This is a genomic window from Hymenobacter amundsenii (assembly GCF_002204745.1).
In the GTDB taxonomy this organism is placed as follows: domain Bacteria; phylum Bacteroidota; class Bacteroidia; order Cytophagales; family Hymenobacteraceae; genus Hymenobacter; species Hymenobacter amundsenii.
This window is the reverse complement of sequence record NZ_NIRR01000003.1, coordinates 1-115,343: the sequence shown is the minus strand read 5'-3', so window position 1 is coordinate 115,343 and position 115,343 is coordinate 1. Positions and strand designations below refer to the sequence as shown.

95 protein-coding genes, 1 tRNA gene and 1 pseudogene (1 of these 97 running past the window's edge) are annotated in these 115,343 nt (G+C 60.1%); 44 read left to right on the top strand and 53 right to left on the bottom strand.

Annotation, left to right across the window (positions count from 1 at the left end; all coding sequences use genetic code 11):
* On the top strand, positions 1–850 hold the 3' portion of the coding sequence (locus CDA63_RS03650) for a phosphoglycerate kinase (RefSeq protein WP_088463083.1). 338 nt of this gene lie to the left of the window's left edge; 850 of the gene's 1,188 nt are visible here — the last part of the coding sequence; the start codon falls outside the window, past its left edge; it ends in the stop codon at positions 848–850.
* Positions 851–941: 91 nt separating this feature from the next.
* Here CDA63_RS03650 and CDA63_RS03645 read toward each other — a convergent pair whose 3' ends face one another.
* The 6 genes from CDA63_RS03645 to CDA63_RS03620 form a co-directional block, all read right to left on the bottom strand.
* The gene (locus CDA63_RS03645; RefSeq protein WP_088463082.1) at positions 942–1,589 is read right to left on the bottom strand and encodes a hypothetical protein; all 648 of its coding nucleotides are present in this window, start codon (positions 1,587–1,589) and stop codon (positions 942–944) included.
* A 20-nt stretch (positions 1,590–1,609) separates the two neighbouring features.
* Positions 1,610–2,266 carry a hypothetical protein gene (locus tag CDA63_RS03640; protein ID WP_088463081.1) on the bottom strand — a complete coding sequence of 219 codons (657 nt, stop codon included), beginning with the start codon at positions 2,264–2,266 and terminating at the stop codon, positions 1,610–1,612.
* 159 nt (positions 2,267–2,425) lie between these two features.
* Positions 2,426–3,664, bottom strand: coding sequence for a site-2 protease family protein (locus tag CDA63_RS03635; RefSeq protein ID WP_126546716.1), 1,239 nt, complete (start codon positions 3,662–3,664; stop codon positions 2,426–2,428).
* Entirely contained in the window at positions 3,648–4,286 is a 639-nt protein-coding gene (locus tag CDA63_RS03630; protein WP_088463080.1) for an HAD family hydrolase, read from the bottom strand. Before CDA63_RS03630 ends, CDA63_RS03635 begins: the two co-directional genes overlap by 17 nt.
* Before the next feature lie 163 nt (positions 4,287–4,449).
* Positions 4,450–4,728: a hypothetical protein gene (locus CDA63_RS03625; RefSeq protein ID WP_088463079.1), complete on the bottom strand. Its 279-nt coding sequence runs from the start codon at positions 4,726–4,728 to the stop codon at positions 4,450–4,452.
* Between the two features lie 480 nt (positions 4,729–5,208).
* Positions 5,209–5,412 carry a hypothetical protein gene (locus tag CDA63_RS03620; RefSeq protein ID WP_088463078.1) on the bottom strand — a complete coding sequence of 68 codons (204 nt, stop codon included), beginning with the start codon at positions 5,410–5,412 and terminating at the stop codon, positions 5,209–5,211.
* Positions 5,413–6,032: 620 nt separating this feature from the next.
* Between CDA63_RS03620 and CDA63_RS03615 the strand changes: the two genes are divergently transcribed.
* Positions 6,033–6,524, top strand: coding sequence for a CIA30 family protein (locus CDA63_RS03615; protein WP_242434537.1), 492 nt, complete (start codon positions 6,033–6,035; stop codon positions 6,522–6,524).
* A gap of 192 nt (positions 6,525–6,716) precedes the next feature.
* On the opposite strand, the gene pulA is transcribed toward CDA63_RS03615, so the two are convergent.
* From pulA to CDA63_RS03575, 8 genes are all read right to left on the bottom strand, one after another.
* The gene (pulA, locus tag CDA63_RS03610) at positions 6,717–8,720 is read right to left on the bottom strand and encodes a type I pullulanase (RefSeq protein WP_088463076.1); all 2,004 of its coding nucleotides are present in this window, start codon (positions 8,718–8,720) and stop codon (positions 6,717–6,719) included.
* A 385-nt stretch (positions 8,721–9,105) separates the two neighbouring features.
* Complete coding sequence (locus tag CDA63_RS03605) at positions 9,106–9,693, bottom strand: hypothetical protein (protein ID WP_088463075.1); 588 nt, start codon at positions 9,691–9,693, stop codon at positions 9,106–9,108.
* 114 nt (positions 9,694–9,807) lie between these two features.
* Positions 9,808–10,296 (bottom strand): 1,2-phenylacetyl-CoA epoxidase subunit PaaD, encoded by a 489-nt coding sequence (paaD, locus tag CDA63_RS03600; RefSeq protein ID WP_088463074.1) that lies wholly within the window; start codon positions 10,294–10,296, stop codon positions 9,808–9,810.
* A gap of 56 nt (positions 10,297–10,352) precedes the next feature.
* Positions 10,353–10,598, bottom strand: a complete 246-nt coding sequence (locus tag CDA63_RS20300; protein WP_126546715.1) for a hypothetical protein — start codon at positions 10,596–10,598, stop codon at positions 10,353–10,355.
* A 243-nt stretch (positions 10,599–10,841) separates the two neighbouring features.
* Positions 10,842–11,591, bottom strand: coding sequence for a 1,2-phenylacetyl-CoA epoxidase subunit PaaC (gene paaC, locus CDA63_RS03590; protein ID WP_088463072.1), 750 nt, complete (start codon positions 11,589–11,591; stop codon positions 10,842–10,844).
* Between the two features lie 16 nt (positions 11,592–11,607).
* Positions 11,608–12,234, bottom strand: coding sequence for a phenylacetic acid degradation b (locus CDA63_RS03585; protein WP_088463171.1), 627 nt, complete (start codon positions 12,232–12,234; stop codon positions 11,608–11,610).
* A 160-nt stretch (positions 12,235–12,394) separates the two neighbouring features.
* The gene (gene paaA / locus CDA63_RS03580) at positions 12,395–13,384 is read right to left on the bottom strand and encodes a 1,2-phenylacetyl-CoA epoxidase subunit PaaA (protein WP_199797485.1); all 990 of its coding nucleotides are present in this window, start codon (positions 13,382–13,384) and stop codon (positions 12,395–12,397) included.
* A gap of 143 nt (positions 13,385–13,527) precedes the next feature.
* On the bottom strand, positions 13,528–14,124 hold the full coding sequence (locus tag CDA63_RS03575; RefSeq protein WP_088463071.1) for a TetR/AcrR family transcriptional regulator: 597 nt from the start codon (positions 14,122–14,124) through the stop codon (positions 13,528–13,530).
* Between the two features lie 381 nt (positions 14,125–14,505).
* Between CDA63_RS03575 and thiL the strand changes: the two genes are divergently transcribed.
* Positions 14,506–15,528 carry a thiamine-phosphate kinase gene (gene thiL / locus CDA63_RS03570; RefSeq protein WP_088463070.1) on the top strand — a complete coding sequence of 341 codons (1,023 nt, stop codon included), beginning with the start codon at positions 14,506–14,508 and terminating at the stop codon, positions 15,526–15,528.
* Between the two features lie 59 nt (positions 15,529–15,587).
* Here the strand turns inward: thiL and CDA63_RS03565 are convergent, their stop codons facing one another.
* Genes CDA63_RS03565 through rlmD form a run of 4 tightly spaced genes read right to left on the bottom strand, consistent with a single transcriptional unit; the run spans position 15,588 to position 18,017 of the window.
* Positions 15,588–15,830: a hypothetical protein gene (locus tag CDA63_RS03565; protein ID WP_088463069.1), complete on the bottom strand. Its 243-nt coding sequence runs from the start codon at positions 15,828–15,830 to the stop codon at positions 15,588–15,590.
* Between the two features lie 7 nt (positions 15,831–15,837).
* Positions 15,838–16,212, bottom strand: coding sequence for a hypothetical protein (locus CDA63_RS03560; RefSeq protein ID WP_088463068.1), 375 nt, complete (start codon positions 16,210–16,212; stop codon positions 15,838–15,840).
* A 10-nt stretch (positions 16,213–16,222) separates the two neighbouring features.
* On the bottom strand, positions 16,223–16,594 hold the full coding sequence (locus CDA63_RS03555; protein ID WP_088463067.1) for a hypothetical protein: 372 nt from the start codon (positions 16,592–16,594) through the stop codon (positions 16,223–16,225).
* 13 nt (positions 16,595–16,607) lie between these two features.
* Positions 16,608–18,017, bottom strand: coding sequence for a 23S rRNA (uracil(1939)-C(5))-methyltransferase RlmD (rlmD, locus tag CDA63_RS03550; protein ID WP_394335380.1), 1,410 nt, complete (start codon positions 18,015–18,017; stop codon positions 16,608–16,610).
* A 170-nt stretch (positions 18,018–18,187) separates the two neighbouring features.
* On the opposite strand from rlmD, the gene CDA63_RS03545 reads away from it, so the two are divergent.
* Entirely contained in the window at positions 18,188–18,994 is an 807-nt protein-coding gene (locus CDA63_RS03545; RefSeq protein WP_199797484.1) for an SDR family oxidoreductase, read from the top strand.
* 163 nt (positions 18,995–19,157) lie between these two features.
* Here the strand turns inward: CDA63_RS03545 and CDA63_RS03540 are convergent, their stop codons facing one another.
* The gene (locus CDA63_RS03540; protein ID WP_126546714.1) at positions 19,158–19,766 is read right to left on the bottom strand and encodes an SH3 domain-containing protein; all 609 of its coding nucleotides are present in this window, start codon (positions 19,764–19,766) and stop codon (positions 19,158–19,160) included.
* Positions 19,767–19,954: 188 nt separating this feature from the next.
* On the opposite strand from CDA63_RS03540, the gene CDA63_RS03535 reads away from it, so the two are divergent.
* A tRNA-Lys gene (locus CDA63_RS03535) sits at positions 19,955–20,030 on the top strand.
* An 82-nt stretch (positions 20,031–20,112) separates the two neighbouring features.
* Here CDA63_RS03535 and CDA63_RS03530 read toward each other — a convergent pair.
* Complete coding sequence (locus CDA63_RS03530) at positions 20,113–22,479, bottom strand: polysaccharide biosynthesis tyrosine autokinase (protein ID WP_165768178.1); 2,367 nt, start codon at positions 22,477–22,479, stop codon at positions 20,113–20,115.
* A gap of 125 nt (positions 22,480–22,604) precedes the next feature.
* Positions 22,605–23,387: a polysaccharide biosynthesis/export family protein gene (locus CDA63_RS03525; protein WP_088463063.1), complete on the bottom strand. Its 783-nt coding sequence runs from the start codon at positions 23,385–23,387 to the stop codon at positions 22,605–22,607.
* A gap of 286 nt (positions 23,388–23,673) precedes the next feature.
* Between CDA63_RS03525 and CDA63_RS03520 the strand changes: the two genes are divergently transcribed.
* The 5 genes from CDA63_RS03520 (at position 23,674) to CDA63_RS03500 (ending at position 29,805) form a co-directional block, all read left to right on the top strand.
* Positions 23,674–24,351, top strand: coding sequence for a response regulator transcription factor (locus tag CDA63_RS03520; protein WP_088463062.1), 678 nt, complete (start codon positions 23,674–23,676; stop codon positions 24,349–24,351).
* Positions 24,352–24,433: 82 nt separating this feature from the next.
* The gene (locus tag CDA63_RS03515; RefSeq protein WP_088463061.1) at positions 24,434–25,858 is read left to right on the top strand and encodes a HAMP domain-containing sensor histidine kinase; all 1,425 of its coding nucleotides are present in this window, start codon (positions 24,434–24,436) and stop codon (positions 25,856–25,858) included.
* 299 nt (positions 25,859–26,157) lie between these two features.
* Positions 26,158–27,771 carry a SulP family inorganic anion transporter gene (locus CDA63_RS03510; protein ID WP_317044031.1) on the top strand — a complete coding sequence of 538 codons (1,614 nt, stop codon included), beginning with the start codon at positions 26,158–26,160 and terminating at the stop codon, positions 27,769–27,771.
* A gap of 60 nt (positions 27,772–27,831) precedes the next feature.
* Positions 27,832–28,602, top strand: a complete 771-nt coding sequence (locus tag CDA63_RS03505; RefSeq protein WP_242434536.1) for a carbonic anhydrase — start codon at positions 27,832–27,834, stop codon at positions 28,600–28,602.
* Between the two features lie 255 nt (positions 28,603–28,857).
* The gene (locus CDA63_RS03500) at positions 28,858–29,805 is read left to right on the top strand and encodes an NAD(P)-dependent alcohol dehydrogenase (protein WP_088463059.1); all 948 of its coding nucleotides are present in this window, start codon (positions 28,858–28,860) and stop codon (positions 29,803–29,805) included.
* A gap of 196 nt (positions 29,806–30,001) precedes the next feature.
* Here the strand turns inward: CDA63_RS03500 and CDA63_RS03495 are convergent, their stop codons facing one another.
* Positions 30,002–30,442 carry an EamA family transporter gene (locus CDA63_RS03495; protein ID WP_088463058.1) on the bottom strand — a complete coding sequence of 147 codons (441 nt, stop codon included), beginning with the start codon at positions 30,440–30,442 and terminating at the stop codon, positions 30,002–30,004.
* Between the two features lie 225 nt (positions 30,443–30,667).
* On the opposite strand from CDA63_RS03495, the gene CDA63_RS03490 reads away from it, so the two are divergent.
* Positions 30,668–31,378, top strand: a complete 711-nt coding sequence (locus CDA63_RS03490) for an SDR family NAD(P)-dependent oxidoreductase (protein WP_242434535.1) — start codon at positions 30,668–30,670, stop codon at positions 31,376–31,378.
* A gap of 84 nt (positions 31,379–31,462) precedes the next feature.
* On the opposite strand, the gene CDA63_RS03485 is transcribed toward CDA63_RS03490, so the two are convergent.
* Complete coding sequence (locus CDA63_RS03485; protein ID WP_088463057.1) at positions 31,463–33,403, bottom strand: CocE/NonD family hydrolase; 1,941 nt, start codon at positions 33,401–33,403, stop codon at positions 31,463–31,465.
* 142 nt (positions 33,404–33,545) lie between these two features.
* Between CDA63_RS03485 and CDA63_RS03480 the strand changes: the two genes are divergently transcribed.
* Entirely contained in the window at positions 33,546–36,122 is a 2,577-nt protein-coding gene (locus CDA63_RS03480; RefSeq protein ID WP_088463167.1) for a M14 family metallopeptidase, read from the top strand.
* Positions 36,123–36,205: 83 nt separating this feature from the next.
* On the opposite strand, the gene CDA63_RS03475 is transcribed toward CDA63_RS03480, so the two are convergent.
* From CDA63_RS03475 to CDA63_RS03465, 3 genes are all read right to left on the bottom strand, one after another.
* Entirely contained in the window at positions 36,206–36,541 is a 336-nt protein-coding gene (locus tag CDA63_RS03475) for a hypothetical protein (RefSeq protein ID WP_126546713.1), read from the bottom strand.
* Positions 36,542–36,639: 98 nt separating this feature from the next.
* Complete coding sequence (locus tag CDA63_RS03470) at positions 36,640–37,866, bottom strand: S-adenosylmethionine:tRNA ribosyltransferase-isomerase (RefSeq protein ID WP_088463055.1); 1,227 nt, start codon at positions 37,864–37,866, stop codon at positions 36,640–36,642.
* A gap of 180 nt (positions 37,867–38,046) precedes the next feature.
* Positions 38,047–38,820, bottom strand: coding sequence for a class I SAM-dependent methyltransferase (locus tag CDA63_RS03465; RefSeq protein ID WP_088463054.1), 774 nt, complete (start codon positions 38,818–38,820; stop codon positions 38,047–38,049).
* A 225-nt stretch (positions 38,821–39,045) separates the two neighbouring features.
* Here CDA63_RS03465 and CDA63_RS03460 point away from each other — a divergent pair, with 225 nt between their 5' ends.
* A complete protein-coding gene (locus CDA63_RS03460) occupies positions 39,046–39,612 on the top strand; it encodes a hypothetical protein (protein ID WP_088463053.1) in 567 nt (188 codons plus the stop codon).
* A gap of 199 nt (positions 39,613–39,811) precedes the next feature.
* Positions 39,812–40,573, top strand: a complete 762-nt coding sequence (locus CDA63_RS03455) for a hypothetical protein (protein ID WP_088463052.1) — start codon at positions 39,812–39,814, stop codon at positions 40,571–40,573.
* Positions 40,574–40,601: 28 nt separating this feature from the next.
* Here CDA63_RS03455 and priA read toward each other — a convergent pair whose 3' ends face one another.
* From priA to rpsF, 6 genes are all read right to left on the bottom strand, one after another.
* Positions 40,602–43,151 (bottom strand): replication restart helicase PriA, encoded by a 2,550-nt coding sequence (priA, locus tag CDA63_RS03450; RefSeq protein WP_199797483.1) that lies wholly within the window; start codon positions 43,149–43,151, stop codon positions 40,602–40,604.
* Between the two features lie 141 nt (positions 43,152–43,292).
* The gene (locus tag CDA63_RS03445) at positions 43,293–45,320 is read right to left on the bottom strand and encodes a thioredoxin domain-containing protein (RefSeq protein WP_088463051.1); all 2,028 of its coding nucleotides are present in this window, start codon (positions 45,318–45,320) and stop codon (positions 43,293–43,295) included.
* A 122-nt stretch (positions 45,321–45,442) separates the two neighbouring features.
* Positions 45,443–48,181 (bottom strand): GSCFA domain-containing protein, encoded by a 2,739-nt coding sequence (locus CDA63_RS03440; protein WP_088463050.1) that lies wholly within the window; start codon positions 48,179–48,181, stop codon positions 45,443–45,445.
* 349 nt (positions 48,182–48,530) lie between these two features.
* Entirely contained in the window at positions 48,531–48,974 is a 444-nt protein-coding gene (rplI, locus tag CDA63_RS03435) for a 50S ribosomal protein L9 (protein WP_088463049.1), read from the bottom strand.
* A gap of 124 nt (positions 48,975–49,098) precedes the next feature.
* Positions 49,099–49,350, bottom strand: a complete 252-nt coding sequence (gene rpsR / locus CDA63_RS03430) for a 30S ribosomal protein S18 (RefSeq protein WP_019947036.1) — start codon at positions 49,348–49,350, stop codon at positions 49,099–49,101.
* Positions 49,351–49,360: 10 nt separating this feature from the next.
* Positions 49,361–49,732 carry a 30S ribosomal protein S6 gene (rpsF, locus tag CDA63_RS03425; RefSeq protein ID WP_088463048.1) on the bottom strand — a complete coding sequence of 124 codons (372 nt, stop codon included), beginning with the start codon at positions 49,730–49,732 and terminating at the stop codon, positions 49,361–49,363.
* Between the two features lie 385 nt (positions 49,733–50,117).
* On the opposite strand from rpsF, the gene CDA63_RS03420 reads away from it, so the two are divergent.
* The 21 genes from CDA63_RS03420 to CDA63_RS03320 all read left to right on the top strand — a co-directional run bounded on the left by CDA63_RS03420 (position 50,118) and on the right by CDA63_RS03320 (position 77,537).
* Positions 50,118–51,470, top strand: a complete 1,353-nt coding sequence (locus CDA63_RS03420) for a cytochrome c3 family protein (protein WP_088463047.1) — start codon at positions 50,118–50,120, stop codon at positions 51,468–51,470.
* A 184-nt stretch (positions 51,471–51,654) separates the two neighbouring features.
* Positions 51,655–54,684: a TAT-variant-translocated molybdopterin oxidoreductase gene (locus tag CDA63_RS03415; protein ID WP_088463046.1), complete on the top strand. Its 3,030-nt coding sequence runs from the start codon at positions 51,655–51,657 to the stop codon at positions 54,682–54,684.
* 113 nt (positions 54,685–54,797) lie between these two features.
* The gene (gene nrfD, locus CDA63_RS03410) at positions 54,798–56,252 is read left to right on the top strand and encodes an NrfD/PsrC family molybdoenzyme membrane anchor subunit (protein WP_088463045.1); all 1,455 of its coding nucleotides are present in this window, start codon (positions 54,798–54,800) and stop codon (positions 56,250–56,252) included.
* On the top strand, positions 56,245–56,769 hold the full coding sequence (locus CDA63_RS03405; protein ID WP_088463044.1) for a DUF3341 domain-containing protein: 525 nt from the start codon (positions 56,245–56,247) through the stop codon (positions 56,767–56,769). The genes nrfD and CDA63_RS03405 overlap by 8 nt, the downstream gene beginning before the upstream one ends.
* Positions 56,769–57,512: a c-type cytochrome gene (locus CDA63_RS03400; RefSeq protein WP_088463043.1), complete on the top strand. Its 744-nt coding sequence runs from the start codon at positions 56,769–56,771 to the stop codon at positions 57,510–57,512. Before CDA63_RS03405 ends, CDA63_RS03400 begins: the two co-directional genes overlap by 1 nt.
* Before the next feature lie 11 nt (positions 57,513–57,523).
* Positions 57,524–58,846, top strand: coding sequence for a quinol:cytochrome C oxidoreductase (locus CDA63_RS03395; RefSeq protein WP_165768177.1), 1,323 nt, complete (start codon positions 57,524–57,526; stop codon positions 58,844–58,846).
* 90 nt (positions 58,847–58,936) lie between these two features.
* Positions 58,937–60,013, top strand: coding sequence for a cytochrome c oxidase subunit II (locus CDA63_RS03390; protein WP_088463041.1), 1,077 nt, complete (start codon positions 58,937–58,939; stop codon positions 60,011–60,013).
* A gap of 26 nt (positions 60,014–60,039) precedes the next feature.
* Complete coding sequence (locus CDA63_RS03385) at positions 60,040–61,893, top strand: cytochrome c oxidase subunit I (protein WP_242434534.1); 1,854 nt, start codon at positions 60,040–60,042, stop codon at positions 61,891–61,893.
* A 217-nt stretch (positions 61,894–62,110) separates the two neighbouring features.
* Positions 62,111–63,196, top strand: coding sequence for a COX15/CtaA family protein (locus CDA63_RS03380; RefSeq protein WP_088463040.1), 1,086 nt, complete (start codon positions 62,111–62,113; stop codon positions 63,194–63,196).
* Between the two features lie 54 nt (positions 63,197–63,250).
* Complete coding sequence (gene cyoE, locus CDA63_RS03375) at positions 63,251–64,102, top strand: heme o synthase (protein ID WP_088463039.1); 852 nt, start codon at positions 63,251–63,253, stop codon at positions 64,100–64,102.
* 156 nt (positions 64,103–64,258) lie between these two features.
* Positions 64,259–64,846, top strand: a complete 588-nt coding sequence (locus tag CDA63_RS03370) for a cytochrome c oxidase subunit 3 (RefSeq protein WP_088463038.1) — start codon at positions 64,259–64,261, stop codon at positions 64,844–64,846.
* A gap of 25 nt (positions 64,847–64,871) precedes the next feature.
* Positions 64,872–65,645, top strand: coding sequence for a cytochrome c oxidase subunit 3 (locus CDA63_RS03365; RefSeq protein ID WP_088463037.1), 774 nt, complete (start codon positions 64,872–64,874; stop codon positions 65,643–65,645).
* Positions 65,646–65,726: 81 nt separating this feature from the next.
* Positions 65,727–66,053 carry a cytochrome C oxidase subunit IV family protein gene (locus CDA63_RS03360; RefSeq protein WP_088463164.1) on the top strand — a complete coding sequence of 109 codons (327 nt, stop codon included), beginning with the start codon at positions 65,727–65,729 and terminating at the stop codon, positions 66,051–66,053.
* Between the two features lie 3 nt (positions 66,054–66,056).
* On the top strand, positions 66,057–66,710 hold the full coding sequence (locus CDA63_RS03355; RefSeq protein WP_088463036.1) for an SCO family protein: 654 nt from the start codon (positions 66,057–66,059) through the stop codon (positions 66,708–66,710).
* Entirely contained in the window at positions 66,697–67,251 is a 555-nt protein-coding gene (locus CDA63_RS03350) for a DUF420 domain-containing protein (RefSeq protein WP_088463035.1), read from the top strand. The genes CDA63_RS03355 and CDA63_RS03350 overlap by 14 nt, the downstream gene beginning before the upstream one ends.
* A gap of 71 nt (positions 67,252–67,322) precedes the next feature.
* Positions 67,323–67,598: a hypothetical protein gene (locus CDA63_RS03345; RefSeq protein WP_088463034.1), complete on the top strand. Its 276-nt coding sequence runs from the start codon at positions 67,323–67,325 to the stop codon at positions 67,596–67,598.
* On the top strand, positions 67,585–67,986 hold the full coding sequence (locus CDA63_RS03340; protein WP_242434533.1) for a DUF983 domain-containing protein: 402 nt from the start codon (positions 67,585–67,587) through the stop codon (positions 67,984–67,986). Before CDA63_RS03345 ends, CDA63_RS03340 begins: the two co-directional genes overlap by 14 nt.
* Positions 67,987–68,070: 84 nt before the next feature.
* Positions 68,071–71,811, top strand: coding sequence for a sensor histidine kinase (locus CDA63_RS03335; RefSeq protein WP_126546712.1), 3,741 nt, complete (start codon positions 68,071–68,073; stop codon positions 71,809–71,811).
* Between the two features lie 118 nt (positions 71,812–71,929).
* Entirely contained in the window at positions 71,930–72,436 is a 507-nt protein-coding gene (locus CDA63_RS03330; protein WP_088463032.1) for a GNAT family N-acetyltransferase, read from the top strand.
* A gap of 159 nt (positions 72,437–72,595) precedes the next feature.
* Positions 72,596–76,453, top strand: a complete 3,858-nt coding sequence (locus tag CDA63_RS03325; protein WP_088463031.1) for a hypothetical protein — start codon at positions 72,596–72,598, stop codon at positions 76,451–76,453.
* A gap of 328 nt (positions 76,454–76,781) precedes the next feature.
* Positions 76,782–77,537, top strand: coding sequence for a porin family protein (locus tag CDA63_RS03320; RefSeq protein ID WP_088463030.1), 756 nt, complete (start codon positions 76,782–76,784; stop codon positions 77,535–77,537).
* A gap of 12 nt (positions 77,538–77,549) precedes the next feature.
* On the opposite strand, the gene CDA63_RS03315 is transcribed toward CDA63_RS03320, so the two are convergent.
* Positions 77,550–79,670: a beta-N-acetylhexosaminidase gene (locus tag CDA63_RS03315; RefSeq protein WP_088463029.1), complete on the bottom strand. Its 2,121-nt coding sequence runs from the start codon at positions 79,668–79,670 to the stop codon at positions 77,550–77,552.
* A 116-nt stretch (positions 79,671–79,786) separates the two neighbouring features.
* On the opposite strand from CDA63_RS03315, the gene CDA63_RS20745 reads away from it, so the two are divergent.
* Positions 79,787–81,580, top strand: coding sequence for a hypothetical protein (locus tag CDA63_RS20745; protein WP_088463028.1), 1,794 nt, complete (start codon positions 79,787–79,789; stop codon positions 81,578–81,580).
* A 161-nt stretch (positions 81,581–81,741) separates the two neighbouring features.
* On the opposite strand, the gene CDA63_RS03305 is transcribed toward CDA63_RS20745, so the two are convergent.
* The 7 genes from CDA63_RS03305 to CDA63_RS03275 form a co-directional block, all read right to left on the bottom strand.
* Entirely contained in the window at positions 81,742–83,094 is a 1,353-nt protein-coding gene (locus CDA63_RS03305) for a DUF58 domain-containing protein (protein ID WP_088463027.1), read from the bottom strand.
* 199 nt (positions 83,095–83,293) lie between these two features.
* On the bottom strand, positions 83,294–84,391 hold the full coding sequence (locus CDA63_RS03300; RefSeq protein WP_242434532.1) for an AAA family ATPase: 1,098 nt from the start codon (positions 84,389–84,391) through the stop codon (positions 83,294–83,296).
* A gap of 151 nt (positions 84,392–84,542) precedes the next feature.
* Positions 84,543–84,983 carry a hypothetical protein gene (locus tag CDA63_RS03295; protein WP_126546711.1) on the bottom strand — a complete coding sequence of 147 codons (441 nt, stop codon included), beginning with the start codon at positions 84,981–84,983 and terminating at the stop codon, positions 84,543–84,545.
* On the bottom strand, positions 84,923–86,029 hold the full coding sequence (locus CDA63_RS20290) for a DUF4350 domain-containing protein (RefSeq protein ID WP_126546710.1): 1,107 nt from the start codon (positions 86,027–86,029) through the stop codon (positions 84,923–84,925). Before CDA63_RS20290 ends, CDA63_RS03295 begins: the two co-directional genes overlap by 61 nt.
* A 168-nt stretch (positions 86,030–86,197) precedes the next feature.
* Positions 86,198–86,989 carry a DUF4129 domain-containing protein gene (locus CDA63_RS03285; RefSeq protein WP_165768175.1) on the bottom strand — a complete coding sequence of 264 codons (792 nt, stop codon included), beginning with the start codon at positions 86,987–86,989 and terminating at the stop codon, positions 86,198–86,200.
* A 187-nt stretch (positions 86,990–87,176) separates the two neighbouring features.
* The gene (locus tag CDA63_RS03280; protein ID WP_088463023.1) at positions 87,177–88,172 is read right to left on the bottom strand and encodes a hypothetical protein; all 996 of its coding nucleotides are present in this window, start codon (positions 88,170–88,172) and stop codon (positions 87,177–87,179) included.
* 56 nt (positions 88,173–88,228) lie between these two features.
* Positions 88,229–89,182, bottom strand: coding sequence for a stage II sporulation protein M (locus tag CDA63_RS03275; RefSeq protein WP_088463022.1), 954 nt, complete (start codon positions 89,180–89,182; stop codon positions 88,229–88,231).
* Positions 89,183–89,378: 196 nt separating this feature from the next.
* On the opposite strand from CDA63_RS03275, the gene CDA63_RS03270 reads away from it, so the two are divergent.
* A complete protein-coding gene (locus CDA63_RS03270; protein ID WP_088463021.1) occupies positions 89,379–90,122 on the top strand; it encodes an RDD family protein in 744 nt (247 codons plus the stop codon).
* A 200-nt stretch (positions 90,123–90,322) separates the two neighbouring features.
* On the opposite strand, the gene CDA63_RS03265 is transcribed toward CDA63_RS03270, so the two are convergent.
* A complete protein-coding gene (locus CDA63_RS03265) occupies positions 90,323–92,347 on the bottom strand; it encodes a DUF4394 domain-containing protein (protein WP_088463020.1) in 2,025 nt (674 codons plus the stop codon).
* A gap of 253 nt (positions 92,348–92,600) precedes the next feature.
* Complete coding sequence (locus CDA63_RS03260) at positions 92,601–94,217, bottom strand: bifunctional GNAT family N-acetyltransferase/carbon-nitrogen hydrolase family protein (RefSeq protein WP_165768188.1); 1,617 nt, start codon at positions 94,215–94,217, stop codon at positions 92,601–92,603.
* A gap of 383 nt (positions 94,218–94,600) precedes the next feature.
* On the opposite strand from CDA63_RS03260, the gene CDA63_RS03255 reads away from it, so the two are divergent.
* Positions 94,601–95,074, top strand: coding sequence for a hypothetical protein (locus tag CDA63_RS03255; RefSeq protein ID WP_088463018.1), 474 nt, complete (start codon positions 94,601–94,603; stop codon positions 95,072–95,074).
* A 170-nt stretch (positions 95,075–95,244) separates the two neighbouring features.
* Here CDA63_RS03255 and CDA63_RS03250 read toward each other — a convergent pair whose 3' ends face one another.
* From CDA63_RS03250 to CDA63_RS03200, 11 genes are all read right to left on the bottom strand, one after another.
* Positions 95,245–95,904: a 3-oxoacid CoA-transferase subunit B gene (locus tag CDA63_RS03250; protein ID WP_088463017.1), complete on the bottom strand. Its 660-nt coding sequence runs from the start codon at positions 95,902–95,904 to the stop codon at positions 95,245–95,247.
* Between the two features lie 73 nt (positions 95,905–95,977).
* The gene (locus CDA63_RS03245; protein WP_088463016.1) at positions 95,978–96,676 is read right to left on the bottom strand and encodes a CoA transferase subunit A; all 699 of its coding nucleotides are present in this window, start codon (positions 96,674–96,676) and stop codon (positions 95,978–95,980) included.
* Between the two features lie 27 nt (positions 96,677–96,703).
* Positions 96,704–97,972: a carboxypeptidase-like regulatory domain-containing protein gene (locus tag CDA63_RS03240; protein WP_088463015.1), complete on the bottom strand. Its 1,269-nt coding sequence runs from the start codon at positions 97,970–97,972 to the stop codon at positions 96,704–96,706.
* Between the two features lie 139 nt (positions 97,973–98,111).
* Positions 98,112–99,524 (bottom strand): T9SS type A sorting domain-containing protein, encoded by a 1,413-nt coding sequence (locus CDA63_RS03235; protein ID WP_088463014.1) that lies wholly within the window; start codon positions 99,522–99,524, stop codon positions 98,112–98,114.
* A 168-nt stretch (positions 99,525–99,692) separates the two neighbouring features.
* Entirely contained in the window at positions 99,693–101,114 is a 1,422-nt protein-coding gene (locus CDA63_RS03230; RefSeq protein WP_088463013.1) for a T9SS type A sorting domain-containing protein, read from the bottom strand.
* Between the two features lie 78 nt (positions 101,115–101,192).
* Entirely contained in the window at positions 101,193–102,146 is a 954-nt protein-coding gene (locus tag CDA63_RS03225; RefSeq protein ID WP_088463012.1) for a bifunctional riboflavin kinase/FAD synthetase, read from the bottom strand.
* 131 nt (positions 102,147–102,277) lie between these two features.
* Positions 102,278–103,093, bottom strand: coding sequence for a tRNA pseudouridine(55) synthase TruB (gene truB / locus CDA63_RS03220; RefSeq protein WP_088463011.1), 816 nt, complete (start codon positions 103,091–103,093; stop codon positions 102,278–102,280).
* A complete protein-coding gene (locus CDA63_RS03215) occupies positions 103,093–103,899 on the bottom strand; it encodes an undecaprenyl-diphosphate phosphatase (protein ID WP_088463010.1) in 807 nt (268 codons plus the stop codon). The genes truB and CDA63_RS03215 overlap by 1 nt, the downstream gene beginning before the upstream one ends.
* Positions 103,900–103,948: 49 nt before the next feature.
* On the bottom strand, positions 103,949–104,260 hold the full coding sequence (locus tag CDA63_RS03210; RefSeq protein ID WP_088463009.1) for a DUF3098 domain-containing protein: 312 nt from the start codon (positions 104,258–104,260) through the stop codon (positions 103,949–103,951).
* A gap of 194 nt (positions 104,261–104,454) precedes the next feature.
* Positions 104,455–105,342: a cell division protein FtsX gene (locus CDA63_RS03205; protein WP_088463008.1), complete on the bottom strand. Its 888-nt coding sequence runs from the start codon at positions 105,340–105,342 to the stop codon at positions 104,455–104,457.
* 219 nt (positions 105,343–105,561) lie between these two features.
* Positions 105,562–110,163 carry a translocation/assembly module TamB domain-containing protein gene (locus tag CDA63_RS03200; protein ID WP_088463007.1) on the bottom strand — a complete coding sequence of 1,534 codons (4,602 nt, stop codon included), beginning with the start codon at positions 110,161–110,163 and terminating at the stop codon, positions 105,562–105,564.
* Positions 110,164–110,365: 202 nt separating this feature from the next.
* Here CDA63_RS03200 and tsaD point away from each other — a divergent pair.
* From tsaD to CDA63_RS03170, 6 genes and pseudogenes are all read left to right on the top strand, one after another.
* A pseudogene (gene tsaD, locus CDA63_RS03195) lies at positions 110,366–111,371 on the top strand (tRNA (adenosine(37)-N6)-threonylcarbamoyltransferase complex transferase subunit TsaD).
* Positions 111,372–111,524: 153 nt separating this feature from the next.
* Positions 111,525–111,920 carry a thioesterase family protein gene (locus tag CDA63_RS03190; RefSeq protein ID WP_088463006.1) on the top strand — a complete coding sequence of 132 codons (396 nt, stop codon included), beginning with the start codon at positions 111,525–111,527 and terminating at the stop codon, positions 111,918–111,920.
* Positions 111,921–112,006: 86 nt separating this feature from the next.
* Complete coding sequence (gene smpB / locus CDA63_RS03185; protein ID WP_088463005.1) at positions 112,007–112,471, top strand: SsrA-binding protein SmpB; 465 nt, start codon at positions 112,007–112,009, stop codon at positions 112,469–112,471.
* 169 nt (positions 112,472–112,640) lie between these two features.
* Positions 112,641–113,447 (top strand): C40 family peptidase, encoded by an 807-nt coding sequence (locus CDA63_RS03180; RefSeq protein ID WP_242434531.1) that lies wholly within the window; start codon positions 112,641–112,643, stop codon positions 113,445–113,447.
* 240 nt (positions 113,448–113,687) lie between these two features.
* Positions 113,688–114,182 carry an HNH endonuclease gene (locus CDA63_RS03175; RefSeq protein ID WP_088463004.1) on the top strand — a complete coding sequence of 165 codons (495 nt, stop codon included), beginning with the start codon at positions 113,688–113,690 and terminating at the stop codon, positions 114,180–114,182.
* Positions 114,183–114,292: 110 nt separating this feature from the next.
* Positions 114,293–115,069 carry a hypothetical protein gene (locus tag CDA63_RS03170; RefSeq protein WP_317044033.1) on the top strand — a complete coding sequence of 259 codons (777 nt, stop codon included), beginning with the start codon at positions 114,293–114,295 and terminating at the stop codon, positions 115,067–115,069.
* The last annotated feature ends 274 nt before the right edge of the window (positions 115,070–115,343 follow it).

Below are 115,343 nucleotides of genomic sequence, written 5' to 3'. Positions count from 1 at the left end.
CGTGCGCTTCTATGCCGAGGAAGAAAAAGGCGACCCCGAATTCGCGGCCAAGCTGGCCAAGCTCGGCGACGTGTACGTAAACGACGCCTTCGGCACCGCTCACCGCGCCCACGCCTCCACGGCCGTGATGGCCGACAGCTTCGCGCCCGCCGACCGCGTGGGCGGCTACCTGCTCCAGAGCGAGCTTGACAATGCTAAAAAGGTGCTGGAAAAGGCTGAGCGACCCTTTACTGCCATTATGGGCGGAGCCAAAATTTCCGACAAAATCCTCATCATCGAGAAGCTGCTCGACAAGGTCGACAACCTGCTCATCGGGGGCGGCATGGCCTACACGTTTGCCAAAGCCCAGGGCGGCAGCATCGGCAGCTCACTGCTCGAAGAAGACAAGATGCCGCTGGCCCTGGAGCTCATTGAGAAAGCCAAAGCCAAGGGCGTTAATCTGTTGCTGCCTACCGACAGCCTCATTGCCGATAAGTTTGCCAACGACGCCGACACCAAAGTAGCAGCCAACGACCAGATTCCCGACGGCTGGCTGGGTCTCGACCTCGGCCCGGAGTCCATCAAGGCCTTCACTGAGGTCGTGCGCAATTCCAAAACTATCCTCTGGAACGGCCCGATGGGCGTATTCGAAATGCCCACCTTCGCCCAGGGCACCACGGCCGTGGCCCAGGCTATTGCCGACGCCACCCGCGAGTCGGGTGCCTTCAGCCTCATCGGCGGCGGCGACTCGGCCGCGGCCGTCAACCAGCTCGGTTTTGCCGACCAGGTAAGCTACATCAGCACCGGCGGCGGCGCCCTGCTCGAGTACATGGAGGGCAAAGAGCTGCCCGGCGTAGCGGCGCTGGGGTAGTTTTTGGTAGAAGCGAGCCTTGCGAATGAGTACCCCGGAGCAGAGCTCCGGGGTACTCATTCGCAATTAACTCAAAACAACTTCTTATAGCTCAGTTGGCTGAAGGAGCCAAACCGTGCTCATTGCCCGGAACATGGTCAGAGCCGTAAAATCGGCCCAACAGGCGGGTTTTCAATTGGTGAAACTGCTCGTCGCTGAGAGCACCCAGGCTACGCAGCCATTCCAGGCGAGCTATTTGGGGCTCGGCGGGCAGCAGCGGATTTATATCGGCGTACTGCTGGCGTAAATACTGCGTCGTATGGTCACGGAGGGTGTCGGCAAAGGCATGCAGGGCCGGACGATTTCGGCGGCTGTCGAACAGGAAAATATTGCCCCGGCCAGTGGTTAAGATAAAATCGTGCCGCCACGACCGAAACGCAAAAGCCATAACGGTCAGCAGAATCCCACCCAAAATAAGAAGTAGCCACAGCGCCGACTCCCGCTGGTCGGGCTGCGTGACGACGGTATAAGCCGCCTTCAGGCAACCAAAGGCCACAAAAACGGCCGCAAGTGTAAGGCGAAAAGGGAAATTGTGCAGACGGCCTACGCCAATCGGCAGCAATTCTTCGTACGGAATTTCTATCTCCGTACGGTTGAAAAACCGTTTTTCATCCACCCCCAGCCCCGTAGCGCGCAACGCAAGCTGCGTGTAACCAATTGGCGGGTACTGCTGCCGGATTATGTAATTATCTGAATGCATGGGTTGTAGGATAGACGGGGTTAATTCAGATACGGCGTTTCCAAATCCATTCCCATAAGCTTTAATGGTTCCTGGGAAAGGCGGCCGGTGAGGCGGGTGCTGAGGATGCGCAGTTCGGGCTCAGTCAGCACGTCGAGGTTGTGGAGCCAGTGCAGGCGGTGCAGTTGCAGTTCGATGGGGCCCAAGGGGTTGACTTGGGCGTACTCCTCGCGCAGGTAGGCGTGGGCCCGCAGCCGTAGGGCGTGGGTGAAGGTTTCGAGGGCAGCCTGCTGGCCGGGCCGGTCGTGCAGGCTTAGGCGGATGCGGTTGGTGGCCAGCGTAGCGGTGCGGCCGAAGTAGCGCCGGGCCAGCAGCAGCCCGCCCAGCCCCAGCACGAAGCCCACCCCGGCCACCATCATTTCAGTCGAGACGGCTACGCCGGGCTCGTTGCTGGCCCAACGGCTCAGGGCCTGCACCCCGAACCAAATCAGCAGCCACAGCCAGGAAGGCGGCAGCCGCAACGGGCCGGGGCGCTGGTATTCGAGCTCGATGGGAAGTAGCTCCTCGTACGGAATTTCGGATTCCAGCCACGCCGTGCCGTTGCGGCGGCGCTGGCTCACGTAGAGGCCATGCTGCCGGAGCAGCAGCAGCGACGAACCCCGAAAAATATGTGCTTGAGAAAATTGTGGTGTGGTCATTTAGTACCGGATAACACGCATGCGGTTTGAATGGGCAGAAAGTAAAAAATGTGCTTTAAATGGATTGTCTTGCCAAAAATGACAGCCGGAGGTGGTGCCCGCTGTGCTAATTCATCTTTGTATCCGATGCGCATTTTCCCTATTCTCCACACGCTAAACTCACTGAATAATGATGGGTGAAGGAGCGAAACAGAGCGCAAAAATAAGCAGCATCAGCCAGCCCAGCACCTGGCGGCCCGGCGAGAGGGGCCGCTCGTCGGGGGCGGGCGGGTGGAAAATGCCGGTAGCGCGGGCCAGCAGCAGCCCAAACAACAGCCAGCCGGGGTTGCCCTCCAGCCCCACGAAAGCCGAGCTGAGCGCCACCTGCCCCAGCCACACGGCCGCCACCAGCAGCAAAGCCCGCCGGGCCGTGGGCACTGCCCGGCGCAGCACCGCCCAGAGGTACAAAGCGTAGGGCACCGCGCCGTAAAGCCAGGTATCGGTGTCCGAGCGAAGCGAGAACAGGCCCAGGCCGGCGTAGAAAATAAAGGCCACGAACAGTACCACCGACACCCGCGCCGCCCGGCGTGGTCCCAGCAGCCCGTACACAATGTGGCCGCCATCGAGCTGCCCAATAGGCAGCAGGTTGAGGGCCGTGAAAAACAACGAAAACACGCCCGCAACCAGCACCGGGTAGTGTAGCAGCTCGTAGGGATGGGGCAGCAGCGCCGGGTCGGCAAGTAGGGCCGCCAGCCCCTGAAACAGCAGCGGCTGCCCCACCATAAAGTCATGGGGAGCATGACCGGCCACATAGGCTCCAAATCCCGGATGAATTTGGTAGAGGTACTCCAAGGGCGGCAGGTGGGTGAAGCCATACACCAGCACGCCCACCGCCACCACGAAACCCGCCAGCGGTCCGGCCAGCCCCACATCGAAAAACTCCCGCCGCGAATAAATCTGGTCCTTGATGCGAATGACGGCCCCGAAGGTGCCGAAACCCAGCGGCAGCGGAATAAAGTAGGGCAGCGTGGCCCGGATGCGGTTATAGCGGGCCGTGAAATAGTGCCCAAACTCATGCACCGTGAGCACCGCCAAAAATGGCACCGCGTACCAGAGCCCTGGCTGTAGGGCCGCCCATGCCTGGGCCAGCGGCGGCTTCAGCAGCCCAAACGGCAACAGGTCATTCAAAAACTGGTTGTTCACGAGTGTTACGCCAGCCAGCGTGGTCGTGAGCAGCGTGAGCAGGAACAGCCCCAAGTGCAGGGCGTAGCGCACCGGCCGGGGCCAGGGCGGCCGCTCGTAGCGCCGGAATACCAGTTGGGCATCGGCCTCAGCTTCGGCGGCGGTGAACGTAGGCGGCCCGGCCGCGTCGGGCAAAGGCAGCGGCAGGGGGGATGGTTGGTCAGGCAGAGAAGGCACGAATAGCGGCGGGCAGGGCGTCCTGCAAGGTAAGGGGCGGAGTCAGAAACAGGGTGTGCAGCCCCAGCCGGCGGGCCGTTGCAATGTGCTGGGGACTGTCCTCGATAAACAACGTTTCTTCGGCCTTCCAGTTCATCTGGTCCAGCGCGTGCCGGAAAATTTCCTCGCCTGGCTTGCGCATTCCCACTTCCTGCGAATAAAATACCCGGTCGAGGCAGTCGGCAATGCCGTTCCGAAGGCCGTACTGCTGCTGCAGGCGGCGGTTGATTTCGGTGATGTGCAGGTGGTTGGTATTGGAAAGCAGGGCCGTCTGATAGCCCTGGGCCCGCAGTTCGGCAATAAGCGCCAGCCGCTCGGCCGGCACATCGAGCAACATGGCGTTCCAGGCCGCGTCGAGCTGCTCGTCGGTGGCTGTTAGCTGGTAGTGCTCCCGTAGTCCGGTCCGGAACTGGGTAGGCGTGAGCTGGCCGGTTTCCAGCTCGTCGAACAGCCCGGCCTGGGCCGCCTGGGTGAACTCAATTCCGCTCCCAAAGCGCCGCATGGCTTCCAGGGTGCGGTTGTAATCGATATTGATGATGACGCCGCCGAAATCGAACAGCAGGTGAGGAAGCTTGTGGGGCATAACGTGGAGAGAGGTGAGGGCTAGCCGCCCGCCGATAAAGCAAAACGGACAAACTAGGATCAGTTTCACCCCGATAAAAAATTGCAAATCCAGCCGTAAAAGTCGAAGTTTGCAGGGCTGAATCCAACCGCCTTGGCAGTTGATTTGGTAATGGGCCTATAGCTCAATCGGTTAGAGCAGCTGACTCATCAAGTAAGCGTTCTTTGATTTTATGAAGCAGTGTGTTGTTTGTGAACAACCGATAGCTGGTCAGAAGCAAAAGTATTGCAGCAATGCGTGCAAGCAAAAAGACCATTACCATCGGGTAAAAGCACAAACCAACACGTATCACTCCCAAACCATCCGGTCGTTGAAGCGCAAGCTTGAGCTGATAGAAATGTTTGGTGGTGGCTGCCGGACGTGCGGTTACAATAACAATGTCGCCGCACTGCATTTCCATCATTCCGACCCCAATATGAAAAGCATGAAGCTGGACATGCGGGTATTATCTAATCGGAGTTGGGAAGCAATTATGGTCGAAGCGGGAAAGTGCGAGCTACTATGCTCTAACTGCCACGCGGAGTCCCATAATCCAGAACTGACGCTTCATAATGTTCAGCGAATACTTAGCGGTGCCTCCCGGCAGGAAACTACGGGATGAGCAGGGGGTTAACTCAGGGAAACCTTCTCGGTGGGCAAATGGCCCCCGATGGCAATCCTGAGCCAAGCCGGGGAACGGTCATGATAGTACCCGGAAGGTGCAGAGACTAGGAGGTGAGCAGACCATGCAATACGCCTCCACCAACGCCCCCCACCTACGTTTGCCTCGGCAAATACGGTGATGAGATAGTCCAACTACTCCGGGAAACCGGAGGAAAGTGAATCAGCAGGTCACTGGTTCGATTCCAGTTGGGCCCACCAAAAAGCCGGCCTCAGTACCTAATCAGGTGTTGAGGCCGGCTTTTTCGTTGCTATTAAGCGTTGCCAGCGTCCGGCATACGTGGCGCGAATGGGCGCCGGAGTAACCGAAGACGTTGCCTGAGAAGTTGCTCAGCGGGTTGGTAGGCGCGGCGCTGTTGGCAGCCGGGCAGTTGATCTGGTTGAGAGTGCGGAAGTAGTCGTAGTTGCCCTTGTCGAGCGGCTGCATTTCCACTATTAGGCTGTCGCCGACGAGCAGCTAGGGGGGGCTTACAGTTAGCGCCACGTCGGGGTGGTAATAAGACAACAGGTGGCCACGTAATTGACGGCACGTTTGTCGAAGCGGGTGGCCACGACCCGACGGCGTTTCAGGCCGTTGATGGCGCGTTCCATGTGGTTGCGCTCTTCGTATGGTAGCGGTGGGCTTCGGGTAGCAGGCCGCCGAAGCGGTTTCCCTTGTCGGGAACCACGGCTACGGCCCCGGCTTGCTGGATTTGGGGCCGTATATAGCCCGCCCATAGGCCTCGTTGGCCAATACAGCTTGTCTGGGGCGTAACCGGCCCGGGGCGCTTTTCGCCCCTCTGGTTCTGCTCCCTATGTTTACCACTCGTTTCAACCCCGCCGCCGATAGTGTTAGACAGGTCCGCCGTATCATCCACCGCCGCAAAGGTCTCCGGCCCAAAGAGTGATAACGGATTCACGATCCACTGAATCGATGTATCGCCAATTGAGAATCAGGCTACGGGAAACTATCCAAAGCCAAAGGACTTATTTATAGGTGTAGAAAACTGCACGTAGCCGCACGTAAAGACTACCGCAATGAACACTTCATTTTTAACTATACTACTCATGGGCAGCCTGCTTCTTTTTGATTTTAGCTCTTCCTCCGATTGGGCGGGGTGGGAGATAGAGAACGACGTGGTAATGGGCGGCAAATCCACCAGCAAACTCACGCGAAACGAAGCGGGCAACGCAGTCTTTACGGGCGATGTTTCCTTGAAAAACAACGGTGGATTTGCTTCCATGCAATATCATTTCGCACCCAAAAACGTGGGCGGCTACGATAAGGCCTGCATCCGCCTGAAGGGCGATGGTAAGGACTACCAGTTTAGAATAAAATCCAACCTGCAGGAAAGGGCCTCCTACATATATAACTTTGAAACCAGCGGAGAATGGCAGACCATTGAGATTCCGCTGAATAAGATGGAGCCTACCTTCCGCGGCAACAAGCTGGACCTGCCCAACTTCAATGCCGATAAAATTCAGGAGATTAGGTTTCTAATAGGCAACGGAAAAGCCGAGAACTTTCGACTGGAAATAGATAAGATAGAACTACAATAAACTCTGACCCACTACCGAATAATCGATATTTAAGCCGGTAGAATGTGCGGGGGGGGCTTGGGGAATTTGCCAGCTTGCAACTTTCTTGTCCCTGCAAATTCCGCAGGTACTTCTGGCGAGCGAGCCTTTGGAGTGCTACATCCGCTAAGCAGGCGCTAGCTGTACAGCTGCTCGGCAGCATCTTACCCATATCTACCGCACCAGCAGCAGCGCCGAGCTGGCGGGCACCACTGTATTGCCCGACCTTACGCGCAGCTTGCCCACGCCTCGCTCATCAATCTGCTGGCCTCGCAGTACCACCCGGTACTTACCGGCCGGCAGGGGCAGGGTAGCCGGGGCGCGGGTGCCATTGAAGAGCACTGTAATAGTGTTCCACTTGTCGCCGCCAGCGTGGTCGAGGAGTTGGTAGCCTACCGTGCCGGCCGGTAGGTTGGGCAGGAAGCGCAGGTGGCGGGCAATCAGGTCCTGAGTGGGCAGCCGGAAGGCCGGGTGCGCCCGCCGCAACGCCAGCAGCCGGCGGTAGAAACCGAACACTTCTTGGTAACGGGCCTTCCGGTCCCAGTGCAGCTGGTTGATGCTATCGGGCAGGTTGTAGGAGTTGGTGGCCCCTTGCTTGGTGCGCAGGAACTCGTCGCCGATGGGCAGGAAGGGCACGCCCTGGGAGGTGAACACTATCGTGTTGGCCAGCACGTCCTGGGCCAGTAGCTCCGCCTCGGTGGCCGTGGGGTTGGAGCGTTTGAGCTGGTCCCAGAGCAGCATATCGTCGTGGCAGGCGGCGTAGTTGAGGCACTGCGCCGGGGAAGCGGCCCAGGGGGCGGTGCTGTAATTGACTTTGGCGTAGTCGAGTTGGGGGTGGCGGGTGGCGGCCACGATGCCGAACTTCACGCTTTCCTCTAGCCCCGGCCGGCCACTCACGAAGCCGGGCTGGTCGTGGTTGGAAAACGGACCTTTGAGGGCATCGCGCAGCTCGTCGCTGAACGCGGCTACGCCCGGCAGGGCTACCATGTTGGCCTTGAGGGCGCGTTGCTCGTTGGGCAGCGGGCTGGCTCCCGCCGTCCACCCTTCGCCATAAAGCAAAATACTGGGGTCGAGGGCGTGCAAGGCGGTTTCGGCTTGGCGCATGGTTTCCAGGTCCAGAATGCCCATCAAATCGAACCGGAATCCGTCGGCGTGGTACTCCCGGGCCCAATACAGCAACGACTCCACGATAAGCTTGCGCACCATCGGGCGCTCCGAGGCCACCTCATTGCCGCAGGCGGCCGCGTCGGAGAGGCTGCCGTCGGGGTTGTGGCGGTAGTAATAGCCGGGTACGAGCTGCTCGAAGCTGGTGCGCTGCACGGCCGTAGTATGGTTGTACACTACGTCGAGCACGAGGCGCAAACCGCCCTGGTGCAAGGCCTGCACCATCTGGCGGAACTCGCGCAGCCGCACCGCCGGGTCGGCGGGGTCGGTGGCAAACGAGCCTTCAGGCACGGTGTAGTGTAGCGGGTCGTAGCCCCAGTTGAAGGGCGGATTGGGCCGGCTCTCATCGATGGAGGAGAAGTCGTTGGTGGGCAGTAGGTGCACGTGGGTAACGCCCAGCTCCTGCAGGTGGGCCAGCCCGGTTCGTACGCCGCCCGGCCCGGTGGTGCTGGGTTCCGCTAGGCCTAGGTATTGGCCCTTGTGTTGGATGCCCGATTGCGGGCCGCTCGACAGGTCGCGCACGCTCACCTCGCCTACCATAATGGCGGTGGGCGATGCAAGCGGCGGGTGCTGGTCGGAGTTCCAGCCGGGGGGTGTGGCGGTGGCTGGGTCGAGCCACGCGCCCCGCTCGCCATTGAGGCCCACCGCGTGCACGTAAGGGTCGGGCACTTCGGCCCGGCGCTGGCCGCTGATGGTGGCTTGCACGGTATAGAAGCCGGTGGTGCCCGCCGGCAGCGTCAGGGTCCAGGTGCCCTGCCCGGCCCGGCGCAGCGGGTAGCTGGCCGTGGCCAGACCGCCGGTGCCGGCCGCGTACCGGCGCAGGCGCACCGAGTCGGCGGTGGGGGCCCACACGCTCAGGGTACCGGCCCGGGTGGCGGGGTCGAAGGTCAGTCCCAGATCAGTTCCCCGATACACGGGGTAAGCAGTGGTGTCAGCAAATGAGCCCAGCTGGATTTGCGCTTGGGCAGGCAGGCTACCGCAAAGCAGCAGCAGCGGGAGAAGACGAAGAAGCATGGAAACTGCGGGAATGAGATGGGTTGGCAAGTGGCGTCGGCAATGCAGACTGCATTCTACCATACCACGTTGGCGGCCTTCAAAATTAACACAAACCGTATGTAAAGGCCGAAGCAAAGAGTCTGAGCGGGCTTCCTGCGAATACCACAACCGCGCCTACTCTTGCAGACATGCTCAGTCGGTTTCAACCTAACTACAGGGGCAGCGTTGCGCTTAGCAACTGATGGTGCTGCCCGTTCTGGCCGGGCACGTAGGGGGCATAACCAACACGGGGTAGAGATGCCAAGATGCATCTTTACCCCGTGTTGGTTACTGGTGGAAAGCTATTCAAGCCATCCAAATTGTTCAGTCAGCCTCTTCGAATAGCAGTTGAACAGGCGGCCCGCTACTCTACGATAGTGAACAAGGGCAGGGGCTGGAGTTTAGCGTAGGAGCCACCCAGCTGTTGCAGCTCCTGGGCATGTACAACCAGATAATTGTTGAAGCGCGTGGCCGCCTGATCGTAGTGCACCCGGTAGGCAACCAGCTCGGCATCGGCCGTCTGAATCCGTTCGGTCAGCTCCCGCACGATGGGGGCGGGCTCCCGGTTCTCGGGCAGCGCCAGCCCGTACACGGCCCGCAGCACGGAATCCTGGGCGGCGTCGTAGGCATCGATGTGGGCCGACTCGGCCATGGTTTGCTGGGTATAGCGGCGCTTCGGCAGCCGGTCGTTGGCGTATTGCAACTGGGCCAGCTGGGTGCGGTCGGTGCCGGGCTGGGTGGTTAGTTCGCGCAGTAGCTGGCGGGTGTCGCGGAGCTTGGCGTCGTCGGAGGCCAGCATTTCGGTCCAGTTGGCCGTCACGGTGTCGCGCAGAATATTGAGCTGGACCTTCACCGCTTCCGCCGAAGCCGGGTCGATGGGTTTGGGAGTACGATTGCAGCTGGCCGAAACAAGGACCGCCAGCAGTAGCAACAGCGAGGTAAAGCGCTTCATAAAAGGCAGGCAAAAAAAGAGGTGTGGCAGCCCAACGAAAATAATCCGAAAATCAATCTATCTGGTCCGAAAAACTCTTCACGAAGTCCGTGAAAAAACCTGCCGGGCCGCTGGCTATATGGGTTTGAACTGCTCGAAGATCTGGCGGCAGTCGTGGCAGTAGTGTACGGCGCGGCAAAGCGTGGCGCCAAAAGGCGTGCGCAGTTCGGTATTAGTGGTGTGGCAGCGCGGGCACTCGGCGTACTCCAGAATATCGAGGTCGAGCAGGCCGCCGTTGAGCTTGGGCGGCGTGGCTAGCCCGTGTCGGCGCAGGCCCTCCCGGCCCCGGTCCGTCACCATATCCGACGTCCACGGGTCGCGCAGACTGATTTCGGTCGTCACGCGCGGGATGCCGTGGGCCTTGAGGGTCGTCTCCACATCGCGGCGCATGTAGTCCATGGCTGGGCAGCCAGCGAAAGTAGGCGTCAGGCGCACGTACACGCCGCCGTCGTCCTCCACCCGGACCTCCCGAATCACGCCGAGGTCCACGAGCGAAATCGTCGGAATCTCCGGGTCGGTTACGGCCTGGAGCCAGTCGAGAATTTGGGCTTTGGTGGTGGGCATGAGGTTTGGTGCTTAGTGTTCTGAGAATAGTGATTACGGTAATAATTGAGGCTGTTTCAAACCGTTTCCTTCGCGGCCAGAAGCTCCTTGAGGCGCATTGTGGCGCGGCTGGTCGCAATAGCACAATTTAGATTTCCTACGCCAACGCCCATTAGCGCGGGCATCAGGCAAAATCCAATTAAAGGCCAGGAAAAATTATTAACTCCCATACTTAGGTTGCTGGTAATCAGCAGAAAAAATACGCTTCCGCTTATAAATACAATCCGCCCTATTTTATCAGATAATCCGTTCGTGAAGCGCATAACTATCCGGCTCTGCTCTGGGCCTGAAGCAATGATGCTACCTTCAATCAGCAAGCTACTTCTGCCAGTTGGCCGAATCCAGAAGCTATCCGCGGTAACCTCCCCGCTGAATGGATGAGACGCTAAGATGTCGTACCACTTTATCTCTTTTGTCTCCCCGCACAACAGGTTTACCACCTCCTCGGGTGGGCATCGACTCAATAGCGTAACGGTTTTGTCGTAACTCAGCAACATCGTCCGGCTTTACCAATCAGCCGTGGGGTCGAGGCGGAATACTTCGGCCATTTCGTCGAGCAGGGGCTGTAGGTGCTCGGTGTGCTGACCCTGGCGGCCGCCGGCTACGGGCGTGAGGGTGCGCAGGTCGGGCAGGGTGAGGGCAGTTTGGGCCAGCACTTTGCTGATGCTGGCTTCCCAACGGGCTTGCAGCTCTGCTTCTCCGATGAACAGGCCGCTGCTGATAATTTCGGGTTCGGCTTCGGTGGTTTCGAAGATGCTCAGGGCGTAGGGCAGCGTGAATTCCAGGGCCGCCTGCATGCGCTCAATGGCCTCTTCTGTGGCCGTGCCCAGGCGCTTCACCCATGTGTTGGCGTGCAGTACGTGGTACTTCAGCTCGCCCTTCACCTTGCGGGCCACGAGGGCTAGCGGCTCGTAGGAGCTATCGGCCAACGCCTCGAAGCGTAGCAGCTCGGCATGGTCGAAGAGGAAGTGCCGGATCAGGCTGAAATCGTACTCACCGATGGGTAGCTCCGTAAGCTGGCAGCAATGAAACTGGGGCGCATTGCGGGTGAAGGCCACCGTATCGGGTTCGGCCTCGCCCAGCTCGTGCAGCAGGCCATAGAGTTGCAGCGAGTGGCCAAGTTTGTCCTGAGCCATGCTCGAAAACGCAATGTCTTCTTCCAGGATAGGGCCCAGGCCATTCCATTCGGAGTTGCGGTGGCCCAGAATCAACTGGTCGTCGGCGAGGCGGTAAAGTAGGTCGAGAGTAGGGTTCATGTAGTCGATATACTGGTTATCCTTCCTGCTTGAACCGGTCGATGCGGTCCTGGACTTTGTAGGAAATGGCTTCGCGGTACTTTTTGTCGGGCGTGGTCGTCCACATATCCCGGTCTTCGTCGTCGGAACGCAGCAGGTCGGCGCTGCGAATCACCCACACATTCACTACCGGGCGCTGGTCGCCGAACGCGGCCTTGGCGGCCTGCAGGGCCGCTTCGGGCGAGGCAGCCTGCACCTGTCCCACGTGGGCGTGCGCCTTGCCGCGTTTCTTGAGGTGGAAGATGTCGTAGGATTCCTGCCCGGTGGCAGCGGCCGTGCCCAGCTCGTCGGCGGGCAGCAGCGGCAGCCGGTCGTACACTGACTGCTGGTCGTCACCGTACTCGGTCACTTTAATGGCAGAAGTCGGCACCACCCACATGCCGGTGCACGGGAAGCGGCGGCTGAACTGTTCCTTGGCAAACAGGAAGGCCACGTCGGCCTCGGGCGCGTGCACCGGCCCCACATAGGCGTAGGCCGCGTTTTCTTTGCGCTGGTGAAACACCTCGTAGGTCGGAAACTGGTCCAGCGCCACCTTATCAGTAGGAAGCGAGGGCACCTCCGGCAATTCCAGCCGGCTGATGCGCGGGTCGAAGGAGAAGAGCAAAGGGAAGGGAATTGAAGATGGGAGGAGGTAAATAATGCCCGTCATGCTGAGCGAAGGCAGAGCCGGAGTCTAAGTATCTCTACCGCCACAGTAATCATACACTATTGCGGTAGAGATGCTTCGACTCCGCTGCGTTCAGCATGACGGGCCTTCTACCTATTTAAGCCAGCGGGCGCACGTACTGGGCCTTGGGCTGCTGCATGGCGCGGCGGACCCAGGCACCATTTTCCTCGGCGGCGCGGCGCACGGCAATGCGCTCGGCGTTGCAGGGGCCGTCGCCGTTAATCACGCGCTTGAAATCCTCCCAATCGGGCTCCGAGAACTCCCACACGCCCTCCTCATTCTTGCGCAGGTTGGCGTCGGGCAGCGTCAGGCCAATTTCCCAGATTTTGGGCACGTACATATCCAAGAACTGCTGGCGGCAGGCGTCGTTGGTCGCCATCTTAACCTTCCAGCGCATCAGGATTTCGGTGTGCGTGCTCATCTTATCCGAGGGGCCGAAGAAGGTCATGATGGCGGGCCACCAGCGGTTGAGGGCCTCCTGCATCATCTTCCGCTGAATAGGCGTGCCAGTTGCCATGTGCACCACGGCGTCGTGGCCATACTTGAGGTGGAAGGCCTCCTCGGCGCAAATCCGGTCGAGGGCGCGGCAGTAGGGGCCGTAACTTCCCTTGGCGTTGGCCATCTGGTTGACGATGGCGCCGGCGTCAATCAGCCACGAAATCACGTTCGAGTCGGCCCAGGTAGGGGTGGGGTAGTTGAAGACGTTGCTGTACTTGCTCTTGCCGTTCACCAGGTCCGACAGCATCTGCTCCCGGGTTTTGCCCAGTGTTTCGGCGGCCGAATACAATAGCTGCGCGTGGCCCACTTCATCCTGCACCTTGGCCATCTGGGCCATTTTGCGGCGGAATCCAGGGGCCCGGGTAATCCAGGTGCCTTCGGGCAGCGAACCAATGATTTCGGAGTGCGCGTGCTGCTCAATCATGCGCGTGAGCTGCTTGCGGTAGAGCTGGGGCATCCAATCGGTGGGCTCGATTTTCTCGCCCCGGGCAATGCGGGCCTCAAATTCGGCCAGCAGAATCGGGTCTTCATTTTCGAGGCCGGTGGTCGCCTTGGCAGGAATATCGTGGGTGGAAGCGGAACCGTACATAGTGGGAAGTTTTAGAGGTCAAAGGTGAGAAGTGAGGAAACGTCATTCAGAGCGCAGCGAATAATCTCGCATGAAGTGGTTGGAACAATTATCATTCAACGAGTACGAGCGAGATTCTTCGCTGCGCTCTGAATGACGTTTCCTCACTTCTGATTTCCTCGTACTTCCAACCCGAAAAGCAGCTGGTTGGCGAGGCGGTGGGCAATATCGATGGGGGCCAGCGGGCCACCAGGGCGGTACCACGAGGGCAACCAATTGAGCGAGGCCAGCAGGGTGAGGGCAGCGAAAATGGGGTCGGGCGCATATAATTCGCCGCTGGCTGCGCCCTCTCCAATGAGCTGGCGGAAACCGGCCTCGTACCGCTCACGCAGCGCCAGAAACTCGGTGCGGGCCGGCTCCGAAAGGTGGCGCCACTCGTGCAAAAACACAGCCGACGCCGCCACATCGGCGGTAAGTACCCGCACGTGGCTTTCTACGGCCCGGCGCAGACGGGTGGCCGCGGGCAGAATCTCATCGGCTGCAGCTTCTTCAAACCCACTGAAAAAATCCTCCGCCAGCCGGAAGCAGATGCGGTGCAGAATTTCCTCCTTGCTGCGAATGTGCGAATAAATACTGCCTGCTTCCATTCCCAGAGCTGAAGCCAGTTCCCGCATGCTGGTAGCGGCAAAGCCCCGAGTACGGAACAGCGCGGTAGCCGTCTGGTCGATCTGGTCTTTGCGCGAAAGCAGGGTAGATTCCATGGGGTGGGAGCAGGGCGGGCGAAGGTCAAATATACCTTTCCTAACGTTCGTTAGCAAGAAAAAGTTAGAATACTTCAGCTGCCCTATCGCCCACGTAGTCAGGGGCAACAGCAACCAGGCAACCCTATGCGTTACCAGTTGCCGATGCAATTGGCGTACGCCGTTTACCCGCTTTACAGGGCGGCACCCACTTTAAATGGTAAACGTTTCCGCGTAAGCTGGCGACTTCGGCGGCCAAGGGCAAGCTGCCACTTGGCCGCCTGCTACCCAAGTGGCGCACTTACCCCTGGCCGCCGTACCTTTGCGGCAGGTTTTACCCGGGGCAGCTACGCCCTGCTCAAACTAGCGAAACCACGATTAATCAGCGAAAATCAACGATTTATGACCCCTCTTGATCAGGTAGGCGAGTTCGGCCTCATCCATAGAATTCAGCAAACCGTACAGCTCACCCAGCCCAGCACTATCCTCGGCATCGGCGACGACGCGGCCATCCTGGCACCGGCAGCCGGCCAGGAACTGGTCATCAGCACCGATTTGCTGGTGGAAGGCGTGCACTTCGACCTCACCTTTTGCCCCCTCAAGCACCTGGGCTACAAAGCCGTGGCCGTGAATGTATCGGATATTGCCGCCATGAATGCGGTGCCCACCCAAATTGTAGTGGCAGTGAGCATTCCGGCCCGCTTCACGGTGGAAGCCGTGGAGGAGCTCTTTGAGGGAATCACACTGGCCTGCGAAGCTTACAACGTGGATCTGGTAGGCGGCGACACTACCGGCAGCCGTGCTGGCCTCACCATCAGCATCACGGCCCTGGGCCAGGCCGAGGCGGGTAAAGCCGTCCGCCGCAGCGGGGCCGGCCCCAACGACCTGTTGTGCGTAACCGGCGACCTGGGTGGGGCCTACCTGGGCCTGCAGGTGCTGGAACGCGAGAAACAGGTCTGGCAGGCCGACCCCGAGTCGCAGCCCGAGCTCGATAAGTACCCCTACGTGCTCCAGCGCCAGCTGCGCCCCGAGGCCCGCATGGACGTTATCCACGAGCTGCGCGACCTGGGCGTAACGCCCACCAGCATGATCGACGTGTCAGACGGGCTGGCTTCCGAAGTGCTGCACCTGTGCCAGGCCAGCGGCACCGGGGCGCGCATCTTCACCGAAAACCTGCCCATTGCCAACCCCACGCTCGAAGTGGCCGAGGAATTTAACCTCGACCCCATCATGTGCATGCTCAACGGCGGCGAAGACTACGAGCTGCTGTTCACCGTCCCGCTCGCCGACCACGCCAAGCTCAAAAACCACCCCGACATCACCATCATCGGCCACATGGTCGAGAAGAGCGAAGGCGCCAACCTCATCACCAAAGCCGGCCAGCCCGTGCCGTTGAAGGCGCAGGGATTTAGCCACTTTGGGTAAGGATTTCAGTGATTAGAAACGAAAAAGGGACTCAATGATTTGAGTCCCTTTTTCCGTTTCTAATCACTGAAATCTCTGAATAAGCTCTCTAAAGCTTCTTCACCTTCTAGCCCTCCTCCTGGAGAAGCGGATTTGAAAACTTCTACTTCTACATGGCTGTCGGCGAAAAACTCTATTTCCCACCGTTGCCCTGGAACAGCTACTAATACCATTATGGCCTCTTCACGGTGATGGGCCAGCATGTAGTGAATCTTGCGGCTGTCCAGTTCGGTAAGAAAGCTAAGTAGTTTCTGCAAAGCCATAGTTGCCCTAATCCTCGGGATAGGGGATGTAGACGAAGTTGGTGAACTCCTCGTCGAGCACAAAGAGGCAGCAGTACTCGTTCGGCTCGCGGTAGGTTTGCTGGAAGGCCTCGATGCCTTCCTCGCTGATGATGCCCTGCTGCACGAACAGCTCCAGGTAGCTGGCGAAAACGTGCCACTCCAGGTTCAGCTCATCGGCATTCACGAGCAGGCCGCCTAGCGGTACTTCCTGGCGGGCAAACACGAAGATGGGATACTTGGAAATGTCGCGCTTGCGGATTTGCGACGAGGCTTCGCTGAGCGTATCGGAAACGGTGGCGAAATCCTTGGTGATGGTACCAAGGTATTTACCGTTCAGTTCGGGGTCGTTGGTGTAGTCCATGTGGTATAGTTCAAACCGGCCATCGTCCCATCAGGGTAGCGATGCGCAAATATTCTTCAGATTCTACAAAAGCAATGCTCTCCTGAATGATACTTTTATCAAGCGAGGTTAAGTGTCCGATAGACATGCCGCGTAACGCTTGCAATAGCTGTTTTTCATTGTCAGAGCGAATGGATACCTCCTGCCCATCTAGTAGAAAAGAGCCAGGTATATTAGTGCCAGCCCATTCCTTTAAAATCATCTTTTGGCAAAATTCGACGCTGAATTCGGTTTTATTACCATCGAGAAGATAGAGTGTTATAGAACCGCCATCCATCCAAGCTATTAATTCTTTTAACTGGAACGGTGTGATGAAACTCGAAGAATCTATTGACTTTTTCATCTTGCAGAAAAATCTACCGTAACTCCAGCAACACCACGTTCTCCACGTGGTGGGTGTGCGGGAACATATCCACGGGCTGCACTTTCACTACTTTATACGCCTCATCCAGTAGTTCCAAATCACGGGCTTGGGTGGCGGGGTTACAGCTGACGTAGACGATGCGGGGGGCGCGCATTTCGAGCAGGCGGGCCACCACGTCGGGGTGCATGCCGGCGCGGGGCGGGTCGGTGATGACGACGTCGGGGCGGCCATGCTGCTGGATGAACTCGGCGTTGAGCACGTCCTTCATGTCGCCGGCGTAGAACTCGGTATTGGTCGTGCCGTTAATTTCGGAGTTAATGTAGGCATCCTGCACGGCCGACTCGACGTACTCGACGCCCACCACGTGGCGGGCCTGCCGGGCCACGAAGTTGGCAATGGTGCCGGCGCCGGTGTAGAGGTCGTACACCAGCTCCGAGCCGGTGAGCTGGGCGAAGTCGCGGGTAATTTTGTAGAGGTTGTAGGCGCCTTCCGAGTTGGTCTGGTAGAACGATTTCGGCCCCACGCGGAAGCGCAGGCCCTCCATTTCCTCGTGGATGTGGGGTTCGCCCTTGTAGCACACCACCTCCAGGTCGTTGAAGGTTTCGTTGCCCTTGTCGTTGAGCACGTAGTTGAGCGAGGTGATTTGCGGGAACCGCTCGGCCAGAAAATCCAGCAGCGGTACCAGCGCGTCGTGGGCGTAGTAGCACTGCAGAATCACCATCAGGTCGCCGGTGTTGGCCGTCCGGATGATGAGGTTGCGCAGGAAGCCCTCTTGGGTGACGAGGTTGTTGAAGGGCAGCTCGTGCTCCAGGGCGTAGTCGCGCACGGCCAGCCGGATCTGGTTGCTGGGGTCGGGCTGCAGCCAGCAGTGGTTCACGTCCAGAATCTTATCGAAGCGGCCGGGCGTGTGAAAGCCCAGCACGCGCCGCTCGTAGTCGTGGCCGCTGGCAATCTGCTCGTTGGTCAGCCAGCCATTGTGGCTGAAGGTGAATTCGAGCTTGTTGCGGTAGTAAGTCTGGTCGGGCGAAGGGGTGATGGGCAGGATTTCGGGCAGCGCCACTTTGCCGATGCGCTGCAACGTATCGGCCACCTGCTGGTGCTTGAATTGGAGCTGGGTATCGTAGCCCAGGTGCTGCCACTTGCAGCCCCCGCAGGTACCGAAATGCTCGCAGAACGGTGTCACGCGCAGCTCGGAGTACTTATGAAACTTGGTGGGCACGGCCTCCAGGAAGTTCTTCTTGGCCTTGGTCACGCGCAGGTCCACCACGTCGCCGGGCGCTACCTGGGTTACGAAGATGACCAGATTCTCGCGGCGCACCAGGCACTTGCCCTCGGCCACCATGTCGGTGATTTCGACTTCGCGGAGCAGCTCCGCCGGGATGTTTTTAACTGATTTTCTCACGGGGACAAAGATAGACCACGGATGAGCACGGATTTCAGCGGATTTGACGGATTTTGTGGACAGCTCACAGATTCGACCGGAATTCACGAATTTCGCGGCCCAACTGGCCGTTCAAAGGCACCAGCTACAAAATCCGTGGAATCCGCTAAAATCCGCGCTAATCCGTGATCATGAGAGACAAAGTAGTGCTGATTACTGGCGGCACCTCGGGCATCGGCCGGGCCACGGCCCTGGAGTTTGGGCGCGCTGGCGCCAAAGTGGCCTTCACCGGCCGCAACGAGGCCCGCCTGGCTGAAACGGCCGCCGAACTGGCTGCGCTGGGCATCCCGCACCTAGCCATTCGGGCCGATGTGGGCGTGGAGGCCGACTCACAGCTGGCCGTGGCTGAAACGGTAGCCGCATTTGGCAAGCTCGATATCCTGATCAACAACGCCGGCATCAGTATGCGGGCCTTGTTTCGGGATGCCGACCTCGACGTGATTCGCCAGCTGATGCAGACCAATTTCTTCGGCACCGTGTACGCCACCAAGTTCGCGTTGCCCTACGTTACGGCGGCTAAAGGCTCCATTGTGGGTATCAGCAGCATTGCCGGCTACCGGGGCCTGCCGGGGCGCACGGGCTACTCGGCCTCGAAGTTTGCCATGCACGGCTTCCTGGAAGCGCTGCGCACCGAGCTGCTGCCCCAGGGCGTGCATGTGCTGCTAGCCTGCCCGGGCTTCACGGCCTCCAACATCCGCAACGTGGCCCTGGCCGCCGATGGCCAAGCCCAGGGCGAGTCGCCCCGCGACGAAGGGGCCATGATGAGCAGCGAAGCAGTAGCCGGCCACCTGCTGCAAGCCGTGCAGCAGCGCCGCCGCGACCTGGTGCTCACCAGCCAGGGCAAGCTGACGGTATGGCTTAACCGCCTGCTGCCCGGCTTAGCCGACAAGCTCGTGCTCAAGCACTTCCGTAAAGAAGAGCCTGATTTCAACCTTTAACTCGTTGCTGGTTGTTGGGGGCAGTATGAGACCGTCATGCTGAGCGCAGCCGAAGCATCTCTACTGCAATGGTAGTCCTGTTGCTTGATTGGCACCACAGCGAAGCGGTAGAGATGCTTCGGCTGCGCTCAGCATGACGATCCTATTGCTAATCAACCGACAACTACTCCACCAGCAGCAGGTCGGGGCGGCGGAGGTAGGCGTCGCGTCCCTGCCACTGCACGCGGTACCAGATATCCTGCCGGCCGAGCACTTCGAACCGGTCGCCGGCGGCGGCGGTGGTTAGCCAGGTGGAGCCAGCGCCAGGACCGGCCATAAGCGGGACCCGGGGCCGGATTACCAGCCCCACCCGGGCCGGGGCCAGCAGATTCAGGAATAGTCCGATACCCAGCACGTAGCCGGCATACGCGCTCCACCAGGCGCGGTCGGCGGTGCGGCGGCGAATTAGCAGGGCCGTGCCTCCCACGATGGCCAGAATGAGGAGGCCTTGCAACAGGCGGTAGTAATAGCGCTGGAGCGTGATAAGCAGGTTTTGCCGCCACGTATCGGGGTAGCCGGTAAGGCGGTGTTCCTGAGCCAGGGCCACCATCTTGCGCCAAGTGGCGTAGCGCGGCTGGCCGGCCTGGGCCACGCTCAGGTAGTAAAGGGCCGCCGGATAATGGCCCAGCGTTTCCTGAATGTAAGCCATACGCAGTATCTGCCGGTCCGACTGTAGGCTACCCTGGTCGCGGGCGCGGCGGTACCAAGGGTAGGCCTCGGCTACTTGCCCCACTTGGAAGAGCGAATCGGCCTTCTGAAGCGCCGAACTAACTTTTTGGGCCTGAACAGGTTGACTGAATGCCGCAAGGAATAGGAAAAAAAGGAGGGCTTTTTTACGCAAAACAGTTGCACGGTTAAATCCCGAACTCTACTTTTGTGCCACAATCAGCGCAAAACGTTCGTTGCTTTTGCAAAGAAACTGATTCTGTAGCTCAGCTGGTAGAGCAATACACTTTTAATGTATGGGTCCTGGGTTCGAATCCCAGCGGGATCACCAAAAGGTCTCACTACGCTTCGTAGTGAGGCCTTTTTTCGTTAGTGGGGCTGCAGATGTTCCGTTTGCGGCCAGCTGCAGTAGACTAATAGCCGTAGGTATATGCATCTTTCTTATAGCGGTACTCATAGGTGCTGGTGAAGTGCACATCGTTGATAATCAGGTACACGTGCTTGATTTTGTTGTTCAGGTGCAATTCATCAATGTTACTGATCAGCGACTTATCGGTGTAGTTCTGGCGCACCACATATATGTTGGCATCAAGGTGGTGCAGCAACAGGAAAAACTCGGCCACGTAGCCCGTCGGGGGCGTATCGACCAGTATGTAGTCGTACTGCCGGCGTAACTCGGCCATGAGCTCGGTCATGCGCGGGCCTTCTAGTAGCTGAGTGGGGTTGGCCGGCAGGGGGCCGCAGCCCAGTACGTCGAGGTTGGGTACACCCGAGGGCTGGCGGCTTTCGTCGAGCGTGCTCTCGCCGGCCAGGTACGTGCTCAGGCCATATGGGGCGCCCGTTTCGGCCAGCCCGAAGTAGGCCATGACAGCGGGGCGGCGTAGGTCGCATTCGAGTAGCAGCACTTTACGGTTGCTCAGGGCCATTTCGGCCGCCAGGTTTACGGCGCAGAAGGTTTTACCCTCGCCCGGTACCGATGAGGTGACGCCAATTACCTGCTTGTCGAGGCCAGCCGAGAGGTACTGCAGGTTTACGCGGATGGAGCGGAACGACTCGGCCAGTGGCCCCTTGGGGTTTTGCAGCATCGTCGCCTTATCCTGCTTGGTACCGTGGGCCACTACGCCCAGCATCGGGATGCTGGTGATGCGGGATAGGTCCTGCTTGCTCTGAATACGGCTGTTGGCCTTGTCGAGCAGCAACGACAGGCCGGTTGGCACCAGCAAGCCGCCCAGCAGGGCCAGCAGCATTACCATGCCTGGCTTGGGCGCCAGCGGGCCAGTGCCACTCATTGCCGCCGCGTCCACTACTTTTTTATCAGTGGCGTTGGTGGCCAGTGCAATGGCCGCCTCGGCCCGCTTCTCCACCAGAAACTGGTAATTTTTGTCGTTGAACTCCGATTTGCTGCGCAGTTCAGACAGCTGCCGTTCGTTTTCTGGCATGCGGCTCATCGTGCTCCGGACCCGGGCCAGTTGGGTATCCAAATCGCCCAAGGCAATATCAGCCGCCCGGCTCATGTTGGCCAGCGTCTGGGTCAGGCTCTCCTTAGCCACCCGGATGCGCTCATCGAGGATCGTGACCAGCGGGTTGCCGGCGCTGGCGTTTACCTCCAGCGCAGCGCGCTGGCTATTGAGTTCGGCCAGCTGCAGAATCAGCTTATCCACCACCGGGTCTTCGATGCCCATGCTGGTAGGGGCCGCAATCTGGCTCGTGCCCTGGCGCTCACGCAGGTAGCTGAGCATGTTGCGGTAATACTTCTGATTGGTGCTTACCCGGGCCCGGCGGCTTTCCAGCTCGCTCTGCTGTTGAATACCGCTCACCGACTGCGCCTCTACATCGACCACGCCCTGGGTGGTGCGAAACGAACTGATGGCTGCCGCCGATGTGCCAACTGACCGGGCCAGTTGCTGAATTTGCTCGTTGAGGAAGGCTACCGTTTTCTGGCCCGTCAGGTTTTTGGCCCGCAGGTCGTTCTGCATGTACACGGCCATAAGCGTGTCGAGAAACTGCGTTTCTTTAGCCGGCACCGCACCCTTGCTGGTAAGCTCCACAATCCGCGATTCGCGGTCGATGGGGTGTACGCCCAGGTGCTGTTGGTACTCCCGAATCAAGTTGCCACGGTCGTGGAGCAGCACGAAGTAGTGCCCGTCGGCCTTAATGGCCTCGGCCGCGTTGGTAGTTACGGGCTGTATAACGGCCGTAAGCAGCGGAGTCCGGAGTGTGTCGCCGGCCCCCACCACCTCGTCGAGGCGGGGAGCGAGTACATCCTGCACGAGGCGGCCGGTGGGCAGCTCATAAAGCTGGCCTTTGGCGGCATCGGCCCGTACCCGGAAGCGGCCGTTGGGCAGTGGCGTTACGTAAATGCGCACACCTGTGAGCTGCGGCGCTGTGGGCAGGGGCCGCAGGCGAAAGGGCGCCGTGGTAGCGGCCTGTTCGCGCACCTGCACCTCAGCCACCGAGTTGAGCCAGGTGGCGGGGGCGGCGTGGTAAGTTACTTCGAAGGGCAGGCGGTCGAGTACCTGGCCCACCAGATCGGCCGACGTCAGCACCCCAATTTCGTCTTCCATTTTGGGGCCTTTATCCTTCACCTCCAGCATCTGGAGCAGCTCCTGGGTCTGCTTCGAGCCCGTAGCCTGGTCGCCCAGCAGCAGGGTGCTGCGGAAGGCGTACTCGGGCGGCGTAACGCGCAGGTAGAGGAAAGCGGCCAGCCCCGCCAGCAGCAGCGAGCCTACAAACCACGGCCAGCGGCGGCGCAGCTGAAACCAAAGTTCAGACAGTGTCACATCGGCAGCAGAGGCGGAGGCAGGGGAGAGTTGAGCAGATTCCATAACGATGGGCGCTGGTGCAAATGGGAGAAGAGCTAAGCGTAGCAAGCCGGCAGCGACTTGCTACAGCGGCGGCGGGGCCGCTACTTGAACACGTTCAGGTAGCTGAGAATGAGCACGACCGACGAGATGCCGGCGAATACCAACCCCAGGTTGGTGGCATTGCCGCGGTTGGCCCGGGCCGGGAGCGGCTCCACGTACAGCGCATCGTTGGGCAGCAGGTAGAAGTAGGGCGAAGACAGCAAGGCCGGGTCGGTGAGGTCGAGCAGCACCACTTCCGAGCCCTTGGCCGTTTGGCGGATGAGCTTCACGTTCTGGCGGTTGCCGAATTCGGTTAAGTCGCCGGCCAGCCCCAGGCCTTCGAGCAAGGTACATTGGGCGTTGTACACGAAATAGCGGCCCGGGGTGCGCACCTCGCCCAGCACCGTAACCTTGAACGAAAGCAGCTTGACGAGCACGTTGGCATCGCGCGCAAACTTGTTGATCTGCTGCTGCACGGCCACCTGCACTTCCTCTACCAGCAGGCCCTCCACCCGCAACGGCCCCACGGTGGGCAGGTTGATGTTGCCGGCCTGATCGACCGAGTAGCCACTCAGAAACAGGTTGCCGGGGTCGCCATTGAGCGCCGACCGGTTATCGACGTTGAAAATGTCGTTGAGCTGGGGCTGCACGCTCTGTACCCGGATGCTGAGCACGTCGCCCGGCTGCACCCGGTACTGCTGCCGGATATTTTCGACTACAACCGGCTGGCGGCTGTTATAAGTGGCTCCTTGCAGGTAGGGTAGGTTTTTCTGGGAAACGCAACCGCCCAGCCCGGTCAGTACCAGGAGCAGCAACACGAGAAAATAAGGACGATGTAGCTGCATAAGGGGAGATGGGTAGCGAGAATGAAGAAGACGTTTGGGAAGAGTTCGGTACTAAGGTAAGAGTATTGAACATTTCCGCAAACATATTGGACTAATTAATAAAAGACAAGATAAAATAAAATTATTCATATAAGATTCATGGTCAACTGGGTGGCTATAAAAGCTGTTGAAGGATAGAAAGTAAGATGCGCGCAAAGATGCGCTGGCGGCCCGCCGTAGCACCCGGACTGTACATTATGCCTACGCGTACTACCTTCGGGCTCATCCGTCGCTACCTCACGCTCCCATGAAAATTCTGCTGGTCGAAGACGAACCCAAAGTAGCGGCCTTTCTGCATCAGGGACTCACCGAACAACACCACAGCGTAGATCTGGCCGCCGACGGCCTGCTCGGCCTGCGCCTGGCTCTGCAGGGAGAGTACGACCTGCTGATTCTTGATACGCTGCTGCCGGGCCTGAGCGGGCTGGAAGTGTGCCGGCAGGTGCGGGCCCGAAACACGGGTGTACCCATTCTCATGCTCACGGCCCTGGGCGAAACCGACGATAAAATCAGGGGCCTCGATGCCGGGGCCGATGATTACCTGGTTAAGCCCTTTGCTTTTCAGGAGCTGCTGGCCCGCATCCGGGCCCTTACGCGCCGCCGCCACGAAACGCCCGCGACCGGCAGTGTTCTGCGCCTCGCCGACCTCACCCTCGACCCGGCCCGCAAAGTGGTGCAGCGGGCCGGCCAGCCCATTCAGCTCACGGCCCGCGAATTTGCTTTGCTCGAATACCTGCTGCGCAACCAGAACCGCGTGGTATCGCGGGTCGATATTCTGGAGCAAGTCTGGGAAACCAGCTTCGACACTGGCTCTAACGTTATTGATGTTTACATCAATTTCCTGCGTAAGAAGCTCGATAAGGACTTTACGCCCAAGCTCATCCATACCCTCGTGGGGATGGGCTACGTGATGAAGGAGGAGTAAATTTAGTTGTCAGTTGCTAGTTGTACGTCCACTCAAACCATCGACAACCGGCAACTGACAACTGGCATCTAGCAACTGAATTATGTCTATTCGTACCCGGCTGACGTTGCAGTTCGTGGCTATTCTGGTGGTGACGCTGCTGCTGTTTGCCACCGTGATTTACTACTTCACCTACCAGTCGCGGCGGGAGGCATTCACCGAGAGTCTGTTCGCGCGGGCCCGCATTGTGGCCCACGTATACCTCGATGGTACCCGCCGCGAGGATGAGGCCAGCCGGGCCTCGTACCGGCGCTACCTGCGGCAGTTCTACCGCACCCTGCCCGAGGAAGAAGTGCGCGTATTTGGTACCCGCAACCAGGTGGTGTTCAAGGAAGGAAATGTGGGGCGCGCGGTGCCCCGTTCGCTGCTGCGGGAAATACGCCGCGATGGCCGCGAAGTGCTGCTCGAAGCTGCGCACCGCCAGACGGTGGGTCTGCTTTATCATGACCCCGGCCGGGGCAACTTTGTGGTGGTAGCCTCGTCGGTGGATGCCGACAGCCGCCAGAAACTCGATAACCTGCTCACGGTGTTGGTTTTCGGGCTGTTGGCCTCGTTCGTGGTGGTGGGCATCGGGGGCTGGTTTTTCGCTGGCCAGGCCTTGCAGCCCATGAAGCGTATTGTGGGAGAAGTGGACCAGATTACGGCCTCCGACCTGCACCGCCGCCTGAGCCGGGCCGAGGGCTACGACGAAGTATCGTTGCTGGCCCAGCGCTTCAACAGTTTGCTCGACCGCCTCGAAACGGCCTTTGGGGGCCAGCGGACCTTTGTGCGTGATGCTTCGCACGAGCTGCGCACCCCGCTGGCCGCCATTATTGGGCAGCTCGAAGTAGCGTTGCTGCAACAGGAGCGCAGCACCGCCGAATACCGCGCCGTGCTCCAGAGCACGCTCGACGCGGCCCGCCTGCTCAAGGACTTGGCCAACGGCCTGCTCCAGATTGCCCGCGCCTCCGACGACCCCAGCCAGGTGCCCCGTACGCCCCTGCGCCTGGATGAGTTGCTGCTGCAGGCCCACGAGGAGCTCTACCGCCGCCAGCCCACCTGCCGCATCGACCTCGACTTCAGCGAAACGCCCGACGCGCCCCGCCACGCGCCCTTTACCGTGCTGGGCAACGAGGCGCTGCTGCTTTCGGCCTTCCTCAACATTATGGAAAATGCCTGCAAGTTCTCGGTTGGCAGCACGGCCCCCATCGTGGCCACGCTGGCGGCCACCCGCACCCGGGTCCGGCTCACCGTCCGCGACCAGGGGTTGGGTATGAATGAAACCGACCGCCAGCAGGTATTTGTGCCTTTCTTCCGGGCCGAGGCGACCCGTACCGTGCCTGGGCACGGCATTGGCCTGCCGCTCACGGCCAAAATAATGGAGCTGCACGGTGGCCGCGTGGAGGTGGCAAGCGAATTGGGCCAGGGCACGGCCGTTGTGCTCGACCTGCCGGCCATTGACAGGCCTGAATTTTCGGGGTGGGGGTAAATTTTGGTCGAGTTTGACCAGCAAGCCCTGATTAGCCCCAAGATGCGGACTAGAAAAAAGGCTAGGCGTCTGCTTTGCAAGCAGGAGCGCTAGCCTTTTTTCTAGTCCGCATCTTGGGCTAATCAGCAGTATTTTTATTCAATAACTATCTGAAATTAAAACAATTATAGGTGTTTAATGGGGTTTTAACCTCCTTTTAATTGGGTCTTAACACTTGCCCTATAGTATTGCGATGATCAGAAGGCTGTCTATACGGTTGCCGGCTGATGCACTCCGCCCCTCAAAGCTTCCCTCAGCTTATGTCCAAAATTACCCCGGTAAACGGGCCGACTGCTAACGCAGGTCTGGCTAGCCGTATGCCCTCCCCGTTTTCTTCCTTTAGCAAAGACCTGCCTGCCGGTTTGGTGGTGTTCCTAGTGGCGCTGCCGCTGTGTCTGGGTATTTCACTGGCCTCGGGCGCGCCGCTGCTTTCGGGCGTTATTGCCGGCATTGTGGGCGGCGTGGTAGTTTCCTGGCTCAGCGGCTCGGCCCTGAGCGTGAGCGGCCCTGCCGCCGGCCTGACGGCCATCATCGTGGCCGCCATCGGTACGCTTGGCTCGTTCGAGGCCGTGCTGGCCGCCACCGTTATTGCCGGCGCCATCCAGGTCGGACTGGGCGTGGCCCGGGCGGGCATTATCGGCCTGTATTTCCCCACCTCCGTTATTCGCGGCATGCTGGCCGCCATTGGCCTGATTCTGATTCTCAAGCAGATTCCGCACTTTCTGGGCATCGACACCGACTATTTTTCCGACCTGAGCTTTTTGCAGTTCGATGGCCGCAACACGTTCAGCGAAATCGGCAACGCCTTGGAAAACTTCCGGCCCGGCTCGGCCCTGATCGGGTTGGTATGCCTGGTCGTGCTGCTGCTCTGGGATAAGGTGCTCAGCAAGCATAGCAAAATAGCCCAGCTGGTACCCGGGGCGCTGGTAGTGGTGGTGGTAGCAATTCTGCTGAACGTATACTTCGGCTCGATGGTCCCCATGCTCAGCATCCGGCCCGACCACATGGTGAACTTACCCCGCATCCAATCGCTGCAGGACGCGGCCCAACTAATTACCTCGCCCGACTGGTCGGCCTTTACTCGTCCGGCCACCTACACCGTAGCCTTCACCATCGCCATTGTGGCCTCGCTCGAAACCCTGCTCAGCGTAGAAGCCGTCGACAAGCTCGACCCCCACAAGCGCACCACCCCCACCAACCGCGAAATGATGGCCCAGGGCACGGGTAACATGATCAGCGGTCTGCTCGGCGGTTTGCCCATGACGGCGGTTATTGTGCGCAGCTCGGCCAACATCAACTCTGGTGGCCAAACGCGCATGTCGGCCTTCTTCCACGGCTTGCTATTACTCGTGAGTCTGTTATTTCTCGGGTCGGTGCTCAACAAAATTCCGTTGTCGGCTCTGGCGGCCATTTTGCTCGTTATTGGTTACAAACTCACCAATCCGGCACTGTACCGCACTCAGTGGAAACTGGGTTGGCAGCAGTTCCTTCCCTTCATTATCACCATCACCGCCATTCTGTTTACTGATCTGCTGAAGGGCGTGGTATTGGGTCTGGTTGTAGGCATCTTTTACATCCTGAAAGCCAATTACAACTCGGCTTATTTCCTGAGCAAGCCGGTTACGCCGGGGCAGGACAAGGGGCCCATTATTTTGCGGCTTTCCCAGCAGGTATCCTTCCTCAACAAGGCCAGCATTATCAAGGTCCTGGAAGAATTGCCCTTTAACTCCATGGTTGTCATCGACGGCTCCGACTCCTCGTTCATCGATTACGACGTGCTCGAAGCCATTGAGAACTTCCGCCTCTCGGCCCCCGACCGCGGCATCAACCTGGAGTTGCGCGACATTCCCCAGGTAGAAGCCATCGGCCACTAGCAAGCCACGAGCGCCTACCTTGCCATCTTCCCTTCAACCACCTGATTTTTCCCCTCCCTTATGAACGGTATCGAATCAATTCTGGAAAACAACCGCAAGTGGGTAAAAGAGCAGCGCGCTGCCGACCCCGATTTCTTTAACCGCTTGGCCGATGGGCAGCAGCCCAAATACCTGTTCATCGGCTGCTCCGACTCGCGGGTGCCGGCTTCGGCCATTACCGGTACCGGTCCGGGCGAAATGTTCGTGCACCGCAACATTGCCAACATGGTGGTGCACACCGATTTCAACATGCTTTCGGTGTTGCAGTACGCCGTGGAAGTGTTGGGCGTGCAGGATATCATAGTCTGCGGCCACTACGGCTGCGGGGGCGTGGCTGCCGCCGCCAGCAACAAGCAGTACGGCCTGATTGACGGCTGGCTGACCAATATCCGCGACGTTATCCGGGTGCACGAAATGGAGTTTCTGCGCATCAGTGATGAGGATTCGCGCCTGCGCCGCCTGGTGGAGCTGAACGTGATTGAGCAGGTCCGTAACCTGGCTAAAACCAGCATTATTCAGAACGCCCGCAAAGGCGCCAAACCACCCCGCTTGCACGGTTTGGTGTACGACATCAAGGAAGGGCTGCTAACCGACCTGAAGGTAGAAGACGACATGATTTCCGAATTCAACCACATCTATGGCACCAGTGCCCAGAAGCACGCGGCTAAGGTGCTGGAAAAAGAAACGGATAAGCCCAAGCTGACGGCCGACAAGCCCAAGCTAACGGATGAGAAGTCGGAGAAAAAGTCAAGCGAGCCATCGGGCAAAAACAGTAAGCCGGCAGCCAAATAAACCCAACACCAGGCTGGCCAAGCACCTGCCGTCACCAGCATCATCGGGCGTAGTCTGAGGGGAGTACGCTTTCGATGTGTGAAACCGCCGCGTCCGTTGGATGCGGTGGTTTTTTTTGGGCCTGGGGCAAGCAGGTTGCCCGGTTTGGGGTAACACCCGGTGGGGGAGGTGCCGTACACCAAATACGGCGCACCCCGCTGGAATGGGGCATTGCACCCGGCCTGCCGCTCACTTCTCACTTCTGATTCCTTTCAAATGAACGCCATCTATTTCACGCAATACGGTTCTGCCAGCGTCCTTCGCTACGGCGAGCAGCCCACGCCTACGCTCAAAGCCAACCAAATCCTGGTTCGGGTGCGAGCTAGCAGCGTCAATCCGATTGATTGGAAAGTGCGCCGCGGCGACCTGAAGCTGCTCACGGGCCACGATTTCCCGAAGATTCCGGGCCGCGACGTGGCCGGCGAGGTGGCGGCCGTGGGCAGCCAGGTGGTTCGTTTTAAGGTGGGCGACCGGGTGTACGGAATGCCCAACGACGGTACCGGCGGGGCCAACGCCGAGTACGCGCTGCTGGCCGAGCCGGTGGCCGCCTTCATTCCTGATAACCTGAGCTTCGAGCAGGCGGGGGCCGTGCCGCTGGCCGCCCTCACGGCCTTGCAGGCCCTACGCGACCAGGGCCAGGTGCTTTCCGGCGACCGGGTGCTCATTAATGGAGCCTCGGGTGGCGTGGGCTGTTTCGCGGTGCAGCTAGCCAAAGCGCTGGGCGCGGGCGAGGTAACCGGCACGTGTAGCGCCGAGAACATGGACCTGGTACGCGAGCTGGGGGCCGACCGGGTCCTGGACTACGAACGGCACAATTTCACCCAGGATTCGAGCCGCTACGATGTGGTGTTCGACGCGGTGGGCAAGAGCAGTTTTGTGGCCAGCCAGCACGCGCTGCGCCGCAACGGGCGCTACGTCAGCACCGATCCGCAGCCCACTACCGTTGTCACCGACAAGCTGGCGGCGGCCTTCACCAATAAGTCGGCCCACGTGCTGCTGGCCAAGGAGCGCGGCACCGATCTGGCCCTGATTTCGGCTTGGCTGCAAGCCGGAACTCTGCGCGTCATCATCGACAAAACTTTCCCGCTGAGCGAAACCGCTGCCGCCCACGAATACAGCGAAAAAGGCCATGCCACCGGTAAAATCGTGCTCGTGGTGCAGTAGACTGCTGAATGAGTGGCTGCGTGAAATCTGCCAAATCCACAGCGGATTTGAAACAGCGCAGCCTTCATAAATTCCCCGGTTCCTACTTGCTCTAAAGCCCCTGACGTGCGTGCGTCAGGGGCTTTAGTATCTGGTAAAGACGTTGAGCCCCATTGAAACGACTTGCTCCGCGCTGCTTTAACGATAGGATTTTGGTTCAGTCTCCGGTTCCCTCCTCGGCTCCCGAAAAGGCGATGAGCACGGCCCCGCCGGCCATCAGGACGGCGCCGGCCACCAGTTGCCAGGTTACTTTTTCTTTGAGGAAGAAAACCGCCAGCAGGATGGAAAATACGAGTGAAATTTTGTCGAACGATGCGGTGCGCGAGGCCATTCCCAGCTTGAGGGCCTGAAACGAAAACAGCGACGACGCGCAGGTGATAATGCCGGCCGCAATCAGGAACAGCCAGGTGCGCCGGTCTATTTGCTGCACCTGTCCCAAATGTCCCTGCCAGGCCACCACCGCCCACGCCACGCCCACTATCAGTACCGACTGAACGGCGAAGGCCAGACTCGACTCAATGTTCTTGACGCCCACTTTGGACAGCGTAACCACGACGGCCGCCGATAACGCGGCCAGCAACGAGAAAATAATCCACATAAAGCAAAAGGTTGAGAAGGTGCGCTGGGTGTACGAACGCAACAACAACGAATAGCAGGTACGAGGAGGCGAAAAGGCAGAAAAATACGGATTTTGCGCTTATTTTATTGGTAAGAGACTGACTGGCAGTGCTTCATTGAATGCTCATGTAACCTAAGCCTTTTAATTGCAGTCTAGCTTACAGAGCTTCTTTCCCATTTCACACGCAACTTTCACCATTCTGCTATGGCCGCTACTTCCGCCAACCGCCTTCAAAACCAAATTGCGCTTATCACGGGCGGCAGCTCCGGCATCGGGGCGGGCGTGGCCAAGGCCATGGCCGCCGAGGGGGCATCGGTTATCGTTAATTACGCGCACAGCGCCGACGAGGCGGCGGCCGTGGTGAAGGAAATAACCGACGCTGGTGGCCAGGCCGTTCCGTTCCAGGCCGATGTGAGCAAGGAAGACGACGTGCTGGCCATGTTCGACTTCATCCGTGAGAAGTTCGGCACGTTGCAAATCCTGGTTAATAACTCCGGCATTCAGGTGGATGCCAAGTTCGTGGACATGACCCTGGCCCAGTGGCAGAAGGTAATCGACGTGAACCTGACGGGCCAGTTTCTGTGCGCCCGCGAGGCGGCCCGCGAGTTCCTGCGCCGCGGCCCCCAGCAGGATATTTCGGCCGCGCTGGGCAAGATTATCTGCATGAGCTCGGTGCATGAAGTTATTCCGTGGGCCGGCCACGTGAACTATGCTACTAGTAAGGGCGGCATTATGCTGCTCATGAAAAGCATGGCCCAGGAGCTGGCACCCCATAAAATTCGCATCAACAGCATTGCGCCCGGCGCCATTGCCACGCCCATCAACCTCACGGCCCGCGATACGCCCGAAGAGGAAAAAGACCTGCTTACCCTCATTCCCTACGGCGAAGTCGAGGAATCTCTACCGCAATGCTAACCTTGGTGTTGGTTTTACTATTGCGGTAGAGATTCTTCGACTTCGCCTCCGGCTTCGCTCAGAATGACGTTTTCTCTTTCTCCCCTACAACACCCGCACCTTCAGCTGCGAAGCTTGCTGGGGAGAGTGGTAGAGGCGGTGGGTGGCGGTCTGGAAGTCCTTTTCGTCGGCCTCGTTGATGTTGGGCACGAAGGTCTGGGGGTTGCGGTCCACCATCGGGAACCAGCTGCTCTGGACCTGCACCATGAAGCGGTGGCCCTTGCGGAAGGTGTGGCAGAGGTCCTGGACGGTGAAGGGTACGGCCGTTACCTGGCCCGGCACGAAGGCTTCGGGCTGGCTGAAGCTGTTGCGGAACCGGCCGCGCATCACTTCTGAGCGCACCATCTGCTGGTAGCCACCGAGTTTCACATTGGGGTTCAGGCGCGGGTTGTCGGGCGCGTCGTCGGGGTACACGTCAATGATTTTTACCACCCAGTCGGCGTCGGTGCCGGTAGTAGCCACTTGCAGCAGCGCCTCAATGGGGCCAGCCAGCGTCAGGTCGTCGGTCAGCACGTCGGTCTGGTAGGTGAGCACGTCGGGGCGGCGGGAGGCAAAGCGCTGGTCGTCGGTCATGTATTCGCGGGTCATGCCCGTAGCCATGCCTTCGTTGGAGGGTACCGGGTGAGCTGGGTCACTGATGTACTGGTCGAACCCGGCGCCGGCGGCGGGCTGGTCGAACCCGATTTTGCCGTTGGCCTGGAAGTACATGGTCTTTTCCTGGGCCTGCTTGGGAGGCCAGGCATCGAAGGTGCGCCACTTGTTGGTGCCGCCCTCAAAAACGGTGGCTTCGGCCACGTCGGGCCGCTTGCCCTCCTTGAGGTAGCCTTTAAAAAACGGGGCCTCTATTTCCTTCTGGTAATAAATCGAGGGCGACTCGCCGTAGGCCACGTTGCCTACCAGCTCGCCCGTGCCGCGGGCCCAGCCCCCGTGCACCCAGGGGCCCATCACGAGGCCGTTGGTCAGGCCCGGGTTTTGCTGTTCGATGGTTTTATAGGTTTGCAGGGCACCGAACAAATCCTCGGCATCGTTGAAGCCGCCCACTGTGAGCACGGCGGTGTTTTTGTTGAGGTTTTTGAGGTGGGGCCGCAGGTTGCGGGCCTGCCAGAACTCGTCGTAGTTGGGGTGGGCCATCATCTCGTTCCAGAACGCCACTTTGCCCTTGTAGTAGCGGGCGTCGGCGTTCTTGAGCGAGCCCATGTTCATAAAGAACGCGTAGCCGTCGGGCGTGCCGTGCTTGAACCCGGGGTTGCCAGTGGGCGTGGGTGCGGGCCGGGGTAGCCCGAACGAGGCCAGGAAGTTGAAGGCGTGGGGCAGGAAAAAGGCCCCGTTGTGGTGGAAATCGTCCCAGAACCAGTCGGCAATCGGGGCCTGGGGTGAGGAGGCCTTGAGGGCCGGATGGCGACTAAGCAGGCCGGTAGACGCGTAGAAACCAGGGTAGCTGATGCCCCACTGGCCTACCTTGCCGTTGTTTTTCGGGCCCTTTTTCAGCAGGTACTCGATGGTATCGAACGTATCGGTGCCCTCGTCGGTGTCGTTTTTGCCCTTGTAGCTGTCCTTTTCAGGCCGCATATCTACGAATGTGCCCTCCGACATATACTTGCCCCGCACGTCCTGGTAGGCGAAAATGTAGCCCTCGTGCATCATTGTGGAGCTCGGGCCCAGGCTCTTTTTGTACTTGCCCGGCTCGTAGGGCCCCACCGAATAGGGCGTGCGGTTCAGCATTATAGGATACTTCACCCGGTCGGCATCCTTGGGCGCGTACACTACGGTGTAGAGCTTCACCCCATCGCGCATCGGAATCCGGTGTTCCGTTTTGGTGTAGTGCTGCTGGATGTAGGCCGTATCGGCCAGCATCTGGGTCAGGGCCAGCTTATCGGCCTCAGAGGGCAGCGGGTAGGAAACCGGCTGCTGGGCGCGGGCCACCGTTAGGGAGCCAGCGGCCAGCAGGGCCGTTAGTAAAGCGGGGCGAAGGTAGGAGTGGGGCATGGATGGGGAAAGCGTGGGGTGAACTTGAGGAAAGATGCAGCCTGCAACGTCCGGTTGCGTCGTTGGCCTGCTCAAATATGCTTTCTTTGGAGTAGAAAAACTGCTAACCTTCCGGCTTCGGCCGCTTTACTCTTCATTTTTGGTGAAAAACCTTACTTCCCGGGCGCTAAGCCTACTTTTTCTCTGGCTGCTGATGCCCGTTGCGGCTTCTGCCCAAACCCCGGCCGCCGCTGCCGGTCCGCTGCTCACGCCCGCGCAGTTTCTGGGCTACGAACTGGGTGCCCGCTTCACGCCTCACGCCGAAATGCTGCGCTACGTGGCCCACGTAGTGGCGCACAGCCCCGACCGGATGCGGCAGCAGCAATACGGACGTACCTACGAAAACCGGCCCCTGGAGCTGGTTTATGTAGCCTCCGCCGCTAACCTGACCCGCCTCGACGATATCCGGCGCGACAACCTGCGGCTGGCTGGCCTCGAAACCGGGGCCGTCAGCGGCCCTACGCCGGCCGTGGTCTGGCTCAGCTACAACGTGCACGGCAACGAGGCGGTATCGTCGGAAGCCGTGATGCAGGTGCTCTACGATTTGGCCAACCCCGCCAACGCTACTGTGCAAGGCTACCTGCAGAACCTAGTGGTGATTGTGGACCCCTGCGTGAACCCCGACGGGCGCGACCGTTACGCGCAGTGGTACAACCGGGTGGCCAGCCAGCGCCCCAACGCCTCGCCCCTGAGCTGGGAGCACCACGAGCCCTGGCCCGGCGGCCGCTACAACCACTACTACTTCGACCTCAACCGCGACTGGGCCTGGCAAACCCAGCAGGAAAGCCGCCAGCGCATCGCGGTGTACAACCAGTGGCTGCCCCAGGTGCACGCCGATTTTCACGAGATGAGTCCCTTGGCGCCCTACTACTTCTCGCCGGCCGCCAAGCCCTTCCACGCCGACCTTACGGCCTGGCAGCGGCAGTTCCAGAACATCATCGGCGACTACAACCGCAAGGTATTTGATCAAAACAACTGGCTCTATTTCACCCGCGAAACCTACGATTTGTTCGCCCCCTTCTACGGCGATACCTGGCCCAGCTTCAATGGCGCCATCGGCCTGACCTACGAGCAGGGCGGGGGCGGCTCGGCGGGCCTGCGCTACGCCAAACCCGACGGCGACACGCTCACGCTAACCCAGCGTATCGAGCACCACCGCGCCACCAGCCTGGCAACGCTGCAAGCCGCCGCCGACCGTCACCAGGACCTGACCCGCGAGTTTCGCAAGTTTTACGCCGACGCCCGCACCAAGCCCCAGGGGGAATACAAAACCTACGTGCTGGCCGGCTCCTCCGACCCCGGTCAGGTAAAGGCCCTCACCCAATACCTCGACCGCCAGCAGATCAGTTACGGGTTTGCTGCCAAGCGTAGCCGCCAAGCGGGCTACAACTACGCCACCGGCAAAGCCGAAACCGTGCAGATTGAGCCCCAGGACGTGGTTATCAGCATGTATCAGCCCAAATCGACGCTGGTGAAAGTGCTGTTCGAGCCCCAGGCCCAGCTCGAAGACTCCCTCACCTACGACCTCACCGCCTGGTCGCTGCCCTACGCTTTTGGCCTCGATGGCTACGCGCTAAAGGGGCAGTTGCCAGTGAGTTCAGTGGCCAGTTCTCAAAGTCAGAACAATCCAACAACCAGCAACCAGCAACCAAAAACCAGTAGTCCTTACGCCTACCTGGCCCGCTGGAGCAACTTGCAGGATGTGCGCTTTCTGAGCCGGCTGTTGCAGCAGGGCGTGAAGCTGCGGGTGGCCGATGAGCCGTTTGAGACCGAGGGCCAGAAGTACGGGCGCGGCACGCTCATCATCGCGCGCACCGGCAACGAGCGGCTGGGCGCCCGCTTCGACCAGCTGGTGCGAGCCCAGGCCGACTCGGCAGGCGTGACGGTCCAGGCCGTGCAATCTGGCCTCTCTACTACCGGCGGCGACTTGGGTTCGCGCTCGGTGCGGCCCCTGGCCATGCCCACGGTGGCCGTGCTGGCCGGTCCGGGCGTCGATGCTACAGCTTTTGGGGAAGTCTGGCACTTCTTCGAGCAGCAGGTGGGCTACCCCGTCACGGTGCTCGGTACCGACTATTTCGGCAGCGTCCCGCTCAGCAAGTTTGATGTCTTGATTCTGCCCGACGGCCGTTATGATGACGTGCTAACCGAGAAAATGCTGGCCAGCGTGAAAACCTGGGTGCGCGGTGGCGGCCGGCTTATCGCCCTCGAAGGGGCCTCACGCTTTCTGGCCGGCAAAAAAGACTTCCTGCTCAAAATCAAAACCATCGATTCCGTCGCTCTGGCCAAGAAAAAAGCCCCCTACGCCGACCTGCGCCGCTACGCCGACGCCGAGCGGGAGGGCATCGAAGACAAGGTGCAGGGCAGCGTGTTCCGGGTGCAGCTCGACAACACCCATCCGCTGGCCTTCGGCTACGGCCCTACCTACTTCGCTTTGCTGCGCGAGGCCCCCAACTACCAGTTCATGCCCGAGGGCGGCTGGAACGTGGGCGTGCTCAAAAAGAATAGCTACGCCGCCGGTTTCGCCGGCCGCAAAGCCCGCGCCGGCCTCACCGACAGCTTCGTGCTTGGTGCCCAGGAAATGGGCCGGGGGCAGATAGTTTACCTGGCCGATAATCCCTTGTTCCGGGCCTTCTGGCAGGGCGGCAAGCTGCTGTTTGGTAACGCTGTGTTCATTCTTTAATCACTGGTTTTTCAACGGTTACGGGCGTAAAAAAAGTGCTTACCCTTGGGTAAGCACTTTTTCATGTGAGCAACAAAGGCCGATTAATTAACTACGTCTACGGCTTTGTTCTTAACTGATTTAGCGGCTCTTTTCGTGGCGCGGGCGGCCTTTTTCGCAGCGCGGGCAGTCTTCTTGGCCGATTTCTCAGCGAAGTTGCCAGTCGCCTGGGCACCAGTCTCTACCGCATTGCCGGTTGCGCGGGCGCCGGTTTCTACGGCGTTGCCCGTTGCTTGGGCCGCTTTTACGGTACCCTGCTTGGCATCCTGGATTACTTCGCCCGCTTTAGTGCGGTCCTCGGTCGTGGTAGTGGTGGTTTGAGCAAAAGCAGCGGCTGCAGTGAAAACCAGGGCAGCAGCTGTCAGAAATATCTTTTTCATGATGAAAAGCAAGTGGAAAAAAAGGATCTGCGGCCTTATACGGCTAAACGCTGAAGACAGCGCAAAACCGGCATCATAAAAAGGAAATCGGCCTCTGCTTAAGGCAGCAGCAGCGATGAGTCGCCGTAGCTCAGGAACCGGTAGTTCTGGGCCAGGGCGTGCTCGTACACCTGCCGCCAGTCGGGACCGATGAGGGCGGCAACCAACAGCAGCAACGTGCTTTCGGGCTGATGGAAATTGGTGATCAGGCCCCGTACTAGCCGGAATTGGTAGCCGGGCGCAATCAGGAGTTGGGTGGTGGCATGCAGCGTGTCGGCGCCGGTTAGTTCGAGCTGGGTCAGCAGCGCATCGAGGGCGTCGGGGGTCGTCGTGTTCTGTTGGGATTCGTAGGGTTGCCACTGCTCTACGTGCCAGGCGGGCAGTTGGGCCGGCCGCTGTAGCAGGCGGGTTCCGAGCCAGTACAGGCTTTCGAGGGTGCGCAGGCTGGTAGTGCCCACCGGGATAATGGGCAAGCCCGCCGCCAGATGAGCGCGCAGCCGCCGGAGCGTATCGACGCTCACGCTGAACGGCTCCCCATGCATCGGGTGGCCAGCCATCTGGTCGGCTTTCACCGGCTGAAACGTGCCCGCGCCCACGTGCAACGTCACGCGGGCGGCCAGGGTGCGGCGCTCGGCTAGTTCGGCCAGCACGGCCTCAGAAAAGTGCAGTCCGGCCGTGGGGGCGGCCACCGCGCCCTCCTGGGCCGCGTACACGGTCTGGTAGCGCACTGCGTCTACGTCGGTATCGGCGCGGTTGAGGTAGGGGGGCAAAGGCAAGTGCCCGGCGGCGCGCAACACTTCGGCGAAGGGCAGTTCGGCCGGCTCCCAACTGAACGCAATCAGGGCGTAGCCGTCGTGCTGCTCGGTGCGCATGGCTTGCAGCGTGGCGGGCTGGCCCAACGCCTCAAATTCCACCGTTACGGGCCCTTCTTTCCAACGGCGGCCGTTGCCTACCAGGCACTTCCACACGCAGGAGCCGGTTTGCTGCATGGCCGGCTCGATGGCCTGGTGCGGGGCTACCGGCTCCAGGCAAAACAGCTCTACCGCGCCCCCGGTGGGCCGGCGGGCAAACAGCCGGGCCCGCACCACCTTGGTATCATTGAACACCAACAGGCTGTCGGCCGGCAACAAGCCCGGCAACTCCCGGAACGTCTGGTTGCGCAGGGTGCCGGCTTCGTACACCAGCAGCCGCGACTGGTCGCGGTTGGGCAGCGGCTCGGGCGCGATGCGGCCGGCTGGCAGTTGGTAAGTGAAATCGTGAATGGAAAGCTGGCGGGGGTCGGACATTTTTTAAGCTGTTAGCTGGCAGCTATTAGCTGTTAGCTTTCGTGCGGAAGATTGGGGAGCCGCCTAATTGAGCCGAAACCAAATCGACAAAAGTGCCACTCCACAAGTCGGCAAAAGTAAACCTCCGTCCGCCAAAACGAAAGCTAACAGCTAATAGCTGCCAGCTAACAGCTTAAAAAATCATTTTTGGAAAAACAGCAAATGCTGTTGTGGCAGGGTTTCTACCGAATCGGTGAGGCGCAGGCCGACGGCGGCCATTTCGCGGCGGACCTGGGCCACGCTCATTTTGTGAATGCGCTTGATGGGCACGTCGGGGTCCTCGGCCCGGTACTCGACTAAAGCCAGCCGGCCGGTAGGCGAGAGGGCCGTGCGGATGGCGCGGGCCATTTCGCGGGGGTGGTCGAACTCGTGGTAGGCATCCACGATGAGCACCAGATCGACCTGGCCGGCGGGCAGATTGGGGTTTTCGGTGGTGCCCCGCACCGGCACCACGTTGGTGGCTCCCAAACGGGTCTTGTTCTCACGTAACGCCGTCAGCATCTCGGTCTGAATGTCAACGGCCAGTACCCGCCCCTGGGGCACGAGCGGGCTCATCTGAAACGTGAAAAACCCCGTGCCGGCCCCAATGTCGGCCACCACATCGGTAGGCTTAAGCTTGAGTTCGCGCAGCAAAATGGCGGTACCTTCTTCCTGGGCCCGGTCGGAGCGGTTGAGCCAGGCGGCGCCTTCGTGGCCCATTACGTGGGCAATCTGCCGGCCCAGGTAGTACTTACCAATGCCGTTAAGATCCTGGGGGGCGCGGCGCTCGTAGCCGCTGGTGTCGGGCTCTGCTTGGCGGCGCTGCTCGGTGAGCTGGGTGGTAGTGCCCTCGCTGAGCGTCTGGGTGCAGGCTCCGGCCCCGGCCAGGAGCCCGGCCACGCTGAGCGGAAACCACAATTTGAAGGAGTATGACATAGGCTGGAATGCAAAGAAACGGCGCAGTGCTAACATGGCTTGCCCCGGAACGGTTCGGCCGCATTTGAATTGGCTGACAGGGCCTTTAGATGTTGGTAAGCTGGCTATCGGCTTGGCTAACCGGGCAGCGATGAATAATTTAAATAGTTTTGCCCCGCTGTTTCCTACTTTGGTCCGTAGAAACTGCGTTTGCTCATCCATTCATTCACTCTTCTCCTCTTACCCATGAAACACCTGTCCGGACTCTTCAACAAGCTAACGGCCGTAGTTGCCGTTGCCGTCGCCCTAACGAGCTGCAACCGCGCCGAGTATGCTATGCTGCCTAAAACAGCCTCTGCCTACCACGGCACCCAGCGCGCTACCATCATTAAGCCCGCCCCCGCCGCAACGGTTGCCCCGGAGGTAGCCGCCGCCCCTGCCGAGGTAGTTGCTACCCCAACGATGGTTGCCCCAGCTGCAGCTCCCGCTGTAGCCCAAGCGGCTCCGGCAGCTGCCCCGGTGGTTTCGGTTGCTCCAGTAGCCAAGTCTGCCAAGCTGAACTTCATGCAGAAGGCGCTGGTGCAGAAAGTTATCAAGAAAGCCGACAAAATGGCCTCCAAGGTACAGGTGAAGGCGAAGTCGGAAACGGCCGCCGCTACTGCCATCAGCGGCAACCTGCGCACGGGTATCATCCTGCTGCTGGTCGGAGCCCTGGTAACGATCATACCGGGTAGCATCTTCAGCCTCATCGGTGGCATCATCGCCCTCATTGGCCTGATCTTCATTATCCTCTGGCTGCTCGACGAAGTATAAGCTGCTCGTTGGTCGTCAACTAAAGCGCCCCGGTTGCCAATTGGCAGCCGCGCTTTAGTTGACGGGTGGCTTCAGACAGCAGCAGTTAGGGTAGCAAAGGCGCCCCCTGGGGAGTGGGGGGGGATATGAGGTGCTGGTAAGGCCGAAAAAAAGCGCTTTATTTGAATTCGTTATCCCATCAATCTTTTAGCCTCTACTTATGACCAAGCTGCCGGTGTATTACCTGTGGTTGGCAATCGTGCTACTGGCGGGCTGCCAGAGCACCCGGCCGGCGCCCTTCTTCTTCGCCTCCGCTTCTTCTAACTATCAGCCGCGCCTGCCGCAGCCGGCCAGCGCAAGGCCGGAAGCCGCGCCGGCCCGGCTCACTGCCAGCCGGCCCGATCCGGCCGCCGAAGCTGCGCTGCCTCTGCCGCCCTTGCCCCAGGCGCGCCCATTGCTTCACTCTTCGCCCCACCTTACGGCCCCGCCGCTGCGGGGCCCCGCCGTAGCCGTGGCCCCGCCCGATACGGTGGTGGCACGGGTCGCATCCCCCGCCGTGGGGGCCGACCCGCTGACGACGGTTGTTAATGTGGGCGGGGCGTTGGCCGTTATCGGCGGCGGGGCCCTGATTATCGCTGCGGCCAACTACGATGGCAGCGGTTACGCCGGGCTGGGCCAATTGCTGCTGGCCCTACCGCTGCTCGCCGTTGGAATTCCGCTGCTGTTTTTTCAGGGTAAAAACGGCCGCCGCCGTCTGCGCCGGGAAGGGCGGGACAAAAGTGTAGGACCCTTAGCTGCTCCGACTCCTAAAACGGATGCGGCCAATAAGCCACTGCAAAAATTGGGGCTGGGTATGCTACTGGCCGCCGGAGCGGTCCTGCTTTTGGGGTTGTTGGGTGGAGTATATGGGCTGGCATTTGCCAGCTTCATCGGGGGGCCGCTGGCCGTGCTAGGGATTATCCTGTTTATTGCCGGCTCGTAGGCGCGGCTAAGGCACATAGGCGCATGCCCTACATTGGGTCTACATCGGCGGCCAGGCGCACCTGCTTGAACTCCTTCTGGTCACGCACCACGTCCATGGCGGCCATAATGTCGGCTTTGGCGGCTTTGAGCACGGTGTGCTCACGTCTGAGCTTGATGGTGATTTCCTGCAGGTAGAAATTGCGGATGCGGAAGATGTAGGGCGCCTCGGGCCCCAGCACGGCCTCGCGGCCCAGCCGGTCTATCAACTCCTGGGTCAGCAGCAAAGCGGCCCGCTCGCCCACGGCTACGTCCACGTGCTTCACCAATAGGCGAATGATGCGCATGAAGGGCGGGTAGCCGTGCTCCCGGCGCTGGGTGATTTCGTAGTCGTAAAACTCCAGGTAGTCGTTGCGCATCACCTTGTCGAAGATGACCTGCTCGGGGTCGGCCGTCTGGATGATGACGCGGCCCTTCTTGCCCTTGCGGCCCGCCCGCCCGCTCACCTGCACAAACATCTGGAAGGCCCGTTCGTGGGCCCGAAAATCGGGGTAATGAATGATGCTGTCGGCGTTGATGATGCCCACCAGGCTCACGTTGGCGAAGTCGAGGCCCTTGGTCACCATTTGGGTGCCCACCAGAATGTTGGTTTTCTGCTGCTCGAAGTCGGAAATAATCTGCTGATAAGAGTTCTTGGCGCGGGTCGTGTCGAGGTCCATGCGCTGCACGTTGGCCTGGGGCAGCATTACCTTCAGGTCGTCCTCGATTTTCTCGGTGCCGAAGCCCACGGTTTTCACGTTGCGCGAGCCGCAGGCGGGGCACTGGGCCGGCATCCGGTCGTGGTGGCCGCAGTAGTGGCAGCGCAGCTCGTGGGCCTGCTTGTGGTAGCTCAAACTCACGGCGCAGTTGGTGCACTTGGGAATCCAGCCGCAGTCGAGGCAGTTGATGAAGGGGGCATAGCCGCGGCGGTTCTGGAACAGAATCACCTGCTCCTGCTGGGCCAGCTTGCTTTCCATCTCCGCCATCAGCTCGGGAGTGAAGTGGTTAAGCATGGTTTTCTGCTCCCGGCTCTTGCGGGTGTCCACGAGCACGATTTCGGGCAGGCCCGCCTCGCCGAAGCGCTTAGTGAGGCTCACCAGCCCGTAACGGCCGGCCCGCGCCTGGTAGTAGGTTTCCACGGCCGGCGTGGCCGAGCCGAGCAGCGTTTTGCTGCCTTGGAAGTGGGCCATCATCAGGGCCACCTCGCGGGCGTTGTAGCGCGGGGCCGGGTCGTACTGCTTATAGCTCGACTCGTGCTCCTCGTCCACAATTGTGAGGGCAAGATTATCAAACGGCAGAAACACAGCCGAGCGTACCCCAATCACCACCTGAAACCGCCCCGACAGCACCCCGTTCCACACTTCTACCCGTTCGTTGTCGGAGAACTTGGAGTGGTACACGCCCAGCCGCGAGCCGAACACGCGCATGAGCCGGGTAACAATCTGGGCGGTGAGGGCAATTTCGGGCAGCAGGTACAGCACCTGCCCGCCACCATCCAGCGCCTGCTTGATGAGGTCGATGTAGATTTCGGTTTTACCCGCGCCCGTTACGCCGTGCAGTAGCACAATGTCCTTGGTTTGGAACTCGCGCATCACTGCGTCGCGGGCTTCTACCTGCGAGTCGTTCAGCGTGAAGTGCATGTTGGCCTGGGCGTCGTCCTCATCCAGCGGGAAGCGCGACACAATCTGATCGAACTGCTCTAGAATACCGTTTTTGATGAGGGTGTTCACTGCCGAAGGCGACAGGTGCGGGGCCGACGTGAGGGCCGCTTTTTCGAGGCCCCGGTGGTTGGCATGCTCGCTCTGGTAAACGGGTACCCGCTGCAAATACCGCATCACCACATCGAGCTGCTTGGCCCGGCTGGCCAGCTGCCCGAATAGCTCCTCCAGGGCCGCCTCAGCCACGTAGCGGTGCACCAAGCGCACCTTCTTCACCACTTTAGGCGAGAACTTGTCCTTGAGATGCTCGAACAGGAACACCACATCCTTCTGCATCAAGGACTTGATGTACTTATGGAACGAGGCAATGCCAAGCAGCTCACCGACCTCGGTAAATGTCAGCGACTTGCCAACTTCCTCGCCGGAACTCAGCGCGTCCACCACCTTCTGTTCCTGGTCGCCGAGCGGGTAGGGGTGGTTCTCGGGCTCGTAGGCCGGATGCAGTTGCACCCGGCTCTCGGAGCTGAGCTTGAGGGCGGAAGGCAGGGCCGCGTTTATCACCTCGCCCAACGTGCAGAGGTAGTACTCGGCAATCCAGGCAAAGAGCTTCAACTGGGGCTGGGTCACGACGGGCGCATCGTCGATGAACTCCAGAATGTACTTGGCCTGGTAGGCCGCGGGCGGCGACTGGTGGACGGCCGCCACGATGCAACTCAGCGTCCGCTTGGCCCCGAACTGCACCAGCACCCGGCCCCCAATTACCACCTGGTCGTTGAGTTCGAACGGGACGCGGTAGGTATAAAGGCGGGGCAGCGGCAGGGGCAGAATCACGTCGGCAAACAGCGTGACGCGGTCGGCCGTCGGTTCCGACGCAGGTTGCACAAAATCAAACGAAAGACTCAACGGAAGGCAATACAAAAGAGGGGGCCCACAACGAGCCCAAGGCGCATTGCGGCCGCCCGGCGGCGACAGAACAGTTAGTAAAGATACACCAGCCGCCGCCGCTACGGAAGGCTAAGCGGCAAATTCAGTTGGGCCAGCAGGTTAGGCCAGCAGCTCCAAGGCCTCGGCTACCGAGTGTACCGGTTGCTGGCAGGTGCGGTTAAAACAGACGTATACCGTCGTGTTTCCGTTCCGGGCCTCGCGGCCGCGCAGCAGGGGCAGCGTGCTGGTCTGCGGGGTGCCGGCCAGCACCGTATTCGGCAGGAAATTCCGGCTCAGCTCCTGCCGAAATGCCTCCGCTTCGGGGCCGACCACAGCAATTTCAGCGGTGGGCTGAACTAGGTTGGCGTACAGGCTGGCCCAGTTGGCGAAATTAGCCGGCTCCTGCACTACTAGCGTCTGCACGCGCCCGAGCATGGTGGCAGCCAGGGCGAGGTACTCGGCATTCTCAAAATGTAGGCCCAGGCGGTACAGGTTGTGGGCCATCACGGAGTTAGAGGCAGGTAACACGTTGTCGATGATTTCCTTTTTGCGGGCGATGAGCACCTCGCCATCGTCGGCGGTGTAGAAGAACTGCTGCTCGGCGGGGTCGAAGAAGTGCGCCAACACGGTGGTCGTCAGGTGCTGGGCTTCGTGCAGCCACTCGTCCGCGAAAGTGGCTTCGTAGAGGCTGATAAAGGCCTGAATCAGCAGCGCATAATCTTCCAGAAAAGCGGGAATAGTGGCCCGGCCATTCTTGTAGCTACGGTGTAGCCGGCCGCCGTGCACGAGGTTTTCGCGCAGAAATTCGGCGCATTGCTGGGCCAGCCGCAGAAAGCTGGGTTCCCCAAAGGCCCGGTAGGCATCGAGCATGCCCTGGATGGTCAGGGCATTCCAACCAGTCAGGATTTTATCGTCGAGGGCCGGGCGGGGCCGCTCGGAGCGGGCAGCCAACAGCTTGATTCGCCAGCCGCGTACTAAGTCGGTCAGCACGGCGGGGGCCAACTCGTGGGCAGCGGCAAAATCGGCGTCCGACTGGCGGCGGTGCAGGATGTTGGTGCCGTGTTCCCAGTTACCAACGGCCGTGCACTGGTAATAAGCCGTGGCCAACCGTTCCTCGTCGCCGAGCACCGCCTGCAATTCCTCCCGGGTCCAGACATAGAACTTGCCTTCTACGCCTTCACTATCGGCATCGAGCGAGGCGTAAAAACCACCTTCCGGGCTCCGTAGCTCGCGTTGCAGAAATTCCACTGTGCCGAACACCATCTCACGGTAGAGCCCCTCACCGGAGGCCTGAAACGCTTCGGCGTAGAGGCTCAGCAGCTGGCCTTGGTCGTAGAGCATCTTTTCGAAGTGGGGCACCAACCAGTCGGCATCGGTGGAGTAGCGGGCGAACCCGCCGCCGATCTGGTCGTAGAGGCCGCCCCAGGCCATTTCGTGCAGCGTCAGGTGCAGCTGTTTCAGCAGCTCCGGGCTGGCGCTCTGGGCTTGGGCCCGGAGTAGAAAACGCCAGATAATGGGCATCGGGAACTTGGGGAACCGGTCGAGCCCGCCCTTTTCCTGGTCGAAGCGGGCCGCTAGGTTTTCCGTAAGCGCCGCGAATTGGGTCGCCGACAACCCTTCGGCCGACTCCGGCACTCTGAATTTTTTCAGCTCACTGATTTGCAGCACCTGCGCGAACTGTTCGGCCGAGGCATCCAGCTCGGCCCGGTGCTCCCCGGCATAGCCCGTCCCAATGCTGGCGACCAGCTGTAGCCATTCGGCGGGCCGGAAATAGGTGCCGCCATAAAATGGCTTGGCCTCCGGGGTCAGGAACACGTTTAACGGCCAGCCGCCCCGCAGGCCCATGGCCTGCAAAGCATCCAAGTACACCTGGTCCACGTCGGGGCGCTCCTCCCGGTCCACCTTCACGCACACAAAATGCGCGTTCATCACGGCCGCCACCTGCGGGTTCTCGAACGACTCGTGCTCCATCACGTGACACCAGTGGCAGGCTGCGTACCCGATGCTCACCAGTAACGGTTTCTGCTCTTGCCGCGCCCGCGCCAATGCCTCTTCCCCCCAGGGGTACCAATCTACCGGGTTACAGGCATGTTGGAGCAAATAGGGGCTGGATTCGTGCTGAAGGCGGTTGGCAGCAGGCAGGGACATAGTTAAGGGTTGAATAAGTAACAGCGAGTAGGAAGCAAGAAGAACCGCCGCCGCGTTATGCCAGTCAGGATGTAACCGGCTATAAACACCAAACCCGGTCCATGAGGGCCGGGTTTGGGAAATCAGGTAGTTTCTGGAGCTGGCGTATCGGAGGCCTCTTTCTTCTTAGCCGTTGACTTGGCCCGGGGTTTGGCCGCCGCCTTAGGCTTGGCTGTTGGTGCCGGGGTATCAGCGGGAGGGGTGGCCGCCGGTTCAGTGGGTTTCACTTTAGCCGAAGTTTGCGCCTTGGTAGGGGCCTTGCCCTTGGCTGCCACTTTAGGCTTTACCGCAGCCTTAGGCTTAACGCTACTTTTCGGTTTCGCGGCAGCTTTGGCCTCAGTCGGTACGGGAGTAGCTTCGGCGGCGGCTGGCTTAGCGGCTGCTTCTGGCTGTGCGACTTCCTTCGGCTTAGTTGAGGCTTTGAATTTGGCCGTAGGTTTGGGCTTAGTCGCAGTTCGCTTTTTAGTCGCGGATTTAGCCGGAGTGGGTTCTGCCACGGGGGCTGAGGTGGAGTCCGTACTCACAGCAGCCGTTGCCAATACCTCATTAACCGGGGCGCTCTGCGACTCCTTGGCCGAAGCCGGCGGAACCGCTGCTGGGGTAGCAGCTTTGGCGTCTGCTTTACGACGAGTCGGTTTCCTGGGCGACGCTACCTCAACTGAAGGAGCTAGGGCAGGCGTTGCGATGGAAGCCGATGGGACTGCACCAGCCGAGCCAGCCGTTTGGGCAGGGGCTACCGAGCCCTTAGCGGGTCTTGACCGGGATGCCCGCTTCTTCGCGGCAGTTTCCGTTGCTGCCGTTGCAACGGCTACTTCCGCGACTGGTTTCTCCGAAACCGGAGCAGTTGGTTCAGGCGTAGCCGTTCGCTCAGCAGCGGGCCCGGAGTGAGTTGTGGTAGCAGCTGCCGAAGCGGGTTCAGCAACTGGGCTAGCCGCTTCCGATGCGGGGGCTTCGGCATCGGCTGCGTAGAGGGGCTGGCGGGCCGGGCGGCCACCATAGCGCGGAGCTTGCTCGCGCTTGTTGCCCCGGCGGTTATTGCGGCTTCGGCGGTTGGCTACCTCCTCAGTCGCTGCCTCACCTTCCACGGCAGGCTCCGCCGCCACCTCTGGTTCAGCGTCCGCTTCCGGGGCTACCAATTCGGCCGGAATTGAGGCTTCGGGCCGGGGGCGGGGAGCACGCAATTCAGCCTCGGTTACATAAATGACGTCCGTAGCAGGTTCGTTATCGGCTTCCTGTGCTTCGGCGGCCGCAAGCGGTTCGTCTGGCACCGGTGCGGGCGCAGTGGCTACCACGCTAGATTCGGACTGGTCTTCGCCAGCAGCCTGTTCGGCCGCCAGACGGGCGTGCTTGCGCTTGGTGCGCTTAGCCCCACCCCGCGAGCGACGTTTCTTACGGCGGGACGCTTCTTCCGCCGATTCTGGACCGGTAGCTTCTGGCTCGTCATTGTCGTCTTCGGCAATTTCCTCCTCGGCACTTCCGGCCGTCAGCTCGCTGGCAACAGGCGAGTAAGCGTGGTCGTAAGCCGAATCGGCCGATACTTCGGCGTCAGCTGCCTCAACTGCATCATCGTCTTCGGTTGGTTCGTCGTCTTCGGCTTCTTCCACCAGCAAACCGGCTCCTGGCCGGATGAGGCTGGCTCGGGAGGCAGACCGGGGCTGTGCCGGTTCCTGCGGCGCAGCCTTAGTAGGAGCGGCGGAAGTAACTGCGGCTGCTTCGGCTGCGGTAACGGGCGTAGTTTTTACGAGCGGTGCTTCATCAGGAGTAGCGTCATCGTCGAACGAGCCTACATCGATGCGCTCCTCGCCATCGTCGTACTCCACGGTCGCAACTGCGGCAGTCGGTACGGGCAGGTTCGCCAGCTCACGCTCCACGTGCAGCAGTTCCATGCGCACATCGGCCTGGCCGGAGAGCTTGCGCAGACGCTCCAGCGTATTCTCCAGGAACGCGCGGTGCTCGGGAGCGGCCGCGTACAAAGGCCGGTGGCCGAGGTTCAGCCGGATTCCTTCCCACTCCTTTTTGAAGCGCCCGAAAGCCGCATCGAAGTAGGTCCGCGTAAACCGCTCCCACACGTAGTTCTCCGCTGTCTCCGAAAGGTGTAGCATGTCGGAGGCATAGAAACGGTAGTCGCGCAAATCATCTACCAGCAGCTCGTAGGCCGGGAAGTAGGTGACATCGGGCAGCAACTCGCTCAGGTAGTGGCAGGCCACCCGCAGCATGGCTTTGCTGGCCGAATTGAGCACCAACGTATCCTTGAGATGGCGCACTGGGCTCACCGTAAGCACAAAGCGCAGCTTCGGATTGATGCGGCGCAGGTAGGCGTGGGTTTCGGCAACGGCGGCAATAATTTCGTCGGCCGTGAGCAGTTCCTTATCAAACTGGTCGGCCGATACCTTGTGGCAATTGCTGACCAGTTCTCCGGTTTCTCGCAGCCGGTAAGCGTAGGCCGAGCCCAGTGTGAGCACCACGACGTCGGCCGTGGCCAGGAACACGCCCACCTCGCGGGCTAGCTGCTGCACATGCTGCAGCAGCTCTACGGGCGATTCGGCCCCGATTTCGGCGTGCAGGTCGTAGCTCTGCCAGCGGCCGCGGGCTTCCACTAGGTGCTGTTGCCAATCCATATCTTCGCCGGCTGCTGCTCGTAGTAGCTTGCAGGCCGAAATCGGGTTGAATACAGTGCCAAACGGATTCACCATAGTCGCGACCTTGAACTCAGTCAGGCGCGAGCCGATGGTATCCGAAAAACAGGACCCCAGCGTCAGGACCCGCGCCGAGGGCGGCAGCTGGTGGGGGAGGGGCGTAAGCGGGATTTCAGTACGAAACATTGGGCTAAATACGGCCCGGAAGCGGGCCAACGGACAGGCAACCTACTCAACATCCCGCGTTCGGCCAAAATAGCCGGTCGGCGGGGCGCATTTCCAGCGGGGAAACGCGGTTCAGTTGCTGCCTATAATGGGGAGATACAACCAGTCAGGCGCGCCACTGCGCGGCAAACTTTCCGGATGTACGGGTAAAGGTCGGAATAAGTACGGCCATTTGAGTTCGGGAGCCTGACCAGCCGGGTGAAGCGCGGCCTTGCGCCTACCCCAATGCCCCGCGTAACAACCAAACAAAACGCCCGGCTGCTAAAGCAACCGGGCGTTTTGGCCCGCCAAACGGCGTTTTACGGGTAGCCTACTCGGCTACTACGTTGAAGCGGATTTTGTGCTTCACCTCGCGGTGCAGATCGGCCGAAGCAGTGTACTCGCCTACCGAAGTCGGATCGGTGTCGAACGAGAGACGCTTGCGGTCTACGTCAATGCCCTTCGCCTTGAGGGCGTCGGAAAGCTGAAGCGTGGTTACACGGCCGAAGATTTTGCCGCTTTCACCCACTTTAGCTGGAATGTCAAGTACCATGTCACCAATCTGGTCGGCAATGGCTTGGGCATCGCCCTTCACCTTGTCGGCCTTGTGGGCAGCCTGGCGTACGTTCTCAGCTACAATTTTCTTGTTGGTCTTGTCGGCCAGTACGGCCAGGCCCTGAGGCATCAGGTAATTGCGGCCGTAGCCGGGCTTTACCGTCACGAGGTCGTTCTTGTAGCCGAGGCCCTTAACGTCGTCTTTCAGAAATACTTCCATGTTTATTTGAGAAGTGAGATGGTAAGAAGTGAGAGGTGAGACTACGTTCGGTAGTTTATCTCCTAGTATGAAGAAGCTAGAACGTAGTCTCACCTCTCACTTCTCACCATCTCATGTCTAAAACTTATTTCAACGAGTCGGTTACGTAGGGCATCAGGGCCAGGTGGCGGGCCTTGGCTACTGCCTGGGCTACTTTGCGCTGGAACTTGAGGCTGGTGCCGGTAATACGACGGGGCAAGATGCGGCCCTGCTCGTTTACGAACTTCAACAGGAAGTTCGGGTCTTTGTAGTCGACGTACTTGATACCGGCTTTCTGAAAGCGGCAGTACTTCTTACGGGCGTCCTGCTTGTGCAGACGCTCGTTTGCGAGACTCATTTTTCTTTGCTTAGCCAACTGCTTCGGACGTTTTAGGTTTTGGTTGATTCATTTCGCCTTTGCGACGACGACCCGCGTACTCCACGGCGTGCTTATCGAGCACCGTGGTGAGGAAACGGATGATGCGCTCATCGCGGCGGAACGCCAGTTCCAGAACATCTACGATGTTGCCTTCGCCGGTAAACTCCACGAGGAAGTAATACCCGGTGTTTTTTTTCTGAATCGGGTAAGCCAGCTTTTTCAGGCCCCACGATTCAGTGTTGATGATGTCGGCGCTATTTTCCTTAAGCACCTGTGAGAACTTCTCGACCGTCTCTTGTACCTGACTCTCGTTGAGTACTGGAGTGAGGACGAAGACCGTCTCGTAATTTCTTACTGCCATTACGACGGGGTGGAATGTGATGTGAAAAAATAAATGAGGGGCAAAGGTAGAAAAAATCGGGGTAAATACTAGCTATATATAATAGGTTGCACCTAAAAGTTTAGCCAGCAGACATTTTGCTTGTCCGAGGCCAAACCTTCTCTTTTTCTGCTAGTTCCTTTAACGTAGCGGGCAAGCAAGCACTACGATGTGAGCGGAAGTTGGTAAAGCCATAAACTGGCGCTGGAAGGGGTCCAGTATCAAGCTGAACTGGGCCCTTAGAATAATTCTAAGCAACGGCAAACCGGCGAAAATTAGCCTCTTCTGGTTTGTTCTCTGGCTTTCCCAAGCTACATTTGTGGCCTTGAAGCACCCCCGCGTTTCTTTTTTTTAGTCAATCTGTGCGATGGATAGCATCCGACTTCGTTCCCTTTCCCGCCTCTTTCTAGCTCTGCTCCTGTTCTTTGTAAGCTTCGGTTCGGCCGTAGCCCAAGGAGCAGCGACAGCCGCCGGAGAGGTCGGCAGTTCCAAAAACCCGAGTGAGGTAGGCGTTACGCCCGGCACCGTAGCTGCTGCCGCTCCGGCCGCCGCCGCGGGTGCTACTACGGCCGACCCCGCCGCCATCGCTGCCGGCGATGCCCTCTTTAAAGGCAACTGCGCCCAGTGCCACGCCGTCAACGACGTGGTAGTAGGCCCGGCTCTGGGTGGCATTACCAAGCGTCGTCCGATGTCGTGGATCATTCCATGGATCAAGAATTCGAGCAAGCTGGTGGCCAGCGGCGACGACTATGCCGTGAAAATCTACAACCAGTACCAGAAGCAGCAGATGCCTAGCTTCCAGCTCTCGGATGCAGAAATCACGTCCATCGTAGCTTATATCACGTCGGAAGAAGGTAAGACCACTGTGCCTACTGGCATTGCTGCCGGCGCAGGTGCTACTACTGTAGTTGATGGTACTGACGCTGCCAACGGCGAGGCGAGCAGCTCTATGAACATCCTGCTCATCGTGCTGGTAGTCGTGCTGATTGTATTGGTGGTAACGCTGGTCATCATCGCCAACATCATGAAGGATGTGCTGCGGGGCCGCAAAGACCTCGACGGCCGCGACGTGGAGCAGATGGAGCAGCGCTTCGACTTCTCTAAAATCTACAAATCGACGGCCGTGCGCGGTATCGTGGGGGCAGTGTTTGTATTGGCTGTGCTCTACGAAACGATTCAGGGCGCCATGGGCGTGGGTTTGACCCAGGGCTATCAGCCTACCCAGCCAATTGCCTTCTCTCACAAGTTGCACGCCGGCGAGAACCAGATCAACTGCGCCTATTGCCACACCTCGGTGTACAAAGCTAAGTCGGCCAACATTCCTTCTCCTAACATCTGTATGAACTGCCACTCGCAGATCAAAACAGAGTCGCCGGAAATCAAGAAAATCTACCGCGCCATCGAGCGCAAACAGCCCATTCAGTGGGTGCGGGTTCACAACCTACCCGATCTGGCCTACTTCAACCACTCCCAGCACACGCAGGTGGGTGGCCTGGAGTGCCAGACCTGCCACGGCCCCATCCAGAACATGGAGGTGGTTTATCAGTATTCGGCGCTCACGATGGGCTGGTGTATCAACTGCCACCGCGAAACGCCCCTCAACACCAAGGGCAATGGCTACTACGACAACCTCGTGAAGCTGCACGACACCAAGAACGGCGCAGTGCCCTTCACGGTATCATCGAATGGTGGTACCGAGTGCTCGAAGTGCCACTACTAGGGTCCTAGCAGCTTAGGGCGGTATAATCTTTTGTTTCTGTTCATTGAACGACCCAAGAATACCAACGTCCAAGGCTTGACCCATCAACGCATAACTTCCCAAGTCAAGACAAGCACCATCTTACGGATTACTAAGCGTCGGATCCAAACCGATAAGTCTGTAAGACCCCAAGACCCTAAAACAAATGCAAGAGTCGCCTAAGTACTGGAAGGGAATCGAGGAGCTGGAAAATTCGCCGGAGTTCATCAAGAACGCCATGACCGAGTTTGCCGACTTCTTGCCGGTGAAGGAAACCCACGGTACTACCGATGCTTCGGTAGCCCCACGCCGTGATTTCCTCAAGCTCATGGGCTTCGGGTTGGCCGCGGCTACCCTGGCGAGCTGCGAAGCGCCGATCAAAAAGGCTATTCCCTACCTCAACAAGCCCGAGGAGGTTGATCCGAGCATCGCTAACTTCTACGCCTCCACGTTCTTCAACGGCCAAGACTACAACGCCGTGCTAGTGAAGACCCGCGAGGGCCGGCCAATCAAGTTGGAAGGCAACCCCGAATCGCCGGTAACGGGTGGCGGCCTCTCGGCCCGCGCCCAGGCTGCGGTGCTGAGTCTCTACGACGGAGCGCGTCTGCAGCACTTCACAAAGAAGGGTCAGAAGATTGCCACCGACCAGCTCGACCAGGAAGTTCGGGCCGCGCTAGCCGGTGCGGGCCGGGTAGCCATCGTGTCGCCGACCATTATCAGCCCCTCGACCAAGAAAGTCATCAACGAGTTTGCCGCCCGCTTCGGGGGGGCAGAGCACGTGATGTACGACGTAAACTCGGCTTCGGCGCTGTTGCGTGCCAACGGCGGCGTGCTACCAGCTTACGATTTCAGCAAGGCCGACGTTATCGTGGGCATTGGCGCCGACTTCCTGGGCACCTGGATTTCGCCCGTTGAATACGCCCGTCAGTACGTAGTTAACCGCAAAGTATCGAGCGAGCGGCGTGCTATGTCGAAGCACTACCAGTTCGAAACGAACATGTCGCTCACCGGCTCCAACGCCGACGTGCGGGAGTCGATGAAACCTTCGGAAATGGGAGCCGCCGTTGTAGCGCTCTACAATGCCATAACGGGCGGTGGAGCGGCTTCGGGTTCCAAGAAAGTAGCACAGGCTGCTGCCGACCTGCGCCGTGCCGGTTCGCGCGGCCTAGTGGTGTCAGGTTCCAACGATATGGGCATTCAGACCCTGGTCGCCGCCATCAATCAGCAGCTTGGGTCTGCCGCCGTTGATACGGCAAACCCTTCCTATGTGCGCCAAGGTGACGACGCGCGCATGGCCCGGCTTATCAAGGACATCATTGCAGGCCAAGTAGGTGCCGTGATTTTCTACCACGCCAACCCCGTATTCGACCACCCAATGGGGGAGGCGTTGGGCAAGGCGCTGGAAGCTGGTAAGGTGAAAACCACCATCTCGCTCAACGACCGCCTCGACGAAACCGGCAAACGTTGCCTCTACGCTGCTCCCGACCACCATTTCATGGAGTCGTGGAATGACTACGAGCCTAAGCGTGGCTACCTGAGCATGGCTCAGCCGGTCATTACGCCGCTGTTCGCCACCCGCCAGGCGCAGGATTCGTTCCTGACCTGGGCCGGTAGTCCCACTACGTACTACAACTACCTCCGCCAGCAATGGCAGGGGCTATTGGGCGCGGGCAACTTCGCTCAGGCCTGGGACAAAGTCGTGCACGACGGCGTAGCCCGCGGCTCGGCTCTGCCAACCCCAGCAGCCCAAATTGAGGGCCCTATGGACGTGAACAGCGCTATGGCGGCTCTGCGGGGCAACAAAGGCGGCGGTATTGAACTGGCCATCTACGAGAAAATCGGGGTGGGCAATGGTACTAATGCCAACAACCCCTGGTTGCAGGAGCTGCCCGACCCCATCTCGAAAGCTACTTGGGGCAACTACGTAACCGTACCTCGTGCTTATGCCATGGAGCAGAAGTGGGAGCAGGGCGATGTAGTGAAAGTAACGGCCAACGGCCACAGCGTACAGCTGCCCGTGCTGATTCAGCCCGGCCAAGCTGCTGGTACTATTGGTATCGCCATAGGCTACGGCCGCCAGGATGCTGGCAAAGTAGCCAACGACATCGGCGCCAACGTGCTGCCGCTGGCTGCCATGCGCAATGGTGTTATCAGCTTCACCACTGCGGTGCAGATTGAGGCTACTGGTACTCAGTCGCCCATCGCCCAGACCCAGACCCACCATACTATCATGGACCGGGAGCAGGTAGTGCAGGTAGCGTCGCTGAAGCAGTATCAGGAAAACCCCAAGGAGGTAACCGAGTACGAAAAAGTTGCTACTCCCGACGGCCTCGAAGCGCCCGATAAGGTGTCGCTGTGGCAGGATTATGAGTACAAGAACCACCACTGGGGTATGGCCATTGACCTCAACTCGTGCATCGGCTGCGGCTCATGCGTAGTAGGTTGCCAGGCCGAGAATAACGTTGCTGTAGTAGGTAAGCAGGAGGTAATCAACCGCCGCGAAATGCACTGGATGCGTATCGACCGCTACTACAGCTCCGATGCCAGCCGAGAAGATTTCGAGGAGAAAGGTAAGCTCGACACGTACGCGGCCATGGAGGACCCATCGGCTAACCCGTCGGTTATTTTCCAGCCGATGATGTGCCAGCACTGCAATCACGCTCCTTGCGAAACGGTTTGTCCGGTACTGGCTACCACCCACAGCTCGGAAGGTCTCAACCAGATGACTTACAACCGGTGCGTAGGTACCCGTTATTGCGCCAACAACTGCCCTTATAAAGTGCGGCGTTTCAACTGGTTCTCGTACTACACCAACGAGAAGTTTGAAACCGTCAATGGCCACATGTTCACCGACCTGGGCCGGATGGTACTCAACCCCGACGTAACGGTACGGGCCCGCGGCGTCATGGAGAAGTGCTCCCTCTGCGTACAGCGGATTCAGCTCGGCAAGCTAGAGGCCAAAAAAGAGAAGCGTCGTCCCCGGGATGGCGAAATCGTTTCGGCCTGCGCTCAGTCGTGCCCAACCCAAGCCATTGTATTCGGCGACATGCGCGACCCCGAGTCACGCCTCTCGCAACTGCTGCGTCGTGAGGACGGGGAGCGGGCCTTCCACGCCCTGAGCTCGATTAACGTGCAGCCCAACATCACGTACCTGACGAAAATCCGTAACACGGACCAGTTAGATTTCAATGTTTAATATCGGAGCCTTAGCTTGTTGAAGATTACTTGGCTTCGTTAACCACGAAGTTAAGACGCCCAACCAGCCAAGCCATCGAATTCCTTAGACCCCAACACCCAAATTCAACCACTATGCAGCACGTATCGCCTGTACGGGAGCCGCTCGTAACCGGGGGGAAAACGTACCACGACGTCACTCAGGACGTGTGCCGCCAGGTCGAAGCCGCCCCGAATATTCGGTGGATGGCCGCCCTGAGCGTCGCCCTTCTGCTCCTCGGCGTCTTCTTCTACTCCGTGTATCGCACCCTCTGGTACGGCATCGGCGAGTGGGGCCTGAACAAAACTATTGGCTGGGCCTGGGACATCACCAACTTCGTATGGTGGGTAGGTATCGGCCACGCCGGCACCCTGATTTCAGCCGTACTGCTGTTGTTCCGTCAGAAGTGGCGGACCTCCATCAACCGCGCCGCCGAGGCCATGACCATTTTCGCGGTAATCTGCGCGGCCATGTTTCCGGTACTGCACATGGGTCGTCCTTGGTTGGCGTTCTATGTGTTCCCGCTGCAAAACACGCTCGGTTCGCTGTGGGCAAACTTCAACTCCCCGCTGCTCTGGGACGTATTCGCCATCTCGACCTACTTCTCAGTGTCGCTGGTGTTCTGGTACACGGGTTTGGTACCCGACTTCGCTACCATTCGTGACCGCGCCAAAGGCCCCATCGCTAAAGTAGCTTACTCGCTGCTGAGCATGGGCTGGAAAGGTTCGGCCAAGCACTGGAGCCGTTACGAAACGGTTTCGCTGATTCTGGCCGGCGTTTCGACGCCGCTGGTACTTTCGGTACACACTATCGTATCGATGGACTTTGCTACTTCGGTTGTACCGGGCTGGCACACTACCATCTTCCCTCCCTACTTCGTTGCTGGCGCCATTTTCTCCGGCTTCGCCATGGTACTGACGCTGATGCTCATTACCCGGGTTGTATTCAAGCTGGAAGATTACATCACCATCGAGCACATCGCCCTCATGAACAAGATCATGATGGTAACGGGCTCCATTGTGGGGGTGGCTTACATCACCGAGTTCTTCATCGCCTGGTACTCGCAGGTAGAGTTCGAGTCCTACGCCTTCATTAACCGCGCCACTGGCCCTTACTGGTGGGCTTACGCCATGATGATGACCTGCAACGTGATTACACCCCAGTTGGTATGGTTCCGTCGGGTGCGCTACAGCATTCCGCTCACGTTCATCTTGTCCATCATCGTGAACATCGGTATGTGGTTTGAGCGTTTCGTGATTATCGTAACCTCCCTGCACCGCGACTATCTGCCATCGTCGTGGGCCATGTTCTCACCTACCATCATCGACGTAGGCATTTACGTGGGCACGATTGGCTTGTTCTTTACCCTGTTTCTACTGTTCGCCAAATTCTTCCCGGTCATCAACATGGCCGAAGTAAAGGCGGTCCTCAAGTACACGGTAGACAATGGCCCGACGTACACTGGCCACGATCCGCACCACGTAACGCATCCTGCTACCACCCACGGAGTGCCCGCCTCGGCCCCAGTAAACTACGACAAGCATGACTAAGCGCTTCGCCCTCGGTATCTTCGAAGACGAGGATGTGCTGCTGCACGCGGTAGAAAACGTTCGGGAAGCCGGCGTGAAAATCTACGAAGTCTTCACTCCGTTCCCTATTCACGGCATCGACGATGCCATGGGTATCGAACGCTCCCGCCTTCCCATCGCAGCGTTTTTCTTTGGCCTGACGGGCCTGAGCTTCGCGTTGTGGATGCAGATTTACATGCTGGGCTTCGACTGGCCGATGATTATCGGTGGTAAGCCGCACATCGCCCTACCTGCCTTCATCCCGGTATCGTTTGAGCTCACTGTGCTCTTCTGCTGCCACGGCATGGTCATTACTTTCTACACCATCAGCAAACTCTACCCGCGCTGGAAAACGCCGGTGCTGGATGTGCGCTCGACCGACGATAAGTTCGTGATGGCTATTGAGGTAAACGAGAATACCGACATGACCAAGCTGACCCAGATCCTGCGGGATAACGGCGCTTCGGAGGTGAACCAAAAAGAAATGTCCAAGTTCTAATGACGCACTCGCTGAAAGTTTCTCTGCAAGCGTCGGCGGTTCTGCTGGCATCGGTGTTCACCACCGCCTGCAACCGTGCCGACGATCCGGGTCTGGAATACGCGCCCGAGATGTACGTGTCTATCCCGTACGAACCGTTGAGCCAGATCAATGTCAACCGCATCAACCCGATGGGCATCAATGAGCGCACCCCGGCCGTGGGTACTATCCCCCGGGGTAAGCTCAACTACTACACCCACATCGGCAAAGACGACGTGGAAACGGCTGAAAAAGTGTTGCGTAACCCCTATGCTTATACCAAAGAGCATTTGGAGGAAGGCAAAGTGCTGTATGCCCGCAACTGCCAGCACTGCCACGGTGAGCAAGGTGATGGGCAGGGTCCGGTAGGTATCAAGTTCAAAGGGGTGCCTAACTACTCGGCAGGCGCTTACAAAACCATGAACGACGGGCATATCTATCACGTCATTCAATGGGGCAAAAACCGCATGATGCCGCACGGCTCGCAGGTGAACCCCGTCGAGCGGTGGAAGATTGCTATGTATGTGCGCGTGCTGCAACTAGGCAAAGGCCCTGATGGGCTAGCCGACATGGTGCAAGTGGGTAGCGCTAACGCCAACGTTCCTACGGCTGACTCTACTATGACTTCGGGACAGATGAAAAAGAACCCCACCAAAGCGGGTTCCAATGAAGTATCGAACAATCCAGGCGCGGGCGACCCAGCCCGGAATGGCGAAGCTATTTAACCCTTTCTTCTATGGCAACTCTGACCCATCAGGAACACCTAACGGCGGAATACCTGGAAGTTAAGCCGGGTACCCGCAGAAGTTTCATGCTCATCATCGTGGCTGGCGTAGCTATCCTGATACTGGGTGTCATTCTGTCGATGCTCGGCATCGGAAGCCACCACGAGGCTGCCGAAGGAGCCGCTGCCGCCCACGGCGCCGGCCATGCCGGAGCCGAACACCACGGTAGCGCTCCTTGGCTTAAGCGCATCATCGTGAGCTTGTGGCACAACAACGTGTTTTTCACGGGTGTATCGGCCATCGGCACCGTGTTTATGGCTATTCAGTACGTAGCCTACGCCGGCTGGTCGGTAGTTGTAAAACGCATCAACGAGGCACTGAGCGCTTGGCTGATTCCCGGTTTGATCATCATGCTGGTTGTATTCGGTCTCAACTTCATCAACTACGACCTGTTCCACTGGACCGTACCCGGTATCATGGACAAGGGCAGCGAAACCTACGACCGCATTATCGCTGGAAAGTCGGGTTTCCTAAACATCCCATTCTACCTGATTCGTACTGTCATCTACTTGGGCCTGTGGATATTCTTCACTAAGCGCCTGCGCGATTTGTCGCTGGAAGAGGACCTGAACGGCGGAACCGCCTACTTCCACAAGAGCATCAACGTATCGGCCCTGTTCCTGGTGTTCTATGCCGTAACGTCATCAATGTCGGCTTGGGACTGGGTGATGTCGGTTGACGTGCATTGGTTCTCGACTATGTTCGGCTGGTATGTATTCGCTTCGTGGTGGGTATCGGGCATTGCGGCCGTAACGCTGTGTGCTATCCTGCTTAAGCAAGCTGGTTACCTGCCACTCCTTAAGGAAGGCCACTTGCATGACCTCGGTAAGTTCATGTTCGGCTTCAGCATTTTCTGGACCTACGTATGGTTCTCGCAGTTCATGCTGATCTGGTATGCTAACCTTCCTGAGGAGGCAGTATACTTCAACCAGCGGCTGGGCGGCTTCAACGGCCAGTACACTTGGATGTTCTACGGCAACCTGTTTGTTAACTTCGTATTCCCGTTCTTGGTGCTGATGACCCGTGACGCCAAGCGTCAGATGATCATGCTCAAAATCGTGAGCATTGCTATTCTGATTGGTCATTGGTCGGACTTCTATTTGATGCTAATGCCCGGAACAATGAAGGGTGATAACGGGTTTATAATCGAGATAGGCATAGCTCTAATCTTCCTCGGTAGCTTCCTGATTTTGTTCACTAAGCGCCTCTCGCAAGCTTCCCTGACTCCGTTGCATCATCCGTTCTTGGATGAGAGCGTGCATCATACCACCTAATTTTCGATCTGAGTATTGAGAAGTGAGGGGTTAGCCCGCCCGGTATAACGGTAACTCACTTCTGACCTCTCAACTCTCACCTCTTTCCTAATGACTACTCTCAGTATTATTCTGGTATTGGCGTTGCTGTTGGTCGTGTTTGGCCTCCTGTTCCGCCTCCAGATCCTGACTGCCATCTTCTCGGGCAGTTCTAACCGGCAGGTGGGCGTCAGCAACCGCATCAATGCCATCCTCTTTTTGGCTTTCCTGGTGATTGGCGGCGGCTTGTTCGCTTGGTCGTTCGTTGACAACTACGATAAGATGAACCCACCGATTGCCTCCATTCATGGCTTGGCGACGGAAAAGATGTTCTGGACTACCATGGTAATCTTGGGTATCGCCTTTGTTCTGACGCAGGTTTTGCTTTTCTGGTATTCTTACAAGTATCAGCACAACGACAAGCGGCGTGCTTTCTTTTTCCCCCACAATAACAAAATCGAAGTTATTTGGACCGTTATTCCGGCCATCGTGATGGCGGCATTGGTATTTGCTGGCTGGAAGGAGTGGAGCCGGATTATGGGTCCTGCGCCCAAGGATGCAGTGGTACTGGAGCTAATGGGTAAGCAGTTCAACTGGTTGCTTCGTTATCCCGGCCGCGACCAGAAGCTGGGCGTGGTAAACTATCGGCTGATTGACGCTTCCAACGAGTTTGGTTTTGACCTGAGCGACAAGAACGGTTTGGATGACTTTACTGCCGGTGAGGTACACGTACCGAAGGGCCACCCGGTGTTGTTGCGTATCCGCTCGCGCGATGTGCTACACGCTGTGTATATGCCCAATTTCCGGGTGCAGATGTATGCTGTACCTGGGATGCCAACTAAATTCTGGTTCACGCCTACCAAAACTACTGATGAGATGCGGGCCCAGACGGGCAACCCGAATTTCAACTATGAGTTGGCTTGCAACCAAGTTTGCGGCCGTGGTCACTTTGCCATGAAGATGAGCATTATCGTGGATGAGCCGGACGATTACGTGAACTGGTACGCCCAGCAAAAATCTTTTTCGGAGCAGAACCCCGATGTATTGGCCAGCTTCAAACAGAAGTCGGATAAATTGGTTGAGAAAGCAACGGTTGCACCAGCAGCCGCTGCTGTGGTAATTCCTACCGCCGCAAAGGCTTCGCTCTAACACATTCTTAACTGCACGCTTTTACTATGGCAGCTAACTTTCCAACGCAAGAAGAGCAGGTGCAAGGTGGCATCGGGGCAACCGAACCGGGCCACGACCATGCGCACCACGACGAACATCACGAGCAGAGCTTTCTGCAGAAATACGTTTTCAGCACCGACCATAAAGTAATTGCCAAGCAGTTCCTGATTACGGGTATCTTCTGGGCCCTCATCGGCGGTACGCTTTCGAGCCTGTTCCGTTTGCAGTTAGGGTGGCCTGAATCCACGCTGGAATGGTTGACGCCGTTTCTGGGCAAGTGGATTGAAGCGGGCAAGCTGAACCCCGAGTTCTATCTAGCCCTCGTTACGATGCACGGTACCATTATGGTATTCTTCGTGCTGACGGCTGGCTTGTCGGGTACGTTTTCCAACTTCCTGATTCCGCTCCAGATTGGTGCCCGCGATATGGCTTCGGGTTTCATGAACATGCTCTCGTACTGGTTCTTCTTTGCTTCCAGCATTGTCATGTTCAGTTCCCTGTTCATTGAAACCGGACCTGCTGCCGCTGGCTGGACAATTTACCCGCCACTGTCGGCACTGCCCCAAGCCATTGCTGGCTCAGGCGCTGGCCAGACGCTGTGGTTGGTGTCAATGGCTTTGTTTATCATCTCTCAGTTGCTGGGCGGCGTAAACTACATCACCACTGTAATTAACCTGCGGACTCAGGGCATGAGCATGAGTAAGTTGCCCCTAACTATATGGGCGTTCTTCCTGACCGCCATTCTGGGTCTGCTCGCCTTCCCGGTACTATTCTCAGCTACGTTGCTGCTGATCTTTGACCGTTCGTTCGGCACTTCGTTTTTCCTGTCCGATATCTACATTGCTGGTCAGGCTCTGCCAAACACTGGCGGTTCCCCCATCCTGTTCCAGCACTTATTCTGGTTCCTGGGGCACCCTGAAGTGTACATCGTGATTATGCCCGCCATGGGCATGGTTTCGGAGATTTTGGCCACTAATGCCCGTAAGCCTATTTTCGGCTACCGCGCCATGATTGGCTCGCTGATTGGCATTTCGCTGCTCTCTTTCATCGTATGGGCTCACCACATGTTCGTGACCGGTATGAATCCATTCCTGGGTTCGGTGTTCATGTTCCTGACGCTGATCATCGCTGTGCCTTCGGCCGTGAAGGTATTCAACTGGATTGCCACGCTGTGGCGCGGTAATATCCGCTTCACTACGGCAATGCTGTTTTCTATCGGCTTCGTGTCGCTGTTCATTGCTGGCGGTCTGACGGGTATCATCCTAGGCAATGCCGCGCTCGATATTCAGCTTCACAACACGTACTTCGTGGTAGCTCACTTCCACTTGGTAATGGGTTCGTCGGCCTTCTTTGGCCTGTGGGCTGGTGTATATCATTGGTTCCCGAAAATGTTCGGACGCATGATGGACGAGAAGTTGGGTTACATCCACTTCTGGCTGACTTTCATCGGGGTGTACATGGTGTTCCTGCCAATGCACTACGTGGGTATCGCCGGCTTCCCCCGTCGTTATTATGCTTGGACTGGCTTCGACACGTTCAGCCAGTTTGCTGACCTGAACAAGTTTATCTCCATAGCTGCCATCATCGCCTTCTTCGGACAGTTTATCTTCATCTTCAACTTCTTCTACAGCATCTTCCGGGGCCGTCGGGCAACGGAGAACCCGTGGAACTCAACGACACTGGAGTGGACTACGCCGATAGTTCCCGGCCACGGCAACTGGCCTGGTGATATTCCGGCTGTGCACCGCTGGCCTTATGATTACAGCAAGCCCGGAGCTGAGGAAGACTTCATTCCGCAAAATGTTCCCTACTCGCAGACACAGTCATCTAACTTGCCTTACGAGAAGGAAATGGAATAAATGCCCTCCGGCATTCGCCTCCTGAAAACAGGCCGCTGTATCTACGGCGGCCTGTTTTTTTATGAGCCTAGGGGAAGATATTGGTAAAACTAAGTCTCGTATTTTCCTGCGTTTTCGGCAAGCAAAAGGCTGCCCAGCCGGTTATACTACTGGGCATTGGCTGTTGCAGTTTGCCCCGTAGTTCCCGCTCAGATTTCTCCTAATCACACCTTCAACGATGGCAGTTCCCGTCTTTGTGCGCCGCTTCCGGTTTGTAGGGATTCTCACGGTAGTAGCCGTTTATGTCCTGATTCTGGTAGGCGGTGTTGTGCGCAGTACCGGTTCGGGTATGGGCTGCCCCGATTGGCCCAAGTGCTTTGGTAGCTGGGTACCGCCCACCCGTTTGGAGCAGTTGCCGGCTAATTACAAGGAAGTATATACGGCCCAGCGGGTGGCTAAGAATCAGAAGCTGGCGGCCCGGTTAGAGCAATTAGGATTTCATCAGGTAGCCGGTGATATTTTCGACCATCCAACCCAATACATCGAAACCGATTTCAACGCGGTTAAGACCTGGATTGAGTACCTAAACCGATTAATAGGAGCGCTGATCGGCGTGTTTGTGTTCGGGACAGTGGTCTTTGCGTTGCCTTACTGGCGACGCGATCCGCCCGTGTTCTGGCTGGCGTTGGCGTCGTTTCTGCTCACTGGGGTGCAGGGATGGCTGGGCTCACTGGTGGTATCGACCAATCTGCTGCCCATCATGGTGACAATACACATGGGGCTGGCTCTGGTTATTGTGGCGCTGTTACTCTACGCCGTCAGCCGCTCGCAGCGGGTGGCTGGAGAGGCTGAGGAGGCAGTGCTGCGGCCCGTACCCGGCCTGACGCTAGTGCTGGGCGTTGCGGTGGTGCTGACGTTTGGCCAGATTGTGCTCGGTACTCAGGTGCGCGAGCAGATTGACTTGATTGCCGCCGCCAGCAACTACCTCAACCGGGGCGATTGGGTGGCGCAGTTGGGCAACACGTTTAAGGTGCACCGTTCATTTTCAGCCCTACTGCTGGTACTCAACCTGTACCTGGCCTACCGCCTTTATGGGTTGCCGTCGCGCCGCCTGCACCGCTTGGCTACGGCCATTGTGGTGCTGATTGGGGGCGAAATTCTGGCGGGCATTACCTTGGCTTACCTGGAATTCCCTGCGTTTGCGCAGCCAGTTCACTTAACACTGGCTACTGTGCTGTTTGGTGCCCAGTTCCTGGCCTTGGTAGCTTACCGCCAAACCACGAAGTTGCAGCAGCAGGTGGCTACTCCGGCCGTTGTTGCGTAACTTTGCACCCCCGTTTGGCGGAGTATTTCGCCGCGTATTCTGTTTCCCTCGTTAATGAGCAAGGCCAAGGCATTTTTCCAGCTGCTTAAATTCCGCCTGGCAATTACGGTGGCCTTCTCTAGTGCTATCGGCTACCTGCTCGGGGCCCACGAGCTAGAATGGGGCCGGGCACTGCTGGTGATGCTGGGGGGGCTGGCCGTAACGGGGGCCGCCAACACCATCAATCAGATTTTCGAAATAGACCTCGACCGCCAGATGAAGCGTACGGCCCAACGGCCGCTGCCGCTGGGTATAATCAGCGCAGCCGAGGCCTGGGTGTTCACGTTTTTAGTGGGCGGATTTGGCTTGGGCCTGCTAGCCTACCTGTTCAACCCGCTGGCAGCGGCGCTGGCCTTTCTGTCGTTGGTACTGTATGGCTTTGTATACACCCCGCTGAAAACCATTTCGCCGATCTGCGTGGCGGTAGGGGCTATTCCGGGTGGATTGCCGCCACTAATTGGCTGGGTAGCCGCCACCGGATACCTGGGTTTGCAGGGCTGGGTGCTGTTCGGTATTCAGTTTATGTGGCAGTTTCCGCATTTCTGGGCTATTGCCTGGGTGCTTGATGATGATTACAAGCAGGCCGGCTTCAAAATGCTGCCTTCACCGGGCAAGAAAGACCTGCGCACCGCCATCCAGATCATGATTTACACGCTGGTGCTGTTGCCGCTGAGCCTGATGCCATTCTATTTTGGTATGACTGGTACGGTATACCCCATGGTGGCCGTGGTGTGCGGGGTGCTTTTTCTGATGCAGACATTCTACCTGATGCGCACCATCACCAAAAAGGCGGCCATGAGCATCATGTTCGGCTCCTTCCTTTACCTGCCTATCGTGCAGATTGCCTTGGTATTGGATAAGCTATAACTGTTTTTGCGGGAGTGAGATATGAGAGGAGAGAAGTGAGACAAAAAGCCCCTTTTCGCTGTTAAAATCAAGCAGGTGCAGCAGGCTCCTTATTTCTGTCTCTCCCAGTATCTGTCTCACTTCTTACCTCTCATATCTCACTTCTAAACCGACGATATGCATTCTTCCGAATCGTTGAACACCAAGCAGCCCGCCACCGGTATCCATCCGGCCCGCTTCCTGCTGATGCTGATGATGGTCAGCATTTTTATGATTTTTGCAGCCTACACCAGCGCCTACATTGTGCGGCGCAATGAGGGCAACTGGCTGGAGTTTGACTTGCCAACCGGCTTCATCTACACCACCGTTGTCTTGCTGCTAAGCTCGGCTACCGTGCAGTGGGCCTGGCTGGCCGCTCGTAAGAACGAGCTAAAGCAGGTGCGCTTGGCACTTTTGCTCACGCTGGGCTTTGGGCTGGCATTCCTGGTGGGCCAGTACCTGATGTGGAGCCAACTGGTGGACCAGCGCATCTTTTTCGCGGGCACCGACTCGAACCCTTCCGGCTCGTTTCTGTATGTACTAACCGGCGTACACGGTTTTCACCTGATTACGGGGCTCATCTTTCTGCTCATCGTGCTGCGGAAAAGCTTTAACTATCAGGTGCATTCCCGCCAGATGCTCTCCATTGGCAACGTCACCATCTACTGGCACTTCCTGGGCGCGCTTTGGTTGTACCTGTATTTGTTCTTACTTTTGAACCACTAGATTTTTGTAAACTCCCCCGCACGCTATGTCCACCATTTCCCCGACGACGCAGGCCGTTCCTAATTCCGCCCTGGATAAGCCGCGTACTGGCACCTGGGACGGCGGCAATGAGCCCTTCAACGCCAGCTACGGCAAGCTGATGATGTGGTTCTTTCTGCTGTCGGACGCCTTCACGTTCGCCGCTTTCCTGACCACCTACGGCCTGATCCGCCACCGTTATCTGGCCTACGTGGGCTCCCCCGAAGCGTTCGAGTTTTCGAGCGCCTACTGGCCCATCCCGGAAAAGGTGTTCAACTCCTTCCCCGGCCTGCACGGCGTTAATTTGCCGCTGGCCTTCGTGGCCCTGATGACGATGATTCTCATCTTCTCGTCGGTGACGATGGTACTGGCCGTAGAGGCGGGTCACCGCTTCGATAAGAAAGACGTGCAGAAGTGGCTGTTGTGGACGATTCTGTTCGGCACCATTTTCGTGAGCTGCCAGGCCTGGGAGTGGAGCCACTTTATCGGGGGCACCGACGAAGGAACGCTGATGAATGATGGTACCCGGTTCTTCGGGGCTAACTTGGCCATGAACCAGTACGGTCCCGTACTGTTTGCCGACCTGTTCTTCTTCATCACTGGTTTCCACGGTACCCACGTATTCTCGGGCATCTGCCTGTTGGTTTACTGCTTCATTGCCACTACCAACGGTACTTTCGAGAAGCGCGGCCACTACGAGATGGTAGAGAAAATTGGCCTCTACTGGCACTTCGTGGATTTGGTGTGGGTGTTCGTTTTCACCTTCTTCTACCTCGTTTAATTTCACCGGCCAACGGCCCGCTCTTCAGTCCGCTTGCGCGGCCACTGCTGGCGGGCCGTTGTGCTGCTACTCTTTCCGCTCATGGCCCATCATGCCCCCCATCCCGTTAACGCGGGCGAAATCGCGAAGCCTAATACGGCTTGGATCTGGAAAACCTTCTGGATCATTACTGGCATCACGATGCTCGAATTTGCCATTGCCTTCATTATGCCGTCGAGCACGTTGCGCAATTCCATCTTCATCATCCTGACCATCTTCAAGGCTTTCTTTATCGTGGCTAACTTCATGCACTTGAAGGACGAGACGAAAGGATTGATCTGGACAATTATGATTCCGATGTCGTTGCTGATCTGGCTGCTGATTGCCCTTATCACCGAAGGCAACGCCATTCACAACGCCATTTTCTAGCCCATGCGGCCCCAACAAGTATTGCTGTTGGGCCTGATGTTGCTGGTACCGGTACTGGCTTTTCTGTTTCTGAAAGGCTTTGGCACCAACCGTTACGCGCTGCCATTTTACTTGCCCGAACGCGTCGACTCGACGTTGGTGGCTGGGAAGTGGCAGCGCGATACCGTTTTCCACCAGCTCGGGCCTTTCCAGTTGCGCGAGGCCGTAGCCAACCGTGCGGTAAGCGGGGCTGAGCTACAGAAGCAAGGGCTGTACGTCCTCAGCTTTTTCCCGTCCGACTGTCCAATTAGTTGCCAGCGCCAAAACGCCCAGCTGGTGCGGGTACAGGAGAAATTCCGCCAGGATGCCGGCGTTCGGCTGGCCTCGGTGCTGACGACCACCGATTCGTCGACCATACTGGCCCGCTTCGCGGAGAACTACGGGGCCATTGCCGGTAAATGGTTTTTCCTGACGGCTGACAAACCAACAGTTACGCGGTTAAGAGAACAGGAGCTGCGGCTCCCACCGCTGGTAGCCGGGGCCGATGGCCCGTACGTGGTGCAGCTCGTTGACCGCGACGGCTACGTGCGCGGCCGTTACGATGGTACCAGCGAGCGGGACATGAACCGGCTCATCACCGAAATTGACGTGTTGCTTTACATTTATGAACATCCCTGAACCCATTGTCAACCCCGCCGGAGCCACCAAGTACAAAGTGCTGGCGGCGGTACTTGGAGCCGTTATCCCGCTGGCGGTAGCCGGGCTGTACTACTTCCCGGGCGTGTTCGTCATTCCGGGCCTCAACGTGAAAGCCCTGCCCGCCGTGAATGCGGGGCTCAACTCGCTGACGGCGGTTTTTCTGATGCTCGGCTACTACTTTATCCGGCGCAAGCAGGTAAGCCGGCACCGGGCCATGATGGGCTTGGCGTTTCTGCTGGGCTCGTTGTTTCTGGTGTCGTATGTGGCCTACCACTCGCAGGTGGCCAGTACTACCTTCGGCGGCCAGGGGCTGATTCGAGGTGTGTACTACTTCCTGCTGCTCACTCACATTGTGCTGGCTGCCGTTACGGTGGCCCTGGTGCTGTTCACGCTTTATTTCGCCCTAACCGAGCAGTTTTACAAACACCGCCGCATTGCCCGCTGGACGTACCCGGTCTGGCTCTACGTGTCGGTTACTGGCGTTATCGTGTACTTCATGATTTCCCCCTATTACACCTGATTTGATGGTCGCGCCCGAACCTCGGGGGCCGTTTGGGAGTTATTACTGTAACTTATTAACCCGTCGCTGTCATGAAAAAAGTTGCCATAACGGGCCTGTTGGCCTTCGTCGTTGCCTTGCTGCTGAGTGTGCTGCCGTTACCGGTCCAGGCTCAGTGCACGATGTGTAAAGCGCAGGTGGAAGCCGCTAGCAATGAGAAGGACGGTTACGACACCACCGGTCTCAACAAAGGCATTGTGTACCTGATGACCATTCCGTACGTGCTCATTGGCAGTGTCGGCTTTTTCTGGTATCGCCATACCCAACAACAAAAGAAGAAGGGAGCCGCGACCAATGGCCGGGTCTAGCGCGTCTTCCGCGGCCGATTCCAAGCTGGCCGGCATCCTCCAGCAACGCTGTCCGCGCTGCCGGCGGGGCCAGTTATTTACGCATTCAGCCCTCAACCTGACGCAGTTTACCGAGATGCCGCCGGCTTGCCCGGTGTGCAACCTGAACTACGAGCCTGAACCCGGGTTCTACTGGGGAGCTATGTACATCAGCTTCATGTTCTCGACAGCCATTGTGCTGGTGATAGGTTTCGCGGTGTACTACTTGCTCGATGACCCTGATACATGGGTATATATTCTAGCTGTAGCGACGGTGTCGCTGGTTTTAACCCCGTGGAGCCTCCGCTATTCCCGCACCCTGATGCTGTACTTATTTGGGGGAGCGGAGTACGATGAGCGCTACAAATAACAACTAACGCAGACGCCGCCCTTGGGTGGCGTTTTTGTTTGGTACCAAGGTTGTAGTATTGCGGATTCATCAGCAACTCCCTCCTTGAAATTTTTTCGCTCCGTCCCGTTTTGGCTGTTGCTGCTGGCTTTGCAGTGCTTCGTGGGAGCCTACGTCAGCAACCACTACGGCCAAGACCCCGCCGTGGTACTACGGACCTCGGCCACCCGTCTGCAAGATGTGCTGATGGAGGCCGAGCTGACGGGCGAGCGGGAATCGACCGATTTGCTGCAACGCCTGGCGACGGGCCGGGTGAGCTTCGGCAGCCTCACGAGCCATACCACCTACCCGACGTTTATTTTCCGGGGCGAGCAACTCGTGTACTGGTCCGACCATACGGTGCAGCCCGAGATTGAGCAGGTCACCCAGCGCTACCACGAGCGGCTGTTGGAGACTCGTTTCGGCAAGTTTCTGGTGCTGCGCCACGTAGAGGGCCCCTACGTACTGCTGACGTATATCCCGCTCGAAATCCGCTACGGCATCAGCAACCGCTACCTGCGCGACGGCAACGGGCTAGGCATTTTCCAGGGCCAGAATGTGCGGCTGCTGGTGGAGAAGAACGCCGCCAGCGGCCGGCCCCGGCTGGTATCGAACGAGGGCAACTACCTGTTCTCGGTCGAGAGCCTGCAAGCCGACCCCATTACCGGCAAATACTTGCCCTTGGTGCTGCTGCTGCTGGGTATCGGGCTGTATGTGGGGGCCTGGGTGCTGCTGGCCCGCCGCCGGTTCCGGGCCGGGCAGGTGCTGGCCGGAGCGGTGCTGCTGGTTGGGCCGTTGCTGGTGCTGCGGGGCCTGCTGCTGTACTGGGGCCTGCCGTTTTCGTTCCTCGAAGTAAGCCTCTTCGACCCACGGGTATACGCGGCCTCCTGGCTTTCGCCCTCCCTCGGCGACTTACTGCTCAATGCCTTGGTGTTGGCCGTCGTATCCTGGTATGCCCTACGCCTGTTCCGGCGCTACGGGCTGCTGCGCGGGGCCCAGCGGGTGCGGGGCTGGCGGCTGCGCGTGGTGGTGGGTGGCCTCACGGTGCTGGCCTTCTACGGGTTGCTCGAAATGCTGTTCGATTTCTATACCAGTAGCTTCAGCAACTCCCAGCTCATCCTTGATATCACGCAGGATATCCAGATCAGCTCGTTTAAGGCCTTGCTGGGGCTGGCGCTGGTGCTGCATGCGGGCAGCTACGCGGTGGGGTTGTTCCTGCTCTCGCAGGTGTTTGCCCGGGTGGTACGGCCCTCTACGCGCAACCTGGGGGTGGGCATGTTATTATTACTGACGGTGCTTTCCGTGACGCTGGGCTTGGGATGGGGTCAGGTGCACTGCACGCTGCTGGGCCTTACGCTGGGTTTTTTCCTGGTGCTGCGGCTCACGGGGTTGAAGTCGGCTGGGGCCGTGCTGCCCTACCAGGTGTATCTTTTCATCTTCCTGATTCTGGGCCTGAGCTCGGCCGTCGGGGCATTATCCCTCTACGAGCATTTCAACCGCCAGCTCAGCCTCAACAAGCAAAGTCTGGCTGGTAATCTGCTAAATGATAATGACTTGCAGGGGGAGTATCTGCTCGTGGAGCGCAGCCAGGAAATGGCCCGCGACCCGGTGCTGCGGACCATGCTGGCCAGCCCCTTCGTCAACCTCGACCTGATCCGGCAGAAGGTGGTGAAATACTACCTGCGCGACTACTTCGACAAGTACGAGGTGCGGGTGATGCTCTTCAACCCCGAGGGCCGGGGCGTGGCTGTGGGGGGTAACCTGCGAACCACCCGCGACTACCTGTTGCGCAACGCCAGCCCCACCGACCACCCCAACATCTACCTGATTCGCGACGAGAGCCGCTCGTTCAACTCGCGTCGCTACGTGGCTTTCGTGGCCGTGCCCGCGCCCGATACTGACCAGGGCAACAGCACCATTGCTTTGGAGCTGACGCTCAAGAAACTCACTGCCAACAGCGTGGTGCCCGAACTGCTCATCGACCAGAAGTTCTTCCAGCCCCGCCTGGGTACCGACTTAAGCTATGCGGGCTACGAAAACGGCCAGCTCGTGTACAGCGAGGGCGACTTCGACTACGTGAATGAGCTGCCGCCCCGCCTGTTCAAAGACGGACGGCTCTACGCCGGAGGCCTGGCCCTCGACGGCTACCACCACCTGGCCGTGCGCAGCATCGGCCAACCGGGCCGGCTGGTCGTCGTAACGACGGCCACTTATTCGTTTGCCGACTGGCTGGCTAATTTCTCATTCCTGTTTCTGGTTTACAGTTTCTGCTGGCTGCTGCTGATGGCAGTTGTGCTACTGGCCCGGGGCCGCTACCGCGAAACGCTACGGACCAATTTCAGCACTAAAATTCAGGTTTTCCTGAACCTGGGCGTGCTCGTGCCGCTGGTGGTCGTGAGCGGGGCCATTGCCAGCCAGGTAACCGATTCGTACAAGCGCGACCTGCTGCGCTCCTACCTGCGCCGGGGCCAAGCTGTGCAGGAAAGCCTGCTCAAGAACCGGTCGATGCTCGATGCCGATGCCAACCGCGCCGACCTGGTAGAGCTGGCCGAGAACGTGTCCGCCCTCACCGAAACCGACCTCAACCTGTATGATGCCCGCGGCGAACTGCTGGTGAGCAGCCAACCCCTTATTTTCGAGGCCAACCTGCTCAGCACGCTTATGAACCCCCAGGCCATAGTGGCGTTGGCCGAGCAGGAATTGCCCCGGGCGCTGCTCACCGAGCGGGCCGGCTCGCTCTCCTTTAATGCCCTGTACCTGCCGCTGCGGGCCAGTGCTGTTCGCCCTGGCCAGCCGGGGCCGGTATTGGGCTACGTAGGTATTCCGTTTTTCGACTCTGAAAAAGACCTCGATAACAAGCTCACCGAGCTTGTGTCTACCATCCTGAACATCTTCACTCTGATGTTCATCCTGTTCCTGGTGCTGGCGTTTCTGGCCTCGCGCATCCTCACCGAACCGCTCAAGCTCATCACCGAAAAGCTGCGCCAGACTACCCTGACAGGGCAGAACGAGATGCTGGCCTACGAATCGGACGATGAAATCGGGCTGCTCGTGCGCGAATACAACCAGATGCTGCTCAAGCTCGAAGAAAGCCGGGAGGAACTGGCCACCCAGGAGAAGGAAGCGGCTTGGCGCGAAATGGCCCGGCAGGTGGCCCACGAAATCAAGAACCCGCTCACGCCCATGAAGCTGAGCCTGCAGTTTCTGCAGCGTGCCATCCAGGACCAGCGCCCCAACCTGGAGGAGTTGCTCACCAAAGTATCGCAAACGCTCATCACCCAGATTGACGTGCTGACCGACATTGCCACCTCGTTCAGCAACTTCACTAACCTGCCCGCCATGCGTCCCGAGCGCCTCGACGTGGTGCCTATTCTGCGCCGCTGCGTAAACCTGCACCAGAGCCGGCCCGGGGGAGGTGGTATCCGCCTCACGCTGCCCCCCGGCACCGAACCCGACCAGTTTGTGGTGTTTGCCGACGAAAGCTTACTGGTTCGAACCTTTAACAACCTGCTCATCAATGCCCTGCAGGCCGTACCCGCGGGGCGGCTGCCGGAAGTGGTGGCCATTCTGGAACCTCTGGACGGCGGTGGGCGGGTGCGTATCTGCATCGCCGATAACGGGACCGGCATTCCGGCCGAGGTGCAGAGCAACATTTTCGTGCCCAACTTCACGACCAAGGAAACCGGTTCGGGCATCGGGCTGGCCGTGGCCCGCCGCGGCATCGAAAGCGCCGGTGGCCATATCTGGTTTGAAACCGAAGAAGGCGTGGGTACCCGGTTTTATATCGAACTGCCGCTGGCGGGGTAGGAGTTGAACCGACGGTTTCTGGGCGCTGGGGCCGGGTGTTTGCCGCAGCAACAGGTATTCGGGTCGGGGACTGCCGGCTAGGTTACTCGTGCGTTTAATCCTTTAAAATCCTTGTGTCATGCTGATTAAACCGCTTACGGCCGCGCACTGGCCTCAGGTGCAAACCATTTATGAGCAAGGTATTGCCACCGGCCACGCCACATTCCAGACGCAGGCCCCTACTTGGGAAGACTGGGACCGGGACCACCTGGCGCACAGCCGCCTGTTGGCACTCGCGGCCGCCGAGACGGCCGGCGCGGGGTTGGTGGCCGGCTGGGCCGCGTTGTCGGCGGTATCGGGGCGTTGCGTGTACGGGGGCGTGGCCGAGGTGAGCGTGTACGTGGCCCCAGCGTTGGCCGGGCGCGGCGTGGGCCGGCAGCTGCTGGCGGCGCTGGTGGCCGAATCCGAAGCCAATGGCATTTGGACACTGCAAGCGGGTATTTTTCCGGAGAACGAGGCCAGCCTGCGGTTGCATACGGGGCTGGGCTTTCGTGAAGTGGGCCGGCGCGAACGAATCGGCCAGCTACACGGTATCTGGCGCTCGACGGTGCTGCTAGAGCGGCGGAGCACGATCGTCGGCCATTGAGGTTTGCTGGTCGGGAGTTGTTAGAAAGCAGGTAGTTGGCCGGGGCAGCGGCAGGCACTATCGGCGGTCAAACGGCGTTAGGCTGGCATCGAAGCGCAGGTATCGTATTTTTACTGAATGAGTAGCAGCCATACGCCATCCTTACTGCGCCTTTGGAGGATGCTGGCGTGGCTGTTGTTCCTGCTGTTGCCTGCCGCTGCCCGGGCCCAGCAGCGGCCCGCTGCGCCGCCCAGCACCCGCCGTTGCGCCTGGGTGCGCCTCGCGCCAGACCGTGACACCACGTTTTTTGGCCTGCGCGATACCCTGACGGTGGTGCCTGCCTCGGTGAGCATGAACGGCCGCTCGGTGGCTTACGACGCGGGCCGCGACCAGTACCGTTTCGTGCGGCCCACTTCGCGCTTCCCCAACCCCGAGCCCGGCCGCCCCGATATCGTGCTGGCGCGCGGGCCCGACTCGGTGCTGGTGTGCTACCGGGTGCTACCCATGCAGCTTTCGGCGGCCCGCTACCTGCGGCCCCGCAGCCTGCTCGACAGCCTACGGTTCTGGCAGCGGCCGGTGTTTGGGGAGAACGATTTTTCGGTAAAGGAGCAGATTCTGAGTACCCCGGGCATCAACAAAACCGGCAATCTGTCGCGGGGCGTGTCGTTTGGCAACGCCCAGAACGTGTTCGTGAATTCCTCGCTCAACCTGCAGCTCGAAGGCAAGCTCACCGACGATATCAACCTGACGGCCGCCATTTCCGACCAGAATGTGCCCTTCCAGCCCGAGGGCAATACCCAGCAGCTACAGGAATTCGACCGGATTTACATCACCCTCACTCACCCGCGCTGGAGCCTGACGGCCGGCGACGTGGTGCTGCGCAACAAGCCCGATTACTTCCTGCGCTACTACAAAAATATCCAGGGCGGGGCAGGGGAAGTGAATTTTGGGGAGCTGCCCAGCGGTGGCTTCGGGGGTGGGGTAGGCGTGGGCGTCAGCAACCAGCAGTTCCAATACCCCAACGCGGCAGGCGGCAGCACCGGCACCTTTATTACCGGCGCGCCCACCGTGGCCCCGCCGGCCGGTTCGGGCCAGCAGCAGCCCGGCATTTCCCCCACCGACCCCTACGGACCGCCCAGTAGTGCCCCCGGCTCCCTCACGCCCAACGGTACCGGCCCCAACGCCACCAGCCAGACCGTGACGACGCGGGCGGCGGGTGGGCCCCGGCAGTCGTTGCTTTCTTTCCGCAAAGGCGAGGCGTATGCCACGACGTCGGTGGCGGCGGGTGGGGCCAAGGGCAAGTTTGCCAGTATTGACATTCCGCCCCTCGAAAACGTGCAGGGTCCCTACCGGCTGCGCGGGCCCAACGGCGAGCAGTTCATCATTGTGCTGGCCAACTCCGAGCGAGTGTACCTCGATGGCCGGCTGATGGTACGGGGCTTCGATGCCGACTACATCATCGACTACAACCAGGCCGAACTCACGTTTTCGCCCCGTCACCTGATTACCAGCAACACCCGCATCAAGGTCGATTACGAGTATTCCGATTTCAACTATGCCCGTTCGCTGGTGCAGGGCAGCCACTACCAGCAGCTGGGCCGGTTGCAGGTGCATGCCAACTTCTACCGCGAAGCCGACAACCCCGACAACTCGCCCAATCTCACCCTCAACGAAGGCCAGAAGGCCCTGCTGCGCCGCAGCGGCAACGTGAGCCGCGTAACGGCCCCCGGCGATACGCTGGTGAACTACGACCGCCAGCAGATTCAGTACCGCCGCGAAACCCAGCTCGACCCCGCCACCCAGCAGCCCACGAGCGTATTCGTGTACCCGCCACTCGATACGCTGGCGCTGGTGTACAACGTGCAGTTCACCAACTTGGGGCCGGGCCGGGGCTCCTACAACCTGGGCACCAACACGGCCGAAGCCAACGCCAACGGCCGGGTCTACACCTTCGTGGGCCAGAACCGGGGCTCCTACGAGCCGGTGCGGGTGCTGCCCACGCCCCTCAAAAAACAGCTGGTCACGGTGGGCACCAGCTACGCTCTCGACCCTACGGCCACCGTGTTCGTGGATCTGGCCTCCTCGGAGCTGGATCTGAACCGGTTCTCGTCGGAGTCGGCCAAGGGGCAGGCTATGCGGGTGGGCTACGTGGTGCAGGACCGGCCCGTGAACGTGCCCGGGCTAGCGGGCTACAAGCTGCGCAGCGCCGTCGATTACGAGTACACCAGCCGCCGCTTCACGCCCATCGACCGGTACCGCGACATCGAGTTCGACCGCAACTGGAGCACCAGCAACACCATCATCAGCAACAACCAGCGGCCCCGGGAAGAGAATATCTTCAATGCCGGCGTGGGCTTGGTGAAGGACGCCGACAATGCCTTGGGCTACCGCCTGAGCCGCCGCTACCGGGCCGGCGAGGTGAGCGGAGTGCAGCACTGGCTCGATGCGGCCCGCCAGATCGGGCGGGTGCAACTGCGGGGCAACCTGTTTCTGCTGAACTCCACGGCCGGCCGGCGCGAGTCGAAGTGGGCCCGGGGTGAGGCCGCGGCCCGTTACGTGGGCGGGGCCGTGGTGCCGGGCTACGCCTACCGCTTCGATAAAAACCGGGTGGCCCGCCCTGGTGGCGACTCGCTAACCTCGGCCAATTACTATGACGAGCACGCCCTGTTCGTGCAGAGCCGCGACACGGCCCGCATCCGCTACCGCCTCGACTACACCTTCCGCCGCGACCAGACGCCCAACGCCGAGCAAACTGCCCTGCGCGACCGGGCCACGGCCCACACCTGGCAGGGTACGTTCAATTCCCACCTCAGCGCCACCCAGGACCTGAACATCCTGGCCACCTACCGCGACCTGAGCGCCCGCGACACCACCGGCCAGGCGTTGCCGGGCAGCCCTGGCGCCGCCCCCGTCCGCGAACGGACGGTGCTGGGCAAGCTTGACTGGAACGCCAGCTTTTTGCAGAACGTGGTGCGCTCGGAGCTGAGCTACGCCGTGGGCACGGGCCGGGAGCTGAAGCGCGACTTCGCCTACCTGGCCGTGCCCAACGGCCAGGGCACCCACTACTGGAACGACTTGAACCAGGACGGTATCCAGCAGAAAAACGAGTTTTTCGAGGCCCAGACACCCGATGCCCAATTCCGTACCTACATCAAGGTGTTTCTGCCCACCGACGACTACCTGCCCGCCTTCACCAACCGCTTCAGCTACCGGCTCACGCTCTCGGCCCCGCGCGAGTGGCGCGAGGCCACCGGCTGGCGCGAGCTGCTGGGCCGCTTCTCGACCCTGACCACCGTGACGCTCGACCGCAAGAGCACCGAAAACACGCTCAACTCCCGCCTCAACCCCTTTGCCTTTCAAACGGATGATGCGCTGCTGCTGAGCCTGAACAAGCTGCTGCGCAACACCCTTTATTTCAACCGCTCGAACCCCATTTTTGGAGCCGAGTTTACGGTGCAGCAAACCCAGCAGAAGGTGCTGCTGACCCAGGGATTCGACACCCGCAACTTGGCCACCCAGAACCTGCTGCTGCGCCGGACGCTGGCCCAGTCATTCACGGGCCGCCTGAACGGTACCCGAGGCATCCGCGAAAACCAGTCGAGCTACCTGGAAACGCGCAATTTCCGGGTTGAGCAGTACGAGGTGTCGCCCGAAGTCAGCTACCAGCCCTCCACCGTCTGGCGCTTCACCACCACCTACCTCTACACCACCAAGCGCAACCTCCAGCCCGGCCCCGACCTCGACACCCGCGGCACGTTCCACGATTTGGGCTTGGAAACCCGCATCAGCCAGGTGGGCAAGCGTACCCTTTCCGCCACCGGCCGCTACGTGCAGGTGGGGTTTGCAGGCGACCAAACCAGCCTCGTGAGCCTGGAAATCCTCAACGCCCTGCGCCCAGGCACCAACTTCACCTGGAACCTGAACCTGGAGCAGCGCCTGAGCAACGGCCTCAACGTCACGCTGGCCTACGACGGCCGCAAGCCCCAGGGTCTGGGCGCCATCCACACCGGCCGCATGCAGGTGGCAGTGCTGTTTTAGGGCTGAACAGAGCCTCTGATTGTATAGGGCTGCGCTTGTGCCAGTTGCCCGGCCGCCGTCGTCCGGCCAACTGGTTCGTTTCAGCCGGTCTGTTGGCCGAACGGCGCATCTTGCAGGAAAGCCTGGAATGAGCTACCGTTGAGGTCGTGGTTTAAATGGTTAAGTTGTGCTGTTTTATATGTCAAGTTATTTTTATGTCAGCCGGCTAAATTGCTAAATTTTTGTGGTAGCGTTGCCTAGTGTAAACGGTGCTGTACTTCTGGTTCAGGAGGGCAGTTTGAAGACGTCTTTACAGCACAAGTTTTTACCAATAACCTAGGTCAATTTTATGTTTTGCAAAACAGCTATTCCTCTTACTGCTGCCACCTTGTTGTCTGCTACTCTTGCCCAAGCGCAAATGACAGTTCAGGTGGGCCCGCGGGTGGGCCTGAATGTGGCTACCGCTCCGTTTAAGGATAGAAGACAGACTTACGATACCAAGTTCCAAAGTGGTGTCGAAGCTGGGGTAGAGGTAGCCCTGGGCTTCGGGCACCTATCTGTGCAGCCCGCGCTCGTATACTCGCAGAAAGGCTTTCAGATTGAGGACAGCTACCAGATTTACTATGGCCGAGAGACTATCACCACCAGCCTAAAGGAGTCGTATCGTCTCAGCTACTTAGCCGTGCCGATCAACCTCGTTTACTCCTTCGGGCAGGGCAGCCAAAGTAACGAGGGCCTACAGCTTTTTGCCGGCCCCTACGTAAGCGCCCTGATGGGAGGGAAGTACAAGTATGATAACGAGGACGCGATTCGCGACGGTAGTTACGTCAGCATTGCCACTAATAAAGCCCAGGGCAAGGTGGCAACGGGCAAGTACTACTCTACCAGCCGCACCGACGAAAAATTCTACTCCCGAGGCTTCGACTGCGGCTTTCAGGTTGGGTTGGGCTACCGGGTGGGTGATGCGCAGTTTCAGCTCGGCTACAGCAGAGGGCTAGCCAATCTGGGAGCCGATTTTGGGACGAGCAACAGCTCTTCTCCCGGACCCATCTACTCCAATCGCGTCATCCAGGCTTCTTTTAGCTACTTTTTCGGAGACAATTAAGCACCTGAAAAATTACCGCAGCCCCACCAGCCGCCGCAGATGCGGTAGCACCGCCAGCTCCGTCTGCCCGGCCGGTTTGTTTAGCGCATCGAGCTGCTTGAGGGCGGCGGCTTGCCCGGCAGCGGTGGGCGCTTCGGCGCGTTCCAGCAGCGCCAGCCGCTCCAGGGCCAGGGTGGCGGCGGTGCTCAGGTTGGCCGAAAGGGGCGCGTACTCGGTGAGGGTGGGGGAGGTGGCCAGCAGCGGAATCAGGCGGGAGTTGTTGGTCTGCCAGGTTTGCAGCTGCCGGCGCATGCGCAGCAGCAGGGCGCGGGCTGCGGGCGGCGTGGTCCGGTTGGCCCCAGCCGCGCCGTAGGCCGTCAGCATCGAATCAACCTGCCAGCCGAAGGCCCGGGCCACGTCAGACTCGGCGGGGGCGGCATCGACGAGGCGGGTCAGGGGGGTGCTGGGCACGTAGGTGAAGCCCTGGAAATGGCGCTTATATTCCTTGACGGGCTCCAATACCTGGGCCAGCGTGCGGAGCGGACCCACGTCGGCGGTGGGGCCGGCCAGCTGCCGCAGCAGCAGTTCGGGGGCGCTGCGGTGCTGCAGGCCTAGGCCTTCGAGCTGCCGGGAAACGGCTCCGAAGCGGCGGTACATATCGGGCACGTTGGCCAGGTCGCGGGCCGACCATAGCCGCTCGGCCACGGCGGCGGCCCGGGGCCAGATGCGCGAATCCACGATAACGCTGTCGGCAAACTCGCTCCACATCGTCGCCTCGCCGCCCAGAATCAACTGCTGCTGGGCCACGGTAAGCGGGTTATCGACGGGCAGCGGGTCGGTGGCGTAGTGGGCGGCGGCGCTGTAGTTGAGGTCGAGGTAGTAGCCGTTCGACAGAATGACGCGGTTACCGGCCTGGGCGGCGTCGTAGAGGCCCTTCTTGCCCCGCCAGCTCTGAATCACGGCGTCCTGCGGCAGGCCAGGGCCCAGAATTTCGTCCCAGCCCACCATCTGCTTGCCGTATTTCGTGACCATAGCCAGCACCCGGCGGTTGAAGTAGGTTTGCAGCGCGTGCTTGTCGAGGGTTTTGCCGTCGGCTTTCAGCATCTTGTTCGCCTTGGCAAAAGCCATAATGCGCGGGTTGCCCCGCCACTGGCGCCCGTCGTTTTCGTCGCCCCCGATGTGGAAGTAGGGGTCGGGAAACAGGGCCGTCATCTCCTTGAACAGCGTATCGAGCAGCGCGTAGGTGGTTTCCTTGGTCGGGTCGAGGGCGACGTTGGCCAGGCGCCAGCTCTGGTACACAGTTTTGTAAAGAGTGTCGCCGGAGGCCAGTTGGGGGTAGGCGGCCTGCCAGGCAATGGTGTGGCCGGGCACGTCGAACTCGGGCACCACCCGGATGCCGCGGGCGGCGGCGTAGCGCAGCACCTCGCGCACCTGGGCTTGGGTGTAGTACTGCCCACTCACCTCATGCAGGCGGGGCAGGGTTTTGCTTTCCACCCGAAATCCCTGGTCGTCGGCGAGGTGCCAGTGCAACACGTTGAGCTTCACGGCCGCCATGGCATCGAGGTTGCGCTTGATGACGGATACGGGCATGAAGTGGCGGGCCGCGTCAATCAGCAGCCCCCGCCAGGCAAAGCGCGGCTGGTCCTGAATATCGACTTCGGGCAGCATAACCACTTGGGGTAACACCGTCGGGCTTGGCAGTAGCGGGTGGCCGCTGGTGGCCTGGGGCAGCTGTTCCAGCGTGGCCAGGGCCCGCAACACGCCCAGGCTGGTGGGCGCATCGATGCTGACGCCGCTGGGCGTGACGCGCAGGCTGTAGCGCTCCGCATCGAACTGCTCGGGCCGCCCCACTTTGCCGTAGCGAACCAGCAGCGGCAGCGTCGTTGCCAATTTGCCCGTGGCCGGCGCATTCAGGTGCAGCCGTTGTAGCGTCCGGCCCACGGCCGCAACGATGCTCGTGTCGGTGGGCCCCAGAAACTGCGGGCGCAGCCGGGTTTTGGGGTTGAGGCTGCCCGCGCCCCAGCGCACGGAAGTAGGCACCGGCAGCAGATTCCGGGTGTCGGGATTGGTTGGCTGGGCCAGCAGGGCCGGAGCGGTCAGCAGCAGGAAAACGAGTGCCGGCAGCCGGCGTCGGAGGGAAAGCAGACAGATCATGAGGAGCGGTAACGGGTTGGCAAGGTACGCAGGCCCGATGGCCCTGGCGTACGCCTCGCCCTCAGCAAGCACAATGCCGAAGGGCCCGATTCGTTTCCGGGCCGTACTTTCAGGCCATGAAATCTGCTTCCCGCTGGGCCTGGGTTATCTGCACGGCCCTGATACTGGGCGTGGCCTGGTGGTACTACCCTGCGCCCCAGCCCCACCAGTCGCGGGTGCTGCAGTGGGACGCGGCGGGCTACTACCTCTACCTGCCGGCCATTTTCGTGCACCACGACCTGCGCGACCTGAACTTCCGCCACCAGCTCGTGCGCGACTACGCCCCCTCGGGCTCGGGCTTCGATGCGGCCTTTCCGCACCCCAGCGGCCACATGGTGCTGAAGTACCCCGCCGGCCTGGCCCTGCAGGAACTGCCGTTTTTCCTGGTGGGCCACGCCCTGGCTGAACCGCTGGGCTATGCTTCCGACGGCTATTCAGAACCCTATCAACTGGCTATGAAGCTGGCGGCGTTGCTGGTGGCCGTGCTGGGGTTGTGGCTGGTGCGCCGGGCGCTGCTGCCGCGCTTTGGCGAATGGGCCACGGCGGGCACGCTGCTGGTGCTGGTGCTGGGCACCAACTACCTCAACTACACCGCCGGCCAGGGCTCCCTCACCCATAACTGGCTGTTTGGCTGGTACGCGGCACTGCTGCTGCTCACGCCCGCCTATTATGCCCGTCCCACGGCCGGCCGCGCCGCCGCCATCGGGGCCATCGTGGGCCTGATGACGCTCACGAGGCCCACCGAGTTGCTGGCCGCGCTGCTGCCGCTGCTTTGGGGCCTGCAGATTTCCGGGGCCGGCCTGCGCGAAAAGCTGGCGTTCTGGCAACGGCACGCCGGCCACCTGCTGCTGGCGGGCCTGCTCGGCGCGGCCGTGCTCAGCATTCAGCCCCTCTACTGGCACTACGCCAGCGGCGAGTGGGTGGTGTACAGCTACCAGGAGCAGGGGTTTAGCTGGCTGAAACCCCATCTGTTCGACGGCATCTTCAGCTTCCGCAGCGGCTGGCTGATTTATTCGCCCCTGCTGCTCACGGCGCTGGTGGGCTTCGGGCCGTTGCGCCGGCAGCAGCCCGCGGCCTTCTGGCCCATGTTGATTTTCATGGGGCTGTTCACCTACGTGGCCTTCGCCTGGGATGAATGGACCTACGGCGGCGGCCTGGGCCAGCGGGCGATGGTGCAGACCTACGCCGTGCTGGCCTGGCCGCTGGCGGCGGCCTTGCGTTGGCTGTTGGCCCGGCCGGTGTGGGCTGCGCTCTACGGGGTGGTGGCCGTGCTGGGCTGCGCCTACGGCTTCTGGCTTACGCAAATGGCGCTGCCCGGCGGCCTACTGGCGGCCGGCGACATGACGCGCACCTACCTCTGGCGCATCCTGTTCCGCTACCAGGTGCCGCCCGAAACCCAACTGCTACTCGATAGCAATTCCGAATTTACCGGTACGCCCCGCAACCTGCGCGTACTCTGGCAACAAGGTTTTGAGCAGGAGCCCGCCGCCACCTGCGGCGCGCTGGCCCTGGCGGGCAGCTGCTCGTTGCAACTCAGCGCCGCCCACCCCAGCAGCCCCGAATACCGCCTGGCCGTTCGCCCAGGCAGCTTCACCTGGCTCCGGGCCTCGGCCCTGGCTGGCGCGTCGGCCCGCGAGTGGGAGGTCGGCCGCATGACCCAGTACGTGGTGCGCTTCTGGGACGGCCCTACCATCGTAAAGGAGCGCACCGTGCGTCTGCAACGCGCCCTCGACGCCAACTGGCCCCGCACCCTGAGCTTTACCATCCGCCCCCCGCAGCAGCCCTTCGACCACGTTTCCATCGTCTTCCTCTACTACGGCACCACCGCCAACATGCTGCTCGACAACGCCAAACTGGAGGCGTTCCAATAATCACAGATGTTGCGGATGTTGCAGATGAAAAGGATTCGTTCTGCCGACAGATTCGTTTTGCTGGCAGATGTGCAAAACTGCAAATCCGTCAGTTGAATACTTGAACGAATCTACCAACAGAACGAATCCTTTTCATCTGCAACATCCGCAACATTTGTGAATCAGAGGAGGCCCCGGGCTTTGAACTCCAGGTACTTGTTGATGGTGTTGACCGTCAGGTTCTGGGGGGTGGTGAGCAGGGCCTGGATGCCGTAGCGGTTGAGCTCGCGCACGATCTGGCGCTTTTCCTGGGCGAATTTCTCGGCCACCGTCTGGTTGTACACGTCCTGGGTGGTGGCGGCGGGGGCATGTAGGTAGGCGTCGAGCTCGGTGTTTTCAAAGAAAACAACCAGCAGCAGGTGGTCCTTGGCCATGCGGCGCAGGTAGGGCAGCTGGCGCTGCATGCCGTAGAGCGTTTCGAAGTTGGTGAACAGGATGAGTAGGCTGCGCTGGCGAATCTGGTGGCGCACCGTGATGTAGAGCCGCTCATAATCGGTTTCGAGGTATTTGGTTTTCTGGCGGTACAGCACCTCCAGCAGCTTACGGAGCTGACCGCTGCGGCGGTCGGCGGCCACCATCGCGCCGGGCTGGTGCGAGAAGGTGATGAGGCCGGCCTTGTCGTGCTTGAGCAGGGCAATGTTGCTCACGACCAGCGTGGCGTTGATGGCATAATCGAGCAAACTCAGGCCCTCGAAGGGCATGCGCATCACCCGGCCCTTATCGATGAGGCAGTACACTTGCTGGGCCCGCTCGTCCTGGTAATGGTTAACGGCCAGCGCATCAACGGCCCCGGGCGTGGTGGCGCGGCGGGCGGTGGCCTTCCAGTTGATGCGGCGCGGATCGTCGCCGGGCACGTAGGGCCGGATCTGGTCGAACTCCAGGCTCTGGCCCACCCGCCGGATGCGCTTCACGCCCACCTCCGTGAGCCGGTTACTCACGGCCAGCAGCTCATACTGGCGCATCTGCAAAAAGGAGGGGTACACCGGCACCACCCGGTTGGCATCGAACCGGAACCGCCGCCGCACCAGCCCCAGCGGGGAGGCTGCGTACACGTTCAGGGCCCCAAATGCGTACTCGCCCCGCTTAGTGGGCCGCAGCTGGTAGCGAATCACGCTGGTTTCGGCGGGCCGCACGGTGGCCCGAAACAGCACGTCGCGGCGCTGAAACTGGTGGGGCACCTCGTCGATGGTTTCAGTATGAATTGGGAAGCGGTACTGGTTTTCGAGGTAAATGGCAATGTCGTTATCGGAGCCATTGGCCAGCTTGTCGCCCAGCACCCGCCGCCCGAACACGCCCCCGCCCCGGGTAAATAGCAGCGCCGCATCCAGCACCGCCAGGCCCGCCAGCAGCCCCAGCGCCAATTGCACCGGCGCCAGCCACCCCGGCAGGAAAAACGCCACCACCAGCCCGGTAATGAGCAGGGCTAGCACCAGAAAAAAGCGGCGGGTGAGAAAGAAGCTGCGCAGAAAAAGCATGAACCAGAAGCTAGTACTAAAAACTAGTTCCCCTCCTTAAAAAGGAAGGGTTAGGGGTGGTTGATTTGCTGAACAATGCCACTGTCAGTCATTCAACTAAACAGTATCAGCAACTAGCCAACCACTCCAGCCGCCGCTTCGCGGCGGCGTCCCCTCCTCAGCTGCTGAGGAGGGGAGTGTCGTTCTTTTTAACTTCTACCTAACGCGGCACTTCAATCTGCTGCAAAATCTGCTTCACGATATCGTCTGGGGTGCCGCCTTCCATTTCGCGCTCGGGCGTGAGCTGGAGGCGGTGGCGGAGTACCATCGGGGCCAGATACTGGATGTCTTCGGGGGTGATGAAGTCGCGGCCGCGAAGGGCGGCCAGGGCTTTGGCGCCGTTGAGCAGGGCCAGTGAGGCCCGGGGCGAGGCCCCGAGGTATAGGCCCTTGTGGGCGCGGGTCTGGCCCACGAGGCGGGCAATGTATTCGAGCAGCTTGGGCTCCACGTGCTGGCGGCGCACCTGTTCGCGTAGCTGGTGCAGATCGGCGGCCGATACCACGGCCTGCACCGCGTCGAGCGGGGTGTCGCCAAAACCAGCGTGGTGGCCCTCCAGAATGGCAATTTCCTCCTCCACGGTGGGGTAGCCTACGCTGAGCTTGAACAGAAACCGGTCGAGCTGGGCTTCGGGCAGGCGATAGGTACCTTCCTGCTCGATGGGGTTCTGGGTGGCCAGCACCACGAAGGGCGCGGGCAGCGGGTAGCTGGTGCCGTCGTGGGTTATCTGGCGCTCCTCCATCACCTCAAACAGCGCCGACTGCGTTTTGGCGGGCGCCCGGTTGATTTCGTCAATCAGGACCACACTGGCGAAAATGGGGCCGGGCCGGAACTCGAACTCGCCCTTCTGGGGCCGGAATACGGAGGTGCCCAGCACGTCGGAGGGCATCAGGTCGGGCGTGAACTGAAGGCGGCTGAACGGTACGCTCAAGGTGCGGGCCAGCAGCTTGGCCGTAAGCGTTTTGGCCACGCCCGGCACGCCTTCGAGCAGCACGTGGCCGTCGGCGAGCAGGGCAACTAGCAGTAGCTCGGCCAGGTCGCGCTGGCCCACAATCACCTTGCTCAGCTCGCCCCGGATGGCATCGGCGTGGCGGGTCAGATGGCTCAGGTCGGTACGCGGGGCAAAGGGAGCCGGAGCGAAGGTGGCGGCAGGATTGGGCGCCTCGTTGGTAGCCAGACCATTTTCGGGAACCACCGGTTCAGGTGCCGCTTGGGCGGTCGGGGTGAGTTCTTTAGGAGAATTATCGAAATTATTTTCCATCTTGAAATTAGTTTTGCTTGGGAGAAGAAGAGGTAATAGTTATAGCTGTAAAGAGGTTTGGTGCGATAAAATGTGTCTTGAATTAGGCTTAAAGTGCATTATTAGATAAGTGCAAAATAAGTAAAAGATAATTTAGACTTACAGTGCAATTTTAGGCGGCTGCTTGCCGAAAGCTATTGATGGCCTTGCTCAGGGCCAGCAGTTCGGCGTCGGAAACCTGGGGGGCGGTGAGGGCGAAATTCAGGCGGCGTACTAAGGCATCAATTTCCGGGCGCGGAATGCCCGACTTCTGGGCCAGCCGTTCGCGAGTAGCATCGTCGGTCAGGTCGAGGCCGGGCTCGTGGTAGCGGGCGCGCAGATGCTCCAGGAACAGGCCGATTTTCTTCTCAGCAATCAGGCCATGGCTACCGCCCTGGCGGTAAAGGCCGGCCACAGTGCGGGTGAACTGCAGCGTGGTGTTGGGCAAAGGCCGAAGCACCGGAATTATACGCTGCCGCCGCCGGGCTTCTACCACCACAAATAGCAAGGCGCCTAGCAGCGCGAGGTAAGTGGCGTAGCGCAGGGCCTCGTGGTCGAACAGGACCCGCAGCAACGACTGCTCGCCCCTCCGGCCCTGCTTCTGGTACTCGTCCCACCACACGGTGCGGCCAGTGGGCAAGTACGTGAGGGCCGCGAAGGCGAAGTTGCTGGTGCGCGGCTGGAGCACGAAGTAGTTGGAAAACGCCAGCGGCACCGAGCAAAGATAGATGTGGCCCCGGCCGTGGGGCACGCGCAGCAGCACGGCTTGGTCATCGTCGGTGGCGGTGGCGAGTTGGGTAGCGCGGCCGGTGAGGTTCGAATCGGGCAGCAGGCGGGTGAGGGCGGCGCGGGCGGCAGCCGGAAAGCCGCGCCCGCCTGTCGGGCCAGGGTTGGGTTGGTCAGCTGCAACTGCACCGAGTCGCCGGCCGGCTGGCCTACGGCATCGGGCCGGACCGTGTGCAACTCCAGCGCCTTGCCCGATAAGCTGGTTTGAAAACCCAGGGTGTCGGCGAAGTAGGAATCAAAATCCTCGGCCGCAATCAGCACGTCGTTGCCGCGGGCCACGTGGCGCAGCAACGCCTGGCAATCTAGGCGGCTCAGCCTAAACGACTGCGCGACGAACAAGTAGGTGGCGGGCTCGAAATGGCCGGCCGCTAAACCGGCCGCGTAGTCCGCATCTTCCCCTGCCGTATCAGTTGCCGTCGCGGGTTGCCGGGGCCGGGTCGGGCCGGGCGTTGCCGGGGCCGCCGCAGTGGCGCTGGCCGTGGTGTCGGCGAAGCTGGCCGTATCAGCGGAGTCTTCGGCAGCGGCGGTAGCAGCGTTGGTAGAGTCAGCCGTCGCCGCCGACTCGGCTTCTTCGTCCAGCCCGGTTGCAAAATCGTCCTCGTCCATGCCCTCGATTTGGCTGAAGATGGGGGCCCGGACAATGCGGACTTCCTCGGCCGGTACGCCCAGCACGGTAGGCAGCTGGTCGAAGAGCACGAAGGTGCCATAGGGGCTTTTGTGGTCGTTGCGCAGCGTGGGCGACCAGTCGAGGGGTTTCGGACGGTAGTACTCCACAGCCACGTAGGCCGCAAATAGCAGCCCCAGGCCCACCAGATACCAACGGAAAGTTGTCATGAGCGAAAGTTAGCGGGCAATCTCACCGATAGCTCCCGGTTCGCTTGATGCGCGAAGCCTCGGGGAGAGAGGGAGCCTGACGACGAATCTATGGTCCTTCACAGTAGTTTTTTGGTATTTATATGGTCAAATCGGAAGCAGATAAGTGTGTTTTCAACTGACAACTAACTACGCTGCCTGGGACTGGCCGGTGAGGCGGCGTTGGAAGGCTTCGCGGGTGGTGCGGGCGCGGTCGTAGTCGGTGGCGGAAAGGTCATCCTGCTCGCCGTACCAGACGTACTCGAACTGGCGGGTCAGTTCGCGGAAAGCATCGGGCAGGGGGCCGGGAGGCAGCTCGTAGAGGTAGTCGTGGTTGGTTTTGTCGGGCTGCCAGTTGATGAGCTGGCGGTCGGAGAGCTGGCGCAGCACCCGCAGGTAGCCCAGGCGCACGGCCAGGCGGTACTGGTGGGCATCCTCGGCCTCGCGCAGCAACGCGTCGAGGTCGAGGGCGTGCAGGTCTTCGGTGCCGGCGTCGTAGGGGAGGGGCACCGGGCGCGGGGCGCGGCCAAAGGCGCGGGTTACATCCACCTGCAACAGCTTGAGGACGGCGAAAATGAGGGCGGCCACCAGCACGGCGTAGATTCCATACTTCCAGAAGAAGCGGCCCGAAGGCGTTTCGAGGTGGTCGGTAACCCAGCGCCAGAACCGGCCCCAGAACAGGTCCCAGGCGCTCAACTCGCTTCTCACCTCCACGTACCGGAACTCGCGCTGCCCGCGCAACGCCCGCAGGCGGGCCTGATTGGGACGGCGCAGGCGCGGGGCCGGGCCCTGGTCGGGCGCAAACTCGCGAGGCGGAGCTGCCGCCGCTGCTGGGGCTACGGTTGCGCCGGCCGGTGCCGTTGCTCGTACCGAATCCGGCGTGCCAAGCAACAGCAGCAGCAACAGCAAACCGGAAAAACGGGGCGAAAAAGACACGGGCACGCGCAATGGCACAGGGTATATTTTACAGGTTGTTAGCTGCAAGGAAGCGGATTTTGAGCCGGCAAAAAAACTGCTCGCAGTCATAAGTACCCGAAGTGAGCCAAATCAATGGGTCAACCCTTTCCACAGCTCAAAACGACCGTATTTTCAACTGGTAACTGGTAACTGGTAACTGGTAACTGGTAACTCAATAATTCCCCTCATCATCGGGGCGGAAGGTGGCGTTTTCGACTGCGGGAGCGAGGCCGGAGCCTAGGTTGGCAATCCGACTCAGCAAGCCCAGCCCTTCTTTGCGCTCGACGAGGTTGAAATACTGGAATATCATAGCCAGCAGCGACACCGGATACAGCAGCATGGTCCCGCTGGCGTAGAGCGTTTGCGCTACCATGCCCGTCAGGTCGGAGTCGAGGCCCGGGATGTGGAGCATCTTGCCAAACAGCACGGCGTACTGGGGTAGCACGAAAATGAATGACATCATGCCCTGAATCATGCCCGCAATAACAAACAGCCCGAATGTGGCCCACCACTTGCCTTTTACGAGGTAGTAGCAGCGGCGCAGGGCCGCAAACAGGCCCTCATCTTCGAGCCATAAAACCGGAAAATAGAGCGTCAGGGGCACCAATAAGTACAGCAGCAACGGCATCAGGATCAGAACCAGCAGGAAAACGAACGGCCCGCCGCCCGCCGCCATGCTGCCGCCCACCACGAGGCCCACCACGAGCATAATGCCCGCATACACACCGAACAGCAGTAAGCAGGCCAGCAGCAACCGGCCCAGTCGGCTTCTGATTTCCACCCAGACCTCGGCCGGGGTGGGCGCAACCGCCGGTTCGGTCGTGAGCAGCAGGCGCACGTAGCTGTGCACGGTGCTCACTGCCATCAGGAAAGCCAACACGCCACCCAACATCGCGAGGCCAAAACCCGAGAAATAGGAGGCTCCCAGCGCCGCCCCCGATTTCAGCACGCCCGGGTTGGTCTGGGCCTGGCCCGCTACGTTCCAAATGGTATTCGTTAGCAGCCCCAGCCCCACACCCAGAATCAGGGACAAGGGGAGCACGAAGTAGAGCAGGCATTTGCCCAACGGCCGCCAGTGTGCCCCCAGAAATTCAAACGTCGACCCTATTTTCTGGCTGAAGTCGCGCTGTTGCCGAAAGTCGGCGGCTTGGGTAAAGGTTGGCTTCATAGTAAGCAGAGAAAGTAGCTAAGCAAGCAAGGGGGAGCCGCCAATCGGCCGGGGTATTAGGATGGTGGCTGGAGCTGGCGGGCAGCCAGCCGGCGCGGATACACGATGAAGTACCAGCCGATAAAGGCCGCCGACGTTCCGATAATACCCAGGCTCAGGGGCAGCGGCATTTCGGTGTGGCGGGTCACGAAACCCTCCAGAAACCCGGCCACCACGAAAATCGGGACCAGCCCCAGGGCCAGTTTGAGCCCGTCGCGGGCCGACTGGCGGAAGGCGGCGGCCCGGGAGTAGGTGCCCGGAAACAGGATGCCCCGCGCCATCACGAAGCCCGCCCCGCCGGCCAGCACAATAGCCGATATTTCGAGCGTGCCGTGAATCCAGATAGTGAGTACCGAGGGTAGCAGCACGCCTTTCTGATAGAAGAAATATTGGAACGAGCCCAGCATCAGGCCATTACGGAACAGCGCCCACACGGTGCCCAGGCCCAGCGTGGCGCCCAAGGCATAGGCCGTGAGGGCCACGTAAATGTTGTTGGCCGTGATGGCCAGAAACATCGGGGCCTCGCTCATGCCTTTGTACACCGCCATCGGGTCGCCGCGGCGGATGTTGTCGAGCGTGCGGTTCACGTACTCGTCGCCGAGCACCACGCGCACGAAGCTGTCGTCGTAGGCCGCCGACAGCACCCCAATAAACACGAACAGCAGAAACAGGCCCAGCGCCAAGCCCAGCGGGCCATGGTGGCGGGCTACGAGCAGGGGCAATTCGCGCCGCCAGAAATCGGCGAACCGACTGGTTTGCTCGGGCTTGTTTTTGTAGAGGGCCTGGTGCTGGCGGGCGGTCAGGTCGTTGAGGTAGCGGGTGGTGGGCGAGCCGGGGTAGAACGTTTGGGCGTAGGCCAGGTCGTCGGTCAGGGCAACGAAACGGGCGGCCAACTCCTCGGGGCCGGGGGTGGGCTGCTCGTAGGTTTTCCAGCGGGCTTCGTTCTGGCGCAAAAAGACGGCTTCACGCATGAGGGACGGGCACGGGGCGGATGAGGGCGCACGGCGAAAGCGCGCGGGTAAGACCGGACAATAAAAACAGAGTAGCCATGTCGGCCTTCGCCCCGACTAGTGTATTTTGCGCCCCTGATTCCGGTGCTGCGAAGATTACAAAATTTCGGCGGCTGGCAGCATAACCGTCCGTCTTATTTCGCTCATCACCCGCCGCATGAATACTATCCGCGTTCAAACCACCCAAAACGTTACAGTCGAGTACGAAGTCGCCAGCGTGGGCGAACGAATTCTGGCCACCATCATCGACGGCGTCGTTATCGGGGCCTGGGCGCTGATTTGCGGGGGCATCATTGCCTCTATTGCCGGGGGAATAGGGGCGGGCAACACCGTGGCGCTGGTCCTGCTCGTGGCGCTGGTAGGGGTGCCGTTCGTGTTTTACCACCTGATCTGCGAAACCATGCTCAACGGCCAGAGCATCGGCAAGAAGGCCCGCGACATCCGCGTTATCCGCCTCGACGGCACCCCGCCCCGCTTCGGCGACTACCTGCTGCGCTGGATTCTGCGCATCATCGATACTGGTATCGGCAGCGGCGTGGTGGCGTTGGTAGTAGTGCTGGCCAACGGCAAGGGCCAGCGCCTCGGCGATTTGGCCGCCGGCACTTCCGTGGTGCGTACCCGGCCCCGCCCGGCCGGCGACGTGCTGGCACCGGCCTTCACCGAGCCCGGCTACGTGGTGGTGTTCCCCGCCGCCGCCCAACTAGCCGACCACGACGTGGCCACCATCCGCCAACTGCTCCAGCAGGCGCTAACCGACGAGAATTACGTGGTCATCAACGAGCTGGCCGGCAAGGTGAAGGACCTGACCAGCATCCGCACCGACCTGCCCGACGAAGCTTTCCTGCGCACCATCCTCCGCGACCACGCCCACCTGGCCGCCCAGGAAAGCCCCCACGGCTAATGGAGAGGGACTCGGTGAGTGAATGATTCAGTGAATGAATTCTGCCGGTCGTTTTGCTGCATTTGATACCCTCACTAAGCAAAAAGCCCCTGACGTCCGCGTGGATATCAGGGGCTCTTTGTTTGGCGGGACTAGTGAGCTGCGTGGGGGGCGAATTGCGTGCGTTTCGCAGTCACCCATTCACCGAGCCACTCGTTCACCTATTGCACCAGCACGCGCTGCGTCCCGGCCGACTGGCCATCGACGAGCAGACGCAGGAAGTACACGCCGGCTTGGCGGTTGGACGGGGTCCAGGTCAGGGTTTGGGCACCGGTCGAGCGGTTGCCCAAATCGAGGCGCTCTACGGTGCGGCCCAGGGCATCGGTCAGCACCAGTTCGGCGGCACCCGCGCGGGGCAGGCGGAAGCTTACTTCGGCGCTGCTCGTGACGGGGTTCGGGAACAGGCTGAAGCCCGTGGCCACGGTGGGGTTGCGCGTGCCGGTAGTCACGCCGCCTTGGGCGGCAATGGCGAGGTCACGAACGGTCAGGCCGAAACCAATTTGCTGGGCGCCGGTGGCAGCTCCCGTGGCCAGGTTCAGGGCATAGAGGCTGGAGCTGGCCGACGTGCCGGTAGTAGCTACCAGGTAGGCGGTGTTGTTACCCTCGGCAGTGCTGTAGATATCCATATCGATGTTGGGGCCGGCCGTTGCCATGATGCCCGAAACACCAATTGTCGTTAGGGTACCATCGTTGGCCGGTACCTGGTTGGCCACAATATTCAGGGCCTCATCGTAGCCGTAGAGCTGGGTGGTGCGGGTGGTGGAGCCGGTTGGGTTACCGGGGCCGGGGTAGCTGTTGGTGTAAGCGGCCGAGCCAATGGCCGGGGTAGCAGCGGCGTTAGGGTCGCCGGCTTTATAGGCCAGGATGCCATCCACGATGGGGGTAGCGGTACCGTCGTTGGGGTTGATGCGGAAGTTGGCCCGGTTTACACCCTCCACCCGAATCCGGTCAACGGTTGGGTTGAAATCAAAGGCGATGCTACCCGTGCCCAGGGGCAGGGGCAGGTTGGTCGTGCCGCTAAGGTTGGTGGCTGCGCCGGTAACGGCATTGATGGTGTAGAGCTGGCCCGTCTGAGCCGTAGCGTCGTAGCCGAGGGCATACAAAGCATTGTTAAGGGAGCGCACATCCATGCCCACCAGCGTTTGGGTCGTGGCTACCCCCGTAATGCCCACCGACGTGCGGATGGTGCCGGGCAGGGCGGTGTCAAACGAAATCAGGTTGCCACCGGCCAGCGCGTAGGCCAGGTTGCCGGTTACGGCCGCCAGCGTGGCGGGCCGCACAATCTGCAGGGCAATGTCGGTAATAGCCGTGGGCGTCGCGCCCGCCCCGATGGTTCCCAAAGACGTAGCCGTGCCACTGGTCAGGTTCACGGTGTAAAAGACGGTCGAGGCCGCCGTAGGGCTCGTAACGGTAGCCACCGTCATGTAGGCCGTCTGTACTTGGTTGGTGGGGTTGAAGTAGATGTCGAGGTCTGAAATCTTGGTCGCCTCACTCGTCGAAACGCCTAGCGCGCCCACGGTTACCAGCGTACCGGCATTCGGCGGGTCCTGCTTTACTAGGCGGCTATTGGCCTCGTCGAGGTCGTAGAGGGTGGTGGCAGTGGTGCCGATATAGCTGTTGGTGTAAGCCGAAGAGCCCACGCCGGGCGTCTGACCGAAGTTGGGGTCGCCGGCAGCGTAAGCCAGCGTGCCATCGGTGGCGGCCAGGGCCCCGTTGTTGGGGTTGAGGCGGAAGTCGGCCCCGTTGCCGGCCGTCACCCGTAGGCGGTCAACGGTAGGGTTGAAGTCGAAGCCGATCCGGGTGGGGTCGGTGCCGAGGTTGAGCGTCAGGGGCGTACCGATGGCCGTGGCAATGGCCGTCGTGCGGTCGAGGCGGTATACCTGTACCTGGGTGCCGGTTGGGTTGTAGCCCAGGCCGAACAGTTCGCCGGTGTTAGGCCGGAAGTCAATGCCAACCAGTACCTGGCCGGTGGCAATACCTGTTACGGGCAGATTGAGCGTGAGTACGCCCGGCGCGCTAGCCTCAAACGAGACGAGACTGCTCGTGAGCGTAGTGGTCTGCGAGAGACCGAAAACCGTGGTAGAAATAGTTTGGGCCGATACCGAGCCAGCGGCCAACAGGCACAGCGTAGCTAACAGCAAGCCCCGGCGACGAGCCGCCGGGCGAAGAGTAGAGGAAGAAAGCATAAAAGGTAAATTTTGGGAATGGAGGGATGGTTAAGATGAGGAGAATATTCTCCGCTTCCCTGCACTTACGTACTTTCAACTGCCTTTAGGTTCCATGATTACCTCATTTAATTTGGTTTTAATCGGGAATGGCTGTCAAGGACAATTGCCGAGCTTAAAAGCCCGAATCATGCACTAACCCGAAATTCAAAAAGCCGCTCGTCAGTGAATGACGAGCGGCTTTTCAGGCTTCAAATTAAGATGCTACGATGCGCTACGCCACCGTGATGGGGGCGTGGCGGGGCGTAGTTTTGGGGGCCCGCTCCTCGCCTTGGCTCAGCAGCTCGTCGGCCCGCTCGGTTTTGTTCACCCAGCTCACCGAGTATAAATCCTTGCGCCGGTCGCGCAGGTTGCGCACGGCCCCGCTGGTGTTCAGGTCTTTCAGCAGGTCCAGGTTGAGGTCAGCAATCAGGGTCATCTCCGTGTTGGGCGTGGCCTCGGCCACGATGGAGTCGTGGGGGAAGGCAAAGTCGGAGGGGCTGAATACAGCGCTCTGCGAGTATTGGATATCCATGTTCTCGACCCGCGGCAGGTTGCCCACCGAGCCGGTAATGGCCACGTAGCACTCGTTCTCGATGGCCCGGGCCTGGGCACAGAGCCGCACGCGCTGGTAGGCGTTCTTGGTGTCGGTCCAGAAAGGGACGAACAGGATTTTCATGCCCTCGTCGCTTAGCATCCGGCTCAGTTCAGGGAATTCCACGTCGTAGCAGATCAGGATGCCGATTTTGCCGAAGTCGGTGTCGAAACAGCGCAGTTGGCTGCCCCCGCGCATGCCCCAGTAGCTTGCCTCGTCGGGCGTTACGTGCAGTTTGTACTGCTCGTCCACGGTGCCGTCGCGGCGGCATAGGTAGCTTACATTATGCAACTTGCCATCCTCGTAGAGCGGCATTGAGCCGGCAATGATGTTGATGTTGTAGCTCACGGCCAGCTCCATCATCTTCACCTTAATGGGCTCGGTGAAAGCGGCCATCGAGCGGATGGCCACCGAGGGCGACTCCTGGTTGGTCAGGGCCATCATCGGGGCGTTGAAGAACTCGGGGAACAACACGCAGTCCGACTTGTAGCCTGAAACGGTGTCGACGAAGAACTCCATCTGCTGGAAGAAGTCGTCCAGGTCGCGGGTGGCGCGCATCTGCCACTGCACAATACCGATGCGCACGTTGGATTTCTGGTTGCCGATGAGCTTCTCGGTTTCCTCCTCGTGGTACACATTAATCCACTCCAGCAGCGTTGCGTAGGCCTTGCTCTCGGAATCGTAGGGCAAGTAGCCACGGATAATTTTGCGAACGTAGAAGTCGTTGGCCAGCTGAAAAGTGAGGATGGGGTCGGTGAGCTCCTTGTTGCGCACCATCTCCACGTACTTGGCGGGCGTCATCTCGTTGGCGTGGTTGCTATAGCCCGGAATGCGGCCACCGGCCACCATGGCCCGCAGGTTCAGGCTCTCGCAGAGTTCCTTGCGGGCGTCGTAGAGGCGGCGGCCCAGGCGCAGAGAGCGGTACTCGGGGTCCACGAACACATCGACGCCGTAAAGCGTGTCGCCCTCTGCATCGTGGGTGTCGAACTTGCCGTTGCCCGTGATTTTGGCATAGGTGTGCTTGTCGCCGAACTTGCTGTATTCCACGATGATGGCCAGCGCTGCGGCCACAATCTTGCCATTGTCCTCGATGCAGATCTGGCCTTCGGGAAACTTGCGGATCAGGGCGTTGTACTCATCCTGAGCCCAGGAGCCTTCCATATTGGAATACACCTTGTCCATGATGGTTTTTACCTCCTTAAAATCGGCCCGGCGCAGGGTGCGCAGCACCAGTTTGTGGGCCTCGGGCGTAGGCATAGCAGCCAACTCCGGGTGCGCAGGCATACCGGGCAGGGTATTCTTCTTGGCGGCTTTACCGCCGGTTTTTCCGTGGGAACTCGCGGGCATATACTCGTAAAATGAAGTCGTAAGAAAGTACGCAAAGGTACAACTCCCGCAACGGGAGCTTTTTTAAGATACGCAAGAAGAGGTAAAATGGTAGGCAAAGCCGGCGATGAGCTGGTGAGTTTGCCGTGCTAATGATGCCCTTATCCTACAGCCCCCGACGAACTTTATTGTTACCAAACGGGTCATGGGTAGGGTCGCCGAAAGGGTCTTATAGCTGCCGCACCGCGCTGGCCATCCACTCCGTAGCCGCCCTGGCAAACTACTCCACCAGCTCCCCTTATGTACCTTGCACGATGCTGTTGCCCGAAGAACGCCGTCTGCAAAACTTAGCCGCCGTGCTGTGGGCTCCGGAAAGGTTTCCGCCTACGGCCTGGCTCTGTACTCCGCCCCAGCTGCTGGGTTGGGAGCCCGGGAGCCCTGCGGCCGTACTGCTCACGGCCGCCCCCGGCCAAGCCGTGCCCTGCCCGCCCGGGCTGGTCCGATTGCTCTTCATGGATGAAGTGCAGCTACTCATGGAGCGGCTGCTGCGCCAGGTGCCCGGGGCCACCGCCGAGCTGCGGGTGCAGGTGCTGCTGCGCTACAAAAGCCACCACGAGTTCCCGGCCCTCACCAGCAACCCCGACGAACTGGCCCTCCACCTGGCCGCTGCCGTGCGCGCCGGCTCGCTGCCTGCCCCCGAGGCCCTAGCCCATTTCCAGCGTTGCTTCTCCCACTTCACCCTCGAAGCCGTACGCCACATATTGGCCCAGGCGATGCTGCGTAGTTAGAGTAGTTAACGATGTAGAGGCGGAGCTTAGCTTCACTGTCCTTCGGTTGCCCCCGCCCGCCGTTGGGTTTGTACAACGGCTCGTTGCCGAATCGTTCAACGGCGGGCGGGAGCAACCGAAGGACAGCGAAGCTAAGCCCCGCCCCTACATCGCCCTCCGCAGCTAATAGCTCAGATAGCCATTTCCGGTACGCCACCTTCAGGAATTACCAACCTGCCGGCGGTAGCGGCTTTGATTTGCTCAACTGATACGCCCGGAGCCCGCTCGCGGAGCACGAAGCCGTCGGGCGTCACGTCGAGAACGGCCAGCTCGGTCACGATTTTCTTCACGCAGCGCAGGCCCGTAATGGGTAGTGTGCAAGCTGGCAGTAGCTTGCTGGCGCCGTCGCGGGAAGTGTGCTGCATGGCCACGATGATGTTTTTGGCCGAGGCCACGAGGTCCATCGCCCCGCCCATGCCCTTTACCATCTTACCCGGAATCTTCCAGTTGGCGATGTCGCCGTTTTCCGATACCTCCATGGCACCCAGAATCGTCAGGTCCACGTGCTCGCCCCGGATCATGGCAAATGAGTCGGAGGAGCTGAAGAGGCTGGAGCCGGGCAGCGTCGTGACCGTCTGCTTGCCGGCGTTGATGAGGTCGGCGTCTACCTCGGCCTCGGTCGGGAAGGGCCCCATGCCCAGCAGCCCGTTCTCGCTCTGCAGCTCCACGTTGATGCCCTCAGGAATGTAATTGGCCACCAGCGTCGGAATCCCGATGCCGAGGTTGACGTACGAGTTGTTCTCTACTTCCTGCGCAATGCGTTTTGCAATGCCGTGTTTGTCTAGTGCCATGTTCTTTGGGGAATTATAGTTGTCATGCTGAGCGTAGCCGGAGGCGAAGTCGAAGCATGACGTTTTGGGTTAATTACGACTGGCGAACGGTTCGTTGTTCAATGCGCTTCTCGTAATCTTTTCCCTCGAAAATGCGCTGCACAAAGATGCCAGGCGTATGAATCTGGTTAGGGTCCAGCTCACCGGCGGGCACCAACTCCTCCACCTCGGCCACCGTGATTTTGCCGGCCGTGGCCATCATGGGGTTGAAGTTGCGGGCCGTGCCCTTGAAGATGAGGTTGCCGGCCGTGTCGCCGCGCCAGGCTTTCACGAAGGCGAAATCGGCGTGCAGGGCGTGTTCGAGCAGGTACATTTTGCCGTTGAACTCGCGGCTTTCCTTGCCTTGGCCTACCTCGGTGCCGTAGCCGGCAGGCGTATAGAAGGCCGGGATGCCCGCGCCACCGGCGCGGCAGCGCTCGGCCAGCGTGCCCTGCGGAATAAGCTCAACTTCCAGCTCGCCGGCCAGCAGTTGGCGCTCAAATTCGGCGTTTTCGCCTACGTAGCTCGAAATCATCTTGCGTACCTGCCGGGTCTGGAGCAGCCGCCCAATGCCGAAATCATCGACGCCGGCGTTGTTGCTGATGCAGGTGAGGCCCGTTACGCCCCGGCGCAGAATTTCCTGGATGGCATTTTCGGGAATACCGCAGAGCCCGAAGCCGCCGAGCATGAGCGTCATGCCATCGGTAAGGCCTTCGAGGGCCGCCTCGGGGCCGCTTACTGTTTTGTTGATCATGGAAAGGAATTGGGTGGGGCGGGAAAGTTAGGGCTTTTGGGCCGGAACCGGCGGCAGATTGGGCGCGTAATCGAGGGGTAGGAATTCGCCCATCTTCTCAAACGCCCAGTATCCCTCCGTGAAAATGGCCAGCGGCTCGGCCAGCTGCCCGTCGGGCAGCAGCCGCACCCCGGGCTGGAGCAGGTAGAGGGTGGAAACCTGGGGGGTGGGTGGCGACTGAGAGCTGATAACAACCTGAGTGGTGGCCGGGGGCAACAGGCCGCCCAGGGGGCTGGCGGGCTGGTAGCGGGGGTCGGGTTTCTCGGCCTGGTAGGTCACCTGCACCTGGTCGCGGAAACGGAGTTGGTACGTGCCATCGGTGGCCCGGCGGCGCAGGCTATCAGCAGGCAGGGGCCGGGTATAGAGGTATAGGTAAGCAGGGGACTCACTTAGGCGCGCCATGAGCGAGTCGCTGACGTCGAATGGCTTGCCACCCGCTGCTGCCCGCTGCTGTTTCAACAACGAGTCGGCCCGGGCGCGGCGGATGTTGAAAACCTGGTGGGTGCGTTGGGCCAGAAAGCCCTGGGCCGTGAGCTGGTCGTTATGTACCGCTCGCAGAAAGTGGGTGAGTGAACCTATGTAAGCGGTCCGGCGGTTTTGCTGCCATTGCTGCTGGCGCCGGGCATTGCGGGCAGGCAATTCAGTGAAACCTGGCTTTCCCAAAAATATTACAGTCTGCTGGTTGAGGTCGGCCTCAAACCGCAAGCCGTAATACGTGACTACATAGCCCAGCGCCTGGTTTTCTACTTTTACAAAGCTGGAGCTGCTGGCCGTCAGGATGCTGCGTTTCGGGTCAAAGTCAACGACAATATCCTCCTCATTCAGAATTTTACACTGTCGTGAAAATGAGCTTGTGCCTAGGAAAAGCTGCTTGAACTTCAGGAGGGCCGCGGGGTCGTTGCGGTGGCGGCGAGCCTGCACCAATACCTCCTGCAACTGCGTACTAAGGGGCGCCAGCAACGGATTAACCGTGAGCGGCCCGCGCACTTGTACTGGAAGTTGGTAAAGCCGATAGCCCAGATACGACACCACTAAATCGTAGCTGCCGGGTGCTACGCCTGATAGCGTAAAGCGCCCGGCCTCGTCGGTAATCGTGCCATACGTCGTCTTCGCCAGAAACACACTAGCGAAACCTAGCGGCTCCCGGCTCAGCGAGTCGCGGGCTACGCCACTAACGGTGAACTGGGCCTGCGCGGGCCGGGCATTCAGGCCCAGCAGCAGCAGCAGGATGAAGCCCGGAAGGAAGTAGCGAATCATAATAGAATCAAGAATAATATTGCTGAAAACTACTGCTTTCTGCTACATTTCAGTGCCCGGCCAGGATAATCTAACTAATAGGACGCAAAAAAACCTTGCCCTGGTTGGGGCAAGGTACGTGCCGGGGAGCAGCCGGTAATCAGTTTTTTAACACCTTCAGGGTTGTGCGCTGGCCCTGCGAGTCGGTGAGTTGCAGCTGGTACATGCCGGCCGGTAACCCCAGCAACGACAGGGCGTAGCGGCCCAGCGCCGTGGCTTGCACGCGCCCGCTGCGAACGGTGCGGCCCTGCATGTCGGTGAGGAGGTAGGGGCCGGCGAGCGGGACGGGGGCCGTGATGGTCACCTGCTCCGCGTCGGCTACCGGATTGGGGTACAGCTGGGCCGCCGGGGTGGCCACGCGGGGAGCTGCCGCCAGCACGGCATCACCAGTCAGGCCAATCATTTTATAATCAGCATCGGCGCCCGTATCAACGGCCAGGGCAAACTGGCCGGTAACGGGGTTCACCTGCACGCGGGTATTGTTGTAACCATAGTTCAAGCCGGCAAAATAGCCTTCCCTACCAAGCGAACTGCCCGCCGGTGAGAAGCGGTACAGGTTTACTTCTATGTTGTTCGAAGTGCGGCCGGTACCGAGTAGCAGGTAGTTGCCGCTGGTAGTGCGCTGGGCCTGCGAAAAAGAGAAGGCCCCAATGCTACCCGGGAAACCCGTGAAAGTATACTTCGCCCACAGCGTTGTAAAGGTTGGGGAAAGCTTGCTGGCCGTATTGGACGTAACCAGTAGGAAATTACCCTCCTCAACCGGCAGAAAACTGCGGATGCCTCGGCCGGGGTCCGAAGCAAAATAAGCGGTTTCTAAAGACGTGAGGTACTCGGTGCCGCGGACGCCGGCATCACTCACAAAAATCATTTTGATAGTGCCGGGGCCAGACATGGGGTCTACGGCCACCCAGTAGCCGCCCGTGCCGCGGGCCAGCCGGGTAGCACCGCCGGGCTGGTCGGGCGCGTAATCCAGCAGGGTCTGCCGAGTGATCTGGCCGGCCGCCGACATGCGCACTAAATAGGGGTGGCCCTCGATATTGGCCGTCAGCACGTAGTCGTTGGCCTGCGTCCAGGCCAGATCGGTGTAGTCGGGGGCCGTGGGGCCCGCCGTGACCTGGGTCCAAAGCGTGTCGCCGGTGGCCTGGTCGAGCTTGACTAGGCAGGTAGCCATAGCCGCACCGGTGCGTCCGGAAGCAACCAGCAGCACTTGGCCCGCATTGTCTTCGCTCAGCAGATCGGTAGCGGTTACAGAGGTAAATTTTCGGACGCGGAGCTTTTTGGTCCAGATGGTATCGCCCTGCTCTTTGGTGCGAACCAGGAAAAGAGCACCGCTTCCGGAGGCCAGCTGATGACCGCTGAGTAGGTAGCCCCCGCTGCGGATAGTTTGCAGGCCTTGCAGTACATCAACTGCCGGGGTGCCATACTGCTTGCTCCACAAAACCTGGGCCCGGCCCGGCATGGCCAAAGTGCCGAGTAGCAACAGCATAACGATGAGAGAGGTATAGATTTTCATAAGGATGCTGTAAGGTGAGATGGCCGAGCAATTTACCCAAGGAAATCCCCACCTCCTATACCAAGCAGTAAAGCGGCTCCAACGGTCCACTAGCTGCTGCCGAGCATGCCCGGCAGCCTGCGCTAACTGCGTTTCTAGGGCCTCTATGCAATAAGTGTTGCTGACCGGCTACTGCTTCAGTATCTTGAGGGTCGTGCGCTGGCCCTGCGAATCGGTGAGTTGCAGCTGGTACATGCCGGCCGGTAACCCCAGCAACGACAGGGCGTAGCGGCCCAGCGCCGTGGCTTGCATGCGTCCGCTGCGCACGACGCGGCCCTGCATATCGGCGAGCAGATAGGGGCCGGTCAGCGGGACCGAGGCTATAATGGTCAAACGCTCCGCCTCCGTTATTGGATTGGGGTAGAGCTGGGCCGCTGCCGCCGCCGTTGCGGGTGCCGCCGCCAGCACGGCATCTCCACTCAAACCAACCATCTCGTAATCCCCGCTAATACTAGTGGCCAGGGCGAATTGGCCAGTTACCGGATTCACCTGCATAAGCGCTTTATCGGGGTTGCCGAGGTCTAGGCCTGAAAAATAGAATCCGCTACGGAGCGGCGTACCATCGGGTAAAACCCAGAGCAGGTCCACCTTTACAGAATGGGAGCCCTCACCAGAAATGGTTGCAAAAACATAATTCCCGCTGGTAGTACGGACGCCCTGCAACAAGGACCTAGCTCCAGGACTGCTCGGAGAGGCTCTAAAATCGTTCCTCGTCCATAGGGTGGTAAAGGTGGAAGAAAGCTTGGTGGCAGCACCGGAATCAACCATTAAGAAATTACCGTCCTCGACGGGAAGGAAGCTTCGGATACCTCGGCCGGGAAGAAGGCCATAAATCGAATTTCCATAGGGGATGCTCAAAGACGTGAGGTACTCGGTGCCGCGGACGCCGGCATCACTCACAAACACCATCTTGATGGTGCCGGAGGTGGTGGTGCTGGTCGAGGAATTCAAGGCTACCCAGTACCCGCCGGCTCCGCGGGCCATGCGGGTGACGCCGCCGGGCAGGTCGGGGGCGTAGTCGAGCAGGGTTTGGCGGGTAATCTGGCCGGCGGCCGACATGCGCACCAGATAGGGGTGGCCCTGAATGTTGGCCGTCAGTACGTAATCGTTGGCCGGGGTCCAGGCCAGATCGGTGTAGTCGGGGGCGGCGGGGCCTGTCGGGGCCTGGGTCCAGAGCGTGTCGCCGGTGGCCTGGTTGAGCTTGATGAGGCAGCTGGCCGTGCCAGTGGTTGTGGAGGCCACCAGCAGTACCTGGCCGGCGTTGTCCTCGGTGAGCAGATCAGTAGCGGCGAGGGAGGTGAACTTGCGCACCCGGAGCTTTTTGGTCCAGAGGGTATCGCCCTGGTCCTTGGTCCGAACCAGAAAAAGGCTGGGGCTTGCAGTGCCGCTGAGCAGATAACCTCCGCTGCGCATAATGAGCATGCCTTGTAAATTATCCTGGCCTGGGGAGAGGTAGCGACTCTTCCATAGCTGTGATTGAGCCTGGCCGGGCATGGCCCCGACGCATAGCAATAGCAGCAGCGTAAACAGCAGGGGGATAGAGGCTTTCATAAGGATATTCTAAGGTGAGATGGCCCGGCAACTTACCCAAAGAAAAGCGCACTTCCTACGCCAGATAGCAACGCCCTGTCAGCCGCCTGCCAACTGCTGTCGGGCATGCTCAGCATCCCGGGCCAGCTGAGCCTTGAGGGCGTCGAGGCCTTCGAACTTCTGCTCGTCGCGCAGGCGGGCTACAAACTCTACGGTCAGCGGCTGGTCGTACAGGTCGCCTTCAAAGCCTAACAAGTGGGCCTCCACAGTCTGGGCCAGGTTGCCGGCCACGGTGGGGCGCACCCCGATGTTGAGCATGGCGGGCCAGGCGGCACCGGCGGCCGTGGTGGCGTGCACGGCATACACTCCCCGGGCGGGCACTAGCTTCAGGTCCTCGGGGCAGTGCAGGTTGGCGGTGGGCCACCCGATGGTGCGGCCCAGCTGCTGGCCTTTTACTACGAGGCCGGTAAACGGGTAATCGTAGCCCAGGTAGCGGTTGGCGGTGGCCACGTCGCCGGCCTCCAGAGCCCGCCGGATGCGGGTGCTGCTCACGCCCACTGCGTCTACGTCCTCGCGCGAAATTTCCTCCACACTCATACCGTACCGGCCCGAATGCTCGCGCAGGTACTCGAACCCGCCCTCGCGGTTGCGGCCGAAGCGGTGGTCGTAGCCGATAACCAGCTTGGCCGTGCCCACCGTGTCGAGCAGGATGCGCTGGATAAACTCCTCCGACGACCAGGCCGCAAACTCGCGGGTGAACGGAATGATGAGCAGGTAATCGACCCCGAACTCGGCCAGCTTGGCGGCCCGTTCCTCCAAGGTATTGAGCAGGTGCAGGTCGAGGGGCTCGGGGTGGGAGGGGGGCGGGTCCAGCACCAGGCGCGGGTGGGGCCAGTAGGTAATGACCACGGCCGGCCCGCCGCTGGCCCGCGCTACTTCCCGCAGCCGGTCCAAAATCTGCTGGTGGCCTACATGCACGCCGTCGAACGTGCCGCTGGTTACCACGGCGTTGCCGAGGTAGGGAAACTGAGCCGGGTCCTGAATTACCTCCATCGAGTGGTCAGCTATTAGCTTTCAGCTGTTAGCCGTTAGCTTCCTTTCTAAACAATAGTGCGTTGAATTGCAACCGGCGGCGCATGGCTAGCTGGCAGTGCTTAAGCTGCCCCAATTGCGCTGCTGCAAGGTTACGAATTTTCGGAGCCGGAATCGGGAGATGCCGGGGCGGCGTGCGTGGCGTTGAAGTACTCCAAACCGGCGCGGCGTTCGGGCTGCCGCTCCCGGCGGGGGCGGGTGGGGCGGTCGGTCTGGCCCTCAGGGCGGGGCGGGGCCAGGGCCTGCACCTGCTCCATGGTCAGGGCGTCGGCCAGGCGGTAGTCACCAATGCGGGTGCGGACCAGTTTCGTCAGGTGAGCACCGCAGCCCAGGGCCTCGCCCAAGTCGCGGCCCAGGCTGCGGATGTAGGTGCCCTTGGTGCAACTGATGCGGAAATCCAGGTCAGGCAGCGCAATGCGGGTCAGCTCGAACTCGGCAATTGTCACCTGCTTGCTCTTGATAACGGCTTCCTCGCCCCGGCGGGCCACTTCGTAGGCCCGCTCCCCGTTCACCTTCACGGCCGAAAACAGGGGTGGGGTCTGGGTGATTTCACCCATAAACTGCGCCACGGCGGCCCGGATATCGGCCTCGGTGAGGTGCTGGTAGGGCTGCTCGGCATCCACGGGCGTTTCCAGGTCGAAGCTGGGCGTGGTCTGGCCCAGGCGAAACGTGCCGGTGTACTCCTTTTGCTGGGCCTGAATCAGGTCGATCTGCTTGGTTTTTTTGCCGGTGCACAGAATCAGCAGGCCGGTGGCCAGCGGATCGAGGGTGCCGGCGTGGCCGATTTTGCGGATGCGCAGCGTGTTTTTCACCTTCCGCACCACATCAAACGACGACCAGGTAAGCGGTTTGTCCACGAGTAGTACTTCACCCGTTTCAAAGTCGAAATCCGTCAGGTTCTTCTCCATTAGAGCAGGTTCAGATCAATTCCTAACCCAATCATCACCAGCAGAATGCCGCCCACAATGATGCGGTAGATGCCAAAGGCCCGAAACCCAAACTTGGTCACGAACCCGATAAAGAGGCGGATGGCCAGCAGCGCCACCACGAAAGCTACCACGTTGCCGAACAGAATCAGCTTGACATCGGCGCCCGAGAGGCGGCCGCCGTCCTGGTAGAAATCGAGCAGGTCTTTGGCCGAGGCGGCCGCCATGGTGGGCATGGCCAGGAAGAAGGCGAATTCGGCGGCGGCTTTGCGGGTGAGGCGCTGGGTGAGGCCGCCGATAATGGTGGCCGCCGAGCGGCTCACGCCCGGCACCACGGCCAGGCACTGGAACACGCCAATCACGAAGGCCTGCCGGAAGCTGGGCGTAGTGGTCGGGTGGCCGCCTTCTTCTATCGTTTCCTGCGGAAACCACTTATCCACGAACATGAGCACGATGCCGCCGAAAAGCAGCATCAGGCCCACCGTCGTCACCGACTCGAGCAGAATGTCGATGTATTTCTTCAGCGTGAGCCCTACCACAACTACCGGCAGAAAGGCCACCAGCAGCTTGAGGTAGAAATCGAAATTCTGAAAAAACCGCCGCCAGTACACCACCAGCACCGAAAAAATGGCTCCGAGCTGGATAACGACCAGGTAAAGCTTGGTAAACGCCGTAGCCGGGATGCCCAGCAGGGCGGAAGCAATAATCATGTGCCCGGTGCTGGAAACAGGCAAAAATTCGGTCAGGCCTTCGACAATGGCGAGAATCAGCGCGTGCCAGTAGGTCATGGGAGGAGTCTGGAGGGCTTCGAAGCCGGGAAACTAGCCCGGTGTTTGGCTAGCGCTTGTATGTAGGAGCAGTGGGCGCGGTCGTGGCAGGCGGCACGGGTTGCGAGGGCACAGTCGTGACGGTTACCTCATCGTGGGCTACCGCGGCCGTCGAGCCTGGGCGGGCCATAATGGCCCAGAATTCGAGCAGGAAGCCCACGGCCAGCAGAATCGGGCCCAGCGTGATGCCCAGAAACCCTTCGCCATACTCGGTCGAGTCGAGGGTCATGGTGATGAAGCCGGCCGCCAGCACGGCCAACCCGATAAACATGAGGCGGTAGTTGCGCGGCCCAAAGGCAAAGCGGGGAGTAGTCGATTCCATAGCAGGCAAAGGTACAGGAGTTGCCGTAAGCCGCCGCAGAAATTCAACGAATGCGGGTTTGGGGGCAACGAGTGGGAAGAAGGGAGGCGGGGAAAAACGGCGTCATGCTGAGCATGTGGCGCATGGAGCCAGAGTCGGAGCGAAGTTGCAGCATGATACGTTCTCCTATCCAGTCCCTAAAACCTCAAACTACTTTAATACAACTCATCCAGCGACATGCCGGTGTACTTGCGCACGGCCCGCCAGGAGCTTAAAAAGCCGATACCCATGCCCAGTACCACCAGAAAAAGGCCGAGGGCCGCGAAGAGCTGGTTGTCTTCGAGCAGGCGCAGCTCGGCGAGTTGCAGGTAGGCGTACTGGAGCAATGCCGCCAGCAGCAGGCCCGCCAGCAGGCCGCTCACGAGGCCCTGCCACACCGCCCGTCGCAGAAACGGCCACTGAATAAAGCCCGGCGTGGCTCCCACCAGCTGCATGCTCCGAATCAGGAAACGTTGGGAAAACAGGGCCAGCTTGATGGTATTATTGATGAGTACGACCACCACAAACGTGAGGATGGCCGCGAAGCCGATGAGTACCAGGCTCACGTTGCGCAGGTTCTCATTCACCGATGTAATCAGGCTCTCCACGTAATCGACCTCGAACACGCCCGACTCCTGGGTTAGCTCCTGCTTGATGCGGGCTAGGTTTTTGGCGTCGGCGTAGTCGGCGTTTATTTTGAGCAGGTAGGCATCGCGCAGCGGGTTGTCGCCCAAAAACTGCTGGAAATCTTCGCCCGTCTGGTCGATGAGCTGGCGGGCACCTTCTTCCTTGGACAGAAAGCGCACCTGGGGCTCGTTGTTCTTGCGGGCCACATAGGGCTTGCGGGCCAGATCCTGCTGGAGCTGGAGCAGCTGGGTTTCGGGCAAGTCGCGCTGCAAATACACCTGCATCTCCAGGTTCTCCTTCACCAGCGTCGATACCTTGTGGGCATGAATCAGCAGCAGCCCGAACAAGCCAATTACCAGCAGCGCCAGCGTAATGCTGAACACGACCATCAGGTGCGGATAACTACCGAGCTTCTTTTTGCGGGTGGGCTGCTTCATGCGGTGAATGAGTGAATGAGTGACTCGGTGAGTTGTTCTTACGTGGCGCCTCACCCCCTAGCCCCCTCTCCGAAAAGGAGAGGGGGAACTAGCTTCTGGTTTTCAGGGCTAGAACAAGAGTTAGAATACTAGCTGCAAAGCTAGCAACTAGTTCCCCTCTCCTTTTCGGAGAGGGGGCTAGGGGGTGAGGCGACCGTAAGGCGCGACAACAAAATAACCTCATATCTCCGTGCGCGGGTCGTTATCCACTTGCAGCTCGCGGGCTTTGCGGGCGTCCCGGTCGCGGCGGCTCAGGCGCTTGCGGGCGAACAGCTCACGGAAGGTATCGAACTGCTCGGTGTGCAGCAGTGAGATGCCTGCTCGGGCCTGGTTTACGCCCTGGCTTAGGCCGGTGAGGTCGCGCGGGGTGGTTTCGTAGCGCAGCTTGGCCCGGAACTTCCCATCGGGACGCAGGTAGTACTCCAGGCTCAGGTCGCCGATAACCGAGGTTTGGGCCGAGGCCACCGGCACGTTGCCCACTGAGCCCGAGGTGGTGTTGCTGCCGAAGCTGCCGTCGCGGGTGATGCGCAGGCGGCCGTTGAGAAACGAATAGCTCAGGCGCAGCTGCAAGGCGGCCAAGTCCTCGGCCGAAAGGCCGTTGATGTTGAAGCTGATTTCCAGGTTGGGGTCAATCTGCGACGTCAGCAGCCCGAGTTGAGTGCTCAGAATCTGGCCCAGGCTATTGCCCAGCGCGTTGTTGCCGCCCTCCAGGCGCGTGACGGCCAACGAGCCGGGCGGCGTGAGTTGCCGGAACACCACTAGGCTAAACACCTGCCGGTTCAGCTCCTGCTCGTCGTTGCGAATGGCCGACAGGAAGGGGGCCAAATCGCCTTCCAACGAAGACGGGATGTCGTTGAATTCGAGGTTGAGCTTGATGATGGGCTGCAGAATTGGCCCGGTCAGGTTCATGACGGCCGTAACGGGTACCAGCGAGGTGTTGGCCGAGCCGCTGCTGCTCTGGTAAATTACGGGGGCCAGACTGGTACGCTGGGTGTAGGTGGCCGTCACGTTCATTTCGCCGGCCAGCGGGTCGCCGTTCCAGGCAATGGTGCCACCGGGCCGCACCACAAATTCCTTGTTCACGAGGCCCTGCAGCGTGAAATTGTAGGCCCCGCGCACAATTTCCACCTGCCCGTACATGTTAAAATCGCCCCGGGTGTCAATATTGAGCCGCACCTGGCCGGTGGCCGTGCCCCGGATAATGTCACCGGTGCTCTCATCGAGCAGCAGTTCCACGTAGGCATCGGGCGTAATGTCGAGGTTCATGTTCAGCCGGATACCCGACAAATCGACGTTGCCCTTGGCGGTCGGGCCCTGCGCCGCCAGCGCCGCCCGGGCCGAGTCGGAGAGGTTGCGGTTGACGAACTTGATGTAGCTGGCCCGCTCGGCCTTGGCGGTGTTATCGAAGGGCAGTGAAACCCGGGTGCCGGCCTCGCTGCGGGCCGTTACGTTCACGAACAGGTTGTCGGCCGGCCCGCGCACGACCGCCGTGCCGGTGGCGTAGGCCTGCCCGAAGTACAGCTCATTGTCTTGGCGGCTGGTGTTTAGCACCTGGAGCTTGCGGAAGGAGGCCGTCAGATCGAGGCGCATATCCTGGAAACCTCGCTCGTAAATGTTGCCGTTAATGGTGCCGGAGTTGCCCTGCAGGTCGCGCAGGGTGATGTTCTGAAGCTGAATGCGGTCCTCCAGAAACCGAATGCGGTCGGCGAAGGTGTAGGTAGTGCCCAGGTAAATGAACGTGAGCCGGCCGTCGCTCACGTCGATGTTGCCCGTGAGCACGGGGGCGCTGAAGCGGCCACCCACCCGCAACGTGCCCACGCCGGTGCCGCTCACATCGCGAAACAGCGTGCCGAGGAAAGGCTGGGCGATTTTGATGGGTGCCCGGCTGAGCACGCCCGTCAGGTTGAGCTGCTGGGTTTCGGAGCCGGGCGCGATGTAGCCCGTTACGGCCAGCACTTGGCGGGCGTCGCGGGTTACGTCGAGGTTCACGTTCAAACGGTCGGTGCTGTTGTCCCAGTCGCCGCGGCCCTGCACATCGCCAATCAGCACGTTGTCCATTTTCAGCGAATCGACCTTCAGCGTCGAGTTGATGACCAGCGGCCCGAATACGCCGCTGATGGTGCCCAGCGCATTCACGCGGCCCCCGAATTTCTGGCTGCCGGTGAGGCCATTAAGCGTGGCCAGCTCGAAATCGGTGACCGTAAGGGCCAGGGGCTTGTTGGGGTTTTCCGACAGAAATCCTTGGGCGCTGATGCTCTGCTGGCCGTTGCTGAGCGTCACGTTCTGAAAGTCGAACTCGCGGCCCCCACCCGAAATGATGAGCGAGTTGTCGGGCGCAATCGTCCAGTTCTTGCCCAGCAAATTCACGCCCGACTGACGGAAAATGATTTTTACGGCGTCGTCCAGGAACACTAGCGCCCCGTTGATCTGGGCTTTGTTGGTGGTGCCGGTTTGGGCCAGGGCAGTCGAGAAGTTGATTTTCTCCTGGTCCCAGACGCCCTCCACGTAGAAGTTCTCGGTGGTGCCCAGCCCCGGCACCCCGCGCTGCTGCTCCGACGTAATGCTGGCCTGGGCCAGTACCTCGGGCTGGTAGGGCAGCTTGGAGGTGGTCAGGTCGAACTCGCTGTTTTTAAGCCGAATGCTGTCGTAGCGGAAACTGGCCACCTGCCCGCCGAGCCGGAAAATAGACGTCGGCCCGTTGCGGAACGACCCCTCGATGCGGGTGGAATCGGAAATGCTGACCTGGGGCACGAACAGGTGCAGCAGCGGGTTGGGCTGCTTGAGGTAGAGGTTGAGCGCCACCTGGTAATCGGGCAGCGGCTGCTGGCGCTTGCGGCGGTAGTAGGCGGCAATGGCATTGTCGTTGCTCTCGAAATTGAGGCGGTACTCGGCCACCAGCGTCTGCACGTCGCGGATAACGGTGCTGGGCGTAAAGTCGCCGGTCAGGGCCAGGTTAAGCACCTCCGAGCGCACCCGCACCCGGCGCTGCCCGGCGTCGAGCTGGCTCAGCACGTCGAGCGTGTCGATGTTGACGGTGCGGCCGGCGTAGGTCAGGCGCGAGTCGCGCAGGTGGGCGTAGCCGAGCAGCGCGTCGAGGCGCAAACCCTGGAAATCGACGTCGGCGGTGGTGGCCACGGTAATGCTTTCCTTGGTCAGGCCCAGGGCCCGCAAATCGGCCCGCCGCACGTTGGCCTTCAAATTGAAGGCCTGCCGGCCAGGGTTGAGGCTGACGCTGCCGGTGGCATCGAACTTTAGGTTGGGGTCGTTGGCCGCAATTTTACCCGTGAACGACTCGCGGCTGAAGCGGCCATTGGTGACGATGTTGCGGTAGCGGTAGCCATTGAGCCAGATGCTTTGCACGGTGGCGTTGGCCGTGAGCCGGGCCGTGCGCAAATCGAAGCCCACGCCCTGCACCTTGCCGTTCATCGTCACGTCGCGCACCACGCTTTCGTCGCCCAGCAGTTTGCCCAACTGGAAGCCGGTGGTGCGCAGTTGGCCCTCGTAGGTGGAGTAGCGCGGGTCGGTTTTAAACTTGAGGTTGACGTCGGACGTGACCGAGCCCAGCGCCGTCTGGAACGAGCCGTTGGCCACGAAATCGTTGTAGAAGCCCAGAAACTGCCCCTTCAGCTTCACGGTGCCCAGCCGCCGCACGTAGGGCCAGCCTTTATCGGGAATGTAGCGCCGGATATCACTGCCCTGCACCACCGAGGGCTGGAGCCGCATCACGATAAAGCTCTCCTTGAAATTGGGCAGGCCCTCCACGTTGATGTCGCCCCGCACCCGGGTGCCTTCGCCGTAGCGGATGTCGAGGCTTTTGGTGGTGAAGTTGCGCACGTAGCCCTTCGCCTGCCCCGAAATGAGGATGGTTTCGTTGAGCTCCCGCACCGCCGGATCGGGCACAAACTTGGCAATGTCGTCGGAGTAGAGCCGGCTGGGCTTCAGCCGGGCAATAACTTTAACCGAGTCGTTGAAGTCGGTGAAGTTGAGGAAGCGGCGGTACTCGAAGCGCAGGTAATCGTGAATCCGGCTGTCCTCGACCCGCAGCATCAGCTTGTCGAACTCCCAGAATCGGTCGGTATAGGTCATGTCGGCCGTTAGCTCCCGCAGCCGCGTGCCCGAGGGCGTATCCACGGTACGCAGGCCGCTGATGTTGGCGTGGATGGAGTCGCCCCGCAGCCAGAGCTGGTCGGCATCGACGTAGATGCTGTCGAGGCGCATGTGGGCGTAATCCATCGTGCGGCCGTATTCGGGGCTGCGGGGCACGTCGTGGCGCTCCAGCACGAACTGCCCGTTGCGCAAGCTCAGCGCCTCAATCTGGAAGTCGAACGGCTTGCTGACCTTGGTGGTGTCAGAAGGCCCAAGCAGCCGCTTCACTGCCCCAATGAACTGGTCGAGGGTAGTAGAGTCGGGCTGATTCTTATAGGTGACCAAATGAAAGCGAGGCTCCTCCAGCGTGAGCCGGCCCACGTGCAAATGGTTGGGGTCAAAAATGCTGAACAGTTTGATGTCGGCATCGGCCCGGCCGATGTTGAACAGCTCATTACCGCGCCTATCAAGCACCCGCACGCCTTCGAGCAACACCCGCGAGAAGGGCCGGATATCGACCCGGTTAACCAGTACCTTCTGGCCCAGCTTATCGGTGAGCATGCGGGCGGCGCGTTGAGCCAAGTTGGTTTGCACGCTCGGCACCCGCAACGCCACCAGCGCCCCCACTACGGCCAGCACCAGCAGCAGCAGCAGGCCAAAGAGTACTTTCAGGATGATGGATAGGAAGCGGGGCACGGGCAGAGCGGAGCTAAGAAAGACAAAGATAGAAGCTAGAAGTCAGGAGCCGGAAGTTAGAATCGGAGGGGAAAAACAGCGGTTGGCCGAAGCATACGGCTGGCAGTAGTAATTTTGTTGTCAGAACGGTATGATAAGAACGTTGATATGCTGAGCATGACCCCGTTCTTATACAGCCATTTCCAACTCCTAGCTCCCAAATATGCCCACCATCCTCGCCATCGAATCTTCCTGCGACGACACTTCGGCCGCCGTGCTCGTCGACGGCGAAATCCGGGCCAACGTGGTGGCCACCCAGCAGGTGCACGAGCAGTACGGCGGCGTGGTGCCCGAGCTGGCCTCCCGGGCCCACCAGCAGCACCTGGTGCCGGTCGTGGATTCGGCGCTCAAGCAGGCCGGAGTCAGCAAGCACGACCTCGACGCGGTAGCCTTCACCCAGGGGCCGGGGCTGCTGGGCTCGCTCTTGGTGGGCGGGATGTTCGCCAAAACGATGGCGCTGGCTTTGGGCAAACCCCTGATTGCCGTCAACCATATGCGGGCCCACATTCTGGCGCATTTTATTGAGGAGCCCCGGCCGCAGTTTCCGTTTTTGTGCCTTACCGTCAGCGGTGGCCATACCCAGCTGGTGGTGGTTCGCGGGCCGCTCGACATGGAAATTATCGGCCAGACCATCGACGACGCAGCTGGCGAGGCTTTCGACAAGACGGCCAAGCTGCTCGGCCTGCCCTATCCCGGCGGCCCCCACCTCGACAAGCTGGCCCGCGAGGGCAACCCCACCCGTTTCCCGCTGCCGGTAGGCACCATGCCGGGCTACGATTTCAGCTTCAGCGGCCTGAAAACAGCCGTTATGTACTTCGTGAAGAAGGAAACAGCGAAAAACCTCGACTTCGTGGCCGAAAACCTGGCCGACCTCTGCGCCAGCATCCAGCACACCATCATCCAGACGCTCCTACGCCAGCTGCGCCGCGCCGCCGCCGACCAGGGTCTGACCCAGGTGGCCCTGGCCGGGGGGCGTGGCCGCCAACAGCGGCCTGCGCCAGGCGCTGCCAGCCGAAGCCGTTGCCCAAGGCTGGCAAGTGTTCATCCCCGCCTTCCAATACTGCACCGATAACGCCGCCATGGTCGCCATCACGGCCCAATTTCAGTACGAAGCCGGCGACTTCGCCACCCAGCTGGTGAGTTCGGACCCAAGGTTGAAGCTGGCGTAGGTGCCAGTTGTCAGGACGGAAAGAACGTCATTCAGAGCGTAGCGAAGAATCTTGCGTGCTGACGTTGCCAAAGTAATCCTACTATTAAGAGTTACAACTACACACGAGATTCTTCGCTACGCTCCAAATGATGTTCTTCCCTAACCCCACCCAATGACCAACCCTTTCCAGCCCGGCGATGAGCAGACGTACCGGCTGACCGTGACGGCGGCCGACTTTGCGGTGCTCGATGGGCGGCTGATTCATCCGGTGCTGAGCACGTTTGCGCTGGGGCAGGCGCTGGAGTGGACGAGCCGGCAGTTTGTGGAGCAGATGCTGGAAGCGGGGGAGGAGAGCATTGGCACGTTGCTGACGGTGGAGCACCGCGGCCCGGCCTTCGAAGGGGAAACCGTGGAATTTAGGGCTATTTTTGAGCAGCTCAACGGCCCCGAGTTGCTGTGCCGCGTAGAAGCCCGGGTGGGTGAGCGGCTGGTAGCCACCGGCCGCACCGGCCAGCGCATCGTGAGTAGCGCGAAGCTGCAGGCCCGGTTTCGGGAACTGCGGGGGTAGGGGCGAGTTGCCCGTGCCCGCTTGTGCATCGGGCCACCAGCATATACAATCAGCGAAATCAGCGCAACAACCAGCGCATATCAGTGATGAAGGAAGAAAAGGTCAAGCATATCAACATCCAGAACCGCCGGGCCCGCTTCGAGTACGCCTTTCTGGTGAACTACACGGCGGGCATGATGCTCCAAGGCACCGAAATCAAGAGCATCCGGGACGGCAGCGTGCAGCTCGGCGACGGTTTCTGCGTGTTCCATCCCGACGGCAGCCTCTGGGCTCATAACATCACCATTGCCCAGTACACCGAGGGCACCTACAACAACCACGAACCCAAGCGTCCCCGTAAGCTGTTGCTCAACAAGCGCGAACTCAAGCAGCTGGCCGCCAAAAACCAGGAGCAGGGCCTCACCATCGTGCCTGTGCGCCTGTTCGTGAGCGACCGGGGCTTCGCCAAACTCGAAATTGCCCTGGCCAAGGGCAAGAAGCTCTACGACAAGCGCGACGACCTGAAAGCCAAGGACCAGAAGCGCGAAATGGACCGGGCGCGGGACTATTAGGTAGAGATGCCAAAACGAAGGGCTGAGGGCTGCGGAGCTTAGCGGCACGAATGGCGGGAAATTCTCCTTCTCTTTTTCCCCACTGAATCCTGCTTCGTCAGGCTTACCGCTCCGCTCCGGCCCCACGAACGTCAAATCCATCGAGTCACTCATTCACTCATTCACCGTTTTGGAACACGGAATTTGCGCCCTGAGCGCCGTGCCGGTGCGGGCCGAACCCACCGACAAGGCCGAAATCGTCACCCAGCTTATTTTTGGGGAGTGCTATTCGGTGCTGCTTGTGCAGGGCAACTGGCTACAGGTGCGCCTGGCCGCCGACCAGTACGTGGGCTGGATGGATGCCAAGCAGCACCGCCCCGTAACGGCTGAGTATTTCCGTCTTTGGCAGGCTGAGGACCATCCGCGCACGCTCGATGTGGTGCAGATGGTGAGCGACGACACCACCAAAATGCCCGTTACGCTCGGTACCCGCCTGCCGTTTTTCGATGGCATGACCCTGCGCCTCGGCGACCAGCCCTACTTCTACAACGGGGCCGCCACCAATCCGCGCAACGGCCACGGCCCCCACGGCTCGGTGGACGGCCGCCGCCGCCTGCTCCATAAAACGGCCCTCATGTACCTGAAAGCGCCCTATTTGTGGGGCGGCAAAACCCTGTTCGGCATCGACTGCTCGGGCCTCGTGCAGCAGCTCTACGGGCTGGTGGGCGTGCAGCTCCCCCGCGATGCTCACCAACAGATTCAGGCGGGCCAGCCGGTGCATTTCGTGGCCCAGACCCGCCCCGGCGACCTGGCTTTCTTCGACAACGCCGAGGGCCGCATCGTGCACGTGGGCCTGCTGCTCGACGACCAGCAGATCCTGCACGCCAGTGGCGAGGTCCGCATCGACCCGCTCGACCACAACGGCATCTTCCGCCGCGACCAGCAGAAGTACAGCCACAAGCTGCGCCTCATCAAGCGCATCCTGCCCGAGGAGTAGAAACAAGCAAGGGGCCAGAGAACAAGAACTGTCATTCTGAGCAGCGCAAGGAATCCCGCGTACCAAAGTAACCCTACTATCTGGAGTTGCTTCGGCACGCGGGATTCTTCGCGCCGCTCAGAATAACAGTTCTTTCCTTCTTCCACTCATCTGCCCGCAACCAGAACCTTTCGTCTGTTGTTAATGCGCTTAGAATCATCTAGCTTTCTGGCAGAGTAGGTTCTTTTTTCTTCGCGTTATATGGACCAAAAGGTGCTTGTGTTGAACGGCGACTACACTGCGATTACGCTGTGCAGCGTCCAGAAGGCTTTCGTGTTGCTGTATCTGGAAAAAGCCGAACTGATTGCCAAATCCGAGCACGGCGTGTTGCGCACCGTGAGCCGGGCGTACCCCAAGCCGAGCATCATCCGGTTGCAGCGTTACGTGCGCGTGCCTTACAAGGGCATTGCCCTGAGCCGCCACAACGTGATGAAGCGCGACAACTTCGAGTGCCAGTACTGCGGCTCGACTAAAAACCTGACGCTCGACCACGTACTACCTCGAAGTAGGGGCGGGGATTCCAGCTGGAGCAATCTGCTTACGGCCTGCTCCCGCTGCAACCACGCCAAGGGCCACTACACGCCTCAGGAGGCAGGCCTCACCATCCGGCAGCAGCCCAAGAAACCCACGCTCACCGGCTTCCTCAAGCTCAGCGCCGGCACCCTCGACCAGAACTGGCATCCTTACCTCCAATAACCACCGGCAGCCCCACGGCTGACCGGCTTTTTTTTGGTTTTTGGGTTTAGCAGAACGTCATGCAAAGCGAAGAATCTCGCGTGCCACAGTAACCCTGCTGTTAGGGTTTACTGTGGCAGAAATGGTCCGATATCGGGCTGTTCGTGAAGTACGGCATGCTCTCGGACGAGAAGTTCTACGAGAAGGCGAAGGATTTCGTGCTCGTGCAGAACGTGGCTGGCAAAACCTTCACGCTTCCCGAATATCAGGAGTTCGTGCAGGCCAACCAGAAAGACAAAAGCGAGCAAACCGTGGTGCTGTATACCACCGACGCCGAGGCCCAGCACAGCTTCGTGCAAGCCGCCCAGGACCGTGGCTACGATGTGCTTGAACTCAGCGGTCCGCTCGATTCGCACTTTATCGGGCAGCTGGAGCAGAAGCTGGAGAAAACCACCTTCAAGCGCGTGGATGCCGAGACGGTAGGTAAGCTCATCGCGAAGGACGACGCACCGGAAAGTGTGCTCAGCGACGACGAAAAGACCCGCCTGACCGACGTGTACAAGCAGGCCATCAGCAACGACCAGATGCAGGTGCAGGTAGAGGCTCTCTCGCCCCAGGATGCGCCCGTCATCATCACGCTTCCCGAGTTCATGCGCCGCATGAAGGATATGCAGCGTACCGGCGGCGGTGGCGGCATGCAGATGTTCGGCTCTTTGCCCGACAGCTACACCGTGAGTGTGAATGCCAACCACCCCATCACCCAGCGCGTGCTCAGCGCCGAAGCTGAGGCCGGGGGCAAGCTGGCCCGCCAGGCCTTCGACCTGGCCTTGCTGGCTCAAGGCATGCTAAAAGGCGAGGCCCTAACTGCCTTCGTGAAGCGGAGCGCCGATTTACTGGCGGCCGAGTAGCTTTAGAAAGTCTATAAAGTTTAAGACGGTATAAAACCCCGGCAACCAATGGCGCCGGGGTTTTGTTTTGTTGGGGGATAAAAGCGACTAGTCGAGTTTTTGGGGAATTCGGGAACGGAAAGGGCGGGTGCCAAGCGTTAGGCAGCATTGGCAGGGACCGAGGCATGGCCAATGCCTAGGTGTATAGTCCCAGAGAGAGATGGTGTATTTTCCGGGCTGGAATTTCGCACGAACTTATGGGACAAGTACTCCACGGCAGCGCCCGCACAACTTC

Bases quoted from the DNA above. Each gene is read 5' to 3' on its own strand.
- CDA63_RS03355 (WP_088463036.1), top strand. From the start codon at position 66,057: ATGCGGCCCCAACAAGTATTGCTGTTGGGCCTGATGTTGCTGGTACCG.
- CDA63_RS03455 (WP_088463052.1), top strand. From the start codon at position 39,812: ATGACCAAGCTGCCGGTGTATTACCTGTGGTTGGCAATCGTGCTACTG.
- CDA63_RS03470 (WP_088463055.1), bottom strand. From the start codon at position 37,866: ATGTCCGACCCCCGCCAGCTTTCCATTCACGATTTCACTTACCAACTG.
- CDA63_RS20290 (WP_126546710.1), bottom strand. From the start codon at position 86,029: ATGACAACTTTCCGTTGGTATCTGGTGGGCCTGGGGCTGCTATTTGCG.
- CDA63_RS03465 (WP_088463054.1), bottom strand. From the start codon at position 38,820: ATGTCATACTCCTTCAAATTGTGGTTTCCGCTCAGCGTGGCCGGGCTC.
- CDA63_RS03405 (WP_088463044.1), top strand. From the start codon at position 56,245: ATGACTAAGCGCTTCGCCCTCGGTATCTTCGAAGACGAGGATGTGCTG.
- CDA63_RS03370 (WP_088463038.1), top strand. From the start codon at position 64,259: ATGCATTCTTCCGAATCGTTGAACACCAAGCAGCCCGCCACCGGTATC.
- paaC (WP_088463072.1), bottom strand. From the start codon at position 11,591: ATGAACCCTACTCTCGACCTACTTTACCGCCTCGCCGACGACCAGTTG.
- CDA63_RS03525 (WP_088463063.1), bottom strand. From the start codon at position 23,387: ATGCAGCTACATCGTCCTTATTTTCTCGTGTTGCTGCTCCTGGTACTG.
- CDA63_RS03315 (WP_088463029.1), bottom strand. From the start codon at position 79,670: ATGATCTGTCTGCTTTCCCTCCGACGCCGGCTGCCGGCACTCGTTTTC.
- paaD (WP_088463074.1), bottom strand. From the start codon at position 10,296: ATGCCCACCACCAAAGCCCAAATTCTCGACTGGCTCCAGGCCGTAACC.
- paaA (WP_199797485.1), bottom strand. From the start codon at position 13,384: ATGTACGGTTCCGCTTCCACCCACGATATTCCTGCCAAGGCGACCACC.
- CDA63_RS03235 (WP_088463014.1), bottom strand. From the start codon at position 99,524: ATGAAAATCTATACCTCTCTCATCGTTATGCTGTTGCTACTCGGCACT.
- CDA63_RS03545 (WP_199797484.1), top strand. From the start codon at position 18,188: ATGAGAGACAAAGTAGTGCTGATTACTGGCGGCACCTCGGGCATCGGC.
- rplI (WP_088463049.1), bottom strand. From the start codon at position 48,974: ATGGAAGTATTTCTGAAAGACGACGTTAAGGGCCTCGGCTACAAGAAC.
- rpsR (WP_019947036.1), bottom strand. From the start codon at position 49,350: ATGAGTCTCGCAAACGAGCGTCTGCACAAGCAGGACGCCCGTAAGAAG.
- CDA63_RS03440 (WP_088463050.1), bottom strand. From the start codon at position 48,181: ATGTTTCGTACTGAAATCCCGCTTACGCCCCTCCCCCACCAGCTGCCG.
- CDA63_RS03330 (WP_088463032.1), top strand. From the start codon at position 71,930: ATGCTGATTAAACCGCTTACGGCCGCGCACTGGCCTCAGGTGCAAACC.
- CDA63_RS03325 (WP_088463031.1), top strand. From the start codon at position 72,596: ATGCTGGCGTGGCTGTTGTTCCTGCTGTTGCCTGCCGCTGCCCGGGCC.
- CDA63_RS03645 (WP_088463082.1), bottom strand. From the start codon at position 1,589: ATGCATTCAGATAATTACATAATCCGGCAGCAGTACCCGCCAATTGGT.
- CDA63_RS03245 (WP_088463016.1), bottom strand. From the start codon at position 96,676: ATGATCAACAAAACAGTAAGCGGCCCCGAGGCGGCCCTCGAAGGCCTT.
- CDA63_RS03515 (WP_088463061.1), top strand. From the start codon at position 24,434: ATGTCTATTCGTACCCGGCTGACGTTGCAGTTCGTGGCTATTCTGGTG.
- CDA63_RS03565 (WP_088463069.1), bottom strand. From the start codon at position 15,830: ATGGCTTTGCAGAAACTACTTAGCTTTCTTACCGAACTGGACAGCCGC.
- CDA63_RS03265 (WP_088463020.1), bottom strand. From the start codon at position 92,347: ATGCTTTCTTCCTCTACTCTTCGCCCGGCGGCTCGTCGCCGGGGCTTG.
- CDA63_RS03205 (WP_088463008.1), bottom strand. From the start codon at position 105,342: ATGAAGCAGCCCACCCGCAAAAAGAAGCTCGGTAGTTATCCGCACCTG.
- CDA63_RS03420 (WP_088463047.1), top strand. From the start codon at position 50,118: ATGGATAGCATCCGACTTCGTTCCCTTTCCCGCCTCTTTCTAGCTCTG.
- CDA63_RS03175 (WP_088463004.1), top strand. From the start codon at position 113,688: ATGGACCAAAAGGTGCTTGTGTTGAACGGCGACTACACTGCGATTACG.
- CDA63_RS03475 (WP_126546713.1), bottom strand. From the start codon at position 36,541: ATGAAAAAGATATTTCTGACAGCTGCTGCCCTGGTTTTCACTGCAGCC.
- CDA63_RS03625 (WP_088463079.1), bottom strand. From the start codon at position 4,728: ATGATGGAAATGCAGTGCGGCGACATTGTTATTGTAACCGCACGTCCG.
- CDA63_RS03505 (WP_242434536.1), top strand. From the start codon at position 27,832: ATGAACGGTATCGAATCAATTCTGGAAAACAACCGCAAGTGGGTAAAA.
- CDA63_RS03275 (WP_088463022.1), bottom strand. From the start codon at position 89,182: ATGCGTGAAGCCGTCTTTTTGCGCCAGAACGAAGCCCGCTGGAAAACC.
- CDA63_RS03395 (WP_165768177.1), top strand. From the start codon at position 57,524: ATGGCAACTCTGACCCATCAGGAACACCTAACGGCGGAATACCTGGAA.
- CDA63_RS03360 (WP_088463164.1), top strand. From the start codon at position 65,727: ATGGCCCATCATGCCCCCCATCCCGTTAACGCGGGCGAAATCGCGAAG.
- CDA63_RS03255 (WP_088463018.1), top strand. From the start codon at position 94,601: ATGCTGTTGCCCGAAGAACGCCGTCTGCAAAACTTAGCCGCCGTGCTG.
- cyoE (WP_088463039.1), top strand. From the start codon at position 63,251: ATGAGCAAGGCCAAGGCATTTTTCCAGCTGCTTAAATTCCGCCTGGCA.
- pulA (WP_088463076.1), bottom strand. From the start codon at position 8,720: ATGCTTCTTCGTCTTCTCCCGCTGCTGCTGCTTTGCGGTAGCCTGCCT.
- CDA63_RS03640 (WP_088463081.1), bottom strand. From the start codon at position 2,266: ATGACCACACCACAATTTTCTCAAGCACATATTTTTCGGGGTTCGTCG.
- CDA63_RS20300 (WP_126546715.1), bottom strand. From the start codon at position 10,598: ATGCGCTTCACGAACGGATTATCTGATAAAATAGGGCGGATTGTATTT.
- CDA63_RS03615 (WP_242434537.1), top strand. From the start codon at position 6,033: ATGGGCAGCCTGCTTCTTTTTGATTTTAGCTCTTCCTCCGATTGGGCG.
- CDA63_RS03630 (WP_088463080.1), bottom strand. From the start codon at position 4,286: ATGCCCCACAAGCTTCCTCACCTGCTGTTCGATTTCGGCGGCGTCATC.
- CDA63_RS03605 (WP_088463075.1), bottom strand. From the start codon at position 9,693: ATGAAGCGCTTTACCTCGCTGTTGCTACTGCTGGCGGTCCTTGTTTCG.
- thiL (WP_088463070.1), top strand. From the start codon at position 14,506: ATGACCCCTCTTGATCAGGTAGGCGAGTTCGGCCTCATCCATAGAATT.
- CDA63_RS03400 (WP_088463043.1), top strand. From the start codon at position 56,769: ATGACGCACTCGCTGAAAGTTTCTCTGCAAGCGTCGGCGGTTCTGCTG.
- CDA63_RS03365 (WP_088463037.1), top strand. From the start codon at position 64,872: ATGTCCACCATTTCCCCGACGACGCAGGCCGTTCCTAATTCCGCCCTG.
- CDA63_RS03305 (WP_088463027.1), bottom strand. From the start codon at position 83,094: ATGCTTTTTCTGCGCAGCTTCTTTCTCACCCGCCGCTTTTTTCTGGTG.
- truB (WP_088463011.1), bottom strand. From the start codon at position 103,093: ATGGAGAAGAACCTGACGGATTTCGACTTTGAAACGGGTGAAGTACTA.
- CDA63_RS03345 (WP_088463034.1), top strand. From the start codon at position 67,323: ATGAAAAAAGTTGCCATAACGGGCCTGTTGGCCTTCGTCGTTGCCTTG.
- CDA63_RS03225 (WP_088463012.1), bottom strand. From the start codon at position 102,146: ATGGAGGTAATTCAGGACCCGGCTCAGTTTCCCTACCTCGGCAACGCC.
- CDA63_RS03390 (WP_088463041.1), top strand. From the start codon at position 58,937: ATGACTACTCTCAGTATTATTCTGGTATTGGCGTTGCTGTTGGTCGTG.
- CDA63_RS03560 (WP_088463068.1), bottom strand. From the start codon at position 16,212: ATGGACTACACCAACGACCCCGAACTGAACGGTAAATACCTTGGTACC.
- CDA63_RS20745 (WP_088463028.1), top strand. From the start codon at position 79,787: ATGAAATCTGCTTCCCGCTGGGCCTGGGTTATCTGCACGGCCCTGATA.
- rpsF (WP_088463048.1), bottom strand. From the start codon at position 49,732: ATGGCAGTAAGAAATTACGAGACGGTCTTCGTCCTCACTCCAGTACTC.
- CDA63_RS03240 (WP_088463015.1), bottom strand. From the start codon at position 97,972: ATGATTCGCTACTTCCTTCCGGGCTTCATCCTGCTGCTGCTGCTGGGC.
- smpB (WP_088463005.1), top strand. From the start codon at position 112,007: ATGAAGGAAGAAAAGGTCAAGCATATCAACATCCAGAACCGCCGGGCC.
- CDA63_RS03495 (WP_088463058.1), bottom strand. From the start codon at position 30,442: ATGTGGATTATTTTCTCGTTGCTGGCCGCGTTATCGGCGGCCGTCGTG.
- CDA63_RS03300 (WP_242434532.1), bottom strand. From the start codon at position 84,391: ATGGAAAATAATTTCGATAATTCTCCTAAAGAACTCACCCCGACCGCC.
- CDA63_RS03555 (WP_088463067.1), bottom strand. From the start codon at position 16,594: ATGAAAAAGTCAATAGATTCTTCGAGTTTCATCACACCGTTCCAGTTA.
- CDA63_RS03415 (WP_088463046.1), top strand. From the start codon at position 51,655: ATGCAAGAGTCGCCTAAGTACTGGAAGGGAATCGAGGAGCTGGAAAAT.
- CDA63_RS03380 (WP_088463040.1), top strand. From the start codon at position 62,111: ATGGCAGTTCCCGTCTTTGTGCGCCGCTTCCGGTTTGTAGGGATTCTC.
- CDA63_RS03490 (WP_242434535.1), top strand. From the start codon at position 30,668: ATGGCCGCTACTTCCGCCAACCGCCTTCAAAACCAAATTGCGCTTATC.
- CDA63_RS03575 (WP_088463071.1), bottom strand. From the start codon at position 14,124: ATGGAATCTACCCTGCTTTCGCGCAAAGACCAGATCGACCAGACGGCT.
- CDA63_RS03215 (WP_088463010.1), bottom strand. From the start codon at position 103,899: ATGACCTACTGGCACGCGCTGATTCTCGCCATTGTCGAAGGCCTGACC.
- CDA63_RS03460 (WP_088463053.1), top strand. From the start codon at position 39,046: ATGAAACACCTGTCCGGACTCTTCAACAAGCTAACGGCCGTAGTTGCC.
- CDA63_RS03445 (WP_088463051.1), bottom strand. From the start codon at position 45,320: ATGTCCCTGCCTGCTGCCAACCGCCTTCAGCACGAATCCAGCCCCTAT.
- CDA63_RS03250 (WP_088463017.1), bottom strand. From the start codon at position 95,904: ATGGCACTAGACAAACACGGCATTGCAAAACGCATTGCGCAGGAAGTA.
- CDA63_RS03500 (WP_088463059.1), top strand. From the start codon at position 28,858: ATGAACGCCATCTATTTCACGCAATACGGTTCTGCCAGCGTCCTTCGC.
- CDA63_RS03520 (WP_088463062.1), top strand. From the start codon at position 23,674: ATGAAAATTCTGCTGGTCGAAGACGAACCCAAAGTAGCGGCCTTTCTG.
- CDA63_RS03190 (WP_088463006.1), top strand. From the start codon at position 111,525: ATGACCAACCCTTTCCAGCCCGGCGATGAGCAGACGTACCGGCTGACC.
- CDA63_RS03320 (WP_088463030.1), top strand. From the start codon at position 76,782: ATGTTTTGCAAAACAGCTATTCCTCTTACTGCTGCCACCTTGTTGTCT.
- CDA63_RS03620 (WP_088463078.1), bottom strand. From the start codon at position 5,412: ATGCAGCCGCTCGACAAGGGCAACTACGACTACTTCCGCACTCTCAAC.
- CDA63_RS03230 (WP_088463013.1), bottom strand. From the start codon at position 101,114: ATGAAAGCCTCTATCCCCCTGCTGTTTACGCTGCTGCTATTGCTATGC.
- CDA63_RS03260 (WP_165768188.1), bottom strand. From the start codon at position 94,217: ATGCCTACGCCCGAGGCCCACAAACTGGTGCTGCGCACCCTGCGCCGG.
- CDA63_RS03350 (WP_088463035.1), top strand. From the start codon at position 66,697: ATGAACATCCCTGAACCCATTGTCAACCCCGCCGGAGCCACCAAGTAC.
- CDA63_RS03340 (WP_242434533.1), top strand. From the start codon at position 67,585: ATGGCCGGGTCTAGCGCGTCTTCCGCGGCCGATTCCAAGCTGGCCGGC.
- CDA63_RS03510 (WP_317044031.1), top strand. From the start codon at position 26,158: ATGTCCAAAATTACCCCGGTAAACGGGCCGACTGCTAACGCAGGTCTG.
- CDA63_RS03210 (WP_088463009.1), bottom strand. From the start codon at position 104,260: ATGGAATCGACTACTCCCCGCTTTGCCTTTGGGCCGCGCAACTACCGC.
- nrfD (WP_088463045.1), top strand. From the start codon at position 54,798: ATGCAGCACGTATCGCCTGTACGGGAGCCGCTCGTAACCGGGGGGAAA.
- CDA63_RS03485 (WP_088463057.1), bottom strand. From the start codon at position 33,403: ATGCCCCACTCCTACCTTCGCCCCGCTTTACTAACGGCCCTGCTGGCC.
- CDA63_RS03280 (WP_088463023.1), bottom strand. From the start codon at position 88,172: ATGAAGCCAACCTTTACCCAAGCCGCCGACTTTCGGCAACAGCGCGAC.
- CDA63_RS03270 (WP_088463021.1), top strand. From the start codon at position 89,379: ATGAATACTATCCGCGTTCAAACCACCCAAAACGTTACAGTCGAGTAC.
- CDA63_RS03385 (WP_242434534.1), top strand. From the start codon at position 60,040: ATGGCAGCTAACTTTCCAACGCAAGAAGAGCAGGTGCAAGGTGGCATC.